This is a genomic window from Alicyclobacillus sacchari, from assembly GCF_004366795.1.
GTDB lineage: Bacteria > Bacillota > Bacilli > Alicyclobacillales > Alicyclobacillaceae > Alicyclobacillus > Alicyclobacillus sacchari.
Window position 1 is genome coordinate 141,886 of the sequence record NZ_SORF01000002.1, and the last position, 115,343, is coordinate 257,228.

The 115,343-nt window shown below is 55.7% G+C and carries 106 protein-coding genes, 1 pseudogene and 1 riboswitch (1 of these 108 running past the window's edge); of the genes and pseudogenes, 53 read left to right on the forward strand and 54 right to left on the reverse strand.

All coding sequences use genetic code 11. The features are described from left to right. Window positions 1-101 precede the first annotated feature (101 nt). The 8 genes from C7445_RS02860 to glnA (C7445_RS02895) all read left to right on the forward strand — a co-directional run bounded on the left by C7445_RS02860 (window position 102) and on the right by glnA (C7445_RS02895) (window position 6,274). Window positions 102-500, forward strand: a complete 399-nt coding sequence (locus C7445_RS02860) for a hypothetical protein (RefSeq protein WP_243834904.1) — start codon at window positions 102-104, stop codon at window positions 498-500. Beyond that, entirely contained in the window at window positions 497-1,117 is a 621-nt protein-coding gene (locus C7445_RS02865) for a GTPase domain-containing protein (RefSeq protein WP_134158532.1), read from the forward strand. Before C7445_RS02860 ends, C7445_RS02865 begins: the two co-directional genes overlap by 4 nt. Continuing rightward, entirely contained in the window at window positions 1,098-1,727 is a 630-nt protein-coding gene (locus C7445_RS02870) for a hypothetical protein (protein WP_134158533.1), read from the forward strand. Before C7445_RS02865 ends, C7445_RS02870 begins: the two co-directional genes overlap by 20 nt. Beyond that, window positions 1,712-1,921 carry a hypothetical protein gene (locus C7445_RS02875; RefSeq protein WP_134158534.1) on the forward strand — a complete coding sequence of 70 codons (210 nt, stop codon included), beginning with the start codon at window positions 1,712-1,714 and terminating at the stop codon, window positions 1,919-1,921. Before C7445_RS02870 ends, C7445_RS02875 begins: the two co-directional genes overlap by 16 nt. 3 nt (window positions 1,922-1,924) lie before the next feature. Next, window positions 1,925-3,205: a GTPase HflX gene (gene hflX, locus C7445_RS02880; RefSeq protein ID WP_208320816.1), complete on the forward strand. Its 1,281-nt coding sequence runs from the start codon at window positions 1,925-1,927 to the stop codon at window positions 3,203-3,205. Beyond that, entirely contained in the window at window positions 3,186-4,424 is a 1,239-nt protein-coding gene (locus tag C7445_RS02885) for a methionine gamma-lyase family protein (protein WP_243834905.1), read from the forward strand. The genes hflX and C7445_RS02885 overlap by 20 nt, the downstream gene beginning before the upstream one ends. Window positions 4,425-4,507: 83 nt before the next feature. Further along, window positions 4,508-4,894: a MerR family transcriptional regulator gene (locus tag C7445_RS02890; RefSeq protein WP_134158536.1), complete on the forward strand. Its 387-nt coding sequence runs from the start codon at window positions 4,508-4,510 to the stop codon at window positions 4,892-4,894. A gap of 42 nt (window positions 4,895-4,936) precedes the next feature. Continuing rightward, complete coding sequence (gene glnA / locus C7445_RS02895) at window positions 4,937-6,274, forward strand: type I glutamate--ammonia ligase (protein ID WP_134158537.1); 1,338 nt, start codon at window positions 4,937-4,939, stop codon at window positions 6,272-6,274. Between the two features lie 136 nt (window positions 6,275-6,410). On the opposite strand, the gene C7445_RS02900 is transcribed toward glnA (C7445_RS02895), so the two are convergent. Beyond that, on the reverse strand, window positions 6,411-7,412 hold the full coding sequence (locus C7445_RS02900; RefSeq protein WP_134158538.1) for a LacI family DNA-binding transcriptional regulator: 1,002 nt from the start codon (window positions 7,410-7,412) through the stop codon (window positions 6,411-6,413). 239 nt (window positions 7,413-7,651) lie between these two features. Between C7445_RS02900 and C7445_RS02905 the strand changes: the two genes are divergently transcribed. The 4 genes from C7445_RS02905 to C7445_RS02920 all read left to right on the forward strand — a co-directional run bounded on the left by C7445_RS02905 (window position 7,652) and on the right by C7445_RS02920 (window position 13,081). Next, window positions 7,652-9,154, forward strand: a complete 1,503-nt coding sequence (locus tag C7445_RS02905) for a UxaA family hydrolase (protein ID WP_134158700.1) — start codon at window positions 7,652-7,654, stop codon at window positions 9,152-9,154. A gap of 38 nt (window positions 9,155-9,192) precedes the next feature. Further along, window positions 9,193-10,005: a 5-deoxy-glucuronate isomerase gene (iolB, locus tag C7445_RS02910; protein WP_134158539.1), complete on the forward strand. Its 813-nt coding sequence runs from the start codon at window positions 9,193-9,195 to the stop codon at window positions 10,003-10,005. 34 nt (window positions 10,006-10,039) lie between these two features. After that, complete coding sequence (locus C7445_RS02915; RefSeq protein ID WP_134158540.1) at window positions 10,040-11,545, forward strand: tagaturonate reductase; 1,506 nt, start codon at window positions 10,040-10,042, stop codon at window positions 11,543-11,545. Window positions 11,546-11,668: 123 nt separating this feature from the next. Then, window positions 11,669-13,081, forward strand: coding sequence for a sugar porter family MFS transporter (locus C7445_RS02920; RefSeq protein ID WP_134158541.1), 1,413 nt, complete (start codon window positions 11,669-11,671; stop codon window positions 13,079-13,081). Window positions 13,082-13,140: 59 nt separating this feature from the next. Here C7445_RS02920 and lexA read toward each other — a convergent pair whose 3' ends face one another. Both lexA and C7445_RS02930 read right to left on the reverse strand, forming a co-directional pair. Continuing rightward, the gene (lexA, locus tag C7445_RS02925; RefSeq protein WP_134158542.1) at window positions 13,141-13,773 is read right to left on the reverse strand and encodes a transcriptional repressor LexA; all 633 of its coding nucleotides are present in this window, start codon (window positions 13,771-13,773) and stop codon (window positions 13,141-13,143) included. Between the two features lie 83 nt (window positions 13,774-13,856). Then, window positions 13,857-14,648, reverse strand: a complete 792-nt coding sequence (locus tag C7445_RS02930; RefSeq protein ID WP_134158543.1) for an HAD family hydrolase — start codon at window positions 14,646-14,648, stop codon at window positions 13,857-13,859. A gap of 169 nt (window positions 14,649-14,817) precedes the next feature. Between C7445_RS02930 and C7445_RS02935 the strand changes: the two genes are divergently transcribed. The 7 genes from C7445_RS02935 (at window position 14,818) to C7445_RS02965 (ending at window position 24,385) form a co-directional block, all read left to right on the forward strand. Then, entirely contained in the window at window positions 14,818-16,209 is a 1,392-nt protein-coding gene (locus C7445_RS02935) for a glycine--tRNA ligase (RefSeq protein ID WP_134158544.1), read from the forward strand. 65 nt (window positions 16,210-16,274) lie between these two features. Next, window positions 16,275-16,466 (forward strand): hypothetical protein, encoded by a 192-nt coding sequence (locus tag C7445_RS02940; RefSeq protein WP_134158545.1) that lies wholly within the window; start codon window positions 16,275-16,277, stop codon window positions 16,464-16,466. A 212-nt stretch (window positions 16,467-16,678) separates the two neighbouring features. Beyond that, window positions 16,679-16,783, forward strand: a complete 105-nt coding sequence (locus tag C7445_RS02945) for a putative holin-like toxin (protein ID WP_166668961.1) — start codon at window positions 16,679-16,681, stop codon at window positions 16,781-16,783. 273 nt (window positions 16,784-17,056) lie between these two features. Next, complete coding sequence (gene metH / locus C7445_RS02950) at window positions 17,057-20,500, forward strand: methionine synthase (RefSeq protein WP_134158701.1); 3,444 nt, start codon at window positions 17,057-17,059, stop codon at window positions 20,498-20,500. Between the two features lie 14 nt (window positions 20,501-20,514). After that, window positions 20,515-22,461 carry a bifunctional homocysteine S-methyltransferase/methylenetetrahydrofolate reductase gene (locus C7445_RS02955; protein ID WP_243834906.1) on the forward strand — a complete coding sequence of 649 codons (1,947 nt, stop codon included), beginning with the start codon at window positions 20,515-20,517 and terminating at the stop codon, window positions 22,459-22,461. Between the two features lie 135 nt (window positions 22,462-22,596). After that, window positions 22,597-23,199 (forward strand): TlpA family protein disulfide reductase, encoded by a 603-nt coding sequence (locus tag C7445_RS02960; protein WP_134158548.1) that lies wholly within the window; start codon window positions 22,597-22,599, stop codon window positions 23,197-23,199. Window positions 23,200-23,383: 184 nt separating this feature from the next. Beyond that, window positions 23,384-24,385 (forward strand): GGDEF domain-containing protein, encoded by a 1,002-nt coding sequence (locus C7445_RS02965; RefSeq protein ID WP_134158549.1) that lies wholly within the window; start codon window positions 23,384-23,386, stop codon window positions 24,383-24,385. A gap of 33 nt (window positions 24,386-24,418) precedes the next feature. On the opposite strand, the gene C7445_RS02970 is transcribed toward C7445_RS02965, so the two are convergent. The 3 genes from C7445_RS02970 to C7445_RS02980 all read right to left on the reverse strand — a co-directional run bounded on the left by C7445_RS02970 (window position 24,419) and on the right by C7445_RS02980 (window position 25,301). After that, entirely contained in the window at window positions 24,419-24,718 is a 300-nt protein-coding gene (locus C7445_RS02970) for a Dabb family protein (protein ID WP_134158550.1), read from the reverse strand. A 77-nt stretch (window positions 24,719-24,795) separates the two neighbouring features. Continuing rightward, the gene (locus C7445_RS02975) at window positions 24,796-25,044 is read right to left on the reverse strand and encodes a hypothetical protein (protein WP_134158551.1); all 249 of its coding nucleotides are present in this window, start codon (window positions 25,042-25,044) and stop codon (window positions 24,796-24,798) included. A 5-nt stretch (window positions 25,045-25,049) separates the two neighbouring features. Then, on the reverse strand, window positions 25,050-25,301 hold the full coding sequence (locus C7445_RS02980) for a hypothetical protein (RefSeq protein WP_134158552.1): 252 nt from the start codon (window positions 25,299-25,301) through the stop codon (window positions 25,050-25,052). A gap of 136 nt (window positions 25,302-25,437) precedes the next feature. Here C7445_RS02980 and C7445_RS02985 point away from each other — a divergent pair, with 136 nt between their 5' ends. The 5 genes from C7445_RS02985 to C7445_RS03005 are packed head-to-tail and all read left to right on the forward strand — an operon-like array spanning window position 25,438 to window position 27,402. Then, window positions 25,438-25,791, forward strand: coding sequence for a hypothetical protein (locus C7445_RS02985; RefSeq protein ID WP_134158553.1), 354 nt, complete (start codon window positions 25,438-25,440; stop codon window positions 25,789-25,791). A 30-nt stretch (window positions 25,792-25,821) separates the two neighbouring features. Then, window positions 25,822-26,091 carry a hypothetical protein gene (locus C7445_RS02990; RefSeq protein WP_134158554.1) on the forward strand — a complete coding sequence of 90 codons (270 nt, stop codon included), beginning with the start codon at window positions 25,822-25,824 and terminating at the stop codon, window positions 26,089-26,091. A gap of 42 nt (window positions 26,092-26,133) precedes the next feature. Beyond that, window positions 26,134-26,628: an Hsp20/alpha crystallin family protein gene (locus C7445_RS02995; RefSeq protein ID WP_134158555.1), complete on the forward strand. Its 495-nt coding sequence runs from the start codon at window positions 26,134-26,136 to the stop codon at window positions 26,626-26,628. A gap of 19 nt (window positions 26,629-26,647) precedes the next feature. Continuing rightward, complete coding sequence (locus tag C7445_RS03000; RefSeq protein ID WP_134158556.1) at window positions 26,648-26,896, forward strand: hypothetical protein; 249 nt, start codon at window positions 26,648-26,650, stop codon at window positions 26,894-26,896. Beyond that, a complete protein-coding gene (locus C7445_RS03005; RefSeq protein ID WP_134158702.1) occupies window positions 26,896-27,402 on the forward strand; it encodes a hypothetical protein in 507 nt (168 codons plus the stop codon). Before C7445_RS03000 ends, C7445_RS03005 begins: the two co-directional genes overlap by 1 nt. Window positions 27,403-27,658: 256 nt before the next feature. On the opposite strand, the gene C7445_RS03010 is transcribed toward C7445_RS03005, so the two are convergent. Genes C7445_RS03010 through C7445_RS03020 form a run of 3 tightly spaced genes read right to left on the reverse strand, consistent with a single transcriptional unit; the run spans window position 27,659 to window position 30,066 of the window. Continuing rightward, window positions 27,659-28,645: an electron transfer flavoprotein subunit alpha/FixB family protein gene (locus C7445_RS03010; RefSeq protein ID WP_134158557.1), complete on the reverse strand. Its 987-nt coding sequence runs from the start codon at window positions 28,643-28,645 to the stop codon at window positions 27,659-27,661. Between the two features lie 24 nt (window positions 28,646-28,669). Beyond that, on the reverse strand, window positions 28,670-29,443 hold the full coding sequence (locus C7445_RS03015) for an electron transfer flavoprotein subunit beta/FixA family protein (protein WP_134158558.1): 774 nt from the start codon (window positions 29,441-29,443) through the stop codon (window positions 28,670-28,672). Between the two features lie 26 nt (window positions 29,444-29,469). After that, window positions 29,470-30,066 (reverse strand): TetR/AcrR family transcriptional regulator, encoded by a 597-nt coding sequence (locus C7445_RS03020; protein ID WP_134158559.1) that lies wholly within the window; start codon window positions 30,064-30,066, stop codon window positions 29,470-29,472. A 194-nt stretch (window positions 30,067-30,260) separates the two neighbouring features. Here C7445_RS03020 and C7445_RS03025 point away from each other — a divergent pair, with 194 nt between their 5' ends. The 21 genes from C7445_RS03025 (at window position 30,261) to tpx (ending at window position 59,147) form a co-directional block, all read left to right on the forward strand. Beyond that, on the forward strand, window positions 30,261-32,429 hold the full coding sequence (locus tag C7445_RS03025) for a (Fe-S)-binding protein (protein ID WP_134158560.1): 2,169 nt from the start codon (window positions 30,261-30,263) through the stop codon (window positions 32,427-32,429). Then, window positions 32,426-34,819: a 3-hydroxyacyl-CoA dehydrogenase/enoyl-CoA hydratase family protein gene (locus C7445_RS03030; protein WP_134158561.1), complete on the forward strand. Its 2,394-nt coding sequence runs from the start codon at window positions 32,426-32,428 to the stop codon at window positions 34,817-34,819. Before C7445_RS03025 ends, C7445_RS03030 begins: the two co-directional genes overlap by 4 nt. Window positions 34,820-34,841: 22 nt before the next feature. Beyond that, window positions 34,842-36,026, forward strand: a complete 1,185-nt coding sequence (locus tag C7445_RS03035; RefSeq protein ID WP_134158562.1) for a thiolase family protein — start codon at window positions 34,842-34,844, stop codon at window positions 36,024-36,026. A gap of 49 nt (window positions 36,027-36,075) precedes the next feature. Beyond that, a complete protein-coding gene (locus C7445_RS03040; protein ID WP_134158563.1) occupies window positions 36,076-37,857 on the forward strand; it encodes an acyl-CoA dehydrogenase family protein in 1,782 nt (593 codons plus the stop codon). Between the two features lie 29 nt (window positions 37,858-37,886). Beyond that, window positions 37,887-39,548, forward strand: coding sequence for a long-chain-fatty-acid--CoA ligase (locus C7445_RS03045; RefSeq protein ID WP_134158564.1), 1,662 nt, complete (start codon window positions 37,887-37,889; stop codon window positions 39,546-39,548). Window positions 39,549-39,560: 12 nt separating this feature from the next. Then, window positions 39,561-39,989 (forward strand): PaaI family thioesterase, encoded by a 429-nt coding sequence (locus C7445_RS03050; protein ID WP_134158565.1) that lies wholly within the window; start codon window positions 39,561-39,563, stop codon window positions 39,987-39,989. A 154-nt stretch (window positions 39,990-40,143) separates the two neighbouring features. Then, a riboswitch (cobalamin riboswitch) is annotated at window positions 40,144-40,337 on the forward strand. Window positions 40,338-40,497: 160 nt separating this feature from the next. Then, window positions 40,498-42,804: a ribonucleoside-diphosphate reductase subunit alpha gene (locus C7445_RS03055; protein ID WP_243834907.1), complete on the forward strand. Its 2,307-nt coding sequence runs from the start codon at window positions 40,498-40,500 to the stop codon at window positions 42,802-42,804. A gap of 73 nt (window positions 42,805-42,877) precedes the next feature. After that, a complete protein-coding gene (locus C7445_RS03060) occupies window positions 42,878-43,915 on the forward strand; it encodes a ribonucleotide-diphosphate reductase subunit beta (RefSeq protein WP_134158566.1) in 1,038 nt (345 codons plus the stop codon). Between the two features lie 41 nt (window positions 43,916-43,956). Beyond that, window positions 43,957-45,486: a cobyric acid synthase gene (locus tag C7445_RS03065; protein ID WP_134158567.1), complete on the forward strand. Its 1,530-nt coding sequence runs from the start codon at window positions 43,957-43,959 to the stop codon at window positions 45,484-45,486. An 8-nt stretch (window positions 45,487-45,494) separates the two neighbouring features. Next, the gene (gene cbiB / locus C7445_RS03070) at window positions 45,495-46,484 is read left to right on the forward strand and encodes an adenosylcobinamide-phosphate synthase CbiB (protein ID WP_134158568.1); all 990 of its coding nucleotides are present in this window, start codon (window positions 45,495-45,497) and stop codon (window positions 46,482-46,484) included. 6 nt (window positions 46,485-46,490) lie between these two features. Then, window positions 46,491-47,573, forward strand: coding sequence for a threonine-phosphate decarboxylase CobD (cobD, locus tag C7445_RS03075; protein ID WP_134158569.1), 1,083 nt, complete (start codon window positions 46,491-46,493; stop codon window positions 47,571-47,573). Between the two features lie 230 nt (window positions 47,574-47,803). Then, window positions 47,804-49,717: an APC family permease gene (locus C7445_RS03080; protein WP_134158570.1), complete on the forward strand. Its 1,914-nt coding sequence runs from the start codon at window positions 47,804-47,806 to the stop codon at window positions 49,715-49,717. A 168-nt stretch (window positions 49,718-49,885) separates the two neighbouring features. After that, on the forward strand, window positions 49,886-50,803 hold the full coding sequence (locus C7445_RS03085; protein ID WP_134158571.1) for an ABC transporter permease subunit: 918 nt from the start codon (window positions 49,886-49,888) through the stop codon (window positions 50,801-50,803). Between the two features lie 23 nt (window positions 50,804-50,826). Beyond that, the gene (locus tag C7445_RS03090) at window positions 50,827-51,807 is read left to right on the forward strand and encodes an ABC transporter permease (RefSeq protein WP_134158572.1); all 981 of its coding nucleotides are present in this window, start codon (window positions 50,827-50,829) and stop codon (window positions 51,805-51,807) included. Beyond that, entirely contained in the window at window positions 51,800-52,828 is a 1,029-nt protein-coding gene (locus C7445_RS03095) for an ABC transporter ATP-binding protein (protein ID WP_134158573.1), read from the forward strand. The genes C7445_RS03090 and C7445_RS03095 overlap by 8 nt, the downstream gene beginning before the upstream one ends. Then, window positions 52,825-53,778 (forward strand): ABC transporter ATP-binding protein, encoded by a 954-nt coding sequence (locus tag C7445_RS03100; protein WP_134158574.1) that lies wholly within the window; start codon window positions 52,825-52,827, stop codon window positions 53,776-53,778. Before C7445_RS03095 ends, C7445_RS03100 begins: the two co-directional genes overlap by 4 nt. A 90-nt stretch (window positions 53,779-53,868) precedes the next feature. Continuing rightward, window positions 53,869-55,998: an FUSC family protein gene (locus tag C7445_RS03105; RefSeq protein WP_243834908.1), complete on the forward strand. Its 2,130-nt coding sequence runs from the start codon at window positions 53,869-53,871 to the stop codon at window positions 55,996-55,998. A 102-nt stretch (window positions 55,999-56,100) separates the two neighbouring features. Continuing rightward, a complete protein-coding gene (locus C7445_RS03110) occupies window positions 56,101-57,141 on the forward strand; it encodes a phosphodiester glycosidase family protein (protein ID WP_134158575.1) in 1,041 nt (346 codons plus the stop codon). Continuing rightward, the gene (locus tag C7445_RS03115; protein ID WP_134158576.1) at window positions 57,138-58,109 is read left to right on the forward strand and encodes a hypothetical protein; all 972 of its coding nucleotides are present in this window, start codon (window positions 57,138-57,140) and stop codon (window positions 58,107-58,109) included. The genes C7445_RS03110 and C7445_RS03115 overlap by 4 nt, the downstream gene beginning before the upstream one ends. Window positions 58,110-58,150: 41 nt before the next feature. Further along, window positions 58,151-58,525 carry a DUF488 domain-containing protein gene (locus C7445_RS03120; RefSeq protein ID WP_134158577.1) on the forward strand — a complete coding sequence of 125 codons (375 nt, stop codon included), beginning with the start codon at window positions 58,151-58,153 and terminating at the stop codon, window positions 58,523-58,525. 106 nt (window positions 58,526-58,631) lie between these two features. Beyond that, window positions 58,632-59,147, forward strand: coding sequence for a thiol peroxidase (gene tpx / locus C7445_RS03125; RefSeq protein ID WP_134158578.1), 516 nt, complete (start codon window positions 58,632-58,634; stop codon window positions 59,145-59,147). 316 nt (window positions 59,148-59,463) lie between these two features. Here the strand turns inward: tpx and C7445_RS03130 are convergent, their stop codons facing one another. From C7445_RS03130 to ppdK, 6 genes and pseudogenes are all read right to left on the reverse strand, one after another. Beyond that, window positions 59,464-60,657, reverse strand: coding sequence for a Gfo/Idh/MocA family protein (locus C7445_RS03130; RefSeq protein WP_134158579.1), 1,194 nt, complete (start codon window positions 60,655-60,657; stop codon window positions 59,464-59,466). A 5-nt stretch (window positions 60,658-60,662) separates the two neighbouring features. Beyond that, window positions 60,663-61,490 carry a sugar phosphate isomerase/epimerase family protein gene (locus C7445_RS03135; RefSeq protein WP_166668962.1) on the reverse strand — a complete coding sequence of 276 codons (828 nt, stop codon included), beginning with the start codon at window positions 61,488-61,490 and terminating at the stop codon, window positions 60,663-60,665. A 482-nt stretch (window positions 61,491-61,972) separates the two neighbouring features. Next, a pseudogene (locus C7445_RS14815) lies at window positions 61,973-62,341 on the reverse strand (VOC family protein). A 31-nt stretch (window positions 62,342-62,372) separates the two neighbouring features. Further along, the gene (locus tag C7445_RS03145) at window positions 62,373-63,212 is read right to left on the reverse strand and encodes a pyruvate, water dikinase regulatory protein (protein WP_243834916.1); all 840 of its coding nucleotides are present in this window, start codon (window positions 63,210-63,212) and stop codon (window positions 62,373-62,375) included. Beyond that, the gene (locus tag C7445_RS03150; protein ID WP_243834909.1) at window positions 63,209-63,928 is read right to left on the reverse strand and encodes a helix-turn-helix transcriptional regulator; all 720 of its coding nucleotides are present in this window, start codon (window positions 63,926-63,928) and stop codon (window positions 63,209-63,211) included. Before C7445_RS03150 ends, C7445_RS03145 begins: the two co-directional genes overlap by 4 nt. Before the next feature lie 36 nt (window positions 63,929-63,964). Next, window positions 63,965-66,655 carry a pyruvate, phosphate dikinase gene (ppdK, locus tag C7445_RS03155; protein WP_134158582.1) on the reverse strand — a complete coding sequence of 897 codons (2,691 nt, stop codon included), beginning with the start codon at window positions 66,653-66,655 and terminating at the stop codon, window positions 63,965-63,967. 235 nt (window positions 66,656-66,890) lie between these two features. Between ppdK and glpX the strand changes: the two genes are divergently transcribed. After that, window positions 66,891-67,859 carry a class II fructose-bisphosphatase gene (gene glpX / locus C7445_RS03160; protein WP_134158583.1) on the forward strand — a complete coding sequence of 323 codons (969 nt, stop codon included), beginning with the start codon at window positions 66,891-66,893 and terminating at the stop codon, window positions 67,857-67,859. Window positions 67,860-67,921: 62 nt separating this feature from the next. Here the strand turns inward: glpX and C7445_RS03165 are convergent, their stop codons facing one another. The 14 genes from C7445_RS03165 to C7445_RS03230 all read right to left on the reverse strand — a co-directional run bounded on the left by C7445_RS03165 (window position 67,922) and on the right by C7445_RS03230 (window position 80,215). Next, on the reverse strand, window positions 67,922-68,791 hold the full coding sequence (locus tag C7445_RS03165; RefSeq protein ID WP_134158584.1) for an NAD(P)-dependent oxidoreductase: 870 nt from the start codon (window positions 68,789-68,791) through the stop codon (window positions 67,922-67,924). A 3-nt stretch (window positions 68,792-68,794) separates the two neighbouring features. After that, window positions 68,795-69,490: a 4-carboxy-4-hydroxy-2-oxoadipate aldolase/oxaloacetate decarboxylase gene (locus C7445_RS03170; RefSeq protein WP_134158585.1), complete on the reverse strand. Its 696-nt coding sequence runs from the start codon at window positions 69,488-69,490 to the stop codon at window positions 68,795-68,797. Beyond that, entirely contained in the window at window positions 69,487-70,203 is a 717-nt protein-coding gene (locus C7445_RS03175) for a PIG-L deacetylase family protein (protein ID WP_134158586.1), read from the reverse strand. The genes C7445_RS03170 and C7445_RS03175 overlap by 4 nt, the downstream gene beginning before the upstream one ends. A gap of 60 nt (window positions 70,204-70,263) precedes the next feature. Next, complete coding sequence (locus tag C7445_RS03180) at window positions 70,264-71,169, reverse strand: DUF6282 family protein (RefSeq protein ID WP_134158587.1); 906 nt, start codon at window positions 71,167-71,169, stop codon at window positions 70,264-70,266. 91 nt (window positions 71,170-71,260) lie between these two features. Next, entirely contained in the window at window positions 71,261-71,908 is a 648-nt protein-coding gene (locus C7445_RS03185) for a GntR family transcriptional regulator (RefSeq protein ID WP_243834917.1), read from the reverse strand. A 49-nt stretch (window positions 71,909-71,957) separates the two neighbouring features. Then, window positions 71,958-72,905 carry a catechol 2,3-dioxygenase gene (locus tag C7445_RS03190; RefSeq protein WP_134158589.1) on the reverse strand — a complete coding sequence of 316 codons (948 nt, stop codon included), beginning with the start codon at window positions 72,903-72,905 and terminating at the stop codon, window positions 71,958-71,960. Window positions 72,906-73,111: 206 nt separating this feature from the next. Beyond that, a complete protein-coding gene (locus C7445_RS03195; RefSeq protein ID WP_134158590.1) occupies window positions 73,112-74,056 on the reverse strand; it encodes an amidohydrolase family protein in 945 nt (314 codons plus the stop codon). Window positions 74,057-74,082: 26 nt separating this feature from the next. Beyond that, entirely contained in the window at window positions 74,083-74,274 is a 192-nt protein-coding gene (locus C7445_RS03200; protein ID WP_166668963.1) for a 2-hydroxymuconate tautomerase, read from the reverse strand. A 68-nt stretch (window positions 74,275-74,342) separates the two neighbouring features. Next, window positions 74,343-75,116: a 2-keto-4-pentenoate hydratase gene (locus tag C7445_RS03205; protein ID WP_134158591.1), complete on the reverse strand. Its 774-nt coding sequence runs from the start codon at window positions 75,114-75,116 to the stop codon at window positions 74,343-74,345. A gap of 33 nt (window positions 75,117-75,149) precedes the next feature. Further along, window positions 75,150-76,169 carry a 4-hydroxy-2-oxovalerate aldolase gene (dmpG, locus tag C7445_RS03210; RefSeq protein WP_134158592.1) on the reverse strand — a complete coding sequence of 340 codons (1,020 nt, stop codon included), beginning with the start codon at window positions 76,167-76,169 and terminating at the stop codon, window positions 75,150-75,152. A 12-nt stretch (window positions 76,170-76,181) separates the two neighbouring features. After that, on the reverse strand, window positions 76,182-77,066 hold the full coding sequence (locus C7445_RS03215) for an acetaldehyde dehydrogenase (acetylating) (protein ID WP_134158593.1): 885 nt from the start codon (window positions 77,064-77,066) through the stop codon (window positions 76,182-76,184). 33 nt (window positions 77,067-77,099) lie between these two features. Continuing rightward, window positions 77,100-77,882, reverse strand: a complete 783-nt coding sequence (locus C7445_RS03220) for a 2-keto-4-pentenoate hydratase (RefSeq protein ID WP_134158594.1) — start codon at window positions 77,880-77,882, stop codon at window positions 77,100-77,102. Window positions 77,883-77,895: 13 nt separating this feature from the next. Next, a complete protein-coding gene (locus tag C7445_RS03225; RefSeq protein WP_134158595.1) occupies window positions 77,896-79,332 on the reverse strand; it encodes an aldehyde dehydrogenase in 1,437 nt (478 codons plus the stop codon). Between the two features lie 70 nt (window positions 79,333-79,402). After that, window positions 79,403-80,215 (reverse strand): DODA-type extradiol aromatic ring-opening family dioxygenase, encoded by an 813-nt coding sequence (locus C7445_RS03230; protein ID WP_134158596.1) that lies wholly within the window; start codon window positions 80,213-80,215, stop codon window positions 79,403-79,405. 211 nt (window positions 80,216-80,426) lie between these two features. On the opposite strand from C7445_RS03230, the gene C7445_RS03235 reads away from it, so the two are divergent. Beyond that, complete coding sequence (locus C7445_RS03235) at window positions 80,427-81,212, forward strand: IclR family transcriptional regulator (RefSeq protein WP_134158597.1); 786 nt, start codon at window positions 80,427-80,429, stop codon at window positions 81,210-81,212. A gap of 4 nt (window positions 81,213-81,216) precedes the next feature. Here C7445_RS03235 and C7445_RS03240 read toward each other — a convergent pair whose 3' ends face one another. The 5 genes from C7445_RS03240 to C7445_RS03260 form a co-directional block, all read right to left on the reverse strand. Continuing rightward, entirely contained in the window at window positions 81,217-82,407 is a 1,191-nt protein-coding gene (locus C7445_RS03240) for a 4-hydroxybenzoate 3-monooxygenase (RefSeq protein ID WP_134158598.1), read from the reverse strand. Between the two features lie 173 nt (window positions 82,408-82,580). After that, on the reverse strand, window positions 82,581-84,374 hold the full coding sequence (locus C7445_RS03245; protein WP_166668964.1) for a S9 family peptidase: 1,794 nt from the start codon (window positions 84,372-84,374) through the stop codon (window positions 82,581-82,583). 101 nt (window positions 84,375-84,475) lie between these two features. Continuing rightward, on the reverse strand, window positions 84,476-85,867 hold the full coding sequence (locus C7445_RS03250) for a cobyrinic acid a,c-diamide synthase CobB (RefSeq protein WP_208320817.1): 1,392 nt from the start codon (window positions 85,865-85,867) through the stop codon (window positions 84,476-84,478). 35 nt (window positions 85,868-85,902) lie between these two features. Beyond that, window positions 85,903-86,640 (reverse strand): CDP-alcohol phosphatidyltransferase family protein, encoded by a 738-nt coding sequence (locus tag C7445_RS03255; protein WP_134158601.1) that lies wholly within the window; start codon window positions 86,638-86,640, stop codon window positions 85,903-85,905. Continuing rightward, entirely contained in the window at window positions 86,633-87,385 is a 753-nt protein-coding gene (locus C7445_RS03260; protein WP_134158602.1) for a phosphocholine cytidylyltransferase family protein, read from the reverse strand. Before C7445_RS03260 ends, C7445_RS03255 begins: the two co-directional genes overlap by 8 nt. Window positions 87,386-87,785: 400 nt before the next feature. On the opposite strand from C7445_RS03260, the gene glnA (C7445_RS03265) reads away from it, so the two are divergent. Beyond that, complete coding sequence (gene glnA, locus C7445_RS03265; protein WP_134158603.1) at window positions 87,786-89,207, forward strand: type I glutamate--ammonia ligase; 1,422 nt, start codon at window positions 87,786-87,788, stop codon at window positions 89,205-89,207. A 104-nt stretch (window positions 89,208-89,311) separates the two neighbouring features. On the opposite strand, the gene yjjX is transcribed toward glnA (C7445_RS03265), so the two are convergent. Next, window positions 89,312-89,839: an inosine/xanthosine triphosphatase gene (gene yjjX, locus C7445_RS03270; protein WP_134158604.1), complete on the reverse strand. Its 528-nt coding sequence runs from the start codon at window positions 89,837-89,839 to the stop codon at window positions 89,312-89,314. Between the two features lie 147 nt (window positions 89,840-89,986). On the opposite strand from yjjX, the gene C7445_RS03275 reads away from it, so the two are divergent. Next, window positions 89,987-91,252 carry an FAD-dependent oxidoreductase gene (locus C7445_RS03275; RefSeq protein WP_166668965.1) on the forward strand — a complete coding sequence of 422 codons (1,266 nt, stop codon included), beginning with the start codon at window positions 89,987-89,989 and terminating at the stop codon, window positions 91,250-91,252. A 52-nt stretch (window positions 91,253-91,304) separates the two neighbouring features. Here C7445_RS03275 and C7445_RS03280 read toward each other — a convergent pair whose 3' ends face one another. Beyond that, window positions 91,305-92,576, reverse strand: coding sequence for an NRAMP family divalent metal transporter (locus tag C7445_RS03280; RefSeq protein ID WP_134158606.1), 1,272 nt, complete (start codon window positions 92,574-92,576; stop codon window positions 91,305-91,307). Window positions 92,577-92,717: 141 nt separating this feature from the next. Between C7445_RS03280 and csaA the strand changes: the two genes are divergently transcribed. Further along, entirely contained in the window at window positions 92,718-93,047 is a 330-nt protein-coding gene (gene csaA, locus C7445_RS03285; RefSeq protein ID WP_134158607.1) for a chaperone CsaA, read from the forward strand. Between the two features lie 27 nt (window positions 93,048-93,074). On the opposite strand, the gene C7445_RS03290 is transcribed toward csaA, so the two are convergent. Continuing rightward, a complete protein-coding gene (locus tag C7445_RS03290) occupies window positions 93,075-94,118 on the reverse strand; it encodes an Mbeg1-like protein (RefSeq protein ID WP_243834910.1) in 1,044 nt (347 codons plus the stop codon). 592 nt (window positions 94,119-94,710) lie between these two features. Then, window positions 94,711-96,084: a UDP-N-acetylmuramoyl-tripeptide--D-alanyl-D-alanine ligase gene (locus C7445_RS03300; RefSeq protein ID WP_134158609.1), complete on the reverse strand. Its 1,374-nt coding sequence runs from the start codon at window positions 96,082-96,084 to the stop codon at window positions 94,711-94,713. A 63-nt stretch (window positions 96,085-96,147) separates the two neighbouring features. On the opposite strand from C7445_RS03300, the gene C7445_RS03305 reads away from it, so the two are divergent. Then, window positions 96,148-97,272, forward strand: a complete 1,125-nt coding sequence (locus C7445_RS03305; protein ID WP_208320828.1) for a D-alanine--D-alanine ligase — start codon at window positions 96,148-96,150, stop codon at window positions 97,270-97,272. 71 nt (window positions 97,273-97,343) lie between these two features. Here the strand turns inward: C7445_RS03305 and C7445_RS03310 are convergent, their stop codons facing one another. From C7445_RS03310 to surE, 7 genes are all read right to left on the reverse strand, one after another. Further along, window positions 97,344-98,114: a DnaD domain-containing protein gene (locus tag C7445_RS03310; protein ID WP_134158611.1), complete on the reverse strand. Its 771-nt coding sequence runs from the start codon at window positions 98,112-98,114 to the stop codon at window positions 97,344-97,346. A 23-nt stretch (window positions 98,115-98,137) separates the two neighbouring features. Then, window positions 98,138-99,448, reverse strand: a complete 1,311-nt coding sequence (gene asnS / locus C7445_RS03315) for an asparagine--tRNA ligase (protein WP_208320818.1) — start codon at window positions 99,446-99,448, stop codon at window positions 98,138-98,140. 107 nt (window positions 99,449-99,555) lie between these two features. After that, the gene (locus tag C7445_RS03320) at window positions 99,556-101,091 is read right to left on the reverse strand and encodes an ATP-dependent metallopeptidase FtsH/Yme1/Tma family protein (RefSeq protein WP_424922984.1); all 1,536 of its coding nucleotides are present in this window, start codon (window positions 101,089-101,091) and stop codon (window positions 99,556-99,558) included. Next, window positions 101,091-101,630: a hypothetical protein gene (locus tag C7445_RS03325; RefSeq protein ID WP_134158614.1), complete on the reverse strand. Its 540-nt coding sequence runs from the start codon at window positions 101,628-101,630 to the stop codon at window positions 101,091-101,093. Before C7445_RS03325 ends, C7445_RS03320 begins: the two co-directional genes overlap by 1 nt. Window positions 101,631-101,726: 96 nt before the next feature. After that, complete coding sequence (locus C7445_RS03330) at window positions 101,727-102,236, reverse strand: hypothetical protein (RefSeq protein ID WP_134158615.1); 510 nt, start codon at window positions 102,234-102,236, stop codon at window positions 101,727-101,729. Then, window positions 102,233-102,421, reverse strand: a complete 189-nt coding sequence (locus C7445_RS03335) for a YpmA family protein (RefSeq protein WP_243834918.1) — start codon at window positions 102,419-102,421, stop codon at window positions 102,233-102,235. The genes C7445_RS03330 and C7445_RS03335 overlap by 4 nt, the downstream gene beginning before the upstream one ends. 12 nt (window positions 102,422-102,433) lie before the next feature. Continuing rightward, window positions 102,434-103,192: a 5'/3'-nucleotidase SurE gene (gene surE, locus C7445_RS03340; RefSeq protein WP_134158617.1), complete on the reverse strand. Its 759-nt coding sequence runs from the start codon at window positions 103,190-103,192 to the stop codon at window positions 102,434-102,436. A gap of 87 nt (window positions 103,193-103,279) precedes the next feature. On the opposite strand from surE, the gene C7445_RS03345 reads away from it, so the two are divergent. Beyond that, on the forward strand, window positions 103,280-103,459 hold the full coding sequence (locus C7445_RS03345; protein ID WP_134158618.1) for a hypothetical protein: 180 nt from the start codon (window positions 103,280-103,282) through the stop codon (window positions 103,457-103,459). A gap of 20 nt (window positions 103,460-103,479) precedes the next feature. On the opposite strand, the gene C7445_RS03350 is transcribed toward C7445_RS03345, so the two are convergent. From C7445_RS03350 to ligD, 4 genes are read right to left on the reverse strand one after another with little or no spacing between them, the layout of a single operon-like run. Then, window positions 103,480-104,790: an amidohydrolase gene (locus tag C7445_RS03350; RefSeq protein ID WP_134158619.1), complete on the reverse strand. Its 1,311-nt coding sequence runs from the start codon at window positions 104,788-104,790 to the stop codon at window positions 103,480-103,482. Between the two features lie 32 nt (window positions 104,791-104,822). Then, entirely contained in the window at window positions 104,823-105,854 is a 1,032-nt protein-coding gene (gene mtnA, locus C7445_RS03355) for an S-methyl-5-thioribose-1-phosphate isomerase (RefSeq protein WP_134158620.1), read from the reverse strand. After that, window positions 105,851-106,654 carry an S-methyl-5'-thioadenosine phosphorylase gene (gene mtnP, locus C7445_RS03360; protein ID WP_208320819.1) on the reverse strand — a complete coding sequence of 268 codons (804 nt, stop codon included), beginning with the start codon at window positions 106,652-106,654 and terminating at the stop codon, window positions 105,851-105,853. Before mtnP ends, mtnA begins: the two co-directional genes overlap by 4 nt. Window positions 106,655-106,713: 59 nt before the next feature. After that, complete coding sequence (gene ligD, locus C7445_RS03365) at window positions 106,714-107,628, reverse strand: non-homologous end-joining DNA ligase (RefSeq protein WP_134158621.1); 915 nt, start codon at window positions 107,626-107,628, stop codon at window positions 106,714-106,716. A 51-nt stretch (window positions 107,629-107,679) separates the two neighbouring features. Here ligD and C7445_RS03370 point away from each other — a divergent pair, with 51 nt between their 5' ends. Further along, window positions 107,680-108,627, forward strand: coding sequence for an ATP-dependent DNA ligase (locus C7445_RS03370; RefSeq protein ID WP_166668966.1), 948 nt, complete (start codon window positions 107,680-107,682; stop codon window positions 108,625-108,627). Window positions 108,628-108,685: 58 nt separating this feature from the next. On the opposite strand, the gene ku is transcribed toward C7445_RS03370, so the two are convergent. The 5 genes from ku to C7445_RS03395 form a co-directional block, all read right to left on the reverse strand. Further along, window positions 108,686-109,504 (reverse strand): non-homologous end joining protein Ku, encoded by an 819-nt coding sequence (gene ku, locus C7445_RS03375; RefSeq protein ID WP_134158623.1) that lies wholly within the window; start codon window positions 109,502-109,504, stop codon window positions 108,686-108,688. A gap of 35 nt (window positions 109,505-109,539) precedes the next feature. After that, on the reverse strand, window positions 109,540-112,407 hold the full coding sequence (gene dinG / locus C7445_RS03380) for an ATP-dependent DNA helicase DinG (RefSeq protein WP_134158624.1): 2,868 nt from the start codon (window positions 112,405-112,407) through the stop codon (window positions 109,540-109,542). 80 nt (window positions 112,408-112,487) lie between these two features. After that, on the reverse strand, window positions 112,488-113,792 hold the full coding sequence (locus tag C7445_RS03385; RefSeq protein ID WP_166668967.1) for a tetratricopeptide repeat protein: 1,305 nt from the start codon (window positions 113,790-113,792) through the stop codon (window positions 112,488-112,490). Window positions 113,793-113,866: 74 nt separating this feature from the next. After that, entirely contained in the window at window positions 113,867-114,871 is a 1,005-nt protein-coding gene (locus C7445_RS03390; protein WP_134158626.1) for a biotin--[acetyl-CoA-carboxylase] ligase, read from the reverse strand. Next, a protein-coding gene (locus C7445_RS03395) for a CCA tRNA nucleotidyltransferase (protein ID WP_134158627.1) crosses the window boundary here: on the reverse strand, window positions 114,861-115,343 show its 3' end. Its footprint extends 780 nt past the window's final position; the window shows 483 of its 1,263 coding nt (coding positions 781-1,263); its start codon lies off the right edge, out of view; the stop codon is at window positions 114,861-114,863. Before C7445_RS03395 ends, C7445_RS03390 begins: the two co-directional genes overlap by 11 nt.

Sequence of the window (115,343 nt, forward strand, 5' to 3'; positions counted from 1 at the left end):
TACCGGCTGATTGAACGGGTAATCTTACATGACGACACGATTGAGATCATCACAGCATGGGACTGCCCCGGGACTATTGTTTTTCAACCATCGTGAAGGGCATGGAGGACTATAAAAACCAGTTCATCACGATTCTCGCAGGCTATGAGCGGGAGATGAAGTGGTTTTTGTCGACGAATCCTGGACTGCCGAGTCGGTTTCCCATTCACATTCACTTTCCGGACTATGGTGCGAACGACTTGCTTGCGATCGCGAAGCAGACTTTGAGTAAGCGGCAATATCGGCTCACGGCCGACGCCGAGGCCAAATTGCATCAGCAAATTCGGCAAGCGTTGACAAGTGCCCGAAGCGAGCCTTTCAGCAATGCCAGGTGGGTGCGCAACCTCGTGGAACAGGCGGTACGCCGTCAAGCCGTGCGCTTGTTCACGGAAAAACACCCCCGCCGGGACGACTTGATGGCGCTGCAGGCAGTCGATTTTGCGGAGGTGGGTGCGCGATGAGCGGTGACATGCTGGTCGTCGGCCGCGTGAACGCGGGAAAAACGTCGATTTGCCTGCGCCTCGCCCGGTACCTCGGCCTGCGCGAACTCGCGTGGGTTGTCGAGCGCACGGACGGAGTGCGCGAGCGCCGGCGAATGCCGATGTCGGAGGCGAACGCACTGTTGTCTTCGGAGGAGGAACATCGCACGCGGGCCTTACAGACGCTGTTGTTGTCTGTCCCGAAAGGCAAGGGCGAGCACGTGGTGCGTATTGCGGACAGCGCAGGGTTGACAGAAGGCTTGCATGCCGACGAGACGGTACGAAGGGCCATGGGGCAAACGCTGCGCGCGCTGGTTGCCGCGAAGGGAGTCTTGCACGTAGTCGACGCCGCGGCCGTAGGACGGGCGTTGACATTGTCGCAGACGGGACCTTTTCACACGCTCGATGAACAGATGGTCGCGATTGGCAAGACGAAAGGCCAGTATCTCATCTTGGCTAACAAAATGGATTTGCCGCTTGCAAAAGACGGGTATCGTTGGCTTACTGAGCATTGCGGCCCCATCCGCGTGCTTCCGGTCTCGGCGCGAGAGGGATCGGGCTTTCACGAGGTGAAGCGATATGTTTGGCGATTGGCTTGACCTCCTACGCGCGGGAGCGGCGTTGTTGTTTGCCGGTGCCGCGGTCAAGTGGATGGACGATGCCTTGGATGTCGAATACGACATCTGCCAAGGCAAGCGGACGCTTGCGGCTCGCTTCGGCAGAGCGACTTTGCCGTATTGTATGGTGCTCTTTGGCGTCGGCATGGCCTGCGACCTGCAGGCAGCCATGGCCTGCTTTCTTGGCAGCTATGCCGCGGGCATGTTTGCGCGCCCCACGGAGCGTCTGCAGACGCGCGTTCCCGCATGGGTGGAGATTTGTTGCGCGATCGCGCTGGCGACGGCGCTGCTCGGTTGGCGGTCCGCACTCTGGGGTGTGGCCATGATGTGCGCCGTCGACTGGTTGGACGATGTGATGGATCGGTATAAGGACGCGGAAAGTGGTCAGTTCAATACGGTCGTGCGCTTCGGCTTGGTCGAAATGTTGCTCGCGCTGTTGGGGGCACTTTGTATCGCCCTCTATGCCAATGTGGCTTGGACCATCCTTGCCTTCATTGTCCTGGCGCTCTTAACCATCGTGTCAGACATGACGACAGCGCGGATTTTGACAACTGAACGGGAGGAGGCTTCCGACGTATGGTCGCATTTGTAATCTTGGGTGTTGCGCTGTTTGTGCTTGCAAGCGTTTTTCACGTGGGGCGGCGACTTGGTTTGGCACAGGGAAGGAGGCGTGCGGCTGCCGAAATACCACTGGAGCTGCGCGCTACATTTCAACTTGAACAGCGCTGCCCGATTTGCGATGATGAGCAAAGCTATCCAATTCTTTCATCGCGGAAGCGAGGGTGACGTTTGACAGAACAGCGAGATCGAGTCATTTTGGCGATGTGTCAAACGGGAAGAGAGTCACAGGAACGTGTTTCATACCGGAGGGACGAGTTGGAAGGCTTGTGCGAAGCCGCGGGCGCGCAGGTCATCGCCGTGGTGACACAAAAGCGGCCTGCCGTGGATCCAAGGACGTTTTTTGGCGAAGGCAAGGTCTTGGAATTGGTCGACTTGGTGGAACGCAGCGAGGCGACGCTGGTGGTCGCCGACCGCGAACTGTCTCCTGCTCAAGTGCGCAACCTGGAACGATACTTGCCTTGCCGCGTGATCGACCGAACACAATTGATTCTCGACATTTTTGCCCGACGTGCAATCACGCGAGAAGGGCGCGTCCAAGTGGAGATGGCACAGCTATCCTATCTGTTGCCACGGTTGACGGGGCGTGGTGCCGAGATGTCGCGGCTTGGCGGCGGGATCGGCACGCGCGGGCCCGGTGAGACGAAGCTGGAACTCGATCGGCGCCGTATTCGCACGCGACTGACAGGGCTGCGCCGCGAGCTGGAAGCCATCGCACGACAGCGGGCCACGGCGCGCGACAAGCGGCTGCGCGATGTACCGACGGTCGCACTGGTCGGCTACACGAACGCGGGCAAGACCACATTACAGGGGCGCTGGGTCGCCGACAAGGGCGGCGGCGGGGTCGTCGGTGGCGAAAATCGGCTGTTTGATACGCTCGATCCGGCCGCGCGTCAGGTATCTACCCGTTTGGGCCATCCGTACGTCGTCATCGACACGGTAGGTTTCGTGGAAAATCTGCCGCATCACCTGGTCGAGGCGTTTCGATCGACGCTCGAAGAGGTGCGCTATGCGGATGTGATCGTGATCGTCGTCGACGCGGGGCACGCCCCAGGGGCGCATCTCATGACCACGCGGCGGGTTCTTGCCGATCTCAGCGCGTTAGACAAGCCCATCATCACGTTTTTCAATAAAATCGACACAGTTGCCGAGCGGCCGGGGCCGGATGTCGGTGCACTGGCATCCTTATATGGAAGCGCTGCGCATGGCAATCTCGAGGAGCTCTACCAGACGGTCGAGCGGCAGCTCGAATTGGACGAGGTGCGTGTGACGATTCATGTGCGCGAAGACGACACGCGGTGGCAGTCGTTGCTCAGAGGCGGACGGATTGAGCATGCAGAGACCACGGCGTCGGGCGAATGGCAAATGACAGCGGTCACCAGCCGCAAGCAGGCACATCTTTGGCAACAAATGCAGCAGGATGGGAGCGAACATGACAATCGACATCCATGAATACATTGAAGTTTGCAAGCGCGACATGGAGCCAGGGCAGCGCGAGTTGGATCGTATTGCCCTCTTGAACCAAGAGCGCGTACTTGAAGCGTTCTGGCGCCATCGCGTCGCACAGTCCGATCTCGCTGGTTCGACCGGATACGGTTTGTCTGACGTGGGGCGCGACAAGTTTGAGGCGATGTTCGCAGAGGTTTTCGGTGCAGAGGCCGGCCTCGTGCGGCCGCAGATTGTATCTGGCACGCACGCCATCAGCCTCGCGATGTACGGCGTACTCCGACCTGGCGACGAGCTGATTTATGCCACAGGCATGCCGTACGACACACTGCATAGCGCGCTGGGACTGCGGTCGGCGCCTGGATCGTTGCAGGAGTGGGGCGTGCGCGTGACGGTCGTCGATCTGTCGCCTGACGGGGGCATTGATATCGATGGCGTGATCGAGCGTTGCAATGAGCGAACCAAGTTGGTGATGTTTCAACGCTCGCGCGGTTATTCGTTGCGGCGGTCGTTTGCAATTGCCGAATTGGCGGAAGCGTTCGCGCGGTTGCGGGCGGTTCGGCCGGAGGTGTACATCGGGGTCGACAACTGTTACGGCGAGTTTGTCGAGGCGCAGGAGCCGTGCCACGTCGGAGCCGATCTGGTGATGGGATCGCTGATTAAAAACCCTGGTGCCGGTATTGCGCCCACAGGCGGCTATGTCGTTGGCCGTGCGGATGCGATCGAGCAGGTGGCCGCTCGCCTTGTCGCCCCTGGCACGGCGGCTGAGTACGGGCCGACAGGCTCCTATTTACTGACGATGTATCAGGCGCTCTTTCTTGCCCCGCATATCGTTATGCAGGCAGTGAAGGGCTCAAGGCTGTTGGCAAGAGCCCTGTCTGGGCTCGGATATCGCGTCACACCCACGTATGATGCGCCACGGACGGACTTAATCCTTTCGATTGAGTTTGGCGATCCCGCTGCGCTGTTGGCGTTTTGCCGGGCTGTTCAAAGCGCCGCGCCGGTCGATGCACACGTGCGTCCGGAACCGGATGCGATGGCCGGGTACGCGGACGCGATCGTGATGGCGGCAGGTACGTTCATTCAAGGTGCTTCACTTGAACTATCGGCCGATGCGCCGATGCGCCCGCCGTATATCGCATATGTGCAAGGCGGGTTGACGTATGAGCACGTCGAGATCGCACTGCGCCGCGTGTTAGATCAAATTGTACCCAATCTACGTTAAAGAAAGTGACATGACGGATTGTCGGTTTCCTGTCGGCGTGCTACGATGATGAGCAACAGGTGTTGTGGATGGGGGGGCGCGCCGTGGAATTGGAAGATCGCCGACAGTTGCCGCTGTTTTCGATTGGCACCGTGCAGAAATTGACCGGGTTGAGTGCGCGTCAGATACGGTATTACGAGGAGCATGATCTGATCCATCCCGCCCGAACTGCCGGTAAGCAGCGCCAGTTTTCTTTTGCCGATGTCGAGCGCCTGATGCTCATTCGCCAGTGGCTGGACGAGGGACACAATATGGCTGGGGTCAAGCGAAACTTTGCGGAGCAGGAGCGCAAACAGAAGACATCCAAGTCCATGCCCAAGCAGGATGTCTCCGACGCGGAAGTCTACAAATGGCTGGAACGCGAACTGATCGACCGTCAGGGATATGGCGAATTTCAAGGTGATTTGTCGCGGTTCTACCGCAATCGCTAAGTCTGAGTCTTGTGCTGCGGTGGACGATGAGAGGGGGATTGTATGCGCAAAGAATACAGTAAAGAGGAAATTTTGCAATACGCGGAAGCGAACAATGTCAGGTACGTGCGGCTTCAGTTTACTGATCTTTTGGGTATTGTCAAAAATGTAGAAATCCCTGTAGATCAATTACCCAAAGCGCTCAACAACCGCATGATGTTCGACGGATCGTCCATTCAGGGATTCGTTCGCATCGAAGAGTCGGATATGTATCTGGCGCCGGACTTGTCGACATGGCTCATCTTTCCGTGGGAGACGCCGCAGGGGAAGGTGGCTCGCCTGATCTGTGATGTCTATCAGCCGGATGGTACGCCATTTCCGGGCGATCCGCGCTCGGTGCTCAAACGCGTGTATGCGCGGGCGCAGGACATGGGGTTCTCCGCGTTCAACGTCGGGCCGGAGCCGGAGTTTTTTTTGTTTAAATTGGACGAGAAGGGCAAGCCGACGCAGGACTTAAATGATGAAGGCGGCTATTTCGATTGGGCGCCGGTTGATCTGGGCGAAAACTGTCGGCGGGACATTGTGGTCACGCTCGAAAATATGGGCTTTGAAATCGAGGCGTCGCATCATGAGGTCGCACCCGGACAACACGAGATTGACTTTCGTTATGCGAATGCGGTCGAGGCGGCTGACAACATCGCGACGTTTCGACTCGTGGTCAAGACGGTCGCTCGCCAACATGGCCTGCACGCCACGTTTATGCCGAAGCCGCTGTACGGAATCAACGGCTCCGGCATGCATACACACCTATCGCTGTTCCGCGACCATCAAAACGCGTTTTACGATCCGGACGATGAACTCGGATTGAGCGAGACCGCGCGCTTCTTTTTGGCGGGGGTTCTCGAACACGCGCGTGGATTTACGGCGATATGTAACCCGACGGTCAATTCGTACAAGCGGCTGGTACCTGGATATGAAGCCCCAAGTTATATTGCCTGGAGCGGCAAGAATCGGTCGCCTCTCGTCCGCGTTCCGGCTGCGCGAGGACAGTCGACGCGGGTCGAAGTACGCAGTCCTGATCCGTCGTGCAATCCGTATCTGGCCATTGCATCTTTGCTTGCGGCGGGGCTGGACGGCATCGAGCGCCAATTGGAATTGCCGCCGCCGGTCAATCGCAATATCTACATGATGACCGAATCGGAGAAAGAGGAAGCGGGCATTCGCAGCTTGCCGGCCAATCTCAGCGATGCGCTCGACGCGCTCATGCGCGACGAGGTTTTGGTGGAGGCGCTCGGTCACCATGTGTTGTTGCATTTCATCGAGGCAAAGCGGATCGAGTGGAACATGTTCCGAACTCAGGTGACAGAGTGGGAACGCGAACAATACCTCACGTTATATTAAAGTTGGGTGGGCAGGGACATGAGCCATTATACGGCCGTCCTTGCCCACTTTTATGTCTGTTTCCGGTCAAGTCCAAGCGCCCGCTGCCACGGGAGAAAGGATGAAGTTGGCGATGATTCGGCAGCGGATGTTCGGGTTACGGTTTGGGCGGTGCGGTCGATGCGCGAAAGACGATTTCAGAGTTCAGGACAATGCGCGTGGCCATCCTGCGCACGCCGTCGATTCGCTCGAGCAACAGTTGTGCCCCGAGTGATCCGAAATTGTATGTGGGCTGCACGGCAGCTGTCAGAATGGAGTCGACGGAGGCGAGATCGTCCGTGTTGCCAAAGCTGACGATACTCAAGTCGTCTGGCACGCGCATGCCAAAGTGATGCAAGGCCCGTACGATATGGGCGTATTGAAACATGTTCGAGACGAACATCGCCGTTGGAGGCTTTGACGCCGTAAACAAAGCCTCGATAAACGATACATCCATGTCCCGTGTCATGGAGGCCTGAAAGATGATGTCCTCGCGGATTGGAATGCCGTGGCGGATCAGCGCATCTTTGTATCCGTCCAATCGTTCACGGCTCGCGGCGTTGTGTAGAGGCCCGACAACCGCAGCGATGCGTCGATGCCCAAGCTCGATCAGATGTTCGACCAGCTTCGTCGACGTTGGTCTCATGTCTCCCTTGACAAGATCGGTCTCGATTCCCTCCACATCGCGATCGATCAAAACAAATGGAATCTGATGTTGTTCGAGCAGGCGCAGGTTATCCACGGAAGGATCGCCAACGGGCACGATGAGAACACCTGCAATGCGATAATCCAGACACATCTGCATATATTCCCGCTCTTTCTCCAGGCTTTCATCGGTGTTTGCCAACAGCATCCGGAATCCATGCTTACGTGCGACGTCCTCCATGCCGCGCGCGATAAAGGTGAAGAACGGATTGGTGATATCCGGAACGACAAGCACAAGGGTCGATGTCTGTGCAGGCGAACCCGCCGCCGATTTGGGTTCGTAGCCGACCTCCCGCATGGCTTGCAGGACTCGCTGGCGTGTAGCGGCTTTGACGTAACCTGTGTTGTTGATGACGCGTGAGACGGTCATGATGGAAACGTCGGCCCTCCGCGCAACGTCTGCCATGGTAGGCATGTGACCTTCACCTCCTGCAGTGATCAGTCATCCTCGTATGTTTATGTTAATACTAACATGTTGACACTACATTTTCTAGCGCCGTATACTGCAAATGTACAAAGAATTTCGTCCTTTGCTGGATGGACATCCGGAGTCGGTTAGGTCACGCTGGGGTGTTAATCTAACAGTTATTTAACTTTTGTGCGTCCCGTTGCTGAAAGATTGCATGGGAAACTGAGAGGGGGCGATGGGCGGTGATGAAGAAAGCGCTTCATCTTGCTCCAAATGATGATGTGGCGATTGCTGTCGAACCGCTTGCCGTTGGTGACACGATAGCTTGGGACAGCCACGGGATCCAGGTGCAGGAACCCATCGGGCGCGGACATAAAATCGCCGTACGTGCAATCGCTCAGGGTGAACGCGTGTACAAGTACGGGTTTCCCATCGGCGTTGCCACGGCCGACATTCCGCAGGGCGCATGGGTGCACGTGCACAATGTGCGCACCGCATTGGCGGGGAAGCTGGAGTATGTGTATCAACCGGAGTTTGGCACAAGAAATCAGCATGAAATGCCCGAGATGCCAACGTCCTTTCGTGGCTATATGCGCGATGATGGGCAAGTTGGAACGCGAAATGAAATTTGGATCATCAACACCGTCGGCTGTGTGAACAAGGTGGCAGAGCGGCTTGCCGCGATGGCGGACGCGCGCTGGCGCGGGCAGGGGATCGATGGTGTCCACCATTTCCCGCACCCGTATGGGTGTTCACAACTTGGTGACGACTTAGCCTACACGCAGTCCCTACTTGCTGGCTTGGCTCGCCACCCGAATGCAGCGGGTGTGCTCATTGTGGGGCTTGGCTGTGAAAATAACAGGATTGCCAGTTTTCGATCCGCACTTTCCGATATACCTCAAGAAAAACTGCGGTTTTTGGAGTTGCAGTCGACTACGGACGAATTCGCGAGCGGAATGTCGCTCCTCGCAGAACTCGTCCAATACGCTTCACGTTACAAACGCGAGGAGACGCCGGTTGCAAAGCTCAAAATCGGACTTAAATGCGGAGGATCGGACGGGTTTTCAGGGATGACGGCCAATCCGCTGGTGGGGCGTGTCGCGGATTGGATCACTGCGCACGCAGGCACAGCGCTTTTGACCGAGGTGCCGGAGATGTTTGGCGCGGAGACGATTTTCATGCAACGCGCCGAGAGTCAAATGGTCTTCGAGCGGATCGTCGACTTGATCAATCGTTGGAAAGATTACTACCAACGCCACGGGCAACCCATCTACGAGAATCCATCGCCTGGAAACCGGGATGGCGGAATCACGACTTTGGAAGAAAAATCGCTTGGCTGTGTACAAAAAGGCGGACGTTCAGCCAGCGTGGTGGATGTCATCGCGTACGGTCAAAGCGCGCAAAAACCTGGACTGAACCTCGTCGAAGCACCGGGCAACGACATGGTGTCCGTGAGCGCGTTGGCCGCGGCGGGGGCGCAATTGGTGTTGTTCACGACAGGGCGGGGGACGCCGCTTGGCGGACCGGTACCAACCTTGAAAATTGCTACGAATAGCGATCTCGCCCGGCAGAAACCTGGTTGGATCGATTTCGATGCGGGTCTCCTGATGGACGGAGTGCCCTTTGACGAGTTGGCTTTGCAACTGTATGAGCAGGTCATTCGGGTCGCTTCGGGAGACGACCTGGCTCGCAATGAACAGAACGGGTATCGCGAGATCGCCATCTTCAAAGATGGTGTGACGTTGTAACACGTGTGCATCAGGCAAGGGAAAGGGGTCATAGAACCATGTACTTGGTGAAGGGCAATGACAATGTGGGATATGTCGATTTGGTACCTGCGGAAAACGACGCGGGGCTCAAGTGGATTTCGCTTGGCCTGTTGCGGTTGCAGGCAGGCGATGTGTACCGCGGCAAGCTCGAGGGGCGGGAGGCGGTTCTCGTGCTATTGCGTGGCATGTGTGAGGTGCAGGCAGCTGGGCAAGCCTTTGGTCCATACACTCGCCACAACGTCTTTTCAGAGCGCGCTACGGCAGTGTACGTGCCGGTTGGTGGCGACTATGCCGTGACCAACGTGGGCGAAGGCGTGCTGGAAGTCGCCATTTGCCAAGCGGTCGCCGACGAGACCCACGAGCCGTTCGCCGTTCTGCCGGAGGATGTGGAGACCAAATCGGTTGGTGAGGCAAATTTTCGGCGGGATGTCCACGATATTGTCGTCAAACGGGCGGAAGGGAAAGTACACCGGATCATCGTCGGCGAAACGTTCAATCCGCCCGGCAACTGGTCCAGCTACCCGCCGCACAAGCACGACGAGTACATTCCAGGTGTCGAGGCTTGCATGGAGGAGATTTACTACTATCAATGCGATCCGCAAAACGGGTTCGGCATGCAGTCGATTTACACCGGAGATGGGGCTATGGACGAGACCTTTCGCGTTCAGCATGGGGATGCGTTTTTAATTCCTCGTGGCTATCACCCAGTGTGTGCCGCCGGAGGCTATCAACTCTACTACTTGTGGCTGATGGCAGGTCCGATTGATCGAACGATGATCCCACACGACGATCCCAACCATACGTGGGTACGCGAGAGATCTTGGTCATGACGATATCAGGTATGCAGAGAAAGAAGATGGAGACATGCGGCTTTTGACCCGGGATCTGTTGTCGAGTCAGTCGGACCTGCACACATCGTGCCACATCTCACAATCTGTTCCCGAGCGCATCCTGCAAATCGGTGAAGGCGTGTTTCTACGCGGATTTGCGGATTGGCTGATCGACCGCGTAAACGCGGCAGGTCACGTTGGCGGCCGGATCGTCATTGCGGCTCCTCGACCCAGTGGTGCCCGGAATATCGAGTGCTTTCGCAAGCAGGACGGTTTGTATACCGTCCTCCTCCGGGGAATCGAGGACGGGGTGACGGTGGATCGCCAGGAGATTGTATCGTCGGTTTCGCGAGCCATCGATCCGCACAATGAATGGCCGGATTTCCTGGCCTGCGCTCGCCAACGCGAGATCGATGTCGTGATTTCCAATACGACGGAGCTGGGTATCCAATATGTTCCGCAGGCGTATGTGGCGGGGCAGGTTCAGCAGACGTATCCGGCTAAACTTGCTGCCTACCTGTACGAGCGCTACCAGGCGTTTGCAGGCGATCCGCAGGCGGGCATGACCGTCTTGCCCTGCGAGTTGATTGACGACAACGGTGCACGGTTGCGCGATATCGTGATCCGACACAGCGAGGATTGGGCCTTGCCAGAAGCGTTCGTCGAATGGCTGAAATCGTACAATGTGTTCTGCAACACATTGGTAGATCGCATTGTCACGCCATTTGCACCGGATGCGGACGGAGCCCCGCAGCTTCCTTACGCAGATCAGCTTGCGGTTGTCGCCGAACCGTTTCACATGTGGGCCATTGAAGGGGGCGATCATCTCCAAACGCGTTGGCCGTTTGCCGAACTTGGATTGTCTGTGTATTTCGTTCCTAGGATTGAGGACTATCGATTGCAAAAGGTACGGGTCCTCAATGGTGCGCACACGGCAATGGCCTGCCTGGGGTTGCTTGCACAGAAACAGACTGTCCTTGATGTCATGTCGCATCCGGTGTTCCAAGCATTCGTCGAAGAGCTCATCTGGTCGGAGATTGTACCGATAGTCGGATCTCAGGTTGGCGATAGTGAAGTGCTTGAGCGGTTTGCGAGAGACGTGATCGACCGTTTTCGCAATCCCTTTCTGCACCATGCGTTGACGTCTATTGCGGCCAATTCACTTGCGAAAGCGCGCATTCGTCTTGTCCCCACCATCGTCGAGTATGCGGCGTGTCGTGGCGCAAGCCCACCGCTTGCGGCGGCGGCGATCGCGATGTTGTGCTACGCGTGCTATCCTTCACACGAGCAGATGGGCATCGAGGATCCGCTCCGCGTCAGACTAGCGGAAATCTGGCGCAACGATTTAGACGCAGACGCCTCGGGAACGGTGACAGCATTGTTGCAAGCTTCCGACGTGTGGGGATGCGATCTCGCCGCGTTGCCGGGGTTGCCTGGCATGGTCCAGGAAGTGATCCGTCTCGCTCGCGAACGCGGCGTGGTGGAAGCAATTGCAGAGTGGTTGCATGTCAATCCAGCATCGGAAACGGCGAGGAGGTGATGCGGTCGCACGTAGGGTAGCTTTCCGCTGTGCGTTTACGGCCGCAGTCGACTCCATCAAGATGAGCAGCCGACGGTCTCAGATTGGGCGTTCTAAGAATCGGGAAAGGGGACTTGCGCACGTATGCAAACGAAAGCGTCATCATCGGATGTACGCACGGCAAAACTCGGATTTGTCGTCGCCGTCGTCGTGATCGCGTCGCTTGGCGGGCTGTTATTTGGTTATGATACAGGTGTCATCGCAGGCGCAAATGAGTTTTTGAAGACAGAATTTCACATGGGTGCAGGAATGACCGGATTGGTGTCGAGCAGCATCGATCTCGGTGCGATGCTCGGCGTTCTCATCGCAGGTTATCTGGGGGACAGGATCGGCAGGAAGAAAGCGCTTTCTGTCGCGGGTCTTATTTTCATCGTTTGTAGCATTCTCACGGCGCTCGCGACAAACGTCGCAGAGTTGGTCATCGGTCGTTTTATCGGCGGCGTCGGCATCGGGCTCGCCTCACTGTTGTCGCCTTTGTACATCGCAGAGATTGCGCCGCCCAAAATTCGGGGGCGCTTGGTCGGATCGAACCAATTGGCCATTGTGTCCGGTATCTTTATTGTGTACTTCATCAATGCGGCCATCGTCAGTTCGCACACCGACGCGTGGAATCAAACCACGGGGTGGCGCTGGATGTTTGGCATGGGGGCAATACCGGCGATTTTGTTCTTCGTGCTCTTATTCTTTGTTCCGGAAAGTCCCCGTTTTCTCATGGCACGCGGCCGAGAGCAACAAGCCATGGCGATTCTCGAGCGTGTCAACGGCTCAGAACAGGCTCGTGTGGATGCGCAGGCGATTCGCGACTCTATCGAGATGGTGCCTGACTCGCTGTGGCGCGAATTGTCCCGTCCCGGGATCCGCAAGGCTTTGTTTATCGGCGTGCTGCTTGCTATCTTCCAGCAGTTTACAGGAACAAACGCCGTTGGCTATTATGCGCCGATGATCTTCAAAGCAGCGGGTGCCGGAACGAACGCGTCGTTTTACGACACTGTGTGGATTGGCGCGATTAAAGTGATTTTCGTCATCGTATTGATGCTCATTGTCGATCGCGTTGGCCGCAAGCGCTTACTCGTGTGGAACGGCGGGTTCATGGCACTGTTCCTCGTCATCCTTGGCATCGCGTTCTCGTTGCCGCACATGCTGACCTGGTTGGTACTGGGGTTGACATTTCTGCATACCATTGCCTATGAACTGTCGTGGGGCGGCGGCGTCTGGATTGTTCTGTCCGAGATTTATCCGACTGCCATTCGCGGAAGAGCCATGTCGATTGCTTCCTTTGCCCTGTGGTTTGCCACCTACTTGGTCGCACAATTCTTTCCGATCCTGTTGCAGGTCATCGGTGGCACGTGGACGTTCTGGATCTTTGCGGTGTTTTGCATCGCCATGGCAGTGTTCATGAAAAAGGCGGTGCCCGAGACGAGCAACAAGTCCATGGAACGGATCCAGACGGACTGGATTCAAGCGGGTGGATCGAATTCGACGTCCGATTCGATGTAAATCCTCAAATCATACGAAAACCTGTGGACGGAAGAGTATGCCATCCACAGGTTTTTTGTTCAGCGGATATATCGAAACACACCCACAACTTTTCCGAGAATCGTGACGTAATCGTAGTACAATGGCGCCATGTGCTTATTTTCCGGCTGCAATCGAACCCGTCCATCTTCTCTGTAAAACCGCTTCACGGTCGCCTCGTCGTCCTCTGTCATCGCTACGACGATGTCGCCGTTTACCGCGCTTGCTTGGCGTCTGACAATGACCAGATCTCCGTCATAGATGCCGGCCTCAATCATCGACTCACCGACGATTTGCAGGACGAAAACCTCATCGTCTTTCGCCAAATCGCGCGGTAGTGGAAGGTATCCTTGCACATCTTCGATGGCTGTGATGGGCAAACCAGCCGTGACATGTCCGACGATAGGTGCGAGCACGGGAGCTTCGTCCATCGTTTGAGTTGAATTTTGCGTTGGCTCGTCGTGTGAAATCAATTCGAGTGCTCGGGGTTTCGTCGGATCCCGACGCAAATATCCTTTTTGTTGCAGCCGCTCCAAGTGACCGTGCACGGTGGAACTGGAAGCAAGCCCGACAGCTTCACCAATCTCGCGAACCGACGGAGGATATCCTTTTTCCCTTACATTTTTTCGGATGAATTCGAGAATTGCTCGCTGTCGCGAGGTCAGCTGGCTCACCGTCCACACTCCCCATGCCTAGATTTGCCTTCATCGTATCACAGGATGGGGAATGTGGCAAACGTTTGTTCGCACCACGGGGATTATACGAGGCCGAGATCGGCTAAGGCGTCGGCGACCCCGCCTGCCATAGCGCTCGAGGTCACGCACTTGGCTACCTCTTTCACTTCGTCAGCCGCGTTGCCCATCGCATAGGAGTAGCCCAGTGTTCGGAACATGCCGACGTCGTTGCCGCCGTCGCCGATATGCACCGCTTCTTCGGGGGCGATGCCCAGGTATTCAAGCAGGCGCAGGGCGCCAATCGACTTGTCGGATTTCCGGCGCTGAAAGTCGACGGCCTGCTCGTGCCAACGGTAGATATAACAAGCGGGGAATTCCTGTTCAAAGACGGCGTCCCATTCACGTGTCATAAATGCGTTGATTTGAAAAACCCCAATGTCTTGAACGCGATCGGCCAGGCTTGGTTCGTATGAAATAGGAGGAAAGTCGTATGAAGCCAATACCGGCAAAAATTCATCAGGCAGCGGTTCGAGGGAGAGAGCGTGATCGTGCGTGTGAACGATGGTGAATATGTTGCGCTCGCGCGCCCTGTTGAGGATACCTGTGACAACGTCGACATCAAACGGCATCGCGAACAATTCCCGGTTGCCCGCTTTGACAAGTCCTCCATTAAAGTAAATTCCGTACGGAATGTGTAAGGCTTCTTGGATGTGCTGTGCGTGAATGACGCTGCGCCCCGTGCAGACGGCGACAGGGATATTGTTTTTGAGCAACTCGGCGACGGCAGCGGCGCTCCGTGGCACGATTTCGCCGTTGACGTACAAAGTGCCGTCGATGTCGAGAAATACCATTTTTACGTGTTGTCCGGTCTTCACCCTTGGATGCCTCCCATCTGTCAGCCGCGTCACCAAAATTGATCAGTCGGACTCTCATTATACACAATCTTGGCATCCGATAGGCACGTACACCAAAAAAGGAACCCAATTGATTCCGATCCTCCCCTCCGCTATGATAGCCATATTGAAGACATGCAGGAGGAAACGTATGCGAGCGACAATGGACGCCCTTGTATCACTGGCAAAACGGCGTGGTTTTATCTTTCCAGGTTCCGAGATCTATGGCGGCCTGGCGAACACTTGGGACTACGGTCCACTTGGTGCACAGATGAAACACAATATCAAGCGCGCGTGGTGGCGCCATTTTATTGAGCACAACCCGTACAATGTCGGGCTCGACTCGGCCATCCTCATGAACCGGCAGGTTTGGGTTGCATCTGGCCATGTCGAGAATTTTCACGATCCCATGATCGACTGTCGGCAGTGTAAGTCGCGTTTTCGCGCGGACAAGCTGATTGAAGAGGCTGCCGCTGCGCGCGGGGAGGACGTTGTCGTCGATGGCCTGCCGTTTGCGCAGATGGAGAAGCTGGTGGAACAATATCAAATTGCGTGTCCCGAGTGCGGTGCGCACGATTTCACAGGCATCCGTCAATTTAATATGATGTTTAAGACATATCAGGGTGTGACGGAAGACGCGTCCAATGAAGTCTATTTGCGCCCCGAAACGGCGCAGGGCATTTTCGTCAATTTTAAGAACGTGCAGCGAACCATGCGGCGAAAACTGCCCTTCGGAATTGGACAATTTGGCAAAAGCTTTCGAAACGAGATCACCCCCGGCAACTTTACGTTCCGCACGCGCGAGTTCGAGCAGATGGAACTGGAGTTCTTCTGCGCCCCGGGCGAAGATATGAAGTGGTTCGAATATTGGCGTCAATATTGTTACGACTGGCTTGTGTCGCTTGGTTTGCGCGCGGAGAATTTGCGCTTTCGCGATCACGAACAGGAGCAGTTGTCGCACTACAGTAAGGCGACGACGGACATCGAGTACCAGTTTCCGTTCGGTTGGGGCGAGCTGCTCGGTGTGGCGGATCGCACGGATTACGACCTGCGGGCGCATGCAACGAGTTCTGGCGAGAATATGACAGTCCAGGAAGAAGGGCAGGAGCCGTTCATTCCGTACTGCATTGAACCTGCAATCGGTGCGGATCGACTGTTCCTTGCGATTTTCGCAGACGCGTATGATGAGGAAGAGGTCGGCGAAAACGATTCGCGCGTCGTTTTACACCTGCATCCGAAGTTGGCTCCTTATCAGGCGGCCGTTTTCCCGCTGTCCAAAAAACTTGGCGAACGGGCGGAAGCTCTGTATCTCGATCTCGCCAAACTCTACAGCGTCGACTATGACGAATCCGGCTCCATTGGCAAAAGATATCGCCGGCACGATGAAATCGGCACGCCATTCTGTATTACGTACGATTTCGAATCAGAAACGGATGGTGCTGTGACGATTCGCCACCGCGATTCGATGGAACAAGAGCGTGTGCCGATTGCCAATGTGCAATCCTGGTTGGCGGATCACATCAGCAAATCTGCGACTTGGTGATTTTCGTCTCCCGTGTGCATGGGCGTTACTGGATTGGGGGATTCTGCAAACGGGGGTGGCGACTGATGTCAGGTCAGCATACGGAAAACCACAACGATCATTTTGCTTTCGTCGGTGCACTGGAGCAAAATCACCATTTTGAGTCGTTGGTCGAGCGGCGTAATCACATGATGAGTACGCGTATCGACGCCGTGGTTCCGTGGAAGCAGTACCACCGGGCGAATATTCCTCATGGCAAGAGGCAGTCGAACGGTTGATGACAGGTCCACACACCCAAGAGGGCGGTCCGAATCGGATCGCCCTCTTCGATTGTCGCTACAGATCTGGGACTATGAGGTTCACGAATGACTCGGATTCACGTCTCTCTACTGCAAACGTCCTCCAAAATGTGAGGACAAGCTGGTAGTATGGAGGAAGGCACTGTCGTGGGGTTCGCTCCCTGCCCGTTTTCACGGGAGGGGGTGAGGTTGTGAGCGTCGCCAATGCGCTGTCTTTGATGATCCAGTTTGGGTCTTTCATTGTGGCGTTGCTGTCGCTCGTCGTAGCTGTGGTTCTTGCCCTCAAACGCAAGTAACCGCCCCCACGGTTTGGCCTCTGGGGCGACGGTTACTGACCCATCATATACGGATTGGGCAGGGACGACACCCAAAGGCGTCGGTGCCCGAGCCGGAGGTGCCCGCCTCCGGCTCTCTTTCATGTTTAGTCTAACACACTGCGGATATACGTCAATCTGTGCGCTTTGCATCCTCGTCGCGCATTGGATACTACCTGGAAAACTCGTGTCTGAAGTTCTGAAGTTATGCTACAATATCGAAAATCGTTGCACGAGAATGTGAGTGGAGAAGACATGACATTCGAGATCGAACGGGTGTTAGCGGAGAGAATCGTCATTTTGGATGGCGCCATGGGAACCATGATTCAACAGGCAAACTTGCATCCTGACGACTTCGGAGGCGCGGCCTACGATGGATGTAATGAATATTTAAATATCACACGCCCTGATCTCATTCGCGGCATTCATCTGGCGTATCTGGAAGCTGGGGCAGACGTCATTGAGACCAATTCGTTCGGAAGTACACCACTGGTGTTGTCCGAATACGGGCTTGCGGAGCAAGCGTATGCCATCAGCAAGAGGTCCGCTCAGCTGGCACGCGAGGCAGCGGACGCATGGGCGACCGCCGATTGGCCGCGCTTTGTCGCCGGATCGATGGGACCGACGACGAAGAGTCTTTCGGTGACTGGCGGTGCGACGTTCGACGAACTGGTCGAGAGTTACCGCGTACAGGCCTTGGGATTGATGGCGGGCGGCTGTGACTTTTTGATGATCGAAACGTCGCAGGACATGCTCAATGTCAAGGCTGCTGGTCGTGCCATCGAACTGGCCGCTCGCGAGTTGAAGCGAGCCATTCCGGTCATGGTCAGCGGTACCATCGAAGCGATGGGGACGACGCTGGCTGGCCAGAACATTGAGGCATTTTATTTGTCGGTTGAGCACTTGCGTCCGTTTGCCATCGGGATGAATTGCGCAACGGGACCTGAGTTGATGCGCGATCACATGCGGGCGCTCGCGGGACTCGCGGCGTGCGCCGTCAGTTGCCATCCGAACGCTGGTCTGCCGGACGAAGAGGGCCGCTACTTGGAGACGCCGTTTGCGTTTGCAAAGAAGATGGCCGATTTCGCCCACGAAGGCTGGTTGAACATGGCAGGTGGTTGTTGCGGTACGACACCGGATCACATTCGGGAATTGCGCAGGCAATTGTCAGGACTTAGCCCGCGCCAAGCCGTACCTATGCACGTTCACGCAGTCGCCGGGATGGAGGCGTTGCTGCTTCAAGACGACGCCCGACCCGTCATCGTCGGGGAGCGAACCAACGTCATTGGGTCGCGCAAGTTTCGCAGGCTCATCGCGGATGGCGATTACGACGCCGCGGCCGAGATCGCGCGCGCGCAGGTGCGATCCGGCGCGCAGGTGGTCGATATCTGTTTGGCGGATCCGGATCGCGACGAGATGGCGGATATGTTGCGGCTTATCCCCCTCGCCGTGCGCAAAGTGAAGGTGCCTATCATGATCGATTCGACCGATCCGGCTGTCGTCGAAAGCGCCTTGAAACATATTCAGGGCAAGGCCATCATCAATTCGACCAATTTGGAAGACGGCGAACCAAGATTGGCGCGCTATGCGGAGTTGGCGCGCGCCTACGGCGCGGCGCTCGTCGTCGGCACGATCGACGAAAGCGGCATGGCTGTCACGCGCGAACGCAAAGTCGAGATTGCCAAGCGGGCGGTTTCGATCCTCACGGAACGCTATGGACTGCGCAAGCAGGATATTTTGATCGATCCGCTGACGTTTCCGGTCGGGACGGGAGACGAAAAGTATATTGGTTCGGCGCAGGAGACAGTGGAAGCGATTCGCATGTTGCGGGAGCAATTGCCCGAGTGTCCGACCATCTTGGGGATTAGCAACGTGTCGTTCGGTTTGCCCCCGGCCGGACGCGAGGTGCTCAATGCCGCGTTCTTATATCACTGTACGCGCGCCGGCTTGGGATACGCCATTGTCAACAGCGAACGCTTGGAACGGTACGCTTCGATTCCAGAAGATGAGCGCGAGTTATGCGATAGACTGCTGTTTGCAACGAGTGACGAGATCGTTGCCGAGTTCACCGCGAAATATCGGGAGAAGCGCGTGATCGCGAAGGCGGCGAAGGAGTCGCTGTCGCTCGAAGAGCGGATTGCTTCTTACGTTGTCGAGGGTTCCAAAGACGGCTTGTTTGCCGATCTCGACTTGGCACTTGCGCGGTATGCCCCACTCGATATCATCAATGGTCCGTTGATGGATGGTATGAACGAGGTTGGGCGCCTCTTTAACAATAATGAGCTGATTGTGGCAGAAGTGCTGCAAAGTGCCGAGGTGATGAAGGCCGCCGTCTCGTACCTCGAGCCACACATGGAGAAATCGGATGTCCAGGCCAAAGGGAGACTGGTGCTGGCAACGGTGAAGGGCGACGTGCACGATATCGGCAAAAACTTAGTCGAGATCATCCTCGCCAACAATGGTTTTGAGGTTATTAATTTGGGCATCAAGGTCCCGCCGGAACAGCTGATTCAGGCCGTGCGCGAACACAAGCCGGACATGGTCGGGCTCTCTGGGTTGCTTGTCAAATCCGCACAACAGATGGTCGTTACTGCGGAGGATTTTCGTCACGCCGGCATCGACATTCCGCTGCTCGTCGGTGGCGCCGCGCTGACGAAAAAGTTTACCCTGACGAAAATCGCGGAGAAGTACGCAGGTCCTGTGATATACGCGAAGGACGCGATGGAAGGGCTTGATATCGCCAATCAGTTGGTAGGTGCGGAACGCGATCAGCTCATTACTCGCGTTGCCCAAGAGCGCAAGGCGTTTATTGACTCGACGGCAATAAGTGCAAGCAGTTCATTTTCGGCACCTGCGAGCAGGCGCTCCGCTATTCGCCGTGATGCGCCGATTTTTGTGCCACCCGATCTAGATCGGCACGTCTTACGCGATTATCCGCTCAAGTTATTGCGTCCATACCTGAATCTACAGATGCTCTTAGGCAAACATCTAGGGCTAACAGGCAATGTCGAAAAGCGGATCGCGAACAAGGACAGGCAAGCTGTCGAACTGCTACAAATGGTGGAAGATATTTTGCGCGATGCTCAGGAGCAACAGCTTGTGCGTGCACATGCCGTTTATCAGTTCATGCCGGTGATGGCGGATGGCGATGCAATCGTCGTCTTCGATCGGGATGGCAAGTCGGAGCGGGCGCGCCTTGCATTTCCGCGGCAGGCTAAAGATCCGTATCTGTGCGTGGCCGACTTCGTCCGTCCGCAGGGGAGCGGCATGGACTATCTCGCGATGTTCGCGTTGACGACAGGGGGAGCCATTCGCATCGAATCAGAGCGCTTAAAGGCGGAGGGCAGCTACTTGCGCGCACATGCCCTGCAGGCCATCGCCTTGGAGCTTGCGGAGGCTTTCGCCGAACGCCTGCACCAGCAACTGCGCGATATGTGGGGTTTCCCCGATCCGTTGTCCATGACGATGCGTGAACGGTTTATCGCGCGCTATCAGGGCATTCGCGTGTCGTTTGGGTATCCGGCATGTCCGGATCTGGAACAGCAGCAGATTTTGTTCTCGCTGCTCAAGCCGGAAGATATCGGCATGACCTTGACCGACGGCTTCATGATGGACCCAGAAGCGTCTGTCTCAGCGCTCGTGTTTAGCCATCCGGAGGCGCGCTACTTTAATGTGGAAGCCGATTCGTCGGCAGGATGAAAGGAGACAACGGGATGCCATCAGGCGGATGGGAGACATGGTCAATCCCCCCTCGCGAGTTGGCGGCGGCTGCAAGCCGTTACGTGATCTTCGACGGGGCGATGGCGACCTATTTGCACCAGTGCGGCGTGCCAATCCGCGTTTGCGCAGAGGAATTGAACTTGTCGAAGCCGATGCTCGTGGAGCAAGTTCACCGCGCTTATGTCGAGGCTGGCGCAACCGTCGTGCAGACGAACACTTTTGCCGCAAATCGGCTCGATCTCGCGCGTTACGGGCTCGATGCCGAGACTGCGGCCATCAACCACCAAGCTGTGATCACGGCACGTGTGGCTGCGGCGCAACGCGCAAGCGTCTACGGCACGATGGGGCCGGCTGCCGGCGGCACCCGCTACGGTGCCCTGTTGACGGCCGATGAGCGCTCGCGCCTCGGCCAAGTGTACGAAGAACAGGCGCAGGCCTTAATCGCGGCCGGGATCGATGGAATCGTGCTTGAGACATTCCCGGATCTTGAAGAACTTTTACTTGCTCTGCGGGTTGTGCGCTCGATCGCGCCTGATTTGCCGATTGTGGCCAATCTCTCGCCTGAAGAAGTCGGTGTCACGCGCGACGGTGTCTTGCTGACACAGGCATTTGCGACATTGCGCGATGCTGGCGCGTCTGTCGTCGGATTAAACTGTCGACTCGGGCCGTATGGTATTCTCCGTTCGTTTGAACAAATTGCGTTTGACGGTGGACCTTATGCAGCCGTTCCCAACGGCGGCATTTTGCATCGGAGTGAATCGGAGGGCTTGGCCTATACGGGCGACGTCGACGACTTTGCGCGCGTCATGTCAGATATCGCTCGCCTCGGGGTGCGTTGGCTCGGTGGCTGCTGTGGGACGACGCCCGAACATATCCGCAAGCTGGTCCTTACTTTGCAAGCACAGGACGCGATAGGCACACCAGCAGAACCTGACCAAAACCCGCTGCCCGTTCAAGTGGTGGTGGCCGATGAACGCGCGGAGGTGGACCATGTTGCTGTGGAAGTTCCACTCGGGCCGTCCATCGTCGACATGCTGGCGAATAGGAATAGGACAACGGTCATTGTCGAACTCGATCCGCCAAAGCATCTATCGGCCACACGTTTTCTGGCTGGGGCAAAGGCCCTATGCGAAGCCGGCGCGGACATGATCACGATGGCTGACAATTCGCTCGGATCCGTGCGCATTTCGAATATGGCTTTGGCAAGTGTGCTGAAACAGCGAGGTATCGAACCACTGGTGCACGTCACCTGCCGTGATCGCAATCTCATCGGACAGCAGTCGCATTTGATGGGCCTGCATGTACTCGGCGTGCGCAACATCCTGCTGATCACCGGCGATCCGTCGCGCTACGGCGATTTGCCCGGCGCAACCAGCGTCTACGACGTTTCATCGATGGATTTGACGAAAATGGTGCGCAAGCTCAATGATGGCGTGGGGTTCTCAGGCAAACCGCTGCAACGTCCGGCGCAGTTCGTCATCGGCACCGCGTTTAACCCACACGTCCACAACTTCGCGAAGGCCGTCGATCGTTTGCGGCGCAAGGTGGAGGCGGGCGCCGACTTCGTCATGACGCAACCCGTGTACGATCCGGCGTTGATGGAGCGGATTGCGGATGTTACACAAGATCTGGGCGTCCCGATTTTGATTGGTATCATGCCATTGACCAGCGCTCGTAATGCGGAATTTATTCATCACCAGGTGCCCGGGATTTCCATTCCTGCGGATATTCTGTCGCGTATGCGGGAGGCAGCTCCCGAAGAGGCGCAGGAGGTTGGGGTGGAGATTGCCAAATCGTTGGTGGATCGTGCACTCAGTTGTTATCGAGGGATTTATTTGGTGACGCCGTTTCTCAAATACGACATCACGGCGCGACTGACGGCATACATTCGCGAGCTCACCGTCCCTGCTGTGGCGTCGGCGGCGCGCGGCGGACTGTGAAGGTAGACCTGGACAGACCGTCGTTCCTACTTTCCTATCGTACCGTTTTGTGTACCGCGCGTCGTTGCACCTGTCTCGGTATTCGGCTAGGGTAAGGGGGAAGTTACAGACATTTGTTTGAAATGAGGTCGGATCATGCGGAGGATCGGTTTCACAACAGTCCTGTGCAGCGCTTTGGCGCTCGGTGCGGTCGTTGGCTGTGGGAATGTAGGTGAGCCAAGCCAGTCAGGCGGCGCGAAGGTGGTGCGAGCTCAGGCTCATCCGCTTGTGTTTCAGAATCGGACGCAGGAGTACGTCACCTCTCCTGATGCCCGGTTCGATCCGCAGACAGTTGGAAGCTCTTTGTACGAAAACGTACCTGTTCTGCAAGCTGACGGAAAGCCTGCACATCTTGACGTTGCGCGTGGGCCGATTCTATTTGTCGCCTACTGGTGCCCTCACTGCCAGCGAACGCTTCAGCTTTTCACCAAGTTGATATCGCAATTCAAACAAACCCCGACCTTGGTTGCCGTAGGGTATCCGAAAGGCGCGACATTAGCCGATGCCGTTCGAATCAATCACACGGAACGACAACAGTTACGTCTAGCGAACTTTCCGACATACTACATGCTGGCTTCGGATGCCGGTGACAAGTACGCTCCACTGGGCTATCCGACGCTCGTCTACCGCAGGGATGGACAGACATTCAGCCTCTTCGGCGAGCATACGTCCGCCATTTGGAAGCAGGTCTTGTCATGAATACAGGCACCTGTTTCGGAACGGTCCAAGGACAAGCAGGAACAGGCTTTCGTCATGTCGAATTCCACTATCTAAATCGCAGAGCGATATGATCAACTGAGTGTAGGCATAGCATAGGCATAAGGACGTCCAGTCGGTGGTGTGAACCATTGACCGGGCGTTTGTCATCGCGGGAGATGGAGACATGGAAGCCAACCTGTTGCGCAGGCTTTATGCTCATACGAGGGAGTGGGGCAGAGCCCAGCGAGGGATCGACCTGTTGCGGCTTGCCGCCGAGGCCTTGCAAGCATTGGGGCAAATCGACACAGGCTGTTTTATTTACAGAAAGCGCGGTATTGAAACCGACTTCGTCCCGCAACCTGCGGAGGCTTTTGCTCCATGGGGGGCGTTTCAGGATGACGCCCGCTTTGTCAGTGGACTTCGATCACTCTTCGAAACGAGCCTTACACTTGACGTTCCTACGGAGCGTTGGCTTCTGGCGGAGGACATACCCAATCTATCACTGGTCGAGCTTGTACGTGGTCACGGGTTGCTGGAGCTTGGTGTATGGCCCATCTATTCGCGCGAAGAAGTTCGTGGCGCCATAATCGTTGCACGCACACGGCCTGCGAATCGGATTACAGCAGAAATGAGCAATGCGCTCGTCGACGCCTGTGCTGCGCAGGTGTCGTTGGCACTTGACATGATCATGGCTTTACGTATCGCCGAACATGCCAGTCAACGCGATTTGCTAACGGGCGCTTGGAATCGGCGCGGCATCGAAAGCCGGATCGGACACTTTATCAATAGCCGCTCGCGTCTGCAAGACAGGCAACATGTCATCCTCGGGTTGGTCGACGTTGACAACTTTAAAGAGATCAACGATACGTATGGCCATCCAACCGGTGATCGCGTGTTGCGCAACATCGTGCACGCCATGAGGGCGTGCGTGGAGACACATGGCCTCATTGGCCGCCTGGGGGGCGACGAGTTTATCGTCCTGTGTCAATCGAATTGGCACTGGCACGAGTTCATGTTGCAGATTCAAAGCGCGGTCGCCAATCGTGCCAACGGACTCTATGCTATCTCGGTGGGCGGAGCCGAGTGGGGGATAGATGGCACGACGTTTGAGGCGTGCTATGCAAAAGCAGACGAACGGCTGTATGCAAACAAACGTGCACGAAAGCAGGCGGCGATGCATCGGTAGATGGCATCCTCCGCCTGCGGCATGCTGCTGCCTTCAGCTTTCAATGGGAAAGTCGACGACGATGATGTCTGTTCTCCCCATTTCCAGGCTATACTGGACTAACTCCTGGTGCTTCGGGTGAGGTCCGTAAGCATCAAGCGCCGCGCGGTCGACGAAACGCACAGTTAATCCCACTTGGAACCCTTGGTTACGCCCTGTTGTGTCGCGGCCGATGGCGATGTCCACAATACCCGGGATGTGTTCGGGAAAACGATGAGCCATACCGTATAGCGTGTTCAATTGTTCTTGCGTCGGTTCAGATGCGAATCGAAACAACACCATATGTTCGTACATGCAGGGATACCTCCACTTCCATGGTCCCCTCCAGTGTACCACCGATCGGCCGTAAGCCCGAAATCACGTTTGGGAGATTAGGGTCCGAAGCGAAACGCTCCTTTTTCATCACCATCGTCGATGACTCCGTTATATACACTTTTTTGATCGACATTGATGGTCCGCTGTGCCGGGAGCCAGTTGGCAAACCCATAGATGGGGGCCTGTCCCTGATTTGTCTTGGTGCTCGCGTCAAAACCGCCAAACGTATGTGCTCCGACCCATACGCCAGCGTTTTGCTGCGGGACGTTGGTTGCGATGTGCCTGCCGATGATCCATGTTGGCATGTCAGTCACCCCTTATGCACAGATATGGTTGGTTTTACGTCGCCATCGTCAATCGCTCCGTCCATCCACGCCCATCCACTTAGATTCGCAGCGTACCCATTGGGGTAGAGGTTGCAAAATCCGTATACGCTGGCGCGTCCGCGGTCGATTTTCATATTGGCGTCGAATCCTCCGTGCGCCGTGATGCCGACAAATAGCCCGGCATTTTGCTGCGCTGAATGGTAATCGATCCTGTCTATGAGAATCCATGTGGGCACGATCCCACCTCCATCTTCTGGCCGATTCTATGCGCGCACGCGAACGTGCAGAACTGCACATCGCCGCGTGCAGGCGTAAAAGCGCAGCTCGTACATATATATGAACCGAGGTCAAGCGCCCGTAGGAGGAAGTGCAATGCTGGGTTTTCGCAGGCATAGACGCGAACGCGAGATCGCGGCAAGGCTCGAAGAACTTGTGCAAGCCGTGCGTGATGCCTTGGACGAACATTCGAAACATACAGTACAGGTGACGGTACAGCATCTGCACGTCGACCAGGTTGCGCTTCAAGAATTGCTGTTTCGCGTGGACAGTTTCGACATTGACGAACTGAGTGGGACGCTCAATTTCGGAAACAACTTTGGCGTGGGGAGTCCGAGTTCGCATGGAAAGAAGAAGCAACCTTCCTCTCCAAGCGGGATCGCGCAGACGGGGACGGGATTCCGCGTATCGCTGACAGATGTGACCCCAGATACGGCGAGCGATACGTGAGTTCGAATTTTTCGGCAGGGAGGGGAACACGTGAGCAACGCGCTGTCACCGACATTCATTATTGGCAGCATCCAGATTCATCAGATTTCGGGTGCGTCCTGTCTCAATATGGGCAACACCTGGGCCTCAGGCTTCCAGAGCCACTCGAAGCATAATCAGGGCTTTGGCAATGTGTACGGGGAGCGCTCCTCCATTCAAGGGAATCGAACGCTCCAGAACGATCCGGATGGGCTGGACCTTGCGGTGTTGCCAGAACATGCGCGGCCATCATGGTTGTCCAGTTGGCTACGGGGGCGCTAGGGTGGTATCTGTGGCCATGGCTGCGATTCGGAGGCGTCGAGCTTGAACAAGTCTAACAATCCGTTTGATTTTATCAACCAGCTTGGTGATTTAGGAGACATGCGGAAGTTTTTAGGGCAGGATTTTTTTAAGAACTTGCCGCTGCCAAACATGCAGAGCATGCCCTTTTTTCAAGAGGAACGATCGGCGTCCGAGTTTCCGGCAATTGATTTGTACAACCGCAGCACGGAACTTATCGCTGCGATTGCGCTGCCAGGCTTAAAATCGGCATCTGACGTGGCACTAACCGTTCGATCGCGCTTTTTGCGCGTACGGGGCACGGTGCCCAACTACTTCTCTGGCACGCACGAACAAAAATTGATGTCCGAAGTTTTTCATGGCGCGTTCGACCGCGAGATCGAGTTGCCTGAACGCGTGTTGCCCGATTCGACCAAGGCGCTGTACCGCAGCGGTCTCTTGGTCGTCTATCTGCAAAAGGATCAGGTGCGCGAGCAGCCGACCGACGCAATTGAAATCGATTTTTCGGGCGACGAATAAGGGGAAGGGGTCGAGGCGCGTGCCGACACTGATTTCATTCGGCGCCATTTACACGAATACGCCGCAGCAGAATGCGGGCGTCTTCATCGGCGAAACCAACATCACCGGCTGGGACGCACATGCGAAGTCGAACAGCGGCCATGGTGCCGTGTTTGGTGCCGGAAATGCGCTCATCGCCGGATTGAATTTCAATTTCGACGGTCTGGAGTTGATCGACGGCGTGATCATGGACCAAGATGTCAAACCGAGTTGGAGTGTGCAGTTGTGATGACGACGCCGAGAACGACCTGGCTGCCTGTGCAATTGCAGATTGACTCTGTGCAAAGTTCGTCGGCCGTTAACGTCGGTGGCCAGAATATCGTCTATGGTCTGAGTGCACATAGTAAATCGAACACGGGTTTTGGCGATCTGGGATCGCACAGCGTGATCGCATACAATAAGACCTTGCTCAATGACGCGGACGCCATCGATACGCCGATTGACGATCGCGATGTGCATGTGTTGGCAGAGCACCATGCGGCTCCAATGGAAACGCACGTCGCTTTTCAAGGAATGAACATCAGCAGCATGCAGCAGAATGCCGGTGTTTTTGTCGGCGACAGCCGGATTACGGGATGGGATCAACATCAGAAGACGAACAAGGCCACAGGAGACGTGTATGGCGATCACAACGAGGAAGTCTGCAATGTCAACATCAACTTTGACACCGATGTCATCGACGCCTTCATCCGCGATGACGATGTCAAGACGGGACTGTTCTCGCGCGCGGATTAGCGCCACCTGTCCAGCTACGACAGGAAAGGAAGGTTCAAGCATGTTATGTTGAATCGCAGAAGCAAGGGCTATCCCGTTGTCATGTGGGTGACTTTGGGATAGCCCTTTTTGGTATGCATGCGAACGCACGCGGGTGAGATGGGGAACAGAGCGTCGGTGCCAGAGTTGTGAGAAACACCATCGGCCACACGACGGTGGAGGATAGGCCACTGTGCCGTCATCCAACGGCACAGTGGCGGCTGTGAAAAGAAGTTATTTAGGAGCGAACCGCAGCGATCTTTTCCCGCAGCTTCGCCGTGAGTTTGGGGATGATTTCGAACAAGTCGCCGACTACGCCATAGTCAGCGATGTCGAAAATCGGCGCTTCGCCGTCCTTGTTGATGGCGATGATCAACTTCGATTGGCTCATGCCGGCCAGGTGCTGTATGGCACCGCTGATACCGCACGCGATATACACGTCCGGCGTGACCACCTTGCCGGTCTGGCCGATTTGCAGGCTATAGTCACAGTAGCCTGCATCGCAGGCAGCGCGCGAAGCACCCAAGGCCCCGTCAAGCAATTCAGCCAGTTCAGCGAGCGGCGCAAAGCCTTCCGCACTGCGCACGCCGCGGCCACCAGAGACGACCACTTTCGCCTCCGTGAGGTCTCGCGTGTCACCGCTCTTGCTCTGCACGTTGACCACCTGTGTGCGGATGGGGGCAGGATCGGCGTATGGGCGTTTGACAATGGGTGCCGCTGCACCAGTTTTGGCATCGGCCTGGAGGTTGTTCGGACGGATGGTCACGACCCAAGGCCCGGCGAGAAAACGCTTCGTTTCAAACGCCTTGCCAGCGTAGATCGGACGCTTGAAGGTAACTTCTGCGCCAGTTCCCTCGATTGCGACGACGTCGGAAACCTGACCAGCATCGAGATGGCAGGCGATTTTGGGCGCGAGGTCGCGGCCGCTGGCCGTATGGCCAAGTATCACGACATCCGGCTTGACCTCGTCGACGACAGGTTGGACCGCGGCGAAGTAGCGCTCTGCGTCGTACGAGGCAAGTGTATCTGCGGCGACACACACGACTTGCGATTGGTCATGGTCCGCGAGTTGCTCCGCTGCGGCATCGACATGGCCGCCAACCAGCACGGAGACGATGTTGCCGCCGTCGCCGGCAAGTTGCCTGGCTGCCGCCAGAGCTTCAAGTGATACCTGGCGTAGCTTTTGATCCTTTTGCTCTGCGATGACAAGCACTGTTTTTCCCATGGCTGTTCTCCTCCTGTCGATGATTCAGCGAGCGCCGGCCTGGCCGGTGGCTTGCAAAATGATGTCTGCGAGTTGTTCGGCTTGCGCTTCGACATCTCCACTCAGGCGTTGTCCTGCCTGGCGCTTCGGGGGCAAGGAGAGATCGGTACGCGCAACACGCGGTGCAACGTCGTCCGGGGAAAGGCCGAGATCGGCCAAAGTGACGTTTGTGAGCGGTTTCTTTTTGGCTTTCATGATACCCGGCAGCGATGGGTAGCGCGGTTCGTTCAGCCCTTGTTGTGCCGTGAAGAGGGCCGGCAATTGCGCTTCTACGGTCTGTACGTCGCCATCCACCTCGCGCACACATGTTGCTTTGCCTCCGTCGATCGTCAACTGCGTGATGGCAGCGACATGCGGCAGTCCGAGCTGGTGCGCGACGCGGATGGCGACCTGGCCGGCGCCGTTGTCGATGGAAAAGTTACCTGCCAACAGGACGTCGAATTGGGTCTTGGCGAGATACGCACTGATAGCTTTCGCGATCGCGCGTTCATCTTGAAGCTCGGTACCATCGATCAGCACGGCTTCGTCAGCGCCCATCGCAAGTGCCGTGCGCAATGCCTGCGCGACATCGTCGTTGCCCACGCTGACGACGGTGACGGACGCGTCCTGTTGTTCCTTAAGGCGGACTGCTTCCTCCACCGCATATTCGTCGTAAGGATTGATAATCCACTTCACACCGTCTTCAGCGATCTTGCCATCGACCAGACGGATTCGCTCTTCCGTGTCAAATGTCTGTTTCATCAATACGATGACGTGCATGTTGAAATCCCCTTTCGCAATAGGTGCTAGGCGCGCAGGCCCCGCAAGAAGAAATCGACCGTCTTTTCGACTTGGTCTGACAACGAGTAGCGTCGGCCAGAAATCAGCCACGATGAGACGACCTCGTCCATCGCGCCGAACAACAACAGGCGTGTCAGCTTGACGTCCAAATCAGGCCGAAAGACGCCTTGTTCGATCCCGCGCACCAAGACATCTTCAATCAATTGAATATATGGCTTGAGTGCGTTGCTAATTTCTCGGTGCAAATCCAAGGAACTCTGACGCAGTTCAAGCTGCGTCACCTTCGCGAGATCGACATTCTTTTCAAGTTCTGTGAAGTGCAGCTCGCAGATTTTACGGATGGCGTCGTCGGCGCGATCGTCTTCGTGGATGTGTTCGTGAAACATTCGCACCAGGTTGCCCAGCTTTTCACGAAACAGCGACACCAGAATGTCTTCTTTGCTCTTGAAGTACAAATAGATAGTGCCGTCAGCCACGCCTGCCTCGCGTGCGATTTTGGAAACCTGAGAGCCAAAATAACCGTATTCGGCAAAGATTTTCAAGGCCGCACTGAGGATGGCATCGTACTTTTCGCGTTTTTTCTCTGCCAATCCACTTGTCATGCATTCACCTCGGTGCTAATATCTTTGTCAAAGAATGAATGAATGCTCATTCATTTTTGTACCCTCATAGTAAATGCCGCGGACGTGAATGTCAATTCCCGCAAACAGTGCTTTGTCTTAGCGCTGAAAGCGATTGCGGACAAGTCCTTTGTGGCATGGATGTACAGGCTTTTTCGAGGAAGGATGTGATGGACATGATGATAGCTGTCAATGATATCGCTTTCGCGTTGGTTGTGGCCTACGCATTGTACTTGTTTGGCATCGTTGTCTACCGACGCTATCAATACTTGTCGCTGGGCAAACCGGTGGCCATCGACGCGCGCTCGGGTATGGGCGGCTTTGTCGCGCAGGTATTTGGTCAAAAGAAGTTGTTTAAAGACGCGAAAAGCGGAACGATGCACTTTGTTATGTTTTATGGCTTCATCATTCTTCAGTTTGGTGCGCTGGATCTCATCGCGAAGGGACTCACCAGGGGAGAACACATTCCGTATCCCGCTTACGAATCGTTCTCGTTCTGCCAGGAATGTGTCGCGATTCTCATCCTGATCGCAACCGGCTATGCGGCTTATCGCCGTTACGGAGAACGCTTGAAGCGACTGAAGCGCGGTTTTAAGCCAAGCATCGTGTTGCTTCTCATCGCAGGTTTGATGGTCTGCGTTCTACTCGACCTATCATTTGAGCGCGTCTGGCATCATGAAGCTGCTTCTTGGTATGGCCCCATCTCGTCGCTGTTGGCGAGTGCTTTTTCTGGAATCGGTACGACGGCGGCGGAAACTTGCTTCTACGTGTTCTGGTGGTTGCATCTCTGTATTCTTTTGACATTCCTGATTTATGTTCCGCAGTCTAAGCATTTTCACCTGATGGTTGCGCCCATCAACGTCCTGTTGCGACGCAAACATCCGCCTGGGCGTCTGCGTTCGCTCGATCTCGAAGACGAAAATGCGGAGTCGTTTGGCGTTGGTCAAATTGAAGATTTCAATCGCAAGCAGATGCTCGACTTCTTCGCCTGTGTCGAGTGCGGGCGTTGCACCAATGTCTGTCCGGCATCCAACACAGGGAAACCGCTGTCGCCTATGCACCTGATCGTCAAGATGCGCGATCACTTGCTTGAAAAGGGCGCCGCTGCAACCCATACGAAGGCGTATGAGCCAGCCTATCTGCTGCCGCAGCACGATGGTTCGGCACACAAAATGGCTGCAGGTGGCGAGGATATCGATTTCCCAAGCGATGCCTTGGTCGACATCGAGCCCACGCTTCACTGGCAAAAGGAAGCCTGGGCGTTGCAGGAAGCAGATGTTTCCGCGTTGAGCCTCATTGGCGACGTCATTACCGAAGATGAGATTTGGGCTTGCACGACATGCCGAAATTGCGAGGATCAATGTCCAGTCGACAACGAACACGTCGACAAGATTATCGACCTGCGCCGATATCTAGTTTTGATGGAAGGAAGCATGCCAAACGAGGCAAAGCGCGCGATGCAAAACATCGAGCGTCAGGGGAATCCCTGGGGGCTGAGTCGCAATGAGCGCAGCCATTGGACGAATGGGCTCGATGTTCCCGTGCCGACGGTCCATGAGAATCCAGATTTTGAATACCTTCTGTTCGTCGGCTCGATGGGCTCATACGATCGCCGCGTGCGCAAGGTTACGCATGCCTTTGTGCGCCTGTTACACGAAGCTGGTGTCAACTTCGCCATCTTGGGTGACGAAGAAAACGGTTCGGGTGATACGCCGCGACGCCTTGGCAACGAAATGCTGTTTCAGCAGCTTGCCATGGAAAACATCGCGACGTTTCAACAATATGGCGTGCGCAAGATTGTCACCGCATGCCCACACACATTTAACACTTTGAAAAACGAGTATCCCGAATTCGGGATGGAGGGAGTTGAAGTTTACCACCATACGCAATTGCTTGCCGAATTAGTCAAACAAGGGAAGTTGCGTCCGACGCATCGCTTGCAAGAGCGGGTGGTCTATCATGACGCCTGCTACCTCGGCCGCTATAATGGTGTGTTCGATGCGCCGCGGGAGATTTTAGAAGCCATTCCCGGTGTCGAGTTGGTCGAGATGGAACGCAACCGTGAGAATGCAATGTGCTGCGGCGCCGGTGGCGGCCGCATGTGGATGGAGGAGACCAAGGGCAAGCGAATCAATTTAGCTCGCACGCAACAGGCCCTGTCGGTCCATCCAACTGTCATCGGAAGTGCTTGCCCGTACTGCTTGACCATGATGGAAGACGGGACGAAGCTCACCGAGACAGATGACACCGTGAAGGCGCGCGACGTCGCAGAACTTCTGGCCGCATCCGTATTTGCTGAGGATGTCCGGCAGAACAAGGAAGACGAGGAGGTAGGAGCTCGATGAGACACATTCGCAAAGCTGCCGTGATCGGCTCTGGCGTAATGGGTGCCGCAATCGCGGCACACTTGGCCAACGTCGGAATTCCGTGTTTGTTGCTGGACTTGGTTCCGACTTCGCTCACGGAGGAAGAGAAGCGTCGCGGCTTGACGCTCGACCATCCAGCCGTGCGCAATCGCTTGGCGACACAGGCCATCGCAAGATTGCATAAAGCGAGCCCGGCTCCGCTCTATCGCGCGGAGTTCGCACAACGTATTCAACCAGGCAACCTGGAGGATGATCTCCACAAAATTGCGGAGGTCGATTGGGTCATCGAGGTAATTGTCGAAAGCCTTGAGCCAAAGCGGCAGTTGCTTGAGCGTATCGAGCAATATTGGCGACCTGGCACGATTGTCAGTTCCAACACGTCGGGCATCTCGATCAACGAGATGGTCGCTGGTCGCAGTGAAGCGTTCCGGCGAAGCTTCCTTGGAACGCACTTCTTTAACCCACCGCGGTATATGAAGCTGCTCGAGGTGATTCCGGGCGCCGACACGGAACCAGAACTCGTGGACTTTATGGCTGATTTTGCGACCCGGCGGCTCGGCAAGGGCGTCGTGATCGCGAAAGACACGCCGAACTTTATCGCCAACCGGATTGGCACATACGGATTGCTGGTAACATTCGAAGAAATGCAAAAGGGTGGCTTCTCTATCGAGGAAGTGGATGCCGTGACGGGGCCAGCACTTGGCCGTCCGCGCAGCGCGACCTTCCGGACGCTCGATTTGGTCGGTATCGACACGTTTGTCCATGTGGCGTACAACGTCCACGCTCACGTCTCGGATCCGGTAGAGCAACAGGCGTTTGTCGTACCAGACGCGATCCGCACGATGGTAGAGCGCGGTTGGCTGGGCGAGAAGTCGGGGCAAGGCTTCTACAAGAAGGTGAAAGAAGGCGGATCGAGTCGCATCTTATCGCTGGACCTGGCGACCATGGAATATCGCGATCAGGTGAAGGTCAAGTCGGTGTCGCTCGATGCGGCAAAGGCAGCCAAAGGCGGTAAGGCAAAGGCCCAGGCAATACTTGCAGGCAAAGACAAGTACGCACAACTGGCGTGGGATATCGTCAAGCGGGTGTTGGTCTACTCCGCCGAGAAAATGGGTGAAATTGCCGATTCGCCGCAGGACGTGGATGCCGCGATGCGTTGGGGCTTCAATTGGGATCTCGGGCCGTTTGAGTTGTGGGATGCAATCGGCCTTATCCCTGCGGCTGAACGGATGCGGGCAGACGGATTGACACTGCCTGCTTGGGTCGATGCATGGATCGCCGCGGGGCACACGGCGTTCTACGAAGAGCGCGAAGGCACCGTCTATATGCCTGTTGCCGGTGCGGCGAAACCTGTACAAGTGCCTGCCGGTGTCATCGATCTCGCGGCGTGCAAACAGGCTGGGCGCGTGATTCAGCAGAACACTGGCGCGAGCCTCGTCGACCTTGGTGACGGTGTGGCATGTCTCGAGTTTCACTCGCAGAACAACGCGATTGGCCCGGATATTTTGGCGATGATCGAGCAAAGTGTCGGCATTGTCGAACGGGATTTTCGAGGCATGGTGATTGCCAATGAGGGACGCAACTTCTGCGTTGGCGCCAATTTGATGTTGATGCTGATGGCCGCGCAAGAAGGCGACTGGGACGAAATCGACCTGTCTGTGCGCATGTTCCACAAGGCGATGCTGACGCTTCGCTATTCGGCGGTTCCTGTCGTCGCGGCGCCGCATCGGATGACCCTTGGCGGCGGCGTCGAAGTTTGTCTCGCTTCGTCTCGCGTGCTTCCGTCCGCTGAGACATATTTCGGGCTCGTCGAAGTGGGTGTTGGCCTTATCCCAGCAGGGGGTGGGTGCAAAGAAACGGCCCTTCGCCTGTCCGAGTCGGTCGCCGCAGATGAGGATTTGGCGCCGCATCTCGCGCGGATGTTCCAGACCATTGGCACGGCCAAAGTCTCAACCAGCGGTGACGACGCCTTGGCTATGGGTTGGCTGCGTGCGACGGATCGGGTGATTGTCAACGATGACCTGCGAATTTCCGCGGCCAAAGCAGAGGTTCTCCGCATGGCGGAATTGGGTTATACGCCTCCTGCGCGCGACGCACGCATTCGCGTGGCTGGTGTCGACGGCAAAGCGGTGTTGCAAATGGCGGCTCGTGGCATGTGGCAAAGCGGTTACATGTCCGATCACGATTTGCTCATCGTAAACAAGTTGGCGCATGTGTTGGCAGGCGGGGACGTGCCGGCAGGCTCACTCGTCAGCGAATCGTATTTGCTCGATCTCGAGCGCGAAGCGTTTGTCAGCCTGTGTGGTGAGCCAAAAACCCAGGAGCGCATGCAGTACATGCTCGCGAAGGGGAAGCCGCTGCGCAACTGATGACAAAAGGAGAGTGACAGATATGCGGGAAGCAGTGATTGTTTCCGTTGCGAGAACGCCGGTTGGCAAGGCGAAGCGCGGTCTGTTCGCGCACACGCGCGTTGAAGACTTAGGCAAAGTGGCCATTCAGGCTGCGTTGTCGCGGGCGCCCGGGCTCGATCCGGCAGAGGTCGAGGATGTCGTGATCGGCTGCGCGATGCCAGAGGGCGAGCAAGGCCTCAATGTCGCGCGCATCATTTCCCTGTACAGCGGTTTGCCACAGTCTGTGCCTGCGGTAACCGTCAATCGCTTCTGCTCTTCCGGGTTGCAGGCCATTGCCCAGGCGGCAGAAAGAGTCATGCTTGGCCATGCAGAAGTCGCCATTGGCGGCGGTGTAGAGAGCATGAGTCATGTCCCGATGACCGGATTCAAGCCGGCACCGCACCCTGGCATTCTTGCTGAGATGCCTGACGTATACATTGCGATGGGTCATACGGCGGAAAACGTCGCTCGCCGCTTCGGGGTCAGCCGCGACGATCAAGACGAGTTTGCCTATCAGAGTCACCAAAAGGCGTATGCTGCACAGCAGGCTGGCAAGTTCGAGGATGAAATCGCACCGGTCGACACAAAAGTGTATGGCATCGACGATGCAGGTCGCCCATGGTCGCGCGACGTCCATGTCACACAAGATGAGGGCGTACGCAAGGACACGTCGCCAGAGGCCCTGGCATCGTTGCGGCCGGCCTTTGCACGCGGCGGCAGTGTGACCGCGGGCAACTCGTCGCAGATGAGCGATGGCGCGGCCGCGGCTGTCATCATGAGCGCCGAGCGCGCACAGGCACTCGGGTTGAAGCCGCTCGCGACATTCCGCAGCTTTGCGGTGACCGGTTGCGACCCAGCGGTCATGGGAATTGGCCCTGTGGGCGCCATACCGAAGGCATTGAAAATTGCCGGGATCTCGCTCGCCGATGTCGATCTCTTCGAAATTAACGAGGCATTCGCTGCGCAATGTGTGCAAGTCATGCGTGCGCTTGAAATCGATCCTGCAAAAGTGAATGTCAACGGCGGCGCGATCGCGCTGGGACATCCACTTGGCTGCACGGGCGCGAAACTGACAGCGACGCTCGTTCACGAACTGCGCCGGCGCGGTGGCGGCTATGGCGTCGTGTCGATGTGTATTGGCGGCGGCATGGGCGCGGCCGGCGTATTCGAGGTACACCCCGAGTAAGGCAGGGTGGAAACTTCCATTATGCACCGTATAAAGGAGAGGGTTTACGATGGCCAACAAGACACTTGCGATTGGCGGCGGCTTTATCATTGAGGAAACCGATCCGAATTCGATCGTGACACCGGAGTCTTTGACAGAGGAGCAACGCATGATCGCGGAAACGACGAGCAGTTTCGTCGAGACGGAGGTTTCTCCGCATCATGAAGAAATTGAAGGACTGGACTACGATTTGACCGTGAAGTTGTTGCGCAAAGCCGGAGAAATCGGCTTGTTGTCGACCGAAATCCCGGAAGCGTATGGCGGTCTTGGCCTCGATAAAATGAGCGCGACGCTCATCAACGAGCGCGTGTCGAAAGCGGGATCGTTCGGCTTGTCGCTTGGTGCCCACACAGGTATTGGCACGTTGCCGATTGTCTACTTTGGCAACGAACAACAAAAGCAGAAGTACCTGCCGAAGCTTGCGACCGGTGAATGGATCGCGGCGTATTGCCTGACAGAGCCATCGTCTGGTTCCGATGCGCTGGGCGCGAAGACGACGGCGCGTTTGTCGGACGACGGGAAGCATTACATTCTCAATGGCACCAAGCAATTTATCACGAATGCAGGCTTTGCGGACGTGTTCGTCGTGTACGCAAAAGTCGATGGAAAGTTGTTTAGCACCTTTATCGTCGAACGGACGATGCCTGGCGTCAGCGTTGGCCCGGAAGAACAAAAAATGGGTATTAAGGGCTCGTCGACCCGCCAGTTGATCCTGGAAGATGTGCATGTACCTGTTGAAAATCTATTGTACGAGGTTGGCAAAGGCCATCAAATCGCGTTCAACATCCTGAATATTGGACGCTTCAAGTTGGCCGCGGGTGCCGTCGGCGGATCGAAGGACGCCATTGAATTGGCGGCTCATTATGCGAATGAACGCCAGCAATTCGGACGTAAAATCTCGTCGTTCCCGCTCATTCAACAAAAGCTTGCGCGAATGAACACGCGTGCGTTCGTGCTGGAAAGCGTCGTTTATCGTACGGCTGGTTTGCTTGATGCGGCGTTGGCGGACGTCGATGTGACAGGTCCAAACTCGGGTATGTTGTCGGCAAAGGCAATCGCAGAATACGCGATTGAGTGCTCCATTAACAAGGTCTTCGCTTCTGAGACGCTCGACTATGTCGTCGATGAAGCGTTGCAGATACATGGCGGATACGGCTTCATCAAGGAGTACAAGGTCGAACAAATGTATCGCGATTCGCGCATCAACCGCATCTTTGAGGGAACCAACGAAATCAACCGCCTCTTGATTCCTGGTACGATGCTGCGCCGCGCCATGAAAGGTGAACTGCCACTTTTGCAAAAGGCCCAGGCCCTGCAGGCAGAGCTCATGCAGATGACGCCAGCGCTCTCTGCACCGGAAGGAACGCTTGCAGAGGAAGCGCAGTATATCGCCAACGCGAAGCGGATTTTCCTCATGGTGGGTGGGTTAGCCGCACAAGCGTTCCAACAACGGGTTGACGAAGAGCAAGAGGTGCTTTCCAACCTTGCAGACATCGCGATCTTGACGTTTGCCATGGAAAGCGCTTGGCTGCGCACCATGCAGCATGTGGAGCGCGTTGGTGAAGCTGCGTGCGCAAGCGCGATCGCGATGACGAAGGCGTTTGCATACGAATCGTTGGGTGAAATTGAGCGCCTGGCGAAGGAATGTTTGGCGCACGTCGAGCAAGGGGATGCGTTGCGCATGCAATTGTCGGTTCTGAAGCGGCTCGCCCGCCGTGCGGATCTCGACATCATCGGACTGGAACGCGAAATTGGCCGTGCGGTGATCGACGCGGAACAATACGTGTGCTGATGCGAACCGTTTGAAAGGATGGTGGGCTTATGGCGAAAACTTGGTTAGCACATTATCCGGAGGAAGTCCCAAGCTCGTTTGCCTACCCTCAGGAAAATTTGGCGTCGTTTCTCGTTCATTCTGCACAAAGTTTTCCGAACAACCCGGCCATCTGGTTTTTCGGGCGTACGATGAGCTATCGCGAACTGCTGGACGCGAGCTGTCGTTTTGCCAACGCTGTGCGAGCGTTCCCCCTAGCCAAGGGGGAACGGCTCGCCATCATGTTGCCCAATTGCCCACAGGCTGTGATCGCGTATTACGGCGCCTTGCTGGCTGGGCTGGTGGTCGTCCAACATAATCCGATGTATACGGAGCGAGAGCTAAAACACCAATTGCAGGATTGCGGTGCAAAGGCGTTGGTCACACTGGACGAGTTGTGGCCGAAAGTGCAGCATATTCAGCGGGAGACAGATGTGGAACACGTCATTGTGGCATCGGTGCGCGACTATCTGCCGCCAACGGCAGCTCTTGCAGAATCCACATCGCAGGCGTGGGACATAGGTGGGAGCGCACAGGCGCAGCAGGGCGTGATTGCGTGGAACGAACTGCTCATGCAGGGGACTTCGGACGTACCAGAGATTGAGATCGACGCCACAGAAGATATTGCGCTGATTCAATACACAGGAGGGACGACAGGAGTCCCCAAAGGGGCGATGTTGACCCATCTCAACCTAGTTGCCAATACGATTCAGAGCGCGTTGTGGTCTTATCAATTGCGGGATGGGCAAGAGCGTTACTTGGGAGCCCTGCCTTTTTTCCACGTCTTTGGGATGACCGTTTTGATGAATCAAGCCATGTACAAGGCGGGCATGTTGATTCTCGTGCCTAGGTTCCAGGCGAAAGACGTCTTGCGTTTGATTCACGAATTTAAGCCAACCGTGTTTCCAGGGACGCCAACCATGTACATTGCGCTCATGAATCATCCGGATGTCGCGCAGTATGATCTTTCGTCAATCGAAGTTTGTGTAAGCGGTGCAGCGCCTCTTCCGTTGGAGGTACAGGCTCAATTTGAGCGTCTCACAGGCGGAAAGCTCGTTGAAGGCTACGGATTAACCGAAGCTTCCCCCATCACTCATGCGAACAACTTCTGGGGCGAGCGAAAGAATGGTTCGATCGGTATTCCGTTCCCTGACACGGAGGCCCGGATTGTCGACGAAAATGGAAATGATGTACCGGTGGGGGAAATTGGTGAATTGGTTGTGCGTGGTCCGCAGGTGATGAAGGGTTACTGGCAAAAGCTTGCTGAAACCGCTTCCGTCCTTCGCGATGGCTGGCTGTTCACTGGAGATATCGGTAAGATGGACGAGGACGGCTTCTTCTATATTGTCGATCGCAAAAAGGATGTCATCATCGCGGGTGGCTACAACATTTACCCACGCGAGATCGAAGAGGTTTTATATGAGCATCCAGCGGTCGCCGAAGCGGCTGTCGTCGGCGTCACAGATTCGTACCGCGGGCAGACGGTCAAGGCGTTTATCCAGCTAAAACAAGGTCAGCAGGTGACAGCTGCAGAGATGGATGCATGGTGTCGCGCGAATTTGGCCGCGTACAAAGTGCCGCGCGCCTACGAATTTCGTGAGTTCTTACCCAAGTCCGCGGTAGGTAAGATTTTGCGCCGCGAACTGGTCGAGGACAGTAAACAAAATGCATAAGGGGAGGATGAGATGCGGTCGTCGATGAATCCGCATGGCGTCGATCCTCTGGTTCTGGAGCGGAGCGCGGTGGGGACCTTTTCCGACTACACGGGAATTCGCGTTATCGCCATTGGGGAGACCGAGTTGGAAGCAGAACTGGAGATTCGTCCCCATCATCTCAACGTGGCAGGTATTTTGCACGGGGGCGTTCATGCGACGTTGCTCGATTCGTTGATGGGGCTGTTGGTCATTTTACAGTATCCAGAGGATCCGGTTGTAACAACGAACTTGAACGTACACTTTACCGAGCCAGTTTCGGCAGGGAAACTGCGTGCCAAAGCTGCTTTCGTTCATCGCGGCGGGCGCACGATGACGGTCGAAGGACATGTCTATAGTGACGATGGCAGGTTGTGTGCATTTGCAACAGGCACATTCCGCGTCTTGAACAAGTCGAAGTAAGGCGATATGTCGCGTTTTACATAGGCGCGAACGGGAGTCCACCCCGTTCGCGCTTGTCGACGTTGTTCGTACGTTTGCATATATATACCGCAGATTTGGTTGTCGAGACTTGTCAAACACCATATCTAGTGTTAATCTCATTTTGCGAACCACAATTACATAGACGAATCCTGGTGCTCGCAATGCGAGTGAAAAGGGAATCCAGTGGAAAGCTGGAACGGTCCTCGCCACGGTGATGTTCGATGTGCAAGCTGCGGCACTCTGCCAGCCACTCCGTTTTTGACGGGGGAAGGTGCTTCTGCACAGATGAGACTTAGTCCGGAGACCTGCCAGGGTTGGTTATGCATCACTCCCACGAGGGATTGGGAAGGGGCGATGAACGAACAAGAAACTCGGTTTTGGGCGGTCTGTGTAGACCGAATGGAAAACCGCAGTTTGTTGGAATCTCGAACCCTGTTCCGTTATGGGAACAGGGTTTTTTCATGAATATGTGAGGAGCGGATACATCATGATGGAAAGCGCACCAGGTGTGGCAGCGACATTGGAGACGGCACTGTGGCCCGAACGGCTCGCATCGTATCGCGTGTACAAGCACAACGGCAGGGAGACGGCCTTTGATACGAAGAAATTCCATGCGTTTTTGGAGCGCGGCTGTGCACAAATCGATGGTTGTCAAATGGAGAGTTTGGCTCAGGCCATCTATCCACAGTTACGCGATGGCATGACGACGTCTGAAATCGCTAAGGTTGCCATTCAGGCCGCCGTGGAGAAGACAAGTGTGAAAGAACCGAAATGGCAATTTGTCGCCGCGCGGCTCCTTTTGTTGAACTGCTACAAACAAGCAGGGCGCAATCGAAACTATGAGCATGTTGGCTACGGCGATTTTAAAGAATTGATCGAAAGCCTAGAACAAATCGGACGCTACGGAACCTACGTGCGCGAACATTTCAGCTCGGAAGAAATTGCAGAACTGGCGGCGTATATCAAGCCAGAGCGCGATCATCTGTTCAACTATGTTGGTCTCAAACAACTTATGGATCGCTATGCCATTCGCAACCTTGCAGGCGGCATCATGGAACTTCCACAAGAGGTATTCATGGGTGTGGCCATGCACTTGGCGATGAAGGAACAGGACAAGCTCAAGTGGACGAAATACTTTTATGACATGTTGTCGACGTTGGAGGCGACGGTTGCGACACCGACGCTCAGCAACGCGCGCAAACCATTCCACCAGTTGAGTTCCTGTTTCATCGACATGCCGGAAGACGATCTCGTTAGCATTTACGCGACGGATGAGGCTTTTGCGAGAGTCTCGAAATTTGGCGGTGGCATGGGCATCTACGTGGGCAAAATTCGTGCACGAGGTTCGGCCATTCGCAATCACCCCGGAGCCAGTGGTGGCGTTGTCCCATGGATCCGGAATTTTAACAACACGGCGGTCAGCTGTAACCAATTGGGTATGCGCAGCGGAGCGGCGGCTGTCTACTTGGACGTTTGGCACAAGGACATCCTGGATTTCTTACAATTGCGCACGAACAATGGCGATGAACGCATGAAGGCGCACGACATTTTTCCAGGTGTCTCGATTCCGGACCTGTTTATGCGCCGGGTTGAAGAGCGTGGGATGTGGCACCTATTTTGTCCGTACGAGGTTCGCAAGGTGATGGGATTTTCGTTAGAGGATGCTTGGGGTGACGAATTTGAACGCAGGTACGAAACTTGCGTCAACGAGCCGAATTTGCCAAGAGTCGAAATTCCGGCCATAGAAATCATGAAACGGATCATGCAGTCCGCCTTTGAAACCGGCACGCCATTCATCTTTTTCCGAGATACGGCGAATCGACTCAATCCAAACAAACACGCTGGCATGATCTATTGCAGCAACCTTTGCACTGAAATTATGCAGAACATGAGCCCATCGCAGCGGTACGAAGAGATGGTGGAGGGCGATGTCATCACCGTGCGTCAACAGGCTGGTGACTTTGTCGTGTGCAACTTGTCATCGCTCAACCTTGGGCGCTGTCGAGATCGCGAATCGATTCGGGAGACGGTGCGGCGGCAGATTCGCGCGATGGACAATGTGATCGATCTCAACCATTATCCTGTCGCACAGGCCGCGATCACGAACCGAAAGTACAGGGCGGTTGGCCTTGGTATCAGCGGCTATCACCAATACCTTGCCGAGCAAGGGCTCATCTGGGAGTCGGAACAACACTTGCGGCATGTCGACGAGCTATTTGAATGGATTAATTACTACGCGATTGAAGCCTCGTTGGAACTCGCGAAAGAAAAAGGGCCGTACCCCCTCTTTCACGGATCTGATTGGGAGACAGGTAAATATTTCGAACTGCGGGGCTACAGGAGCAGACCGGGGGGACCGGATTGGGATGGCCTGCGCGAACAGGTCGCTCGCCATGGCGTGCGCAACGCGTACTTGGTCGCCATTGCACCAACGAGCAGCACAAGCCTTATCGCGGGCAGTACCGCCGGCATCGATCCGGTGTTCGCGCGCTTCTTCCTGGAGGAGAAGAAAAATGGTGTTGTGCCGCAGACAGCTCCGAATTTGAACGAACGTACATTCTGGTATTACAAAGAAGCGCACACCATTGACCAGAGTTGGAGCATCGAGGCGTGCGCGGTACGCCAGCGGCATGTCGATCAGAGTCAGTCATTCAACCTGTATATCACACCCGATATCAGCGCGAAGGCGTTTTTAGACCTGTACATGCTGGCGTGGAAACGCGGCCTTAAGACCGTTTACTACGTGCGAAGCAAAGCGGTCGAAGTGGAGGACTGCGTGGCATGTTCGTCGTGATCGCCATCAGCAGGCCCAGTGTCAAATGGCCGCGGCTTGTGCATCATGACTCGAGATAGGAGAGAGATAACGCATGAAATTAGAACGGACCAGATTGTTTAACGCAGCGGGCGATCGCGACTGGGGCAAGCGGCGCATCATCGGCGGCAACACAACCAATATGATCGAGTTGAACAACATCAAGTACGACTGGGCGTACAAGCTCTACCGTGCCATGATGAACAACTTTTGGATCCCCGAAGAAATCGCATTGGCCGACGACGCACGTCAGTACGACGCGCTGACGGAGGACGAGCGTCGAAGCTACAATAAAGTGCTGTCGTTCCTCATTTTTATGGACAGCCTGTTGACCCACAACCTGCCGAATATCAACGAGTACATCACGGCACCCGAGGTCAACTTGTGCCTTACCGTGCACGCGTTTCAGGAAGCGGTGCACTCACAGTCGTATGGCTACATTCTAGATTCCGTCGTCAACGCGGCGACGCGCGACGCCATCTACAACGAGTGGCGAGAAGATGATCATCTGTTGCGCCGCAATCAGTTCATCACCGATTTGTTCGAACAGTTCATCGCCGATCCGAGCGATCGCAACCTGTTGAAGACCGTTGTGGCCAACTACATTCTCGAAGGCGTATACTTTTACGCCGGGTTTAGCTTTTTCTTCGTGCTCGGCCGCCAGGGTAAAATGTTAGGAACGGTGTCTGAAATCAAGTTTATTCAACGGGATGAACTCACACACCTGGCTATTTTCCGCAATTTGTATCATGAGATTATCCGGGAAAATAAAGGATTGCTCACGCCTGACTTGGAACAGGAGTTTCTTGAGATGATGCGAACCGCGGTCGATCACGAAGTGGCCTGGGGTCAGTATGTAACCGGGGGCAAGATTGCAGGCTTGACGGATGTCTTGATCGATCAATACATCAAGTATTTGGCCAACGTGCGTTTGCAGTCGCTCAATCTCCCAATTCTATATCCAGAAGTGACAGAGCATCCAATGCCTTGGCTCGACAGTTATGCGTCCATGAATTCCATGAAAACGGACTTCTTCGAGCAGCGCGTGACGAGCTACACCAAAGCGGGCAACTTGAATTGGGACGAATTGTAATACCAGGGCAGGTCCTATACGGATGACAGGAGGCGTGACTTGTGGCGCATGCCATCATGGTGGTCGGGACATCATCAAACGTCGGGAAGAGTGCCATCTGCACAGCGTTTTGCAAGATTCTTACCGACGCCGGTTATCGTGTCGCGCCGTTTAAGGCGCAGAACATGTCGTTGAACGCAGCGGTGACCCCAAGCGGCGCCGAGATCGGCCGAGCGCAGGCTGTACAAGCGGAGGCATGTGGAATTGAGCCGAACGAGCACATGAACCCGGTCCTCTTGAAGCCAACCGCATTTAATGCGTCGCAAGTTGTCCTCCAAGGTCAGGTGTATGGCACAAAAACTACAGAGTCGTACTTTCGCGAACAGCGCCAGGCCATCTGGGCACGGGTCGAAGAGAGTTATCACCTATTGGAACGAAACTTTGACGTGATCGTCATCGAAGGGGCTGGCAGTCCGGTCGAAATCAATTTGAAGGAACATGATATTGCGAATATGCGAGTTGCCGAAATGGCCGACGCAGATGTGATTTTGGTGGCTGATATTGATCGCGGCGGCGTCTTTGCTTCGGTCATCGGCACGCTCGCGTTGCTGACGCCAACTGAGCGCGCTCGTGTCAAGGGCATCATTGTCAACAAGTTTCGCGGTGATGCCAGTCTGTTTATCCAAGGCGTACGCATGCTGGAAGAAGCCGCGGGCGTTCCTGTTCTTGGTGTGGTGCCATATGTCCCGGACATCGGAATTGATGAGGAAGACTCGCTCGGTCTGGAAGGTGAACGCTACAGACCAGGGGATCGTGTGCATGATGACGTGCTCCATCTCGGCGTGATACAGGTCCCGCACATCTCAAACTTTAACGATTTCGATCCGCTTTATCGTGCCCCCGGGGTATCGATTCGGTTTTGTCAACGCCCACAAGATGCCGCTGACTGCCAAGCCGTGATCTTGCCCGGAACGAAAAACACCATCGATGACCTTCGCTGGCTGCGGGAGCGCGGCTTTTTCGAGGCAATCTGGCACGCGTTCGCGAATGGTGCCGCGGTTGTCGGCATCTGTGGCGGATATCAGATGCTTGGTGTCGAAGTGGAGGATCCCCTTGGCGTCGAGTCGCAGCAAAGCTGGTCGCCTGGTTTGCATCTGTTGCCTGTGCGTACGGTGATGGCCTCGAACAAGGCAACATATCAAGCCGCAGGCAGGACGACCCTCTATTCGTCCCTACCTGTCAGCGGGTATGAAATCCATATGGGCGAGACCACGCCTCTGGTTGGCGTTCAGCCGTTTGCACGAATTGCGCGCCGCAATGAAGACATACTTCGAGATGACGGCGCTGTCTGGCATGAGGGACGCGTCATCGGCACGTATTTGCACGGCGTGTTTGACAACGATGGGTTTCGCGAAGCCTGGCTAAAATCCATACGTCTTCGCTTCGGGCTCGATCAGCGTGTTACTGGCGAAACGAACTATCGAGAAAGGCGTTGGCACGCCATTTGCCATTTTGCGGATGTCGTTCGTGCGCACATCGATACCTCGACAATTTGCGCTTGGATTCGGCATGGGACGGCGTCGAATGGATGACCTCCCTTATGCATGTCATTCTTATACATATCTTTGTCGCCGCCGCCGCGCTGGCCGTCGATCGCTTGGTTGGCGATCCGCAGTGGATTCCGCATCCTGTCGTTGCGATCGGCCGTTTCATCCAATGGTTCGAGAAACATTTCTACCGTGTGGGTGCCGCACCTTGGCAACAGAGGCTCGTTGGTTTCGCATTGACGCTGTCCACGACCGTACTGGCTTGTGGCACAACGTGGTGTGTGGTGACGGTTTGCAGCAAGATTTCGTCGTGGTTGGGACTGGCTATAAACATCTGGATTTGCTCAACGACCATCGCCTGGAAGGGTCTGCGTGACGCAGGGCGGGCGGTATCCTGCGAACTGGTGGAGCATGGACTCGATAGCGCACGTACTGCTGTATCGCGGATTGTCGGGCGCGACACGGACCATTTATCGGAAGCCGAGGTCGTTCGCGCCACCGTCGAAACGGTCGCCGAGAATTTGGTGGACGCGGTTGTATCGCCGGTATTGTTCACGCTGATCGGTGGCGCCACACTCGCCATTCTGTATCGTGCCGCCAACACGCTCGATTCGATGGTCGGGTACCGGAGCGAGAGGTACCGGTGGTTCGGTTTTGCGTCCGCCAGGTTCGACGATGTGCTCAACTACGTGCCGGCTCGGGTGGCGACAAGCTTGTTGAGCGGCGCGATCGCGTGTACACAAGGCGATCTTCGCGGTGCTTGGCGAGCCCTCGTCCGCGACGCACGCAAACATCCGAGCCCCAACAGCGGCATTCCGGAAGCCATGGTGGCAGGTGCATTGGGCGTTCAACTCGGCGGCTTAAACTACTACGGCGGCATTCCGTCACACCGCGCAACGATGGGAGAGGCGCGCCGACCGTGCGTGCGACGTGATATCGAGCGCAGCGTGCGCATCCTGGATGCAGCTTGCTGGATGTTGACGGGTGCCCTCGTTACGGCCATGCTTGTGATGATTTTAATTGCACGAACGGGAAGGGGGTAGTACGCGATGACGCATGGGCATGGTGGACGCATATACGAATATGCGGAAAAGGTGGGCGTTACCGCGCATGAACTTCTCGACTTCAGTGCAAATATGAACCCGCTTGGACCACCCGCGGCGGCTCTAGTTGCTGTTTGGGATCATTTACCAGAAATTCGCCACTATCCTGACGCTCGCCATCGGGCGGTTCGCGAGGCTATTGGCGAACGGTTTGACCTGCCAATCGACAGCATCTTATGTACCAATGGCGCCGCGGAGGCCATTGACATTGCCATTCGATACCTGTTGCCGGGAACGGTCTGGATTTTTGAACCCGCCTTTGCGGAGTACGCTCATGCAGCGGCGCGATCGCGCTGTCGCATCGAGCGCTTGTATCTGTCACCAGATGCTAACTGGAACTGGTTCGACGTCTTGTACACGGCCGCCGTGCGACCTGGAGACATGATTGTGCTGAACAATCCACACAATCCGACGGGCGCGATGTGGACCCGAGCACAAGTGGAGATGGCCATCCGCTTTGCGTCGGAGCGGCGCGCCTGGCTGCTCGTGGACGAATCATTTCTCGATTTTCGGGATGATGAAGCCAATCACAGCGTATTGTCACAGGCCGTCGTGACAAAGGACGTGCTCGTTGTGCGATCAGCGACGAAAATATACGCCATACCAGGTTTGCGCTTCGGTTTTCTCGCCGGGCATCCGTCGCTCATCCGTGAAATTGCCGAACATCGCGATCCATGGAGCGTCAACCAATTAGCTCAGCGTGCGGCTGCAGCGGCCTATCGGGATGGAAGCTTTCTCAAGGCGACCCACGCATGGCTCGCGCGCGAACGAGCATGGGTTCATTCGACATGGGGGCGGCACAAAGGCGTCCAATTGTATCCCCCGAGTGCCAATTATGCGTTTTGCCGACTTGCCGATGAAATACCTGTCGCCAAGATGCTGAACGCATTCGCGGCCCGCGGTATGTTCGTCAGGTCATGCGCCAATTACCATGGCTTGAATGACCATCATATCCGTTTCGCGATCCGCCTGCGCACGGACAACGAGCGCCTGTATGATGCATTTTGTTCTTTTCTTGCGGCCTTGTAAGCCTGCTGCAGCGATCCAACTGAGCGTTGTAAGCGGAAAAGGTGGGGCTTTGTCCCGCTTTTTTCACGTTTTTTGCGAACTGGCAATTGAATTTTTGCGTTGCAGGATTACAATAAATCACGTCATATGGCATCCATACATACGAGTGGCATAGGAGTGGCCCAAAGGGGTTGTTTTGCTTTTCTTGGGCAAACTAGGTTTGGCACAAGTGCATGACGAGGAGAAATCATATGCTTCATCCACATGGGTTATTTTGGTTACACCCTATTCTCGTTTGCGTGATCATCGCCGCGCTCGCGCTTGCCTTGCTGAACTTCGGCAACGTGAAACGGATTGTGGTAGGCAAGCCTATCCGATCACGGGAACTGCATGGCTCTAAGCTGAAGTTGACATGGTGGATTGCATTACCGGTACTTGCGGCCGACCTGTATTCGTCCGTCGCGTACGGTCCGGAAGCTGGCATCACCGAACTGGCACCGCTTGGCAATGATGTGAAATGGATGATTATTCCTATCACTGCATCGACGGTTTTGTTGCTCATGATTCTTATCACCTCGTATATCATGGGCGTCATCGCCTACCCGAACGGCGGCGGTGCATACGCAATAAGCAAAGATAACTTTCAGCGGCCGTGGGTATCGCTGGTCGCCGCCAGCGCATTAATGGTCGATTACGTGTTGACAGTCGCGGTGTCTGTGTCCTCAGGGGTGCAGACAATGGCTTCGTCGTATCCGGTTCTTGCCGGACACGAAACCGAATTGTCCATTTTGTGCGTGATTGTCATCTTGTTCGTCAATTTGCGCGGCGTGTCGGAGTCGTCGAAGGTATTTGCTTATCCGACGTTCGTTTTTATGGGTTGCATGTTGTTTTTAATTGGTGCCGGGTTTGATGACGAAGTGCACCACGGGTTTGTGCAGCCTGTCACACCGCCGTTTGGCACTATACCCGAAGGGCTTACCCTGATGCTGTTGTTAAAAGCTTTTAGTTCCGCGTGTTCGGCGCTCACCGGCGTCGAAACGATCTCGAATGCCGTGCCAATCTTCCGAGACGGCAAAAACGGGGCAATCAAGGCCTATATCGCACTCGGCGTCATCACGGGTATCACGCTCCTGGGTTTTGCATATCACCTTTACGTGCGTGGCATTTCAGTGAACCCGAATAACACCATGCTGTCGCAACTGGCCGGCGATTATTTTGGCCATGGCATCGTGTACCAGGTCATCATCATTTCCACGTTTGTGGTATTGATCTTGGCTGCCAACTCGACGTTTACCGGCTTTCCGCAGTTGGCCGCATTGGTCGCGAGTGACCGCTTTTTACCCAGAGCGCTAACCCTGCGCGGGGACCGCCTCGGCTACTCGAATGGCATGATTGTACTCGCGGCATTGGCCTCTCTCTTAATTGAAGTATTCCATGCGCAAACCAACGCGCTTATCCCGTTGTATGCCATTGGCGTGTTTGTGGCGTTTACCGTAGCGCAGCTTGGGCTTTTTAAGCGCTGGATCCGGGTAAAAGGGAGCATGTGGCGAACAAAGGCCGTCATCAACGGATTTGGGGCGTTCATCACAGGACTGGTCGCGGTGGTCTTTGCCGTTACCAAATTTACAAGTGGCGCTTGGATTGTGCTTGTCATTCTGCCAGTGGTCATTTTCATTGCCATGAAGATTCGCCAACACTATATTGAAGTGGCTGACGAATTGCGGATCGACCTAAAGACGGTCCACCCAGAAAAGCACAGGATCGTCTCAGTGGTGTTGATTTCTGGCATTCACCGTTTGGTTGTGGATACCATCTCGTTTGCGATGAGCAGCACGCCCGACGTCATTGCATTGTATATTGGGTTTGACGACGAGTCGATTGAACGCATGGAGCAGAAGTGGGAAGCGTGGGGGGCACCCTGCCGTCTGGTAACGATTAAAAGTGAGTATCGGTCGCTTTTATATCCGCTTTCCAAGTTTATTCGGCGACTGGAAACGTACGAAGGCGGTAAGCCGGATCACATTCAGTTGCTTATCGCGCAGTTTGTTCCGAAAAAGTGGTGGCATAATCTCTTGCACAACCAGACTTCGCTTTTGATTCGGGCGTGGATGTTACGCCACAAGGATGTCGTGGTTTCGACCGTGCCATATCATTTGCGAAAGTAGGAAAAGATCTACATGGAAAGCCGCGTCGACTCCCTAGGTTGGTCGATGCGGCTTTCTCTTGTCGTGAAGCGTAAAGATTCGAGTATCCACCGACCAAATCGTTTCGCTGGGGGATTACAGGTGATATGCTAGTGTCATCCAAATGCGAGGTTGGTTGGAGGGATTCCGTTGCGTGGAAAGCGGTTGCGTATCATTCGCACGATCGGATTGCGCATCGCAGTCATCCCCATTTTGCTATGCATGCTTGTCATTATAGGTAATGCGCTTGGCCATTTGACCCCTGCGACAGTCAACCCGTCTTCGGCAGTTCCAGGGCTGCCCGCGGCGAAACCGACTCCGTTTTGGCATTCGGTGTATGCAAGCTTCGTGGCAATTGGTACCTTGCATTGGGGCACAAGTCCCGAGATCACGCGAGATCTGGTGCTGCGTTCGCTCGAGATCAGCACCATTCTCACCTTTGGCTCCCTGTTTGTCGCCGCTCTTATCGGTATCCCGTGCGGTATTCTGGCGGCCTTAAAACCACGAAATCCGATTTGGCAAGCGGTTTCGGCTTTCTCCGTGCTGCTCGGTCAAGTACCTCCATCTGACATGGCCGTCATTCTCATTTTTACGTTCTGCTTGGGGTGGCACCTCATTCCCCTCACCGATGGATGGGGGACTTTTGGTGATGCGATTTTGCCCATCATGACGGTGGCCTGCTTCAATATTGGTTATATGGTCAAGTACACGGAGGCGGGCATGCGAGAAGTGATGCAGAGGTCCTTTATCACGGCTGCGCGCGCGCGTGGCGCAGGCACCGCGGGAGTCGTCGTGCGCCATGCATTGCGCCCAGCGCTGACTGGCCTGTTGACGTTCTTCGGGCCGCAGACGCCGATGACGCTGTTTTGCACCGTGATCGCGGAACAGGCATTCGCCATCCCCGGAATCGGCACCATGCTTGGCATCAAAGTGACGACCTACGGCGCCCCTGCGTTTGGCAGCGGGACGACGCTGTCAGTCACTTTGTTCATTTTTGGCATGTTCATCATGGTACTTAACTTGCTGATCGACATCGCATATTTGTGGCTCAACCCACTCGCGGACTGAGCCAAGGTCAAGGAGGAACTCGTATGTCGTTTGCGGTCATCTCCGATTGGCACGAACGCGCCGTCAAAAGTCGTCAACGCAGGCGACGTCTGGCTTGGCGCCGCTTTTGCCAAAACGGACTGCCTGTTGTCGGACTGGGTTATGCCATCGTGCTATTGATCGTCGCCATCGTGGGTCCACTGGTTACACACCAACCAACCATCGACATTTTCCAGGCGAACCTGAGTCCGAGCTGGACACATCCTTTCGGAACCGGGCAATATGGTCAGGACCTGTTGACGCAGATCGTGCGCGGACTTGGCGGAACGTTGCTCATTGGCGTGGCGGGTGCGGCCATTTCAGTCGCCATCGGCCTCACCATAGGCATCGCCGCAGGCATCTTCGGTGGCTGGGTCGACGCCGTGCTCATGCGACTCACCGATTTTGCGTTTTCGATCCCGACGCTCATCATCGCCCTCTTTGTCGTGGTGGTCACAGGCTTTAGCGCTTGGAACATCGGTCTGTCGATAGGGCTTGTCGCTTGGGCAGGATGCGCTCGCCTCGCGCGCGGGCTTGCGCTTTCCGTGCGCAACGGAACACTGATGGAATCCGCGACGCTCGCTGGCGGATCGCGTTGGTATATTGCGACGCGCTACGTGTTACCGCAAATCGCATCCAATATGATGGTGTTCTTCGTTTTTCAGGTCGCATCGGTGCTCTTTCAGTCCACCACGCTCATCGCCCTCGATCCACAATACGTGCCGCTTACCGGCGGTCAATTGCCTCCAGGCACCAATTTGCTCCTCAATTTGCTCAATGGGGGTGGGGGATCGTACATCGGCTATCGCTGGCTGTTTTGGTTTCCGCTCGGCGTGTATTGTTCGATGGTCATCGCGCTGTTGTGGATCGGCGATGGATTGCAGGCGCTTTTGAATCCTCAACAGCCTTTGCGCGCGCGGCGATTCGCAATATGGCACAGGCGTCGCCCGATAAGATCTGGCAAGGGAGTGAATCTCTATGGCTGACTTCGTTGCCGAGACGATAACGGGTGCCAACAGCGGCTTATCCGGACAACCTGTACTCGACGTGCGGGGCTTGGTCGTCGAGTTTGAGCGCGCCGACGGGACAATCCACGCGGTGAACGGAGTGGATTTTGCCGTATGCCCTGGCGAATGGATCGGCATCATCGGCGAGAGTGGATCAGGTAAATCGGTTACGTTAATGTCCCTGCTCGGTTTGCTCGGAGATGGCGGAAGGGTGACTCGGGGACACGCATGGTTTGAGGGGACGGATTTACTCCAGTTGCCCAATCGGCGGTTACGCTCTGTACGTGGAAACGAGATCGGCGTTGTGTTCCAAAACTTAGCTGAGGGTTTCAATCCCTACTTGCCGATCGGAGTGCAAATTGCGGAAACCTTGGTCAGTCATCGTTTGTGCACGCGACGTACGGCTCATCGTCGCGCAATCGAGCTGATGCGGGAGCTCGGGATCGGCGATGCCAAGGCGCGCTTTCATCAATACCCACATGAGCTTTCCGGGGGGATGCGACAGCGGGCGATGATCGCAAGTGCCGTTGCCAGCGAGCCAAAGGTGATTTTTGCCGACGAGCCGACGACGGCGCTCGACTCGACGGTACAGATGCAAGTGCTGGCACTGTTGACGGATATCTGTCGCAAGCGCGGAACGTCGGTCGTGATGGTCACACACGACCTAGGGGTTGCGGCCCATACCTGCGACCGCATCGTTGTTATGTATGCGGGCATGGTGATGGAAGAGGCGGCGATCGACGAATTTCTGCAACATCCGATGCATCCCTATACACTGGGTCTGCGCGCCGCATCATTCGATCCGGATCAGCCAGATCGACCCTTGCGCCCGATCCCGGGGTACGCGCCGGCGCTTCTGGAGGCACCCCACAGCTGCCCGTTTGCGCCACGTTGTCACCTGGCGACGGCACGATGCCGGGAACATGTACCAGCGTTGCGGCGAATAGGACCGGCCCATCGTGTCGCTTGTCATCATGTTCAAGGGGAGAACGAAACATGAGCGTGAGCCCACTGCTTGATCTGCGTCATATCGAGAAATCGTTTCGCGTGCGTGGGAAGCAACTCTTTGCGGTGCGCGATGTTTCACTATCAATTCGCAAAGGTGAGTCGCTTGGCCTTGTTGGTGAAAGTGGCAGCGGCAAGTCGACAGTGGGGCGATGTGCGATTGGACTGACAGCGCCGGATTCTGGCAGTGTGCGCCTATTTGGCGAGGAACTGGTCGGCCGTTCGCGTCGGGAGCTTCGCCAAATGTGGCAACACATGCAGATGGTCTTTCAAGATGCCGGGGCCGCGTTGCATCCGCGCATGACCGTCGGCCGCAACGTGATCGATCCGCTTGTTGCAAGACGGCTCGTCGATGGGCGCGAAGGGCGAGAGATAGCGCGTCAGTTGCTCGAACAAGTGGGACTGAATCCCGACCAAGCCGAGGCCTATCCGTTTGAATTGTCCGGAGGCCAACAGCAGCGCGTGATGATTGCAAGGGCTTTGGCCGTTGAACCACAGCTACTCATTTGCGATGAACCGGTGTCCGCCTTGGACGTTTCCGTACAGGCACAGATGATGGAATTGTTCGTCAAATTGAAACAAAAGCGGAATCTCTCTTACCTATTTATCTCGCACAACCTACCGTCGGTCGGTCAAATTGCGGATCATATCGCAGTCATGTACCTTGGGGAAATTGTCGAAGTCGGCTCCGCGCACCAGATGTTTCGAGCGCCGTACCATCCTTATTCCCAGGCTCTGTTTGCATCCGTGTTGCCGATTCCAGCCAACGTCGACGCTCGAAGGGAATTGCGCGCGTTGCCAGGCGAAATTCCTTCACCATTCGATCTGCCAAGCGGATGTCCGTTTCACACGCGGTGTCCTGTGGCTGTTGGCCGCTGCCGCGACGTTCGTCCGCCGCTGCGCCCTGTTGGAGATGGCCATCAAGTGGCCTGTCACCTGGCGTAGCCTGTACTTCGGCATAGATCCACGCACAATCGGTATTGTATAGTCTAGACAAAGCCGGTTGCGGAAAACGGCCGAAAGGCGGGGTGCAGCTTGTTGTTGCGGCGCAGAATGTGGAGAAGTATCAATGCCGTGACGGCGCACGATCCCGGCAATTTGCGTATTGTGCCAGGCATCCGCAACGCGTTTGGCGTGGTCTTACCACTGATCTTCGGACTTGTTTCCCATCACGTCCTCTCAGGCGTCGGCATTTCCGCCGGCGCTTTGGTGTCTGGTTTCGCGGGTACGACCGGTACGGCACGCCGACGCACCCGCACGATGCTGCTTGCTACCTTGTGGATGACCGTGACGACCTTGGTTGGTGCCATAGCTGGCGCACACATATGGCTCATCGTGCTTTTGACTATGGTGAGCGGATGGATTGCGGGAATGATGATTGGCGTAAGCGCCGCCGCAGGGCAAGTGGGATTGTTGTCTACCAACGCCCTGATTTTGATTTCGACAAGCCCGCAATCGCCAAGTGGTGCCCTTTATCGAGCTGCGCTTGTGCTGGCAGGCGGCCTCCTGCAGACATCCATCATGATGGCTGTAGACCTGTGCACGACTCGCAGCGCTGAGGCCGACGCAGTTGCGCAGGTGTATCACAGGCTTGCGACCTATGCACGTGATCGCACCCGCGATACCGACCTTGCTGTCGCAACGGCGCTCGTCGACGCGGACGCCACATTGCGCGATTCGTATATGCGGATGCCGGCGCGGGCCAAGCTGTATCGATTGCTAAACACAGCTGAACAAATCCGGTTTTATGTGGTCGCGCTCGCAGAGATGGCAAAAGGAAGAACCTACGCGGGTCACCGCGAGGAGTCAGCTGACGCGCGTCGAGCGTTGCGACAAGTGGCGTCCATCCTCGAGAAAGTCGGGGACGATGTGTGGATGTTTGCGGCAGGGCGTGATCCGCGTGATCCGCAATCGCCGACAATCAATCTGTTGGTTCATGCGGCGAGCGAGTTGGAGGATCTCGCAGAAAGTATGCGGGGCGACATCTGCGCGCACGTGCATGCGACGGCGGTGGCCCTGCGGCAGTTGCACCGCGATCTCAGCGAGCGCACCATTTGGCATTTGCCTGCTGAAGCTCGCGAATCGATAGGCCGCCGTCTCAAAAAGGCGGCGATGTCGTTCGCCAACCATCTGACGTTTCACTCCGCCACTTTCCGACACGCGCTTCGGGCGAGTGGTGCGATTGGCCTTGGCATGCTTGCCGCGCGCACATTGCCTTGGCAGCACGCATACTGGTTGCCGTTGACCGCGAATATCATTTTGCGCCCCGACTTCACAGCGACGTTCGGACGTGGGATCGCCCGCGTGATCGGCACTGTCGCCGGGATTTTGCTCGCGACCATTCCCATGGTCGGCGTTCACGACAGGACGGGTATCTTTGGCAGTGCCCTCATTGTCGTCTTTGGCGCAGCGATGTATATGCTTGTCAACTTTAACTACGCATTGTTCAGTTGTGCGTTAACAGCTGAAATGGTGGTTCTACTATCGTTCTTCGAGCGTGCCCCTGCCTATGTGACCATGGAGGATCGCCTGTTGGATACGGTGTTGGGCAGTTGCCTCGCCTTTCTGGTATACCTTGTCTGGCCGACCTGGCAACACCGGGAAATTCACAGTGTCATCGCCGACGCCGTAGCAGCGCAAAGGGAATACTTCCATGCCGTTTTCAGCGCGCTTTGCGATCCGCTGCAAGTCATTCAGCCTACGCCGCGCAAGTTCCAAAGTCAAAGGAGCGCAGTTCGGGTGTCGCGAACAAACGCGGCGGTCGCAATTCGCCAAATGTTGAACGAACCGGTTGGCCCGGCATGGAATCCGCACACTTTGCTCGGCGTGTTGCTTGCCATCCATCGCCTGTCGGACACCCTGCTCTCGATCGAGGCATATGTGCTCGAACGCCGCATCGAGGAACCAATCCGTGAAGAGTTGGTCCAGATCGGGCAGGACATCGAGCTTGGATTGGACCTGATTGAGGCTGCTATCCGCCGGGGTGGGGCGAGAGACATGGAAGGCAGGCGAATGAGGGAACGGGCGATCGCGGTGGCATTCGCGATCGACGCAGACTTGGAGCAGCAGGACATCCTTGCTCGGGCGTTTGTGCGAATGGATACTACGACACGGACGATTGTCCGCATGCTACAAACGGACACCGCCGCGTCAAATACCTTATAATCGATGGTATATGCGCGAATTTGGTTATCGATGTCTTACGCGAACTTTCCTAGGTCTAGGACCGTCTATATCATGGGATCACGAATGGCGGGGAGGAGTACGGTGGATCGCACGAGACGAGAAGAAGTGACCGGTCAGCAGCGACGAAAAGGAAACCAGCCACGCCGCTCGAAAAAACGTTGGGTGACCTTTACTGTCGCATGTTTCTTGTATATCTTCGTGTCTTCGTCGTTGCTCATTTTTCACGGTCCGTTTTCGGCTGTTCGAAATTACGTGATCGACACGTTCGACGAAACGCGGCATGGCTACTTGTTGCGGCCCTTGTCGCTATTCACGGTGTCGAACGCCGCGATTGAGGCTCACGCCTTAGCGAAGAACGGGATGGTGTCCGAGACGACCCCGATTTCCGAGATCGCGACGAGAAACTATACGAATGGCGATGGCGCCATTCACCTATATACGTATCATGGAGAAACATTCACCGCGTACATTATGGTGGTGGACAACCCGAAGCGTATTCGCGTTGCTGTTACGAAATACATTGGTCAAAATGGCGAAACGGTGCAACAGATGGTCAATGATGTAGGCGCGGTTGCCGGCATTAACGGCGGCGCTTTCTCAGACACGAATCAGCAGGGCACAGGTGCGAACCCCCTCGGCATCACCATGCATGACGGAAAGGTGATCACTGGTGCTGGATCGACGGCTAAGTATCCGGAGATCGCGTTTACAAGCGGTGGCCAAATGATCGCGGGAGACTATTCTCTCTCTGAACTTCAGCAAAAGAATGTTCAGGAAGCACTCAGTTTTGGCCCGGTTTTGGTGTTAAATGGCCAGCCGGTACCGGTTCCAGATCAAGGGTATAACCCACGGACGGCGATCGGACAAACAGCCAGTGGTAAGGTGATTTTGATCGTCACCGATGGGCGCGGACAGTACGGCCAACTTGGGGCATCCATGGCGGATATCACGGAACTCATGCTGCAATATCATGCGGTGATTGCGGCCGATCTCGATGGTGGTTCGTCGACGACAATGGTCTACAACGGTCGGCTGGTCAACACCCCGGTTGATTTGACCGGGGCGCGCAGCGTCGCCACGTCGATCGTCGTGATGCCAGAAGTGGGGGGCAGTTCGCAATGACGTCTAGACGCCGACTCGGTCGCTTGTTTCTGGGTGTTGCTGGCTTGGCGACGGTCATAGAAGTCGTGTTTTTTCATCACTTGAACCATCTGTTGAATTCTCAACAAGTCGCCACGGAGCGCGCGATTCAACAACTCGTACGAGTTCGCGGGACACAAATCTTGTCCAACTTGAAAAAGCAGTATCAAGGTGTAACCCAATCGCCAAATGGTCAATATGCGACATATGTCGAGACGGCCGGCAATGGCACGGACGTCGTTCATGTTGTGTCATTGGAAACCGGTAAACAAATCAGCGAGGCGACAGATCTTTATCCGGTTCAATATGTCGAATGGCTCGGTAACGCGGAGGTGTTTGTGGGAGAACAAAGGTCACCTGGCAATTTGGAACTGAACACGTTCTATGTCTCAAACGGCCAACAGGCGGATATCACTGCGGCAAGTGTGCCAGTATTCAGTGGCCTTTCTCCAGATGCGCAAATCACGAAAGTCACCTACAGCACACAGACGAACGACATATTTGTGCTGATTACGTCGAATGGGTCAAGCCAGATTTATCACGTCGGAACGATGGAGGATGTGCAGGCTGTCCCTGTACCTGCGGGTTATGTCAAAAACATTGCGATGACGGAGACAGGCAAGATTCTATATGTTGAAATGAATCAGAATGGCGTATGGAATGTGCTCAAACTGTCCGAAACCAGCGCAACAAGCAGCTACACGCCTGATTTTGAGATGAATGCGCAGCTTGTCAAAGCAAACGCCGCGCTGATCAGCGTGGTCGGAGACACATTATACTATGGAGCCGTAAACAGCAATGGCTTGGTGACAGCGGTATACAGACAATCACAAGGGACAAGCGAGCTCGTCAAACAGCTCACGCATCCGATTCTAGCCAGTCGAATTTCCGTCACCGGCACAGGTGAACTGGTACTCAACCCGTCGGCAGTGACGAACGCCTCCGTATAACCTGCGAGAGGTGGCGTCTCGGGAGGCAAGGAGGAGTCGCAGTGTCCGGTCAGCTCGATTGTAAGCGTATATACGATCCGCCATTAGAGACGGACGGCCTTCGCGTCTTGGTTGACCGGCTATGGCCGCGTGGCGTGCGCAAAGCGGATGCACACATCAGGCACTGGCTCAAAGACGTCGCTCCGTCACCGCAGTTGCGTACGTGGTTCGGACACGATCCCAACCGCTTTGCGGAGTTCGTGAAGTTGTATCGGGAAGAACTAGCCAGCGATGCTTTACACCGACAAGCGGTCGATCAAATCGTCGACTGGCTACAGACCGATTCTGTTACGCTCGTCTATGCCGCTCGCGACACGAGACACAACCATGCTGTTGTGCTTAGAGAATACGTGATAGAGGGCGGTTACCGTGAATGATTCAGGAAAACGCATGTTGGGGAACGGCGCACCATCCGCTACAATGAAATTGCAAGCGTGCCATGATCACGCTTGCCAATTCACATGCTGAGGAGTGGTATGGAACATGGTTGAACGCCCAGGCGCATTTACGTTTATCGATCAGGCGTGCACCTTGATTGGTCCAGAATTGAAGGTTGGAGATGCGGCACCCGACTTTCATGTGATTGCAAATGACCTATCTACCGTAACACTTGCCGACTCGCGCGGTAAGGTTCGCATCATCAGCGTCGTGCCATCTTTGGACACCGGTGTGTGCGATGCACAAACCCGCCGCTTTAATGAAGCTGCCAGTGACCTGGGTGAACACGTGGTCGTTTTGACCATCAGCGCAGATCTGCCGTTTGCCCAAAAGCGCTGGTGCGGTGCGGCTGGCGTCGAAAGGGTTCAGACGCTTTCCGATCATCGTGACATGTCCTTTGGAAGTGCGTACGGTACATACATCAAGGAAGTTCGCCTCGAAAGCCGTGCCGTGTTTGTGGTCGATTCGAGTGACAAGATTGTATACGTCGAATACGTACCGGCTGCCGGACAGCATCCAAATTACGAAGCTGCGCTTCAAGCCGCAAAGGCGGCCAAATAATTCTCAACGCAACGGATGGCATTCCATGGGCTGCGACTGTACGGGCGAGATGTGACGGCATCTTGTCTGTGCAGTTCTTTCTAATTTTATTAGTTAACATAATATATATTATCGGACGTTATAAACATGTAGGAGGGAACCGTTAGGTTCCCATTGTCCGTACGCCGGTAGCCGTCGTGAGACCGCGAATCGCGTTTCTCTCATGTTTATAACGTCCGAGAGCGATCTTTTGCCGTTCCGTATTGCAGAATACCACCGCCGCCTGAACCCAGGCGGCGGCAATCGTCCATTCCAGTGCTTCTGATTCAACGAGTCGTCAAACGTTGAAGGAATCATTCATGTTCAACACAGCATGGTCCGTACATTGCTTCACGAATTGCGAACGCTTGATAAGTTCCTGAAGTATGGATTCATACTCATCTGCATCAAATGGCACGTCGATCATCCGCTTTTGAAACGAAGACAGCATAATTCCGTTCGCCAGAATCAGCCCATTTAGACCTTCCGGGCCATAGGCGATGAGCGGCTCAGACGATCCGCGGACGGCCTTGATGAAGCGGTCCGCAACGACGTGGTGACCAGTCGGCACTTTAACATTGACTGGAATCTCCGTGTACCAATTCTCGACATGAGCAAAACCCTGTTTCGACTCCTCTGAAAACTTGAACATAGATTCGCGGTTTCGATAAAACACAAGCTTGGAATCCTCGTAAACGACCTTACCGTATTCTCCCACGATCTCGAGGCGATTGGTTCCAGGCGATTCGCCGGTCGTGACGATGAAGTGGCCTACCATACCGTGATCGTGCTCGAAGTATGCCGTCACTTCGTCCTCGACCTCGATCTTATGGTATTTGCCGATGTGGGCGAAACCACTGATGCGGCTGGGAAGACCAAACAGCCACTGGTACATGTCGAGATTGTGCGGGCACTGGTTGGTGAGAATGCCGCCGCCTTCCCCAGCCCACGTCGCACGCCAACTTCCGCTGTCGTAGTATGCTTGCGTGCGGAACCAGGTCGTGTTGATCCACGTGACTCGAGTGAGGCGGCCGAGATCGCCGTGATCGAGCAGGTCTTTCAATTTTTGATAGAACGGATACGTACGTTCCTGAAACATGATACCAAATTGCAGGTCGGGCTTTTCGCGTTTTGCCTCCGCATAAGCATCGATCATCTTTTTCGCGTCGTTCACATGAACCGCCAGCGGTTTTTCGCAAAGCACATGAATGCCGCGGGAGAAGGCCTCGATCGCGACAGGGACATGCGCGTAATGAGGCACGGCGATGATGACTGCGTCAAGTCCGCTGTGATCGAACAGATCCACATGGCTGTAGTACGGTGTCGTTCCATAACGGCTGGCAAACGCGTCTGCTTGTTCGCGGACAACGTCGCATACTCCAACAACTTCGACATCATCCATCTTGGATAAGTAGGACATATGTGTCATTCCGATATTTCCGAGGCCCACCAGTCCGACTTTCACGGTATGGGTTCCATTGGCTGCCGTCATGCCCCTCAGCTCTCCTTTTGTTCCATGTTGGCCAAGTAGTTTTGTAGAATTGCAAGATGTTTCGGTAAGGCTGTCTCGGCAGCTTCAATTTCCGGGTGCCATTTTCGCTCCCACTCAATGCAAAGGGTTCCATCGTAGCCATGAGTGACCAGCGTGCAAACGATCTCGCGAACAGGCACGTCACCTTGGTTGAACTCGACCAACTGCCAAGCGTCACCCACCCTGCGGGCATCTTTTAGATGTACGTGGCGTAACGTCCCCTTCAGGTTTTCGAAGGTTTGCGCAACGGTTTCACCCATGCGATATGGATGATGTGTGTCCCACAGCGCGCCGATCATCGGACTTCCGACCTGCAGCACGACATCGCGGACCAAACTCGAGGGGGAAAAGTCGTCATGCGTTTCAAGCAGGACGGCCACACCTAATGCCTCTGCTCGTGGAGCCACCTGTGCCAACGAATCCGCGACATAGGCGATTGCTTGTTCCGCGGAGAGATGACCCGCACGAAAGGTTCCGCCAAATGTGCGTACCATGGGAACCTCGAGGCAAGCTGCCAGATCTATGTACCGCAGCAGTTCCTCGACGTTCCGCCGCCGATCCGCTTCATCGTCCGTTGCAAACTTCGTGGACGCGCCGATCCCGACAATTTCCACCCCACTCTCTTTCGAGAGACGCGTAAGTCGCCCCTGCATGTGGGTATTGAGGGTGGACGGAATGACATCCCCATCCAAGAGGCGAATCTCAACACCGTCGAACCCAAATTGAACGGCCTTCGCAAATACATCTTCCATAGACCACTCGGGACACGCGAGATTGGAATATGCAATTCGCATGGGTATGTTCCTCCTTATTGGCTCAAGGACGACTCGTTTCCCTTCAAACAGAGCGTCCTTCATATGAACATATGCCACATATGGTTGCAAAATTGGGAGCGCTTCCTGAAAGGGTTGAACACCGCACTGAACGAAATTGGCCGGATCGAATACGGCTTGGAAAGAAGGAGATGAGTAAGTGGTGAAAAGATCGAGGCAACGCGCAGGAGAGTCTCCGTATATACCTTTCTCGTTCTCGTGCAACAGTACGATGTTGGTTTGGCGAAATTTCGTCTGCGAATGCAGATAGCGTGATCATGCTGCTCACCCTCACTTCACGGCTGGATTGGACCGACAATCATTTGAGTCATCATCCTTTGACCGCCCCGTGTGCCAATCCTCCGATCATAAGCCGCTGAAAAAATAAGAAGATGACGACGACAGGGATCCCACTGGTGAGATTGGCCGCCATCCATTGTCCCCAAAACACCGTGCCGCCTGATTTAGATCCATTCCAAGAATTCGAGACGGTTGCCAAATGGGTCGTGAAGGTAAAAACGTTTTGCGCCTTCTAACGGTTCATCATCAATGACTTGAACACCTTTTTGGACTAGATATCGTCTGAGTTCATCCAGATGTTCCACACGGAGTGCTGGATGAGCTTTTTTAGCTGGAAGGAAGTTCGTTTGAACACCGATATGAACCTGGTGCCCACCACATTGAAACCATACACCGCCACGCTTTTGTCGGTTTTCTGGCTTGGGGATCGCCGATCATCCTAATAGGTCACCAAAGAGCCTCCGTACCTCAGGCTCGCATCCTTCTGGAGCAGCCAACTGAACATGATCAATGCCAGAGAACGTAAATGCCATATTCATCCCCTTCTTAAAAAACCGCTAGCCTTCATATCCTTTGTTCCAGCCGTGCCACGGTCACCAGTTCCAATACCCGTTGTGCCGTTTCCTCAATGGCGCGATCCGTAACGTCGATCAGCGGGCATCCGAGGTCACGTACGACGGTTTCCGCGTACAACAACTCTTCTTCGATCCGCCGCCTATCCGCATACTGGGCGTGCATGGGCAAGCCCATGTGACGCAGACGTTCACTCCGGATGCGGATCATGTTGTCCACGCGCATGGTAAAACCCACAATGCGGTCTCGAGAAATTTGCCGTAACTCGTCTGGAAGTCGCACTTCCGGTACCAAGGGTAAATTCGCGACACGCAAACCTTTGTGTGCAAGAAAGACACTCACAGGTGTCTTCGATGTGCGAGACACGCCAAGTAAAACGATGTCCGCGTTTAACAATGCTCGCGGATCGCGCCCGTCATCCGCTTTCACCGCAAATTCGATAGCATCCACGCGCCTGAAATATTCGTCGTTGAGCGTATGCAGGAGCCCTGGCTGGCGCTTTGGGTGATCGTGAAACGTATCGATAAATGCCTGCATCATCGGTCCCATGATATCGACGACGCGAACGCCACGGCGAATGCTCTCCACTTTCATCATTTCGCGGAGCTCGGGCTGAACGAGCGTATATGCGATGAAGCCGCCGGACCGTTCAGCGGTTTCGACGACATCCCGAATTTCGTCCTCCGTCCGCAATTGTGCACATCGCACAATTTGCACGCGCCGCATATCAAATTGGTGGATGGCCGCCTGAACGACCGCTTCCGCCGTATCGCCAAGAGAATCGGAACACACATAAATGGTCTGCGCATCGGTACGCCGGGCCTCGCTCATCGCCATGTTGTCCCCCATTCTGCGACCAACCGTGCCAAGGTGGTCTTCGTAATACGCCCCACGACGAGCGGGCGCACATCCTCCCTATCTTGTTTATGTACCACAGGCAGACTATCCACCTTGTATTCGATCATCCGCCTTGCGGCATCGACCACCCGATCTTCTGGCGTCACGGTCTCTATGTTCGGGTAACGCGTCATCACCATGCCAACCGGGAGTGTGGTGGCATTCGCATTGCCCAGTGTGAACTTAAGCATGTCTTTACGCGATACAACACCCTGAAGCCCACCGTCGTCATCGGCCACAATGAGCCCTCCGACGTCTTCCAAAAACATCGTAATCACCGCGTCGTGCACCGTTGTCGTCTCCCTGACAATGACGGGCAACGACTGGACGTCTGCGACGCGCAGGGTGTCCCACGGCGGTTTTTCGGCATCTGGACTCTCTTCGCCGAGAAAGTAGCCGACGCGCGGCTTCGCGTCGAGCTTCCCGAGCATGACGAGCAAGGACAAGTCGGATCGCAAGGTTGGGCGGCTGACACCGAGCATCTCTGCGAGTTGGTCGCCCGTTATCGGCTGGTGCGTTCGCACGAGCCGCAAGATTTGCTGTTGACGAGGTGTGAGTTCGATGTATCTCAGCTCCTCCAACAACGTACGGCCTGGCACACGATCTGCCAGGCCGTCCAAGATGGCCTCTTCGCCACCATTGTACACCATGTCTATCTGTCTTGATGCAAGCAAATTCCTCAAACGTTAGCCGATCCGCTTGCGCTCCAAGGCCGCTTGTGCTGCCGCAATCCGTGCCACCGGGATGCGAAACGGCGAACAACTCACATAGTCGAGTCCAAGTTCCTCACAGAATGCAATCGACGCCGGGTCTCCTCCGTGTTCACCGCAGACGCCCGTCTTCAAATCGGGGCGGCGCGACTTACCCGACTCGACCGCCCATTGTATCAACCGTCCGACCCCGCGCGTGTCCAGCGTTTCAAACGGATTTGAAGAGAGGATATCGCGATCGAAATAAACGTTGAGGAACTTGCCTTCAGCGTCGTCACGACTAAATGCGAATGTCATCTGTGTCAAATCGTTCGTTCCAAACGAGAAAAACGACGCATCTTCCGCAATTTCGTCCGCTGTTAACGCTGCCCGCGGCACCTCGATCATTGTTCCGATCCGAAAATCGACTGCCACGCCAAGCTGCTCCATCACGGCCTGCCCCACCTGCTCCATGCGTTCGCGCAAGAGGCGCAGCTCCTTAGTGGAGCCGATGAGCGGAAGCATGATCTCCAATTCGACATGGATGCCGCTTTTCATGGCTTGTGCCGCAGCGGTTACGATGGCTTCCATCTGCATGTCGTAAATCTCGGGATAGACGATGCCAAGGCGGGAACCGCGCAGCCCCATCATGGGATTCGCTTCGCGCAGATAGCGCGCTTGGCGCAACAGTTGTTCGACTTTGTCGATTTCATTTGTGCTCGCTCCCTGTGTACGCAACTGCTCGAGCCTTGTAGCCAATTCTTCTTCCCGCGGCAAAAACTCATGTAAGGGCGGATCGAGCAGGCGGATCGTGACAGGCAATCCGTCCATGGTGCGGAAAATCTCGGTGAAATCAGCGACTTGCAGCGGCAGCAGTTCGTCCAGCGCAGCCTTCCGCTCACTACTTTGGGTTGCCAGAATCATGCGCTGGACGAGCGGCACCCGAGCAGGTGATAAAAACATATGTTCCGTCCGGCAGAGGCCGATGCCTTCCGCGCCAAATTCGCGCGCACGCCGCGCATCTTCAGGCGTATCGGCATTCGCCCGAACGCGCAGGCGCCGAACTTGGTCGGCGATGGCGAGCAATTCGTTGAGTTCTTGGGCCATTTGCGCTTCGGCGAGCGTCCCCTGGCCGATGAACACCGTGCCGGTGCCGCCGTCGATCGAAACCCAATCGCCTTCCTGAAGCGTCGCCTCGCCGACACACACACTTCGTTGTGCCAACTCGATCCGCAAATCGTCGCAGCCGCAGACAGCGGGCTTGCCGATACCGCGCGCGACGACCGCCGCATGACTGGTCATCCCACCGTGCATCGTCACGACGCCTTCGGCTGCCAGCACACCATGAATGTCCTCGGGCGTCGTCTCCGGCCTCACCAAAATCACCCGCTCCCCGCGCGCTGCCCAATGAACGGCCGTATCGGCATCGAAGACGATCCGCCCAATGGCTGCTCCGGGTGATGCTGGCAGGCCCTTTGTCAGAACCGTCAGCGAAGTGGTCGATTCCAACCGCCTGTACAGCAGTTGCCGCAAATGTTGTGCGTCGACGCGCAGTAAAGCTTCTTGCGGTTGAATGAGTCCTTCGTGCACCATGTCGATCGCGATTTTGACTGCCGCCTGTGCCGTACGCTTGCCATTCCGCGTCTGAAGCACATATAACCTGCCACGCTCGACCGTGAACTCGACATCCTGCATGTCGCGAAACCGAGTTTCCAACTGATGTGCGACCTTGCTCAGAGCGCGGTAAACGCCGGGCATCTTCACTGCCAACTCCGCTATGGGTTGGGGTGTGCGAGTGCCCGCGACAACCTCTTCACCTTGCGCGTTGACAAGAAATTCACCAAATAGCGCGCGTTCGCCAGTGGCAGGGTGGCGCGTGAAGATCACGCCTGTTCCGCTGTCCTCGCCCATATTGCCGAAGACCATCGCTTGCACGTTGACAGCGGTACCAAGATCCTCTGCAATCCCATGCAGCTTGTGGTATACGATCGCACGCTGGCTTCGCCACGAGCGAAACACCGCCTCAATGGCAAGTCGCAATTGCGTGTGCACATCCTGCGGGAACGGTTCACCGACGCGATCGGCATAAACGCGCAAGCATGTGGCGACAACTTCCTTCCAAGCGTCTGCCGACAAATCGAGATCGCGTTTGCAATCATGGCGCGCTTTCGCACTCTGCAACACGTGTTCGAACGGATCGAGTGGTACCTGAAATACTACATTGGCAAACATTTGTACGAGCCGACGATAGGAGTCGTAGGCAAACGCAGGGTTTTGTGATTGATGCGCCAAAGCCCGAACGGTCGAATCGTTCAAGCCAAGATTGAGAATGGTGTCCATCATGCCTGGCATCGACACGGGCGCCCCTGAGCGCACAGAGACCAAGAGGGGTTGAAACGCATCGCCAAACCGCTTGCCCGCCGCTCGTTCGAGGCGAAGCATCGCCATGGAGACGTCGCCGAGTAGAAAGTCCGGCAAGCGTTCGCCTTGTTCCCAAAATGCCTGGCAGGCTTCGGTCGTGATTGTAAAGCCAGGGGGAACGGGCAGTCCCCACTGCACCATCTGCGCGAGATTGGCACCTTTGCCTCCCAGCCTTGCGCGCTCTCCGGGATCAGCCTGATCGAACGCATATACCCAAATGGGATGCGCTTTCTGTTCTTGTGCGGCGACTTCGTCAATTCTCCCCATGACCTGCCCTCCATCTCGTTCAGCATGGAATTCTAAAGTGCATGAATGGTTTGATACTATAGAGATAACACACTTTTAATTATGACGCAATATTTACGATGTATCGTTGATTTTGACAACATTATGATGTCATAATAGAGAACAAAAGTATATCTCGTTTCTTAGGAACATTGTTCTTGTGCTGATGAGTAGTCAAAGCCCGCTGGGGTATAGCGTTCGGGAGGGAAATCGGAGCATGGAGAGAGAATTGGCACTCGAGTTGGTTCGCGTAACGGAGGCCGCGGCGCTCGCATCCTGCGCATGGATTGGGCGTGGCCACAGCGACGGCGCTGACGGAGCTGCTACCACAGCCATCCGGGAGATGTTGAAAACGGTGAATATTCGCGGCGTCGTGGTCATCGGCGAGGGCGAAATGGACGAAGCACCGATGCTTGCCCAAGGCGAAGAGGTGGGAAATGGACAAGGCCCGGCCGTCGACGTCGCCGTCGATCCGATAGAGGGAACCACGATGTTGGCGAAAGCCCTACCCAACGCCATGTCGGTCGCTGCCATCGCACCGCGAGGTCAACTGTTGGCTGCACCCGATATGTATATGGAAAAACTGGCTTGCGGGCCACGCCTTCGCGGCCTTCTTTCGCTCGACGCCCCTTTGTCCGTGACTCTGCAACAAGCCGCACAAGCGCTCGGAAAACCACTTCAAGAACTAACCGTTGCGATACTCGAGCGGGATCGGCATCGCGCACATATCGAACTGGCTCGCCGCCTTGGCGTGCGCGTCAAACTGCTTGCTGGCGGCGATGTGATTGGCGCCATTGCGACGGCGTTGCCGCGAGGCGGCACGGACCTGTATATCGGTTCCGGCGGTGCCCCAGAGGGCGTGCTTGCGGCGGTTGCGCTTCGTTGCCTCGGCGGCGACTTTCAAGGCCGCCTAGTTGTGCAGACACCAAACCAGCGCGAGCGATGCTTGCAGCTGGGCATCGAAGATCCCGCACGAACTTTGTCATTGCACGATCTCGCAGGACGTGATGACGCCATTTTCGCCGCGACTGGCATTACCGATGGCGATTGGCTCAACGGCGTTACGCGCGAAGGCGACTACCTGCACACGCATTCGGTCGTGCTGCGCGCAGGCACTGGCACCATTCGCCATGTGAATGCAACCCATCATCGCCCTCTCCACGTTCGCCTAGCACAATTGGGATGAAATGATCAAACAGCCTGCTTGCGGCCAACCAAGCCCGCCGCAAGCAGACTGCCCTTACTCAATCAACACGACATGTCCTTTGCCAGCAGGTGGATGGCATCCCGCGGTGAGTCATGACATGCCTTAGGCCACGCCTTTTGCCGCTCCGCCGACCAGTGCAAGCGTTTTGCAGCGCCCTCTGCCACAAGCGGTTCGACACCTGCGCTTGCCAACGTCCTTGCTGCTTCATCCATCTCGTGCGCCCGCCGTTGACCGTGCTGCATGTTGCGCTCGACGAGATACCATGCCAGCGAAGAAAGTTCGTGTTGTGGAAAGGATGCGTCAAGGGAAGCCAACATGTCACCGGTGACCCCGTACATCTCCGCGGCGACAAGAGCCTCGATAAACAGGGCCTCAAGACCTTTGAGCACGGTACTGCGGCACATCTTCAAAGCCGCGCTCGAGCCAATCTCCCCGGCCAATACCCGAATGTTGCACCCATATGGGGTAAGCGCTGCCGCAAACGCCTCTGCCCCCGGCCCGTCTGTGACCATTGGTACAAGATGGCGATGTGGTCCAACGGCCGACATCACAGCGACTGAGGCATATAGCGCCTTCGGCTGTGCTTCGTTGACTAATTTGCCGATTTCGCGTTTTACCGCTGGTGAACAGGAATTGAGATCGGCATAAACTTGTCGGGGACTCAGGTAGGGCGCGACCGTGCGTGCCACATCGGCCGCAACGCTTGCGGTTACCATGGACAACACCACATCCGCCTGTGTACAGACGTCTCTAGGACTGTCGACAAGCTGGACACGAGCCGCCCGTGCACGCTCCTCCATCGCGATGCTTCGCATCGCATCATAGGCGATCATATTGGCAAGACCTGTTTCGCTTAGTCCAAGCGCGATGGTCGATGCCGCTTCACCAAAACCGATGAAACCAAGCCGCATGGCTCAGCCCTCCCATTCGGATTGAGAGACCCAGATCACGCCCATCGCTTTTAGCTTTTCGCGCAGTCCGTAAATATCCAGTCCTAATTCGCGACTCTGCAGACGGGTGCGCGTCCTTTCCTCCTTTTCAATCCGTGCCTGTGCCAAGAGAGCAATCTCTGTCGCGCGTTCCTGCGGTACGCACACGACCCCGTCGGCATCCGCTACGATGATATCACCAGGGCGCACCGTGACTCCTGCACAGACGATAGGCACGTTTACGCAACCAGGGGTCGCCTTCACCGTTCCCTGTGCACTGATCGCACGCGACCACACCGGGAACTGTAACGCAGCCAATTCCTCCACGTCCCGCACACCTGCTTCCGTGATGAGCCCGGTGACGCCATGCGCTTTCATCGAAGTGGCGAGCAGTTCGCCAAACATGCCATCTGTCGACGGTGACGTGGTAGTGACGACGACAATGTCCCCCGGTTCGCAGACGTCGAGCGACGCATGAATCATTAAGTTGTCGCCAGGATGGCTTAAAACGGTGACCGCTGCGCCAAACGCTTTTGCGCCAGGATAAATTGGACGCATGTACGGGAACATGAGGCCACTCCGGCCCATGGCCTCGTGTAATGTCGCAACTGAATAGCTTCCAATCTGTTCAACAAGATCTTTGTTCGGTCGTCGGACGTCCGTTACAATGACAGGCTTCATACAAACGCACCTCCGACCGATGGGAAAACGCGTTGATAGGCCTCCGCGTACACGATGTCCTGCCCGGAATTGCGCCCCGCTTGCATGCCACGACGTTTCGCCACGTCGGTGTAGTACATCCACAGATGTTCTTGCGCTTGCATGCATTCCATAGCCTGCCGCTTTTTTTCGAAGACCGAGGTGATATCGAGGAGTAGATCGACGCGAAACTGACACTGTTCCGGTTGATGCGGTTCAAAGGAGTACAATTGCGGTGCACCGATGGGTGGATGCTCCGATGGATATCCGTGCGCCTGTGCCAGAATGCGTGCTTCGCGAACCAGTTCCGCCGTGCGTGGGTGATCGGCGTTGTAGGGATCGACGAATGTGTGTGTCAGAATAATGTTCGGGCGATTTTCGCGAATTTCCTGAACCAAGTCGTTGCGAAGTTCCGGTGTAACATCGATGGGGTAATCGCCCACATCAAAGAACCGGATTTCTGCGCCCAAGATTGCCGCAGCCTGTTCCGCTTCGAAACGGCGCACAGATTTGATGTCCTCCAGACTCTTCCCTTCTTTCCACAGGCGGGCCGACTCGCCGCGCTCGCCAAAGGTCAAACACAGCACCCTCACTTTCCAGCCCTGTGCACTGTGCAGCGCAATGGCACCACCTGACCGCCACACGAAATCTGCTGCATGGGCACTGACGACCAATAACGTTCCGGGTTGTGACATATCCATTGTCCTCCTTCCACGCACTCAAAGCGGGAAAATAAGTGGGAAAGTTTTCTGGCCCTACAATGAAATCAAGCGGGCCGGATTGTCGACGAGCATTTTGCGAACATCCGCTTCAGGAACAGATGCAGCGAGTAGTCTTGCGGCGTAATCCATGAGACCGTCCACGATGCCAGGATTCGTTTTTTGCCCAAGGTCTGTCGATAGCAACGTACGTTCCGGACCCACCGCATGGATTGCATCAAACAGCTGTTTCCAGTCACACTTGCTGGTGTAGAACGTCGTGTAGCAATGCTCGATGACTGCTCCCATCTCAGCAAGACGCACCTGATCTGCGATGGAAAGCGCCTGCGAAGGGAATAAGGCATGCGTGACAATCACGCGATCGACGCCAATTTCGCGAGCTGTTTCGACGACGGCGAAGATCTCATCACGAGCCAAGTGACCAGTGGCGAGTACCATTTTGTATTGGCGGATGAGTTCAAGGCACGCCTTCACATCGTCGCGCACTTGTCCACGTTCATCGAGAACGGAAAGCGACGTGGGCTGGATGCCTTGCGCCCGTACCTCTTCCTGAATGCGCGCCCAGAACGGCAGATGTGCGGCACCGCGTGCCTTTTGCTTCTCTGGGCTTTCATTGCTTGCATCGACGGTCGGCAACCAGACAATGCGTGCACCAGCACGCCCGGCGATATCGACAGCGACCGGGTTGAAACCGCCAACCGTGTGATTCAGCGCGATCGTGCCGATGACGTCGACTCCCGGTACGACGGCGGACACGACTTTGGCTCGCTCAACCGTTGGAAAATAGTGCGACTTTAGTGCAAAACCGCGCCAACCGACGGTGCTAAATTGGTGCGCCAGCGTCACGTCGTCGACGCTGCGCTCCACCAAGTCTGGCCAGACATGAACGTGTAAGTCGTAGGCCCCCGACAACAAGCGGATGATGTGTTCGGACTGGGACATCGGATGAAACCGCCCTTCCTGAGAAATCGAAATGCACTTTTGGCGACAATATTGTAGACAATCCAAGCTGTGACGAAGAACACTTTCGAGGTCAGGGCCCTGACCTCATCTTGCGCAAGGTATCACAAACATGAGACAGGTGCTTGCGCATCGCGTGCTCGGCGGCGTCCGCATCCCGCCCGGCAATGGCCTGCACAATGGCGGCGTGCTCCAAGAACGAGGGATGCGATCGGCCAGGGGCGAGAATGGTTCGATACTGGTAACGGACGTTTTGTGAGTTGAGCGTATCGAGCAGTCTGCGAGCGGTGGTATGGCGGGACATCTCGGCAATTGATCGATGCAACCTGGCATTGCCTTCGGAATAGGAAACGAGATCTCCCTCTTCGAATTTTTCGCGCATCCAGCCCAAGAGCTCCTCCATTTTGGCAATCTCCTCATCGGTTGCACGCTCTGCCGCATAGCGGGCGATGATGCATTCCAACGCCATGCGTACCTCCAATATCTCGACTGCTTCTTCGTGGGACACGTGGCGCACGCGGGCGCCGCGATAGCGCTCGCGCTCAACCAGTCCCTCTTGTTCTAATCGCGCCAGCACCGTTCGCACCGTTGCCCGGCTTGCTCCAAGCCAACGTGCCAGATCCATTTCCACCAGTCGCTGCGCGGGCATGAGCGTGCCGTCGATAATGGCAGTCCGCAACTTTCGATAGCATTCATCTTCTGTGTACCCCTGGCTCTGCATCTCCAAGAGCCGGCACCGCCTTTCCGACAACTTCTGCTTTTATGCACAGTTATACCACAGGCGTGCCATAGTGATGAAAGCTTTCCACGGTCTTGTTCCCCCAAGCCTGGCCACGTGCACGCTCTTCCTCTGTCCATGTGATGGGCTCCCAGTCAGGCGCAAGTACGAGATAACCGCCGGAGCAGATTTCGATCCGGTTCCCCCCGGGCTCATACACATATACAAAGTACGTCTGATTGATTGCGTGCTTGCTCGGAGCGAACTCGATAAAGACACCAGCGTCGACAAAGAGATCCGCCGCGCGCCAGATGGCCTCGTTGGTATCGACACGAAAGGCAATGTGGTGCAAGCGGCCGCGTGCCCCTGTGGCGTCTTGGGTGTAGACGAGATCGTATGATTTATTGGTACAACGGTACCACACGCCAGGACGACGCCCGTTGTTCAGTTGAATTTGCTCCGTTAAGCGCAGCCCTAGACACTTCTCGACAAAATCGCCGTCTGCTTCGGCATGCGAGGATAAATAGTTTACATGGTCCATCGTCTTGACACCGACGCCGCGAGCTGTAAATTTCTGCGGCTGATTCTTAAGCGTTGGACGCAGATTTTCCGGTGGTCGGTAGTATTCTGTTTCATAATAGATCTCCATCAGGTGGCCGTCCGGCCCCTGGAATTGATATCCACGTCCATGGCCGACATCGCCATCGTGCCATCGGCCGTCCACTCCTGCCTCCGTAATTGCCTGGACACGTCGTTCTAAAGCGGCCTCGCTTACGGTTCGAAGTGCCGTATGGCCGACACCCGCCCGTTCAGACTCCGTCAGTTTGACCGAATAGCGTTCATAGTCTCCAAAGCAACGCAAATAGACAGATTGCCCTTGCCGTGCGACTTCCTCCATACCTAAGATCTCACGGAAGAACCAGAGGCTTTCATCTGGCTTCGGAGTCAGTAGTTCAACGTGACCCACATGCGCAACATCGAAGCACAAGCCGTTTGTCACACCGTTTCACCATCCTGTCGCAGACCTCCGCCGTCTGCAAGGATTCAACATCCCTACAGTTGCTACTCAATATTGTATGACAAAGATGTATACAACATGATTCTGCACTTGCAAACGCCGTTTGTCAACGCTTTCACCTGTATCTCGCAAGCAACGTCATAAAATAGGCGACTGTCAGTTACATGGACAGTCGCCTATCTTACAAGTCATGCATTTGTCAGACCAAGCCAATCTCTGACTGACGCCTCTTCGGATGTGACGGGCGGCCAAGCCTTCAAATCAAATGGATAGTCCGATCCGGGCAAAACCCGTTCTTTTCCCGCAGTGCTGCAAAGCAGTTGCAACGCCTCAGGCGACCACAACACACTGTCATACCAAAATCGCCGTATGTAGGCAGCCGGCTCGTCGTCCAGGCGCGCCTTCACCTGTGGCCAAACCTCATATCCTTTGTTCAGGCGCCCAAGTTGATACGGCAGAAAACCGCCGCCATGCGCAAGCAAGATGCGTGCATGCGGATATCGATCAAGATTGCCGCTTAGAATCAAATCGAGGGCACAAATCGTCGTTTCCCACGGAACGCCAATCAGATTGGGCATCATCAGCTTTTGAATCCGCTTATCGGTATTTAACAGCGGGTGAATGAAGACGATAGCACCTAAACGGTCGGCAGTGGCCCACAATGTCGCGAAGCGCTCATCACTCAAAGCAACGTCGCCGACTCCCGGGCCAATTATGGCGCCTTTCAGTCCTTGTGCCATGGCCCGTTCCAGTTGGTCGCAAGCTGCGTCCGGATCGTTTAACGAGAGCGTCGCCAAAGCCGATAGACGATCGCGATGGGCATCCACAAGGCGTACCAAAGCTTCGTTGTAGATCGCGGCAAGCTCGTTCGTCATGTCCGGCTCCGCTTCATAGAGGAACAACTGCGGAACCGGTGAGACAAGTGTATGTTCAATACCGCTTGCAGCCTGATCTGCAAGATACACATCGAGATCGTAAAATGCTCGTTTGAGCTCGAATGACCACTTGCCGCCAACCGTCAGAAACGGTTCTTTGTCAGGTGCTTTTTGTTCCCACACCGCCTCGATGGCTCCATTGGTCTTTAACCAGTCCAGGACCTCCGGCGGTATCCAATGCGAATGCACATCATACATGCTGTATCCTCCTCCAGAAGCCGTGTTCAGGACGAGGAATCGGCCTTTGAAACGCCGCCAACCGCCCAGTTTGCTTTTGGCATTTCGTAGAGCAACACACGCACCGCATCCGGCTGAACGCCGAGCGTACGCACGACGGCGTCCGTCACTTCCTGGATAAGTGCTCGCTTGGTGTCGGCGGATCGACCCTCCAGAATGCTCATCTGCACTAACGGCATGTCACAAGCCCCTTTCGTAAAGCACATACCCGTAAGGGGGCAAAATGAGCCCCCGAGAGTTGGAGAATTCATTGACCGACAGACAGTTCGATCTCGCCCATTCCTTCAAAGGAGACAGAGATCTGATCTCTGTCGTGAATGTAAATCGCTTCTGTAATGCCTCCTGTCAAGACGACCATACCAGGTTCCACGGCTTTTCCTATCCGACTTAACATCCGTACCTGTTCCACAACGGATCGCACCGGGTGACCGAGAACTGCGGCACCCGCACCGGTTTGCACGACTTCACCGTTACGCCGCATGACGACACCAACTTGGTCAAGTGCAATTTGGTAGGGCGCATAGGCCTGTTCGGCAAGATAAAACTTCGCGCTCGAGGCATTGTCGGCCACGACGTCGACGAGCGTGAAGGAAAAGTTTTTGTAACGGCTGTCGATGATTTCGACAGCAGGAACCACACATTCGGTCGCAAGCCAGACGTCTCGCGGCAAAATCCTGTCTCCTTCGAGACGATGCTTGAAAATGAACGCAAGTTCCGGCTCTACGCGCGGATGAATCAGCCCTGTTAGAGACACGTGAGGTTCATAGAGCTCCATCCCATCAAGCAGATGCCCAAAAATGGGCTCTTCGACACCAACCGATCGCTGCTTTGCCTTGCTCGTCAATCCCATCTTCCAACCGACGAGTTTTTGGCCAGCGTTCATGTATTGGCTCATGCAAATCTGTTGAATTTCATATGCATCGTCGACAGACAGCCCATCGTAACGAACTGTCAACTTTTCTAATTCGGTAGCGGATATTTGGTGTCGGTATAACTCGTCCGCAATCGCCTGTAGATTCATGGTTCCATCCTCCTAGGACTTGCCGCACAAAGCTCATGCCTGTCGATGTGCAATTTCATACGCGACGTCGACAATCATGTCTTCCTGGCCACCCACTACGCGTCGGTTACCGAGTTCTACCAGGACGTCGCGAACATCGACGGAAAATAGTTTGGCCGCGTGCTGTGCATGCAACAGGAAGCTCGAATAGACCCCTGCGTAACCAAGCGTGAGCGCTGTGCGGTCCGTGATGATGGGCCGATGCATGCGCGGGCGTACAACGTCTTCCGCGGCGTCCATGGCCGGATAAAGCGAAACACCCGTATCGATACCGCACTTCTCGCATGCCGCGACAAACACCTCGAGCGGCGTGTTGCCAGCACCTGCACCCAATCCGCCGAGGCTTGCATCGATGCGATACGCCCCTTCCTCGACCGCCGCGATAGAGTTGGCAACGGAGACGCCGAGATTGTTATGGGCGTGGAATCCCACTTGCACTTCGTCCGGCAGTGCGCTGCGCAGTGCAGACACCTTGCGGCGCACTTCGTCCATCAGCATGGCGCCGGCGGAGTCGACGATGTAGACAGCGTGCGCCCCATACGTCGCCATTTTTCTCGCTTCCTCCACCAGCCTATCCACGTCGGTCATGTGAGACATCATGAGAAATCCAACCACGTCCAGGCCCAACTTGCGTCCCTCTTCGATATGTTGCGCCGAGATGTCCGCCTCGGTCGAATGCGTCGCCACCCGCACGCCGCGAATGCCGTACTCGACCGCGTGCTTCAAGTCCTCCACGGTGCCGATGCCAGGCAACAGGAGCGCAACGACTTTCGCGTTCTGCACTGACGAGCAAACAGCCTGGAGGTAATCTGCTTCCTCTTCCTTCGCAAAGCCGTACTGCACAGAACTTCCGCCCAAACCGTCGCCATGGGCCGCTTCAATCAGGGCAACGCCCGTGCCGTCGAGCGCCGACGCAATTGCGCGGGCATCCTCGACGCTGAACTGGTGGCGCACGGCATGCATCCCGTCGCGGAGGGTGACGTCTGTCACTTCAATCCGATATTTGTACGCCATGTCTGTTCCTCCTCACTGGCTGACCGCAGCGCGATGTTTGGCATACTCTTCGGCAAATTTGACCGCGGCTGCTGTCATGATGTCGAGATTGCCCGCATAAACCGGCAGGTAATCGCCGAGTCCTTCCACTTCAATCGAAATGCTCACCAGATTGTCGCGGAAAATAGGCTCCCGGTTGAGGCGATAGCCTGGCACGTAGGTTTGCACGTGCTGCACCATCTCGTGGATGGAGGCAAGCACTTTGTCTTTCACGTCGTCCGCCGTTTCGTCCATCAAACAGTAGATGGTGTCGCGCATTAAAATCGGTGGCTCGGCCGGGTTGAGAATAATGATGGCCTTGCCTCGGCGAGCCCCGCCAATCGTCTCAATGGCACGCGAGGTCGTCTCCGTGAATTCGTCGATGTTGGCGCGCGTCCCTGGACCGGCGCTTTTGCTTGAAATCGTCGCCACGATTTCAGCATACGAAACGCCGACGACGCGGCTGACCGCATGCACAATCGGAACGGTCGCCTGGCCTCCGCAGGTCACCATGTTCACGTTCGGCGAATCCAGGTGCTCTTGCAGATTGACCGCCGCGATCACGTATGGTCCGCGTGCGGCTGGCGTCAGGTCGATGGCCTGAATACCCGCTTCTCGCAATAACTTGGCATGGCGCACATGCGCCTTCGCACTTGTCGCGTCAAACACGACGTCCGGACGTATGCCCGCGTTCAGGATGGCAGCCAGGCCTTCCGCTGACACTTCCAGACCGGCGTGTTTGGCGCGGCGCAACCCGTCGGATTCCGGATCAATCCCGATCATCCAACGCGGTTCAATCCATTCGCTGCGCTGTAATTTGATCATCAAGTCGGTACCAATATTGCCCGATCCGACAATGGCAGCCGCAAGTTTTGGCATACCTGGTCACCCCCATAGAAAATAAGAAGCCGATCACTTCGCCATCGTCAGTTCAACCCGGCCGAGGCGACCGAACGAAAGGAGAATGTGATCGCCTGCGCACACCGGCACCGCGGCACTAACAGCACCTGACAGCACGATGTCGCCTGCGCGCAGGGTTGTACCAAGGGAAGACAGCCTATTCGCGAGCCACGCCACAGCCGCCGCCGGATGGCCCATGACCGCAGCGCCTGCGCCTGTCTCCGCGACCTCGCCGTTGATTTTGAGCACGGCACCACACGTCGTCAGATTCGCTTGACCTATCGGCGTCGGCTCGTCTCCGAGGACGAAGCAGCCAGCGGACGCATTGTCCGCAATCGTGTCAGCAAGCCGGATTTGCCAATCGGCAATGCGGCTATCAATCACTTCAATCGCCGGTACGACCGCACGCGTCGCGCGTAGGACGGCGTAGACGTCCACGTTCGGACCGGGCAGATCTTCCGCGAGTAAAAACGCCAGTTCGGGTTCCACCTTTGGTTGTATCAGCGGGAAGTCGACGACATCTCCGGATTGATACTGCATCGATGCGAATAAGTGGCCAAAATCCGGCTCGCTAACGCCAAGCATCTGCTGCATCGGCTTACTCGTAAGGCCAATTTTGTGGCCGACGATCCGGTCACCCGCTTGTCGCTTAGTCTCGACGTTCATCAACTGCACTTGGTACGCCGTCTCCATCGACATGTCCGGAAACCGCTCCGTCAGCGGCGGAATCGCGCGCAATGCGCGCTCCGCCGCAGAAAGTTCTGCCGCCAAATCCTGCACTCGATATTCCGCCATCTCCATCACCTCATCACAGCTTGATGCAGACGTTTTTCAGCTCGGAGAAGAACTCGAAGCTGTGCACGCCGCCCTCACGGCCGATGCCGCTCTGTTTCATGCCGCCAAACGGAGTGCGCAAATCGCGCAGGAACCACGTGTTCACCCAGATGATTCCGGCCTCGATCTCGCCGGCAACACGGTGAGCGCGCTTTAGGTTCGATGTCCAGATGGTCGCCGCCAATCCATAGCTCGTATCGTTCGCTGCAGCAATCACCTCTTCTTCAGTGTCAAACGGCTGGATGGTGACGACCGGGCCAAACACCTCCTGACGGGTGATCTCGCAGGAAGCATCGACGTCAACAATAATGGTCGGCTCAAAGAACGCGCCCTTCGTCAGATGTTCTGGACGTTTGCCACCAATGAGCACGCGCCCCCCCTGCTCGATTGCGCGCTGCACAAAACCTTCGACGCGTTCCAGGTGTTCTTGGGAGATGAGAGCACCGACGTTCGTGTTCGGATCAAGCGGATCGCCCACGACCAATTGCGACGTCTTCTCGACAAGACCCGCGACAAACTTGTCATAAAGCGGGCGCTCCACGTAAATCCGCGATCCGCAGAGACAGACTTCGCCTTGATTGACAAAGCTCGAGCGGATGGTCGTCGTCAGGGCGTCTTCGAGATCGCAATCGGCAAACACGATGTTCGGATTCTTGCCGCCTAGTTCCAACGATAGCCGCTTGAGCGACGAGGAGGCAGCCTTCATCACAGCCTTACCCGTCGTCGTCTCGCCCGTCAGAGAGATGAGATCGACATCTGGGTGCTCGGTCAACGCCGAGCCGGCCGCGTCCGGGCCAAAGCCGTGTACGACGTTGACAACGCCGTCGGGCACGCCCGCTTTTTGGCAAATTTCAGCCAGCTTGGTCGCCGTCATCGGCGTCAGTTCAGCTGGCTTGATGACACATGTGTCTCCAGCCGCCAAGCACGGCGCCACTTTCCACGTCAGCAGAAACAGCGGCAGGTTCCACGGCGAGATCAAGCCTGCAACGCCGACCGGCCGGCGCAGGGCATAGTTCAGTGCCACGCCCTCCATTTCGAATGTCTCGGTGCTCATACCCTTGACGAAGTCGGCAAAGAACCGGAAGTTGTAGGCTGAACGTGGAATGTCGAGGCTTTTAGCCAAAGATAACGGCTTCCCGGTATCCATGGTCTCGAGCAGTGCAAGCTCTTCCAAATTTTCTTCAATCAAATTTGCAATACGGTGCATGATGGCAGCTCGCTCAGCGGCAGGCGTCTTCCCCCATGTCTTGAATGCCCGCCGCGCGGCGGCGACAGCGCGATCAATTTCGGCTCTTCCGCCCTCAGCGACCACACCAATCTTGTCGCCAGTTGCTGGATTGATATTGTCAAACGTGCGGCCGTTCTCAGACGCACAGAACTTGCCATCGATAAAATGCAATACGTTTTCCATCGCTTCTCCCTCACCTGTACCCTCGTTGTGGTAGTCTAGATAGCGTTCGGCCATCGCGAGCTGCGATACATCAACCGGCGTCCTGGTAACGAATCGTCAACACCGGATTGCCCGATCCCGATGACGGCCCGTAGCCGTGCAGCTCGCCCGTAAATTGTTTGCGCAGGACACCGAGCAAGACGGCGACATGACGGCCACCCGACTCGACCCCTGCCGCACGCACGTACGATGGCAGCATCGAAACGGCGGACGTTTTATCGCCCTTCACCAGGTACTGACAAAACTCGCGATCCAGCGCCTGTTCCGTGATATTTGGCCACAATTCCGGTCCGCGGCCGAGATTATGCGCCAAGGCGCCACTTGCCAAAAAGACGATCCGCAGTGGACTTTGCAGAAATACTTCGCCTATGACTTCGCCCCAGCGTATGGACTCGTCGATGGATGCCGCCCAGCAGACGGATAAATCGACAACTGGAATATCACGGCGGTTTAATAGGTACCGCAGAGGTACGACCGTGCCGTAATCCCAGACGTAGGTCGGATCGTCGATACCGACGACCTGCAGACCCGCCGCCTTGCCTGCATCCACCAGCTGGCGGCCGAGTTCCGAATGACCTGGGTGATCATATGGAACGTCGGTGATTAAATCCGGACATTCGACCGCGGTCAAAATACCTTGATGCCTCGGTGTAATGTCGACATAATGGATGAAGCTAGACATCCAGTGGCACGAGATGATGACAACGACATCGGGATTCACTGCGTCGATCAAGTCGGCGCACTTGAGCATGGCGTCGACCATCGGCTTTTGAAATTCGGGAATGCGATCCCGGTGGCAGATGCGCGGTGTATGCGGCGTGATCATCGCCAGTTCAAGACTCATGGCGATTTCCTCCCTCGTTTACAAATCGGTGTGCTGACAACCATCGTCAACATGGTCCGCACGGTCAGCCGCGACGCTTTGGGTGGAAAGCTTCGGGTTCATCGTAGCACAGGCGCAAACGGTTACAACACGTCGCTGTTTCTCTATGCGGAACATGCGAAGACCATGTCAAACCAAATCCATCAACCGCCCAGGATTGGAGGCGACACGTATGGAGCGTCAGGCAGCAGACTATCGAACGCTGTCATCGCTGAAGAACGCTTTGCATGCTCTGAAATGTTTCACAACCGACGAGCCGGAACTGGGCATCACACAGATTGCCGAAAAGCTCGGATTGTCAAAAAGTACTGTCCACCGCGTGATGACCACGCTGGCGGAGGAAGGTTTCGCGCGGCGTGACGAATCGACGCACCGATACCGGTTGGGCCTTTCGGTGCTCAGTCTTGGCGGCATTATTATGTCGAATCTTGAAATATGCCGCGAAGGGCAACACCTCCTTGAGGAGTTCGTCAATCGATTTGACGAAACCGTCCATCTGGCGGTTCTTGAAGACTACGCCACCGTGTACGTCAGCAAGTTGGAGTGCAAACACCCCGTGCAAATCGCAACCCATCTGGGGCGGAAAAATCCGCTGCACTGCACGAGCTCCGGCAAGGTCATTCTCGCCTATCAGGACAGCGCAATGATCGAAGAAGTGATTCAACGTGGGCTGAGCCCCATGACGCCCAACACCATCACCAACCCAGATCAGCTTCGGCAGGTTTTGGCGCAGATTCGAAACGACGGATACGCTTTCAGCCGAAGTGAATTGCGCGAGGGCGTGCATTCCGTCGCCGCACCTGTGCGCGATTACACGCGGCAGGTCATTGGCGCCGTCACCGCGGTCGGTCCTGCCGCTCGATTCACCGACGAAAAGATGAAGTCGCTCGCAAAGACGCTCATCTCCATCAGCAAGGAAATCTCCAGTCGGCTCGGCTATTACGAGCGAACACGCTGATGGTTCAGGCGTTCCACTCGATAGGCAAGCCAACGTAATTTTCTGCGATGGTTGCGAGTCCGTGTGGAGACGATGTCACATAATCGAGTTCAGCCAGTTGAATCTCGCGCTCAAAAGGAGTGTGTTCCGGAAAGCGATGTAGCATCTGTGTCATCGCGTTGGAAAACCGCTCCGCCTTCCACACCCGCCGCAAACAGATTTGCGAGTAGCGATACAACAAATCTGTTTTGTTCTGGCGATAGAATTCGACGATGGCGGCGGCCAGCACGCGTGCGTCCGATACTGCCAAATTCAACCCTTTTGCGCCGGTCGGTGGCACGATGTGCGCGGCATCTCCGGCTAGGAACAATCGGCCGAACCGCATCGGCGAGCAGACAAAACTGCGCATACCGACGATGGATTTTTGAATGATTGGACCCTCAATGGGTGCCCACCCATCATCGGTTGCCAGTCGTGTCCGCAATTCGGTCCAGATTCGGTCGTCCGACCAGTTGGCGATGTCGTCCGCTGCGTCAACCTGTATGTACATCCGTTGAACTTCGGGCGAACGGGTGCTGACCAGCGCAAAACCACGATCGTGGTTACAATAAATTAGTTCTGCGCTCGAAGGCGGCGCTTCTACCAAGATGCCGAGCCATCCCATAGGAAATGTCTTGTGGTACTCCCTGCGAAGGGACGTTGGGATGCTCTGCCTGCTCGGTCCATGAAAACCGTCGCAACCGGCGATAAAGTCACACGCAATTTCCTCTTCTGGTCCATCCGGCGACCTCCGAAACGTCACTCGCGGCCGTGCGCTATCGACGTCGTGCAGTTGCACACCGCTCACGCCAAACGCGATTTCCCCGCCCTGTGCAAGCCGTGCGGCGACAAGATCCTTGATCACTTCGTGCTGCGCGTAAATCGTAACCTCTTTGCCGTTCGTCAAATCCCGTAACGGGATGCGGTGACCACGGCTACGAAACCGAAATTCAATGCCTGCGTGCCGCTCGCCAATCTGCTCCATCCGATCCGCCAGTCCCAATTCGCGCATGACGTCGACGGTCCCCTGTTCCAGCACGCCGGCGCGGATGGTTTCTTCAATCGCCTGACGCGTGCGGCTCTCCAAGACAATGGAGGCAATTCCCGCCTGCGCCAGCAGATGCGATAGCATTAAACCAGCCGGTCCTGCTCCGACAATTGCCACCTGTGTTCGCATATGCCTACCTCCCGTTCTTACATCGGTACGCACCCGCGACCGAAAGCACTTCCACAGGAACAGTGTACGCCTCACTCTCCGCCATCCCAACGAAGATGTTTCTGTATCCGGAACAACTGCAGAAAAAGCGCGATCGACAGCGTATTTCACGAGTCGATCGCGCGCGTTGTTCGTCACTTGCGGCGATGTTCGTCAAGGAAGTCCACAATGCGCTTGTACGCCGCAATCTCGTTATCCTTTTTCATGAAACCGTGCCCTTCGTCAGAGAAGACCATATATTCGACTTCTCTGCCTTGGTTGCGCAGGGCCGCAACGATTTGGTCTGACTCAGCTTGCACGACACGCGGATCATTCGCGCCTTGGATGACAAGCATCGGCTTCGTCATGCCGTCCAGATAGGTGATCGGTGAATCTTGAATCAATCGTTCGCGATCCGCCGGATCGTCCGGATCGCCAAGCCACTGTTTCATCATCGGTTTCCAGTGATCCGGGACCGATTTCGCAAACGTGAGCAGATTGCACGGCCCGAAGATGTCCACACAGGCCTGGAAATAGTCCGCGTGGCGACCGTGCAGGAGCAAAGTCATGTAGCCGCCGTAACTGCCGCCCACCAAGAACAGCCTATCCTTATCGGCCAAGCCTTGCCCAATCAGCCACTCGATGCTCGCTACCATATCAAGGCGCGGTCCCTCACCCCAATCGCGCTCGACCATCTTCATGAACTTCGCGCCATAATCGCTGCTTCCGCGAAAGTTCGGCGCGAACACGTTGTACCCGCGAAGCAGCAGGAATTGAAAAAACGGACGAAATGTTTTGCGCTCTGACGCCTGCGGCCCGCCATGCGGCCAAACGACCGTATATCCGTTTGCCGTCGCCGGGTTCGCCTGAAACCACAGAGCCTCGAGTTCTAAACCATCGTGGGATGGGAAGCGGACAACCTCGGCAGACACCAACTCGGACTCGGACACACCCATGACGCGATTTCCGGTCAGCAACGTCCAAGAGCCGTCCATGTCGCGCACGTATAGATTGGAGGGTGCGATATCACGCATCGCCCGTATGTACAAGGCACCGCTCTCCCCTACGTGCATTTCGGCGATCACGTCAGCAGGACAAGAAATCGCCGTGGCCTCCAGCGTACTGAGGTCGATCCGGAACAACGCGTCACGCACGCCATAACTGACCGTTACGTACGCCACATTCGACTGTTCGTCAACGACCAGTTGTTGTGCACCGCCATGTTCCGGCTGCCACACCTTTGCAAACTCACTGGTTTCCAAATCGTAGCGAGCGACGTACGCGTCGTCCTCGCCGTAGTTTGTCGTAAAGACAATTTGCCTTCCAACGTATTGCAAAGATGAGACGACATGCACGACGTGCTCATCGGGCGTCAAACAACGCCGTTGATCGCCTTCGTGAACATGGGCCGTAACATAGGTGTTGGCGTAGGTCGATACCGTGACGAAGCTCGACTCGTCTTTTGCAACGTCGGCTAAAAACGTCGGAACCTGCGCACCTTCGTATAAAACCGTTTCTGAATCCGTTTCCAAGTTGTACACATATCCGTTCAGATACATGTGATTGTCCTTGTCGGAACAGTAGTAGATTCGGTTGCCGTCGTTGGAAATGGATGCGAGGTAATGCCGCCGCCCCGGGGCCGTTCGGATGGGTTGCAAAGCTCCGCCATGGGGCGAGACGAGGTACATTTGCACGTTTTCATCGCCGTCGTTGTCAAATCCGACAAGTAAATAGCGGCCCACCGGATCAAAGCGTATATACGCGGGTGTCTGGTCCTGTGTCGTCAACGGATACGGATAGTGTTGACCGACGTCCATTCCCCACACGTTGTACTTGCCGCTCAGGTTTGTCGAGAACGCAATCCGCGATTCATCCTTGCTGACCGTGAAGGAAGTAATGGAATACGTGCGAAAGAGTTGTTCCGCGTCTGGCTTTGGTATCTGAATCATCAGAACGACCTCCTGCGGCGGCCCCAGTCAATCGGGCACCCCGACTGCGAATTTGAACTGTCGCTCTGATTCTAGCACAACATGCCGCATCTGGCAGCGAACTATGAACGTCCCGCCGCCAGACGCCAATCCGCACATCGTTGCACAAACTGGGCGGCCATCTCTGGATGCGACGGAAAGTAGATGTGCGTATAGCCAGCGATTACGCTGCCCTGGCTAAACCCTTCCAGACGCCGCTTTTCACCCTGATGGATCACATAAGCCGGCGGCAGGCTAGCTTCCGCGGACATGATTCGCGAGTAGTGAAATTCGTGTCCACGTACCCGTCCACCCACATCTTCAAGAAAGCTGCCCGGAGCCATTTCGAATTCACGGTAACCAAAACCAGCCAAGCGCTCGGTCATCTCCACAGTCACCGGGAGCACACCAGCCATGTCGAAGCGATTTCCCGACGTGTCAACGATGGCGTCGGCGAGCAACATCATGCCACCGCACTCTGCCCATACTGGAATGCCCGCCTCCACTGCGGATCGCAGGCTTGCGAAGGCCTGATCCGCCTTTGCCAAGCGCTCCAGAAACACCTCCGGGAACCCACCACCAAGATACAACCCGTCAGCCGCCCAGGGCACCGGTTCGTTGTCCAGCGGGCGAAATGGCAACAATTTAGCGCCATAAAAGCGCAGCAAATCGAGATTCTCCTGATAGTAAAAGTTGAACGCCTCATCGTGTGCGATCGCAATGGTTGCCTTCTCTGCGGAAGCGGCCTGCAGAAACACTTGCGGTGCCTGCGGGATCCAAAGGTTCGCTGCCTGAGCAAGCCGCGATACGGCCGCGATGTCCACCGTCTGTATCAGATTTGCGGCGAGCCCATCTAACCATTCGTCGAGACTTCCCTGCTCCGCCGCAGGAACCAATCCAAGATGCCGCTCAGGAAGCGTTGCATCCGCGTATGGAGGTAGATAGCCAACCACTGGCACGCCGCACGACGACTCAATCGCCGTCCGCACCAGATCAAAATGCCCTGCGCCCGCAACCCGATTTGCGATCACGCCAGCAATCTTGACCTTTGGATCAAACGTTTGAAAGCCGTGCACGACGGCGGCGGCACTTCGAGCGCTGGCTGCCGCGTCGATGACGAGCAGCACCGGAGCTTCGAGCAACGTACAAACGGCCGCGGTACTCCCGGTATTGGACAGCGCATCCTTGCCATCAAACAGCCCCATCACGCCTTCAATGATGGAGATATCGCAACTGCGACTCGCGCGATCGAATATTTCGCGCACGATGTCGGGAGCAGCCATCCAACTGTCGAGGTTGTAACTCGCTCGCCCGGTTGCGACCGCGTGATACGAAGGATCGATATAATCCGGCCCAACTTTAAAGCCCTGAACGCGCAGTCCGGTTTGGGACAATGCGCGCATCAGGGCAATGGAAATCGTCGTCTTGCCGACACCGCTGTGGGTTCCGGCAACCACCAAACGAGGGCGATTCATGATAAAACCTCCGTGCTTGCCGCAAAGTGATCAGATCACCGATAACCGCGGCTCCACTTGTAGTATTGCACAGCCGGGCGGTACACGCACATGAGCAACCCGACGATGGCAACAAAACGAAACAGTGGCACGATCGCGTTGCAAGCCACGAAGACGAGCATCGCGAAGTATTGTTCGCCAATGATAAAGCCGCGAAATGGGACAAAGCTCCGCAGGCGCTGCGCTCGTCCAAAGCCACTCACTGGCTCGGCTTCGGTTGAAGTCGTCGACGTCAACGAGGCACCGTCGGCAGTTGCCGCAAGTGCTCGTGGCTTGAAGTGTATCTGCCCGTAATATTCGAGCAAGTACAGGCTGAACAAAGCGATCACAGCCCATTTCCAAACGGTCAAATCGCGATCGTGAAAGCGGGTGTAGCCATAAGCCAGACTGAAGTAAATGGCGAACTCCTTAATGCGATCCGAAACTTGGTCGAGCCAACCACCAATGGGCGAAAACTCTTGTTTATAGCGAGCCAGTTGGCCATCCGCGCAATCGAACACGTAGGAGACCTGAACGAGCACGAGCCCTGCAACGACGTATGAACGGACACCAACTGCAAAACCCACGCATCCGACTAGACATAAAAACATGGAAAAAAGCGTGATTTCATTCGGTTTGATACGCGTGTTGCGAATCAGGTACACCAGGCGAATGGAAAGCGGATAGTAAATGTAATTGGTCCAGATATCGATGGGCCGCTTTGCGCACGCATTGATCTTAGCCAATTCAGACATGCGTGCTCTCCTCCTCGTTGTCGACCAAATGCCGTACAACTTGCTCTGTCGCAAACGCATAGTCTTCAGGGAAGTCGATCTCGACGCAAGGCAATCCCGTGATATCGACAGGGATCATATCGGACTTATCGGCCATGGCATCAAGGGCATACTCGAAAAACTTCATTTCGTTCCCAGCGACGGCGAGATCCAGCACCTGCTGCCGAAACCGTCGCACGAAGTCACCCGTAAATTTTGCAACGCCGATAAACTCGCCTTCACAAATGTCCGGATTCAGGTGCTTTCCAATTTCGGAAATCCGACCGTCTCGGACGATGACCTTGACTTCTTCGTCCCGGCACTGCTTTTTATCAATTGCCAGAAAACCGCCAACAAGACCTGGCGCGAGGCGTTGCAGGATGCGCTTGTCATACACGACATCCGCATTCATATAGTAAAAGTCGCCATCCCAAACCAACATCGCCTCTTTGAGCGAAAACAACGTGTTGGTACGGTCGAATGCCAAGTTCTCGACATAGCGCACCGAAAATGACGGATGGTGATTTGCAATATGTTCTTGAATCATCTCTTTCCGGTAACCCACGACGACAATCAAGTCTTGCACACCAACGGATTGCAGCGCTTCGAGCTGCCAATCCAAAATGGCCTTCGGTCCGACAGGAAGCAGGCACTTTGGCCGATCTTCCGTCAACGGTCGCAAACGACTTGACATGCCGGCGGCCAAGATTATTGCAGTCGGTTGCATATGAAAGATTCCCCCATGAATCGACAGGTTTCTGTTTATCTAGCGATCTCAGCAACAAGACCGATAAATTACTATAATTCACACTGCCTCAAAAAAGGCTCAATTTTTAAGGCTAAAGGGATACAGACTGCTCGTACCTCCAATTGGTTCGACCGCGATCCTCTTCATATGGTGGCCAGCACTCGATGAAAAACACGAACCGTGTCGAATATGGCGCAAATCCGCTCGCCGGTCAACATGATAATGACGTCATGACAACCTTTGATTTGACAAAGTACAACGGTTTTTTTGACAATTTGATGTCAGCTTTTCTAACACAAAACATTGACGCATCTCTCTTATATTTCTATAATGTTTGAAGTCAGAAGCAGATACGTTCGTACTTAGGAGGAGTGGACCTTTGACACCACGCGACGTTTTGGAATTGATGAAGCAGCATCATGTCGAAATGGTCGATTTTCGCATTGTTGACGTACCGGGCCGTCAACATCACGTAACCATACCGGCAGTTGAAGTGGATGAAGAAATGCTGACTCATGGCATCGCTTTCGATGGATCCAGCATTCAAGGGTTCCGTGGCATCGAAGACAGCGACATGGTCATGCGACCTGTCTTGGAGACCGCGTTTGTCGATCCGTTCATGGCAGTGCCGACTTTGGCCGTATCTTGTAGTGTGTTCGAGCCTAACGGCACACGTTTCGAACGCGATCCCCGCTATATCGCCGAGAAAGCGGAAGCGTATCTCGCGTCGAGCGGCATTGCGACCACGGCATATTTTGGACCTGAACTCGAATTCTTTATTTTTGACGACGTTCGCTTCGAGTCGACCAATCGTGGCGCATTTTACGCGGTCGATTCTGAGGAAGCGATGTGGAACACGGGAAATGGTGAGAAGAATCTCGGCTATCAAGTGAAAAACAAAGGCGGTTACTTCCCTGTTCCTCCCATCGATACGCAACAGGACATTCGTACAGAGATGGTCAAGGAATTGATGAACGCAGGCATCCGCGTGGAGCGGCACCATCATGAGGTCGCAACCGCAGGTCAAGCGGAAATCAACTTCCGTTTCAATACGCTTACACGTACGGCTGACACGGTGATGACGTATAAGTACATCATTCGCAACGTCGCGCGGAAATACGGAAAAACGGTCACATTTATGCCGAAACCGGTATTTGGCGATAATGGATCGGGTATGCACGTTCACCAAAGTTTATTTGACGGTGACACGCCGCTCTTCTTTGAACAAGATCGGTATGGAAACATGAGTGATATCGCGCTTCACTATATCGCCGGCATTTTGCATCACGCGCCTGCAATTTTGGCCTTTTCAAACCCAAGCACGAATTCTTACAAGCGCTTGGTCCCGGGTTATGAAGCGCCTGTCAATTTGGTCTTCTCAAAAGGCAACCGCAGCGCTGCCGTTCGTGTACCGGTTGCGGTGGTCTCGCCGAAGACCGCACGCATCGAGTTCCGCACACCGGACTGCACGGCCAACCCGTATCTCGCGTTTGCAGCCATGCTGATGGCTGGCATTGACGGTATCCGCCGCAAACTGGATCCAACTGCACTTGGGTATGGGCCCATCAACAAGAACATCTACGAACTGAGCCCAGAAGAAAAGGCGAACATTCGCAGTGTTCCTGGTTCCCTAGAAGAGTCCTTACAAGCTCTGGAGGCGGATTACGAGTTCCTGCTCGAAGGCGGCGTCTTCACAAAAGACTTCATTCAGGCTTGGATCGACTTCAAGCGCACGAACGAAGTTGCCCCCATGCACCTGCGTCCGCATCCGTACGAGTTCCAACTGTATTACGATCTGTGATCCCACATACATGTCGTTCGCAAACCACCCGCCATTCAAATGGCGGGTGGTTTTTCTGTCCGCGCACCCAGCGCGCATCCGTCTTCGTCCGATGGAAGGTTGGATTAGCGGTGCATAAGCGGAGCCAAGGCGCAAAGCAACGCATCGCGGAACATGTCCGCACGGCGAACAGCGCCCTGTGTCAAGATGCCAATGGTCCCTTCCTGCTTGCGAACCCCATGCCTTCCGGCCCACGCGTCGATCACATCGCCCAGTTCCCTGCCCTTGTCCAATTCGATCGCGATATCATAAGGAAGTGGCAGCCTTAATCCCCCACCTAAACCCTCTTGTCCTGACGTGGTGATTGCACATGCCCAATTACACAAAAACATGCCCCACTCTGTTCTTTGAATGCCCCCTTCTAGCCCAATACCGACATCCGCCTGCCCTTGCTGCAGGGCAGCCTGTGCCCGATTGCGAGCCCCCTGTAGCGTCTCTGTGTCTGTCTGTGGTTGCGGCGATACCCCCGACGGCACATCGACGGGAACGATTTCAACAGCTATAGAAAGTGCTGCAAACGCCAGCTCCACCGCCTGTATTTTCGCTGGATTGGTCGATCCAATCGCAATCTTCCGGTTGTTCCACATCTCCATATTCGATCCTCCCTGTCGACTCGGCCATCGTCCATTGTAGCATGGACGTACCCTACTCTTTCTCTTACAGCCTCCCAGCCGATATTCGCGAAACCAAGATTGCGGTATGATAGACATGCGTTTTTCCTACTCAGGAGGTTGCGATTGTTGAATACCGAAACGCTTCGATATGATGTGGTCATCGTCGGCGGCGGCAGCGCCGGCGTGGCAGCGGCGGTGGGTGCCGCCAGCTTAGGAGCGAAGACGCTGCTCCTTGAGAAAAATCCATACTTTGGCGGTGCGGCCACACATTCGTCCGTGCTCACCATCTGTGGTTTTTTTGCACAGCAAGATCCCTTGCTGCAAGTGGTGGGAGGCGTTGGTCAAAAATTCCTCGACAAACTGCGCGAGTTAGGGCAATACGACGGACCGATCCGCAATCCGGGGTCCGGCAACGTGATCGTTCCACTCGACGGCGAAACCACCAAATATGCATTCGATCAGCTGGTGTTAGAGGCTGGTGTGACACCGCGTTTACACACAACCGTGATTGGAGCCGAGGTCGACCATCAGGGATGTGTCCGCTCCATCACCTGTTTTCAGCACGGCGGCACATTTCGAATCGAGGCCAAGGCTTTCGTGGACGCAAGTGGAGAAGCGGACTTGGCTGCATTTTGCGGCAACGAGGTGCGTTTTGGCGATAATGAAGGTCACGTTCAGGCGGGGACGCTCGTCATGCAGTTTGGCGGTGTTTCCCCTGACATTGCACTCCACCGCCATCAGTTCACCGCAGCCATTTGGCAAGCAAAGCGCGCTGGCGTTGAAGATTTGACCAAGGATAGAGGAATGGTTGTCCGCTTAGCAGGGTCCCATCATGTGCTCGCGTTGTTTGCAGACGAACGGGTTGATGGACTGGACAGCGCAAGTTTGACGGCGGCGGAAATGTCCGCGCGTCGTCAAGCCTGGGCCTACCTCGATGCCTTTCGCAAATACGTTCCTGGCTTTAAAGACGCGTTTCTCGTACAGACCGGCCCAGCCATCGGTGTGCGCGAAACGCGGCACATTCATGGCGAATACCGGTTGGCTGGCGAAGAAGCGCTGGCAGGCGCCCGCTTTCCAGATGCCGTGGCACGTGGCGGCTGGCCCGTCGAGATTCACGAGCCTGGTGAAGCGGCCCGTTACAGACACATTCAAGATAAGTCGTATTATGAGATACCCCTGCGTTCGCTCAAGGCCAAACATCTTGAGAATCTTTGGTGTGCGGGAAGAGTTATTGATTGCGATCCGATTGCGTTCGCATCGGCGCGCGTGATGGGTACCGCGTTCGCGACAGGGCACGCTGCCGGCATTGCTGCGGCTTTGTACGCGGAAATCGGCGAGGCGAACCCTGCCGACGTGCGCAACGAGCTGATTCGACAAGACGCCATTGTGTAACATGAAGGGCGCAGCGGTTATAAGCCACTGCGCCCTTTTTCTCTACAAATTGCTATACGATCAACTGGATGCCCATATATAGGCCGAATACCATGATGATAACCGAGATCGTACGCACAACATGCTTGTAGATGCCTTGCATTCGCCACTCTTTGGGCAACGCCTTCGCCTCGAGCAGCAATAAGAACCCTAGGACAATGGGTAACAGCAACGAATTCATCACTTCGGTGTCAACTGCCAGGTTGATCAGATTGATGCCGCTGAAAACCAGGATGGCACCGCCGATGTGTACACAGGTGTAAATCGTATAAAATCCTTTGGCCTCATGCCACTTCGCGTTCACGCTGTGGCGAATGCCTGTGACCTCGCCAATCCCCCAGGCGCCCGCCAGGGAGACCACGAGCGCCGCGACAAAGCTTGCACCGAGCATGCCCATACCGAAAATCAACTTGGCTCCAACAGGCCCGAGAAACGGCATGAGACCGTGGGAAATTTGTGTCACCGTCGACAGCGGTTGCGAAGGATTTACACGTCCCACCGTCGCCGCAATCATGATGACGACGGCAAGCATGACCACCTGCGTGACAATCGATCCGACGAGCGTATCCACCCGTGCAAGTTTGAGATGCTCTTTGGTCATCCGCCTATCGACGACTGCCGATTGTTGATAGAAGATCATCCACGGCATGATCACTGCGCCCACGTTTGCCGCGAGCAGAAAAATATAGCTCGAATGGCCAAGTGGAATGGTCGCAAGTCCCCGTAGCAAGGCATGCCCAGAGGGATGAGCCATGATGGCCGCAGGAACGAGCAACAGTTCAAACAACCCCATGGCGATGCCGATCCGCTCGACGCGTTTATAACTCCCAGTAAGTCCTAGAACAATCAACAAAATCGTCGCCACTGAAACCGAGTAGTCCGGAGAAATGCCAAACAATTCACCAACCCCGGCGATCCCGGCGAACTCGGTCACGAGTGCGCCGATAGCCGAGAGGAACAGCGTCGACACAGAAATCCACGCCCACCCTCGACCGAAGTGCTTCCGAATGAGTTCTCCATGCCCTTGCCCCGTGATGGTGCCCAAACGGACGGTGATTTCTTGCACCAAATAGACAATGGGAATCAATACGAGTTGCGGCAGAACCATCGAATATCCCCATTCAGCCCCAGACTGCGCGGCCGTGATGATGCAACCTGCATCCGTATTCGCCAGCATAACGATGACGCCAGGCCCAAACATAGCAAGCATGCGGAGCAAACGCCGCATGCGCGAATGTTTCGGAGAGACCTGCGATATCATGAGCGATTCTGTATGATGATTCATCATGATGACCCCTTGCTATCGCGGCACGATGTTGGTTTATGATATTGAATGTCGAATGTTTGTATGTCCTTGACACTGTAGTTAGTCTAACCTAACTAGAAACCTGATTACAATAGTCAACTATGTGAGGTGGCTGAAAAGATGGCGACGATCGACGATTTTCAAAAATTGGACATACGCGTTGGCACCATCATTCAAGCGAAGAATTTCCCAGAGGCGCGTAAACCAGCCATTCAGTTGCGCATTGATTTTGGCGATCTCGGTAGCAAATGGTCGAGCGCTCAGATTACGCGCAGATATGACACAGATACGTTGGTGGGACGGCAAGTTGTCGCGGTCGTGAATCTTCCTCCCCGCCGCATCGCGGACTTTGTCTCGGAGGTTTTGGTACTCGGGGGCATTCCAGAGGAAGGTGACGTCGTCTTGCTTCAACCAGACTGCGTGATCCCAAACGGCACACCTATCGCCTGATGGTGATAGGTGTGCCGTTGCGAGTTGTCACATGGACGTTCTGCTATGTTCGATATTCGCCGCAACGGTTGTCGATGGCGTCGAACCGGGGTAAAAGTAACCATAGAAATCGTACATTTGGTGGCGGTCATATACCGACTCGTCAGGATTCGGATTGGGAATGTCGATTTCAATGCCAAGCGATGAACCATAATGACTGAATACATCGCCATCAAAATGATAGTCCTTGACGACAGACGCTTCTTGTAATTTTGGTTGGAAGCCTGTACCTATCGAATTAAATACAGTGACGCCATCAATTTTCCAATTGGTGTACGCGTTGCGTTCGTCCAGGTAAACTTTCTGGGCGAGCCATCCGCCCATCGAATGACCGGTCAAAATGACACGCCCAGACGGGACGTTGGCTTCTGAGCAGACCCGCTTGAAAAATTGCTCCGCCGGCTGTAATTGTTCAATCATATTCGGCACGCTCAAGTAAATCCCGGCGTCGGCCACCAAGTCCATGACGTTGTCGGTACCCCGATATGCAATGACAACTGTATTTCCACGCTGAAAAGCGACGGCGTAGAAACCTAAACTTGCTTCCAAATCATCAACAGCAAGGATTTTCCATCCAGCGAGATCGGAAAAAAAGAAGCTGTTTGCTTGATCATAAGAAAGATGCCAGTCGATTTGATTCACCTTATCGACCTGCTGATAGATGCCAGGGGGACCCTGTTTGACAGCTGCCAAGTCTTCCAATGTGAGTAGCGAATCACCCACGTATGCGTCGAGATTGGAATACGACAGATCCGTCATCTTCATCAACACGCCGTCATAGACGTCGCCTGTCTGCTGGAGTTGCGCATCCGTGTTCATGTGGACGTCCGGTTCTGGCACCGATTTGACGACTGCATTTACGGTTAAGAAGCGAAATGGAATAACGAGCAGCACAGACGCCACACTAAAGGCCAGCAGGCGTTTCCAATACGATACGGACTTCATGCGCTCGCTCCACTCCTCACTTTCGTGCGCCAATATGCCACGTGTCACAGTATACCACATGTTGTCCACCGGAACGACGCCATACACGATACACCATCCGATATACATTTTCCCATGTTTCGACACGTATAAACACAAAGATGGCCGATCTGTCATGGAACGACGAATCGACCGCGATGAGTATTCAGCAAAGCGTCTATACACGCCGCGTCGCTGCTATATATGAAATTTGCGCGTCTTAGATAGAAGTCGGTCAGAAAGTAGTTGAGAATCGAGGAAATCCCGAGGACTGATGGTTGGCGTGACGACAGTACTATCTGCGGCAAAGGTTAAAAACAAGCGCTTGGGTTTGCCATATTCCGCAATGACGCTCGACTTGGTCATGCCGTGACGCGTCATGCAATGTACCGATGTGAGCTCCTGGAGCAACTCATTGCAAATCGGACAGGTGACCATCTAGCATTCCCCCTAACTCGCCAAGACCATCGAAAACCGGGCGAAGATCTGAACGCAGCAGACACCAAGTTGTATATCTATAGTTTATCGAAAAAACAGACGAACATATACAGAATTTTTGTTAATCTTTTATGACTTATAATCCATATTTATCCGACCATGGTGAACTGCGGCATTTTCTGTGTTGATCGGTAAACGGCCCGCAAAGGGGCCGTTTCTGACATCACATCTTGGTCTCTTGAGTCAGGGCCGCAACAATGCGCTCCAATTGCATTCCCCGGGACGCCTTGACCAAAACGGTCCCCGCCTCAGGCAACCAAGACGCCAGTGCATTAAGTGCACCTTCTACCGTCGGTATGTGCAAAACGTGCGGCACGCCGGCTGAGGTCGCAGCATCGGCAATCCAGTTTGCCATCTGCCCTACTGCCAACAGCCTATCGACACCAAACTTTCCTGCCACTTCGCCGACCTCCTTGTGCCCAGATGCGGCGTGATCGCCAAGTTCATACATATCGCCAAGCACGGCAATACGCTGACCTGGCGGTGCGACGTGATGTAACACCTCAAGACTCGCCCGCATCGACGATGGACTCGCATTATAGCAGTCGTCGATCACGGTCAAGCGGGGACCCTTCAGGATTCGCAAGCGTCCTGTCGACGCCTCGACACAAGCGAGCGGTGCGACCATGTCGTCGAGCTTGAGGCCGACGGTAAGTCCGACCGCGATCGCGGCGAGCGCGTTGGCGACATTATGCACACCAAAGGTCGGGATATGAAACGACTGCTCCTCGTTACGCCAGTGCACGCGAAAATGCATCCCGTCTTGTGACCACCTGACATCATCGGCGCGCACGTCTGCGTCGTCCGCAAATCCATACCAAGTGATGGGAGCTGGCGATTTCGATGCGATTCGACGCAGCCATGGATCGTCTCGATTGAGAATCCCTGTGCCGTGAACAGGCAGCGCCTCGAGCAACTCCCCTTTCGCCCTTGCGATGCCCTCTTGGCTGCCGAGCAACTCGATATGACTGTATCCAATATTGGTGATCACCCCGATGTTGGGCTTGGCAATTTCGCACAGACGCATAATTTGACCAAATCCACGCATCCCCATCTCCAGAACGATGGAACGGTGTCGAGCTTGCCGCTGTAGAATGGTTAGGGGTAAGCCCAATTCGTTGTTTCGGTTGGCGGGTGTAAAGAGACAATCCCCCATGGCTCCCAGCACCGCGGCAACCATCTCCTTCGTCGTCGTCTTGCCGTTGCTGCCCGTAATGCCGACGACCGGGCCCGAGAACTGTTTGCGCTCATGCTCAGCCATCGTCTGTACGGCCGAAAGTGCATCTCGCACGCGCAGGACGGAACCGCCAGTGCCCTTGACGTCTTCTGTGACAATCGCTACACTGGCTCCGCGAGAAAACGCGTCTTCGACAAACTGGTGGCCATTCACGCGCTGCCCGACGAATGCGACAAACGCATCTTGATACTGCACTTCGCGGTGATCGACGGTGACGCCGGTGACCACGGCATTCGAGGCGCCTGCTACGTCGTCGCAAGCGAGCAGACGGCACAGTTCTTCAACAGAAATGGGTGTCATACGTCCATTCCTTTCGCAAGTTCATTTAAATCAAAGGAGTTGCGGCTCGTGTCAGGTAAACGCATGAAAGTTGGCGTGATTTTTGGTGGAAAGTCGGGAGAGCATGAGGTTTCCCTGCAGTCCGCGAAGTCTGTAATGGATGCCCTAGATCCTCTTCAGTATACCATTGTTCCCATCGGTATCACGAGGGATGGGCGTTGGCAGGTCGGGAAAGGCGCTATCAAAGCCTTGGAAACGGCCAAGGTGGCCGAAAGCAAGGGAACAACGCAATCTCCCAAAAACTATATCAACTCGACCGTCGGCGGACTGACCCCTGCCTCAACGACTCGATCTGTGGATATGTTACCGCCTGCGCTTGTGAACGAAATTGATGTTGCCATACCGGTTTTGCATGGCACATACGGCGAGGATGGCTCGATACAAGGACTGCTAGAGTTGGTTGGCGTTCCATACGTCGGTGCAGGCATTCTCGCTTCCGCTGTTGGCCTGGACAAAATCGTAATGAAACAGATGTTTGCGGCAGTAGGAATTCCTCAGGTACGATATGTCGCCTTTACCCGTAGTCAGTGGCGAACCAATCCAGAAGAACTGCTTGACCTGGTAGAACGACAACTCGCCTACCCTTGTTTTGTGAAACCGGCCAATCTCGGTTCCAGTGTCGGCATTTCGAAAGTGAAGTCGCGCGAACAACTGGCGGAAGCGATTGCTTTGGCGGCTCAGTACGATCGCAAGATGATCGTCGAGCAAGGGCTCGATGTTCGCGAAATCGAGGTTGCGGTGCTCGGCAACGATAGGCCGATGGTTTCGGTCGCAGGCGAGATCATCCCTTCCAACGAATTCTATGACTATGAAGCCAAGTATGTAGGCGGCCATTCAAAGCTGATCATTCCCGCCGAACTGTCGGATGAACAACGCGAGAAGGTTGAACACTATGCCGTGGCAGCGTTCCAAGCCATCGATTGCTCCGGCTTGGCTCGCGTGGACTTTTTCATCGAGCGTGCGACCGGCCGTGTGTTGGTGAATGAAATTAACACCATGCCGGGCTTTACTCGCTACAGTATGTATCCTAAGCTATGGGAAGCAAGCGGCATGTCGTATGGGAAGCTCCTTGATCATCTGATTCAGCTTGCGCTGGAGCGTCACGCCGAGCGCGAACAGACGGTTCACACGTACGAAAAGCACGACTAAACGGCATGACACCACTCACAAACAAACACAAAAGGCTGGTACCTGAATCGGTACCAGCCTTTTGTGTGCCATCAGCCATCCGGAAATAACTGATAAAAGTTAGCATATCGCTCGTCTCGCACAGAGTCCTTATCCGTTGTCTTCGATTTCGCAGGCGCTGTCGTTTTGTTTCGAGGTCCAGCATTCGACTTGCGCCCGGAATCGACTTCACCTCGCCCGGACTTGTCCCTGTACTGTTGTCGATAAGTATCTAAATCTTGCCGAGACTGGATATTGTGGCGCTGCCAGTCATACAAGATGCGATCGATATACCGAAAACTATATTTATTGGCCAGCACCGACTCCTTGAGCGCCTCGATGACTAGCCATTCTGGATAGCCATTTTCGCCAAGCCAAGTACGTAACTGATCACACTCCATCGCTGAAAGAGGCCTGCCAAACTCCTCTTCGAACAGCGTCAGAGGGTCTTTGCGGAACTGGCGAGCTTCCTTCTTCGAGGATTTGCCGCGGATTCTATCCCATAACGGCTGCAAGTCAAAATATGTGACATGCGCTCCGTGTTCGTCGAATTTCTCGCCAATCGCAAGATATCCTTCAAGCACCAGGCGCTCGACACAGCCCATCACTTCTTTGCTCGACATACCACACAAATCTCCGAGGTCCTGCGGCGAGAGCTCGGTTGTGCCGCGCACTTGGCCATTGGCCAAGATTTGCAACAGCACCACCAATTCATGCGCATGCAAGCCGATGTGAGCGTGTGTCGTAAGGAGATCGTATGGGACTGCCACGAAGGGGGTGCTTAAAAAGTCGCCGTTCGCAATATGTCGACCCGATGGCTGCATCTTCGCAATCCCCCTTGTCGTTGTTACGGATACAACCGATAAAGCGTCCGCGGGAACGCGATTGCCTCGCGGATGTGTTCCAAGCCGCAAATCCAGGCGACCGTTCGCTCCAATCCCAATCCGAAACCGGAGTGTGGAACCGATCCATATCGGCGCAAATCCAGGTACCAGGCATACGTGTCTGCAGGCAAACGATGCTCTTCAAATCGCGTCTTGAGCAGGTCATAGTCGGCGATGCGCTGGCTGCCACCAACAATTTCTCCGTAGCCCTCCGGAGCGAGCATGTCCGCACACAGAACAACCTCAGGGCGCAGCGGATCTGGCTGCATGTAAAATGCCTTGATCTTCGTCGGATAGCGCTCGATGAACAGCGGTTGATCGTACTGCCCTGCGAGTGCCGTCTCGTGGGGCGCGCCAAAATCGTCGCCCCACTGGATGTCAAAACCGTTGTTGTGCAACCACGCGATGGCGTCATCGTAGCTTATCCTCGGAAATTGACCGGGGACTTTGGCCAACTTTGCGACGTCGCGGCCGAGTGTGTGTAATTCCGCTTCGCAGTGATCCAACACATGCTGAACGATATGCGAAACCAATTGTTCCTGGATGCGCAGGTTTTCGTCGTGATCGACATACGCCATCTCTGGCTCGACCATCCAGAACTCGATCAAATGGCGACGCGTCTTTGACTTCTCAGCTCGGAAACAGGGGCCGAATGAATATACGCGCCCGAGCGACATCGCTGCCGCCTCCATGTACATCTGACCACTTTGTGTTAAATACGCCTCTTCGTCGAAGTATTTGGTCTGAAACAATTCCGTCGTGTCTTCACAGGATGAGGGCGTCAAAATGGGCGGATCGACACGTGTGAAACCGCGGTTGTCGAGAAAATCGAAAATGGCGCGCTGCACCTCGGCGCGAATGCGCATGATGGCGCGTTGGCGCGGGACCCTGATCCAAAGGTGGCGATGATCCATCAGAAAATCCACGCCATGCTCCTTGTGCGTAATCGGATACTCCTGCGCCATCTGGACGATCTCGATGTCTTGTACGTCCACTTCATACCCGCCCGGTGCGCGTTCGTCTGCACGCACAGAACCGGTCACACGACAAGACGATTCCTGCGTCAACATACCGCTATGCTCAAATACCTCAGGCGTAACCGCCGACTTGACGACGACGCACTGAACCAGGCCTGTCCCATCGCGAACCTGTAGAAAGTGAATCTTACCACTGGACCGCTTGTTGTACAGCCACCCTTCAATCGTGACTGACGATCCGACATGTTGATGTAATTGGCCGATGTTCACAACTTGGGCCACACACGTTCCCTCCATGGGCCTGTTACGCCCGATACTCGTACCGATTATAACAAAAAAATAGACCCGACAGTCCACCGAAGGAACAATCGGGTGTGTCGATCCACTGCGGCTCGATATCGAACTTACATCGTTGGTGCTGCCTCAATTCCCTGCGTGACATTCGCAACAGCCGCCGACGTCAACACCTGCGGCTGCATACTCTGCATCCATCGGCGGAACTCGGAGCCATCGACACTCTCCTCGCGCACAACATGCTCTGCAAACCGCTCGATGTCGCTGCGATACGGTTGCAGGATATCTCGTGTAATCCGCTCTTGTTCAGCGAGGATATGGCGGACCTCTTTCTCTAAGATCTGCTCCGGCAGGTGCTCCTCATCGACGATGCCCAACCGTGACAAACCGCAGCGCACCATCGTACGAGCGAGTGAAGATGCCTGCACAAAGTCGTTCTGCGCACCGGTACTGCGATTGCCATAATGCAGTTCTTCGGCCAAGCATCCCGCCAGCGCGACATTGATCTGCTGGGCCAACTGTTCTTTCGTGTAGAGATACTGGTCGTCTTCCGGGATTTGCCGGACAAAGCCAAGGGCATTTCCGCGCGGGGCGATCGTGATGTGAGAGACCGTTCCTGGCCGCATCAACTCACTGACAATGGCGTGACCGAGTTCATGCACAGCAACACGACGCAACTCTTCGTCGGTCGGACGACGCCCTGTTTTCTCGCCCATCAACACTTTATCAACGGCGTCGCGAAACATCTCCTGAGTCACCTGCTGCTCATTGCGGCGCAGTGCAATGATGGCCGCTTCATTGACCAAGGCCTCAAGTTGCGCACCGGAGAATCCGTATGTCTCGCGAGCAATATGTTCTAGGTCAACGTCCTTGGCAAGTGGTTTGTTCCGTGTCAAAATGCGCAAGATGTGGAGACGACCTTCTTTATCCGGCAGATCCACTTTGATTTGGCGATCAAACCGACCAGGGCGCAACAATGCAGAATCGAGTATATCGGGTCGGTTCGTCGCAGCCATCACCAATACGAACGGACTTTGGGTCGTGCTCATGCCGTCCATCTCTGTAAGCAGTTGGTTCAGAGTCTGATCGTATTCCTGATGGCTGTGCTGGCCTCGCTTACCGCCGACGACATCGATCTCGTCGACAAAAATGATGGCACTGTCCTTGTTTTCGCGCTTTGCCAATGCCCGTGCGCGACGGAACAAATCGCGTACACGTTGCGCACCCACACCGACGTACATTTCGACAAACTCGGAGCCTGAAGCAGATAAAAAGACAGAATCGGTATACGTCGCTGCCGCTTTGGCCATCAAGGTCTTGCCCGTTCCCGGGGGGCCAGTCAACAAGATGCCCTTAATCGGGCGAATGCCGAGCGATTGGATACGATCCCGGTACCGCAAAAAGTCGAGTGCCTCTTTGAGCTCGTGCTTCGCCGATTCCTGCCCGCCAATTTCTTCGAACGAAATGCTGGGCCGAGCGGCTGCTTCGCGAGCGGCGGGTGCTGCAGCGTTGCGACGGTCCATCACCACCCACAAGAGAACGCCCAAGCCGATGAGGAAGAGAATAGGTAAAATTTGCACGACGTGTAACATGCCCAGAAACGCGAGAACGGCGATCCCGACGCCAATCAACCACTCCTTAATCATCACGATGAAGCACCCCCTTGATGTATGGTATATGGGATGACGCGATATAGATAATGGTCGCCTTTGGCCAATTGAACGTAGATGTATTGGTTATCCATCGTAATACGCGCCTCAATACCGTCTTTTGAGGCGAGTTGATTGACCTCGGATACCATTTGCGTGTAATTTTCTTTCGCAATGCCCTCTTGAATGTAAAATTCGAACGAGCTCTCGAATATTTGTGTCAGTGAGCCCTCACGTGCATCTGTCAGGCGAACCGTCACATCGCTCCCGAGTCGATTTTCGATCTCGTTGGAAATATCGTGATAGGTCTCCTGTAAATCTCCGTTCTTGAGCTTTTGAAATGGGCCGAGTTGAACTTGCACGATGTCGGGGCTTCCCGTTGAGATGTCTACCGTCTGTACGCCAGCGACAGACTGCAGGCTGCGCTTGAGAGGATTCAACAGATTATAGTGTTGGTACGCCTGCCAGCCGCCGAACAAGATCGCAAGAACTACGACGGCGACGACAAAAATCGGCAACAATCGAACACGGGACAAGTGACTCGCCCCTTTCTACATGATTTGTGGCCGAAACCATTATATCATGCACCCGAACGTGTGTTCAGGCGTACATTCTTCCCACGCTTCCATATCTCATTGTGATTGCAGTTGATATTTCCATAATACGCGTCCGGTCACCGCATCGAGATACAGAAACGTCAACTTTGAGCCAATCGTTCCTTTAAGCTCATAAACGAGGTGTTGGCTCGCAGGTAACGTATCCGCCGCCTCAGCCGTCACATAGCCAAGCGATGACGCTTGCAGTTGTAGACCATACGACTTAGCTTTGGCTGCCACTTTGCCTGGTGAAAGGATATTCGCAGCCGGAACCGCATACGACTCGTTGGTTTCGGGCAGGTAAAAGGCATACCATTCGCGATGAAACGCGTCCGTTCCCTGGAATACATCCTCAAGTCCCGACGCGGTGAACACGTGATACGCTTGCAGGCGATCAATCGGCGTGTGATCCAACACAAATTGGGCCGCCGTCTGTTCTGCTGCCCAGTTTGTCGATAAGTTGCGCCATAGCCAGGCGACTACCGCAGCCCCCAGCATGATGAAGATGGCAGGTACAGTAAACGCCCATACTTTCCAATTCTTCATTCGAGGTCAGTCCGATACAGCGTGATCTGCATTTTATCCGGCGATCCTTCCGATTTCGCCAGCCCGAAAATGACGTCTTTGTCCTTTAGATTTCGATTCAAAAAATCAATCAACAGGTAGAGATCCTCTGATTTGTCGCATACGTGGGTCGCATAAACATGCAGTTTCGATTCCAACAGTTCCACCATCCGTGTTGATCAAATTTCATTCGTCCATTGTGACAGAAACGATTCGTCCGTAAATCGATATCGCAGCGGGGTCATGCTGATCCGACCGGATCGGACAACCCCAAGATCGACTGAACCGTCTCCAATTTCATCGATCATATCTCCACCATAACGATAAACTTGCTGGCCGTCGGCGTCCAGTTCCGGCGTAAAGACATCGTGGTACCGCCGCACGCCCAGCTTCGTCCAAACGGCATCCTCCTGCCTCCACATCCGACCCTCGCCCACATATGGGATATTGACACTGACAAAGGTATCCGCAGGAAAATCGATGGGCATAAGCATGCGCACGATTTCGGCACTCGCCTGTGCAGCAGACGAAAAATCGAACGGCGGGCCGACGTGTGAAAGCGCGATGGCCTTTACACCTTGCAGCGCCGCTTCGCCAGCAATCGCGACCGTGCCGGAATACAAGACGTCCGTCGCCAAATTGGCCCCTGCATTGATGCCGGAAAGGACTAAATCAAACGGCATTTCCGGATGGATGGTCGCCAACGCCCACTTGCAGCAATCGACAGGCGTGCCGGACACGGCATAGGCGGCACGCGCACCTGTAACTTGCACTTGTTCGACGCGCAACCTGCGGTGAAGGCTAATTCCGTGGCTGGAAGCGCTACGCTGCCGATCCGGCGCCACCACGATGACTTCCCCAATGTGTGACGCCATTTTTGTCAGGGCCGCGAGCCCTTGTGCTTGCACGCCGTCGTCATTACTGATCAGTATGCGCATGCAATGTCTCCTCTCCTGCCATGAATCATGCAACATACGGCCTGTTGCCCTGCCCATACTACAAGTACTTCAGCGGGAGGTGGTGTTATGACAACGGGTAACCACCCGCGCGAGGTTGAGCCAGCGCGGACAAGGCAGACAATTGCCGAATGGGAACAGACCTACTGGATGTACGCTTTGGTCGAACACGCCGTCTCCCACTGTTGTGATGACCTTCGCCTGCGCACAGGTGAACCGACTGCGCCATGGCCGCGAGCCGACGCCTGAGCATCCTGTCGGCTCGGCCCTTACGCTTGCAACAGCGACCGCAATCGATTGACTTCATACGCCACTCGCTCTGTGTCAATGGCGAGCGGCTCGCCGTTTTGTACGACCAATTCACCAGCGACGATCACGTCGCGCACGTCGTCGGCCCCCACGGCATAGACGACGTCGGACAGCAAGTTGTGCTGTGGCAGCATGCGTGGCGATTTCCCATCGAGCAGCACCATATCGCATGGGGAACCGACTCGCAAGACACCCGCCCCGTGCGGCTGAAAACAGGCGGTCGCCCCCATTTCCGTCGCCATACGAAACGCCGTCGCTGCGTTCACGCATTGTGCATCTTCATGGATGCCCTTGTGCAGCGTGGCAGCAAGGCGCATTTCCTCAAACATATCTAGGTTGTTGTTACTCGCTGCCCCGTCCGTGCCAAGTCCGACAGTCAAACCGCGCTCCAGCATTCGCGGCAACGGCGCCACCCCAGACCCCAGCTTCAAATTGCTTTGCGGGTTGTGGGCCACATGCACGCCATGCACACGCATGATCTCGATATCGTCGTCCGTGACGTGAACGCAGTGCGCAGCGAGCGTGGGTATTTGAAATAATCCCGCGCGCTCTGCCAGCGCAATGGGTGTTAATCCGGAATTCGCCAAACAATCATCAACCTCGACTCGCGTTTCGGAGAGGTGGATTTGCAATCCGACACCCAATTCCGACGCAAGCTCCGCAATGTCATGCAAATAATCTTCCGGACATGTATACGGTGCATGAGGCCCCAGTGTAACCTGAATGCGCCCCTCGCAAGCCTGATGCCAATTCGCAACAAAATCGCGACTGCGCCGAATGCCGTTTTCCCGCCCCGTGTCATCGAGACCGACGACGCCAACTGACAATACGCCCCGCATGCCAGACTCGGCTACCGCCTGCGCCGCGCGATCCATCATCATGTACATATCGGTATAGGTCGTGGTACCCGAGGTCAGCATTTCCCAAGTTGCAAGTAACGTTCCCCAATAAATGCATTCCTCAGTCAAACGCGCTTCGATAGGGAAAATCCGATCGTGCAACCACGACATGAGCGGCATGTCGTCGCCAGCACCACGCAACAGCGTCATGGCGGCGTGACCGTGCGTATTGACAAGCCCAGGTATCGCCACGCGATCCCCTTTGCGCAACCAACGTTCGACGCGCTGCCCTGGTTTGGGGACGTATGAACCGACCCCGATTTCGCGTATGATGCCGCCTTCGACGACAAAATGCACCGGTTCCGTATACACCGTATCGGCGTCGATCACAGCCTGACCAACTTCGATCACGGTGACCTTCGACTCTGTCATGTGTAATTGCTCCCTTTTGACACTCGCTCCATTTATGCACCATGGCGTCCGGCCATTTCGGCGAGCGACTCTATGTAAGGTGGTTTGGCCACACCGCATTCGGTGATGATACCCGTAATCAGTGCCCCTGGCGTTACGTCAAAAGCCAAGTGCCGCGCCGATGCGCCAATGGGCGCGATGGGCCGCCCGAACATATGCGTGACTTCGTTTGCATGCCTTTCTTCAATCGGAATGTCTCGCCCCGTTGCGGTTGCGAGATCGAGCGTCGTGGTCGGAGCCGCGACGTAAAACGGGATACCGTGATACTGGGCGAGCACGGCGAGCGTGTAGGTGCCAATCTTGTTCGCCGTATCTCCGTTGCGCGCAATTCTATCCGCGCCAACCACCACCGCGTCCACCCAGCCTTGCGCCATCGCGTATCCCGCCGTGGAGTCGGTGATAATGTCGAACGGGATGCCCTCTTCCGCAAGTTCATACGCCGTCAAACGCGCCCCTTGCAAGTACGGGCGCGTCTCGTCGACATAGACGTGACGCAGTGTTCCCCGCTCGTGCAACGCCCGGATCACGCCCAGTGCTGTACCATACTCAACGGTGGCCAACGATCCCGTATTGCAATGTGTCAGGATGTGACCGCCATGTTGCCCGATCACGTCGGCACCGAAGGCACCGATGCGGCGATTGGTCGCCACGTCTGCGTCAGCGATGGCCACAGCCTTGGCGTATAACGCATCCGCCAACGCATCATCGCCGGTCTGCGTGAGAACCGAGAGCATCTCATCGAGCGCCTGTGCCAAGTTGACCGCCGTCGGACGCGCAGAACGCAACCGTTTCGCGGCCTCCAGAAGCTTCTCGCGCAATTGGGAATCCCCTTGTAAACGGCGTGCTTCTGCGGCCAATCCAAATGCGGCAGCGGCACCGATGGCAGGAGCTCCGCGCACCTTCATATCGCGAATCGCAGCAGCAACTTCGTCCGCTGACGTAAACTTTTCCCACACCGTTTCGTGCGGCAGTTTGGTTTGGTCGAGCAGCTCGACTTCGCCCGGCGCGAAACGAATTGCCCTCATTGGCCATCCTCCCCAACGAGCGGTTGCTGCCCCCCAACAGCCTGTTTGCAAGCGCACGTACGCTCACCTGTATCGTTCGCGATCCAGGTAAAAAACAACTGGCGAATCTTATCGACGTTTGCGCGCATCGACGCTACCACTTCTTCATGCGTCAACGGCTGTCCTGCAAATCCGGCGGCCCAATTCGTCACCATGCACACCGTCGCATAGCACAATTCAGCTTCTTTCGCGAGTACCGCCTCCGGCATGCTGGTCATTCCCACCAGATCCCCGCCAAAGCGCGCATACATACCGATTTCCGCCTTTGTCTCAAAGCGCGGCCCTTCGGAGCAAACGTAGACTCCACCATGATGCACTGCGACGCCAAGACCTACCGCTGTATCCCGGAGACCATGGCGTATTCGTGCACAATAAGGATCTGAAAGATCGACGTGAACTACCGGTCCCTCATCAAAAAACGTTGAAACCCTGCCCTTTGTCATGTCGATCACGTCGTCGACAATGACCAAATCGCCAGGGCGAAAGCGGCGATTTAAAGAACCAACGGCTGCTGTCGCAAGCACTTGTTCGACACCGAGCTGCTTTAATGCCATGATGTTTGCACGGTAATTTACGCGATGCGGTGGCGTATTGTGTTTTGTGCCATGGCGAGCTAAAAATGCAATTTGTTTGCCTTGATATTCTCCGATGGTCGCAAGTGCGTCGCCGTACGGCGTATGTATCGTCTGTTCTTCAGCGTTTGCCAAATCGCCGGCCTGATAGACGCCGGTTCCCCCGATGATGGCGTACGTAATGGACATACAGGGTCACTCCTCACATTTCCTGTCCACGATTATACTTGACCAAACGCCTCTTGTCGTCATAACTGACAGTTTAACATCGCAGCGACCGTTTCGGCGCTTGCTGCGGTGACGCCTTCCGTCATCAAATCGCCAAACCGATGCAGGCGGCCAGGTACGTTGCGAATCGTGAAATCCCGGGGCGAACACCCATCCTCCAGCTCCGCCCACAGGATCGGCGTCGAGACAGTCGCCCACGGCGTCGCCCGCACGCTGTAGGCAGCAATGAGGGTGCGCGTGGGACCATGCTGGGGAGCGTCGACGTAGACCTTGTCCCCTCGATCTTTGACCAGACGCGCCGTCGTTGCGATATCTGGCCAGCGCCCCTCGACATACCGCGCGACAAACTGGACGATGCGCCGCGAATCTTCATACGCTATCGGTTCGGCCAGCGGCACAAACACCTGTAAACCGGATGCGCCGGATGTCTTGACGACACTTGGCAAGGCCAGTCCTGCCAAGGTTTCGCGCAACGATAACGCCGCTTTTCGCACCTTCTCGAAATCCGACGTGTCACTCGGATCGAGATCGAAGGACAAAACGCACGGCCGTGGATCGGACAAGCGGTGCAACTCGGCGTGAAACTCGATGGCGCCGAGATTGGCATAAAACAGCAAAGTGGCGACGTCCTCGATCACGATTTCCCGCCTGCCGTCCCCCACTTCCCGATACGGGATGTACGACGGTGCGCCTTGTGGCACATGCCGCTGGTAAAAGCGGTGTCCGGCGATGCCGTCGGGACAGCGCACGAGTGTAATGCGGCGATCCCGAAGGTGACCGAGGAGATACGGTGCCATTTGGACAAGATATTTGAGGTACGTAAGCTTTGTGGCTGGTGGATCTGTGAACAAGAGCTTATCAGGATGCGTGATGCGCACTGGCGCTTCGGCTTCAAGAATGAGCGGTTGCAAATCGCCTTCCTCCTCGCACGCCATAGCGTACCCCCCATCTTTCTGTACAAAACAGTCCTGAAAGGGGCCGCGTTGATGAAGCTATTCCGGCCGTTTGAGCCTGTGCAGACTGACGAACTTCCAACCGGAACAAATTGGATTGGTCAAGTCAAGTGGGATGGCGTGCGCATCGTTGCCCATGCGCGCGACGGAGCAGTAAACTTGGTCAATCGCCATGGTCGAAGCCGCAACCAGGCGTATCCGGAACTCGCGGCCGCCCTCGCTCCGCTTGTTCGCCAGGACTGTGTCCTTGACGGCGAAGTCGTCGCATTTGCCGGTGGCAAACCATCATTTTATCACGTTCTTCGGCGCGATCGCGCCCGACGCCCCGCCGATGTGGACGCCCTGCGAAGACAACTGCCCATTGTCTACATGGTGTTTGACATCGTTTGGGCGAGGGGCCGCCCCTTGCACCACTTACCCTTGGCAGACCGACAAGAGCGTCTACGTACCCTTCTTGAGGAGAACGACTTGGTACGTCTCGTCGCCAGCGAGCGCGCCCTCGAAAGTTTATGGATTGCCGTTTGTGAAATGGGTATGGAAGGAATTGTCGTCAAAGATGTGACGAGCACATATGAGTTTGGCGGGAAGGACAAGCGCTGGCAGAAACGGAAGCATCGCCGCAATGCGGCGGCCGTCATCTGCGGAGTGACGATGAAAGACGGGCGATCCAGCGCCCTGTTGCTCGGTCTCCACGACGAACGTGGCCGACTTCACTATATTGGCCGCGCAGGCCCTGGCGCTTTGGGCACTCGCCAATGGGGCGAACTGGTTCACAAGGCACTTGCCCACCCCTCCGCACATTGCCCGTGCACGGTCTTGCCATCGCGCATTCCACGCGACATCATCTGGACGTTACCCATCATCCCTGTCAAGGTATCGTTTCTTGAATGGACGCCCGACGGTACCTTGCGCCAACCTTTGCTTGAAGGCGTGCTCGAGATCGATCCTGGAATGTGTACGATAGATGCCGCAGACCAATAGCGTCAAGCAAACCGAAAAACCGGCATGTTCGAAACATGCCGGCATCGTCAGATTGGCTTCATGAGGACTTGCGCTTCTTGCGCTTTGGCTCCGCGCCGGACTTTTGCGCCATTTTGATGCTCTTTTGTAAGGCTTCCATCAGGCTGATGACATCCGCTGAAGCGGGCGCTGTTGCTGGTGTTTGGATGACTGCATCTGCGTGGGCTCGTTTTTGCTCGACGAGTTGCTCGATCGCTGCCCTGCGCTCGTCGACAAACTGCGTTGGATCAAACGGCTTGGCGAGTTGATCGATGAGTTGCACGGCGACTTTCAGCTCGTCCTCGGCAACGGGCACAGGATCTCCCGCATAGGGCAGTTCTGCCCGCGAGCGGATATCCTGTGGCCAAACGAGCGAGTGCGCGACGAGGGTTTCGTCAACAACGCGAATGCATGCCATCGTCTCGGTCGCACGCAACACCATCCTGGCGATGGCCACTTTGCTCGTGTCTCGCAATGCGGCGACGAGCAGCGCGTACGCTTTGCGGCCGCTCGCTTCGGGTGCCAAATAATAGGACGCATCGAAGTAAATCGGATCGATCTCTGCCGCGTTTGTGAACTGCACAATATCGATGGTTTGTGACCGCGTCTTATCCAGTGCGGCCAGTTCTTCTTCGTCCACCACGACATACTGACCTTTGGCGTATTCAAAGCCCTTAACGATGTCAGCGGGTTCGACGTCCACCTGACAAATTGGACAACGTTTTTGATACGCAATCGGCGATTTACACGTTTTGTGTAACTGCCGAAAGTGAACGCTCTGCGACTCGGTCGCCTTGTACATGCGCACAGGCACATTGACGAGGCCAAAGCTGACGGAGCCGCGCCACATCGTATGCATGCCATCACCTCCAGACAAACCGCCGCAATCTGTCCCTAGCTTGATTGACGGGCGGATCGAATATGCTTATCCGATTCTAAAGATGATCCCAAAAACGCCTCAATTTGTGCTAAGATATCCCGTTCCGGAGCAACGATGGGCCGAACTCCTGGCAACGACTGTACGAACGCAGTTCCGTAACGCTGGGTGACCAAGCGCTTGTCGTAGACCACGACGACACCCTTGTCCTGCCGCGTGCGGATGAGGCGGCCAAAACCCTGGCGAAAGCGCACGACGGCTTCCGGCAAGCTTGAGGACCAAAATGGACTGGCTCCCGCCTGCTCGATTTTTTCGTGGCGCGCTTGGGTAACCGGATGGGTCGGTGGCGCAAACGGCAAGCGAACGATGACCAAGGTCGTCAGCTGATCGCCAGGCAGGTCGATGCCCTCCCAAAACGATTGCGCACCAAACATGACGCTCTCCGGTTGATTGCGAAATGCTTCCAGGATGGCCGCGCGACTGCCGTCCACGTCCTGTGCAAACAACGGCATACCAGCCTGACGTAGCGGTTGCCGAAGGATGTGTGCGGTCTCCTTCAACATCTGGTGGCTCGTGAACAAAGCCAAAAGCCTCCCGCGGCTCGCGCGGGCCAATTGTAAGAGTGAGTCGCCCAGCCACAGCGCTGCTTCTTCGGCAGCCATCTTCGCAAGCTCGGGCACGTCGCTTGGCACGCACAAACGAGCTTGGGTTCCATAGTGGAACGGTGATGCTACCGATGCACTGAGCAGTTTTCCCGCACCGGCTGCCGCGGATAATCCGAGTTGCCGCGTCACATAGTCGAAACTGCCGCGTACCGACAAGGTGGCCGAAGTCAAAATGACGCGGTCCAGCGGATCGAACAAGGCTTTTTGCAAAGTCTCGGACACATCGATGGGCGCTTTGTGTACGCTCCAGCGCGAGCGTGTCCCACCTCGGCGCTCGACCCATGTCACCATGCCTGGCAGATCCTCCACGGTACTCGCGAGTAACCGTACGCCGTCCAGCCACGTGCCAAGAAATCCGGCGGCGTCGACGATGCGGCCTGCTTCGTCGTCCGTTGCCGCACCCTTGACGAGTTCCTGCAAGGTCTGGCGCAGACGGTCCAACCCGGCCAGCGGCACCTCCGCCTCCGCCAAAGCCGTGACAAATCCTTTGTAGGCGTCCGTCTCCTGCCACTCAGGCGTCAAACGAAACTCCGTTTTGCCTTCAGGCACCAGCGATCCGACATGCGTAAACGCCGCATCGAGCGCCTGTTGCACAGCCTCGACCCATTCGCTCGCGAGCTGTAATTTTTCGACGATACCACTAGGCGTCGTGTGCGAGTCAGTCAGGCGGTTGGCCAGTTCCGGCAGCACGCCATGCTTGCCGCGATCCCGGGTCAGCCGATGCGCAAGCGACGCAAGTTGTGCGCTGTGCACCTCACTGCCAAGATGCGATGTCGCCTGTTCCTCGAGGTGATGAGCCTCGTCGATCACCAACGCGCCGTACTTGGGCAATACCCTGTGATCCGCCTTTAAATCCGACATCAACAGCGAGTGGTTGGTGACGACAAGATGCGCGTTCTGTGCGGTGGCCTTGGCGCGAAAATAGTAGCAAGGATGGAAAAAAGGGCAACGCTTGTTTACGCATGACTCGGTCTCGCTTTGCACCCGGGTCCAAATATGGCTTGGCACAGAACTTGCCGAAAGGTTCTCGCGCGTACCATCCTTGGTCTCGGTCAGCCAAACGAGCATCGACATCATGCTCTCGATATCGTGTTGCGGGCTCACAAATGTCAGTAAGGATGATTCCGTGCGTACCTTGCGTAGACACACGTAGTTGCGCCTGCCTTTTTGCACGGCGAGGCGGAGCATGCCGCCAAACAACCGCTGCAGAGTCGGAAAATCGCGCCGCTCGATCTGATCCTGCAATGCGATGGTATGGGTGCTGACCACGACAGGTTCACCACTGGTCAAGGCATACATCGCCGCAGGCACAAGGTAGGCCATCGATTTACCGGTGCCCGTTCCGGCCTCGACCAAAGCATGCTTGCCCTCGGCAAAGGCTTGGCCGACCTTCTCCAACATTTCGAGCTGCCCCTTGCGCGGCTCGTAGCCGTCGAGAATCTGGCTCAGCGCCCCGCCCGGTTCGAGCAAAGCCCGCGCGCGATTCGCGATGTCTTCCACGCGAAATGGTTCTAAGGAAGCGCCCTGTGACAGGATATCGTCGGCCCCTTCCCCACTGGGTTTCGTGAAAGCGAGACCATCGCGCTCGACAATCTTGTCTTGGCCAGCGACGGCATCGGTTGGCACGCCATCGATCACGGCGCGGAACCAATCAGCGGTGGCAGGCGAGTACAACGCGGCCATTTGACTCAACCTATCGAGCACAGAGATTGGCAGTTTTTGCGCCTTCTCGGCCAAGCGCACAAGCAGTTTGGCCGTCGCCTGCGCATCTGCCAAGGCCCTGTGTTCAGCCGTTCGCTCAATGGATAAGCGTCGGGCCAAATACTCGAGGCGATGACTGTGCAGGCGCGGTGCCAGCACGCGCCCCAGATTCAAGGTGCAAACCCCGTCTCCTGAAGCCAAATGATATCCGGCCTGTTCAGACTTGCGCTGTAAAAAAGCTCGGTCGAAGGGCAAGTTGTGTGCCACGATGGGTACCTCTCCGATAAACGCCAACAGCGCCGGGATGACATCAGTCAACGCCGGCGCATGCTCGACCATAGCCAACGAAATTCCAGTCAATGCTTCAATGTCAGGCGGTATAGGCCGAGATGGACGAACGAACGTCTGATACATGTCGACGATCTCGCCATTCACCAGCCGCACAGCGCCAATTTCCAAGATATCGTCGGCGACCGGATCCAATCCCGTCGTTTCGATGTCCACCACTACATAATGCACGTTGGGCGTTCACCCCGAATCCCCGAGTTCAACGTTCTACGCCCTATTGTAGCAAACCGGTCTGGGCTTGGACACAACGCTCAACGGATTGGCACCGATTGCTGTTTTGCAGAACCTTCACCAACCAAGGGCTCTTTTTCACGAGCCAACATCTGCTGATAACGGCGAGCGAGCATACGTGACGTGGCGTGAGGCGAGGCCACCACTTGTTCGAAAAACATCTCGGCCTCCTCAATTCGCCCGCGACGCATCGCAAGCCGCCCTGCAAGTAAAGAAACAACAGGAGGAAATTGGTTTCGGCGCATGAGCTGTCCTTGCATGATGGCTTCTGCCCGCGCTTCTCCTCCTTGCAAGTACGCGCAGACGGCGAGCATCATCGCGGCATCGTCGCGGTTTCTCTCCAGTGTTAAACATTGTTTACAGAAAGAGGATGCACGCCCGATCTCGCCATCGGCAAAAGCACACAGTCCCAACAGATAATACCCCGTTGCAGCGACGCTTGGATCGTGCAAGCACCGCCGTGCCAACGTTATGGCGTCTTGCCTTCGCCCTGCGGCAATCAGCAAAGAGGACAACAATTGCACAAGGCGTGCGGACTCCACGGATGCCGTCGCGACTTGCGAACAAAGGTCGCCCGCGCCTTCGCGATCGCCAGCCAATAAGGTCGCAAGTGCCAAGCCGAGCAGCGACTCGAGTTCTTCGCGGCGTTGATATGCACGGGCAAAACAGCGTTGGGCGAACGCCCACTGGCGAAGCCGCAAGTGGCAAACGCCGAGGTTGTACCACGTGTCCGCCTTGTCTGCGTCGGTGTCAAGGAGATCGAACAGCTGATCGATGGCTGACTGCCAATCGCCCTTGGTCGCGGCCAATTGCACGCCAACCTCGAGTACGGCCTGTCGTTCGATGACATCTGCTACTCGTGTTGCGGCTTCCAGCAACATGGTCTCTGCCTCTGCCAAGCGACCGTTGGCAAGATGACTCAGCGCAAGATAGATGCGCAGGCCCGCAGACTCGTCGCCCTCTTGTGCGACCGCCTTGCCGAGGGATCGAGCCGCTTGCTCGAACATGTGGAGGTCGTAGTAAGCGAGGCCCTTGCGCAGTTCGCAGGCTTCAGAAAATTGCCAAGCTGCGAGATCGTCCGCCATCGCCATGCCGCTGAACCAACTGACGCCGTTTGCGGTCTGCTCCGACAGGCTCAAATCTGCGTACGTCTGTTCAATCAATTCATCCAATTCCATCCACGCGTCAAGGGCCTGATTGGCCAACTGGCGCAACGATCCTAAGGCATCGATCAATTGCTCTCGCTGTTGCCCCGTCGCCGACGGCAACAGCGTCCGCAGTTCGGCGATCGCCTGTACAATGGCGTCAAACTCCACATAATGCACAGATCTTCCCCCTTGTTCCACTGTGCCTAGCGTCTGTAAAGGGGCGTCAATTATGCACAAACTCGCATCTAGGGTCATCGCAGATGCTCGCTTTCGGAAAACAGCACCTCGCCGCTGTGGAGGCGGCGCACATCGCCATGTGCAAGCTTGACCAACAGGCTTCCCTGATCATCGACATCAATGGCCGTCCCACGCACGATCTCGTTGCCCACCGCAACTTCGACACTGCGTCCCATCGTCTCGCAATGTGCTAGCCATTCGCCGCGGACGCTTGCAAACCCCTCACCTGATGCAAGCAGCCGATACAACTTGTCTAGTTCCGTCAGGATGGTAGCAAGCACGCGCGGCCGCTCTATGGCAAAACCACACGCACTGAAAATGGTGGTCGCGCGGTGTCGAATGTCCGCCGGGAGCCTTTCTTCCGGAAAGTTGGCGTTGATGCCGATACCAATCACGGCGTGATCGACCCATTCCCCGTCCGCTCGCATTTGCGCGAGAATGCCGCAAACCTTTTTTCCAGCGACCAAGATGTCGTTTGGCCATTTGATGTCTGCAGGGACACCGATTTCGGCAAGTGCTCGTCGCACGGCAAGACTGGCGAGCAATGTGAGATCGGGTGCCTGATTGAGCGCACACGGTTGGCGTATGAGCACGCTGAACCACATACCGCCCTGCGGCGACACCCAGGATCGCTCGCGCCTGCCCTTGCCGCCGGTCTGCACGGCCGCCGTTACGACAGCGCCATGCGGCAGGCCTTTGGCAGCCCAGTCGAGCGCAGTGGCGTTCGTCGATGCGCGTTCAGCCGCCCAGAACAACGGCCGCCCGAACGCAACCGCGAGCGGTAGATGAGGATCTACGAGCGGTGCCATCAGTTCGTCAGGAATGGTGACGGCACGATACCCAACGCGGGGAGACGCCGCGAATACAAAACCGACCTGCTCAAGCGATTTGATCTGTTTCCAGATGGCCGTGCGCGAAAGCCCGAGAGTGTGGCTCATTTCCTCTCCCGACACGGGACCCGATGCCTTTGCGAACATCTCAACCAGGCGATCCCGCACGGGATTTTCCTCAAAGTTCATGGCTGATTCCCCTTTCCGCACGCAGCCGCGCGAGTTCACGATCCGCCCGCGCCAACAACACTTCGCGCTCATTTGCGACTTCACGAGCAAGCACCGCCTGGCTGAGATCCTGCAACAACCTCCCAATCTCCCGGCCCTCGGCACCAAGCGCCTGCAATTCCCGCCCGCTCACGGCGAGATCGGCCAAGCTCCACAACGGCTGCTCCTCGATGGCGCGCCAGGCGCCGCGAACGACGTCCGGCGTATCGGCAAACAGCCAGGCACATGCGCGTGCGGCTGCTCTGGCAACTTCGGGATCGGCGGCAAACAGTTCCTCGACCGACCATGCCTGGTTTGGATCGCGCAAGAGCCGTTGCATCAGTGTCGCGGCAGCGCGCAACCACAGGGCATGCCGCCGCCCTAACGCAAACTTCAGTGCCGCTTGGTAAACGTGCTCGGGGCCATCGTCGACCATGGCATACCACAAGGCGAG

Excerpts from the sequence above, each read along its gene's own strand:
- C7445_RS02860 (WP_243834904.1), top strand. The coding sequence starts at position 102 with ATGGAGGACTATAAAAACCAGTTCATCACGATTCTCGCAGGCTATGAG.
- C7445_RS02865 (WP_134158532.1), top strand. The coding sequence starts at position 497 with ATGAGCGGTGACATGCTGGTCGTCGGCCGCGTGAACGCGGGAAAAACG.
- C7445_RS02870 (WP_134158533.1), top strand. The coding sequence starts at position 1,098 with ATGTTTGGCGATTGGCTTGACCTCCTACGCGCGGGAGCGGCGTTGTTG.
- C7445_RS02875 (WP_134158534.1), top strand. The coding sequence starts at position 1,712 with ATGGTCGCATTTGTAATCTTGGGTGTTGCGCTGTTTGTGCTTGCAAGC.
- C7445_RS02885 (WP_243834905.1), top strand. The coding sequence starts at position 3,186 with ATGACAATCGACATCCATGAATACATTGAAGTTTGCAAGCGCGACATG.
- glnA (WP_134158537.1), top strand. The coding sequence starts at position 4,937 with ATGCGCAAAGAATACAGTAAAGAGGAAATTTTGCAATACGCGGAAGCG.
- C7445_RS02900 (WP_134158538.1), bottom strand. The coding sequence starts at position 7,412 with ATGCCTACCATGGCAGACGTTGCGCGGAGGGCCGACGTTTCCATCATG.
- C7445_RS02905 (WP_134158700.1), top strand. The coding sequence starts at position 7,652 with ATGAAGAAAGCGCTTCATCTTGCTCCAAATGATGATGTGGCGATTGCT.
- iolB (WP_134158539.1), top strand. The coding sequence starts at position 9,193 with ATGTACTTGGTGAAGGGCAATGACAATGTGGGATATGTCGATTTGGTA.
- C7445_RS02915 (WP_134158540.1), top strand. The coding sequence starts at position 10,040 with ATGCGGCTTTTGACCCGGGATCTGTTGTCGAGTCAGTCGGACCTGCAC.
- C7445_RS02920 (WP_134158541.1), top strand. The coding sequence starts at position 11,669 with ATGCAAACGAAAGCGTCATCATCGGATGTACGCACGGCAAAACTCGGA.
- C7445_RS02935 (WP_134158544.1), top strand. The coding sequence starts at position 14,818 with ATGCGAGCGACAATGGACGCCCTTGTATCACTGGCAAAACGGCGTGGT.
- C7445_RS02940 (WP_134158545.1), top strand. The coding sequence starts at position 16,275 with ATGTCAGGTCAGCATACGGAAAACCACAACGATCATTTTGCTTTCGTC.
- metH (WP_134158701.1), top strand. The coding sequence starts at position 17,057 with ATGACATTCGAGATCGAACGGGTGTTAGCGGAGAGAATCGTCATTTTG.
- C7445_RS02955 (WP_243834906.1), top strand. The coding sequence starts at position 20,515 with ATGCCATCAGGCGGATGGGAGACATGGTCAATCCCCCCTCGCGAGTTG.
- C7445_RS02960 (WP_134158548.1), top strand. The coding sequence starts at position 22,597 with ATGCGGAGGATCGGTTTCACAACAGTCCTGTGCAGCGCTTTGGCGCTC.
- C7445_RS02965 (WP_134158549.1), top strand. The coding sequence starts at position 23,384 with ATGGAAGCCAACCTGTTGCGCAGGCTTTATGCTCATACGAGGGAGTGG.
- C7445_RS02970 (WP_134158550.1), bottom strand. The coding sequence starts at position 24,718 with ATGTACGAACATATGGTGTTGTTTCGATTCGCATCTGAACCGACGCAA.
- C7445_RS02975 (WP_134158551.1), bottom strand. The coding sequence starts at position 25,044 with ATGCCAACATGGATCATCGGCAGGCACATCGCAACCAACGTCCCGCAG.
- C7445_RS02985 (WP_134158553.1), top strand. The coding sequence starts at position 25,438 with ATGCTGGGTTTTCGCAGGCATAGACGCGAACGCGAGATCGCGGCAAGG.
- C7445_RS03005 (WP_134158702.1), top strand. The coding sequence starts at position 26,896 with ATGACGACGCCGAGAACGACCTGGCTGCCTGTGCAATTGCAGATTGAC.
- C7445_RS03010 (WP_134158557.1), bottom strand. The coding sequence starts at position 28,645 with ATGGGAAAAACAGTGCTTGTCATCGCAGAGCAAAAGGATCAAAAGCTA.
- C7445_RS03015 (WP_134158558.1), bottom strand. The coding sequence starts at position 29,443 with ATGCACGTCATCGTATTGATGAAACAGACATTTGACACGGAAGAGCGA.
- C7445_RS03020 (WP_134158559.1), bottom strand. The coding sequence starts at position 30,066 with ATGACAAGTGGATTGGCAGAGAAAAAACGCGAAAAGTACGATGCCATC.
- C7445_RS03025 (WP_134158560.1), top strand. The coding sequence starts at position 30,261 with ATGATGATAGCTGTCAATGATATCGCTTTCGCGTTGGTTGTGGCCTAC.
- C7445_RS03030 (WP_134158561.1), top strand. The coding sequence starts at position 32,426 with ATGAGACACATTCGCAAAGCTGCCGTGATCGGCTCTGGCGTAATGGGT.
- C7445_RS03035 (WP_134158562.1), top strand. The coding sequence starts at position 34,842 with ATGCGGGAAGCAGTGATTGTTTCCGTTGCGAGAACGCCGGTTGGCAAG.
- C7445_RS03040 (WP_134158563.1), top strand. The coding sequence starts at position 36,076 with ATGGCCAACAAGACACTTGCGATTGGCGGCGGCTTTATCATTGAGGAA.
- C7445_RS03045 (WP_134158564.1), top strand. The coding sequence starts at position 37,887 with ATGGCGAAAACTTGGTTAGCACATTATCCGGAGGAAGTCCCAAGCTCG.
- C7445_RS03050 (WP_134158565.1), top strand. The coding sequence starts at position 39,561 with ATGCGGTCGTCGATGAATCCGCATGGCGTCGATCCTCTGGTTCTGGAG.
- C7445_RS03055 (WP_243834907.1), top strand. The coding sequence starts at position 40,498 with ATGATGGAAAGCGCACCAGGTGTGGCAGCGACATTGGAGACGGCACTG.
- C7445_RS03060 (WP_134158566.1), top strand. The coding sequence starts at position 42,878 with ATGAAATTAGAACGGACCAGATTGTTTAACGCAGCGGGCGATCGCGAC.
- cbiB (WP_134158568.1), top strand. The coding sequence starts at position 45,495 with ATGCATGTCATTCTTATACATATCTTTGTCGCCGCCGCCGCGCTGGCC.
- cobD (WP_134158569.1), top strand. The coding sequence starts at position 46,491 with ATGACGCATGGGCATGGTGGACGCATATACGAATATGCGGAAAAGGTG.
- C7445_RS03080 (WP_134158570.1), top strand. The coding sequence starts at position 47,804 with ATGCTTCATCCACATGGGTTATTTTGGTTACACCCTATTCTCGTTTGC.
- C7445_RS03090 (WP_134158572.1), top strand. The coding sequence starts at position 50,827 with ATGTCGTTTGCGGTCATCTCCGATTGGCACGAACGCGCCGTCAAAAGT.
- C7445_RS03095 (WP_134158573.1), top strand. The coding sequence starts at position 51,800 with ATGGCTGACTTCGTTGCCGAGACGATAACGGGTGCCAACAGCGGCTTA.
- C7445_RS03100 (WP_134158574.1), top strand. The coding sequence starts at position 52,825 with ATGAGCGTGAGCCCACTGCTTGATCTGCGTCATATCGAGAAATCGTTT.
- C7445_RS03115 (WP_134158576.1), top strand. The coding sequence starts at position 57,138 with ATGACGTCTAGACGCCGACTCGGTCGCTTGTTTCTGGGTGTTGCTGGC.
- tpx (WP_134158578.1), top strand. The coding sequence starts at position 58,632 with ATGGTTGAACGCCCAGGCGCATTTACGTTTATCGATCAGGCGTGCACC.
- C7445_RS03130 (WP_134158579.1), bottom strand. The coding sequence starts at position 60,657 with ATGACGGCAGCCAATGGAACCCATACCGTGAAAGTCGGACTGGTGGGC.
- C7445_RS03135 (WP_166668962.1), bottom strand. The coding sequence starts at position 61,490 with ATGCGAATTGCATATTCCAATCTCGCGTGTCCCGAGTGGTCTATGGAA.
- C7445_RS03145 (WP_243834916.1), bottom strand. The coding sequence starts at position 63,212 with ATGAGCGAGGCCCGGCGTACCGATGCGCAGACCATTTATGTGTGTTCC.
- C7445_RS03150 (WP_243834909.1), bottom strand. The coding sequence starts at position 63,928 with ATGGTGTACAATGGTGGCGAAGAGGCCATCTTGGACGGCCTGGCAGAT.
- ppdK (WP_134158582.1), bottom strand. The coding sequence starts at position 66,655 with ATGGGGAGAATTGACGAAGTCGCCGCACAAGAACAGAAAGCGCATCCC.
- glpX (WP_134158583.1), top strand. The coding sequence starts at position 66,891 with ATGGAGAGAGAATTGGCACTCGAGTTGGTTCGCGTAACGGAGGCCGCG.
- C7445_RS03165 (WP_134158584.1), bottom strand. The coding sequence starts at position 68,791 with ATGCGGCTTGGTTTCATCGGTTTTGGTGAAGCGGCATCGACCATCGCG.
- C7445_RS03170 (WP_134158585.1), bottom strand. The coding sequence starts at position 69,490 with ATGAAGCCTGTCATTGTAACGGACGTCCGACGACCGAACAAAGATCTT.
- C7445_RS03175 (WP_134158586.1), bottom strand. The coding sequence starts at position 70,203 with ATGTCACAACCCGGAACGTTATTGGTCGTCAGTGCCCATGCAGCAGAT.
- C7445_RS03180 (WP_134158587.1), bottom strand. The coding sequence starts at position 71,169 with ATGTCCCAGTCCGAACACATCATCCGCTTGTTGTCGGGGGCCTACGAC.
- C7445_RS03185 (WP_243834917.1), bottom strand. The coding sequence starts at position 71,908 with ATGCAGAGCCAGGGGTACACAGAAGATGAATGCTATCGAAAGTTGCGG.
- C7445_RS03195 (WP_134158590.1), bottom strand. The coding sequence starts at position 74,056 with ATGTATGATGTGCATTCGCATTGGATACCGCCGGAGGTCCTGGACTGG.
- C7445_RS03200 (WP_166668963.1), bottom strand. The coding sequence starts at position 74,274 with ATGCCGTTAGTGCAGATGAGCATTCTGGAGGGTCGATCCGCCGACACC.
- C7445_RS03205 (WP_134158591.1), bottom strand. The coding sequence starts at position 75,116 with ATGAATCTACAGGCGATTGCGGACGAGTTATACCGACACCAAATATCC.
- dmpG (WP_134158592.1), bottom strand. The coding sequence starts at position 76,169 with ATGGCGTACAAATATCGGATTGAAGTGACAGACGTCACCCTCCGCGAC.
- C7445_RS03215 (WP_134158593.1), bottom strand. The coding sequence starts at position 77,066 with ATGCCAAAACTTGCGGCTGCCATTGTCGGATCGGGCAATATTGGTACC.
- C7445_RS03220 (WP_134158594.1), bottom strand. The coding sequence starts at position 77,882 with ATGGCGGAATATCGAGTGCAGGATTTGGCGGCAGAACTTTCTGCGGCG.
- C7445_RS03225 (WP_134158595.1), bottom strand. The coding sequence starts at position 79,332 with ATGGAAAACGTATTGCATTTTATCGATGGCAAGTTCTGTGCGTCTGAG.
- C7445_RS03230 (WP_134158596.1), bottom strand. The coding sequence starts at position 80,215 with ATGAGTCTTGAACTGGCGATGATCACGCCGCATACACCGCGCATCTGC.
- C7445_RS03235 (WP_134158597.1), top strand. The coding sequence starts at position 80,427 with ATGGAGCGTCAGGCAGCAGACTATCGAACGCTGTCATCGCTGAAGAAC.
- C7445_RS03240 (WP_134158598.1), bottom strand. The coding sequence starts at position 82,407 with ATGCGAACACAGGTGGCAATTGTCGGAGCAGGACCGGCTGGTTTAATG.
- C7445_RS03245 (WP_166668964.1), bottom strand. The coding sequence starts at position 84,374 with ATGATTCAGATACCAAAGCCAGACGCGGAACAACTCTTTCGCACGTAT.
- C7445_RS03250 (WP_208320817.1), bottom strand. The coding sequence starts at position 85,867 with ATGAATCGCCCTCGTTTGGTGGTTGCCGGAACCCACAGCGGTGTCGGC.
- C7445_RS03255 (WP_134158601.1), bottom strand. The coding sequence starts at position 86,640 with ATGTCTGAATTGGCTAAGATCAATGCGTGCGCAAAGCGGCCCATCGAT.
- C7445_RS03260 (WP_134158602.1), bottom strand. The coding sequence starts at position 87,385 with ATGCAACCGACTGCAATAATCTTGGCCGCCGGCATGTCAAGTCGTTTG.
- yjjX (WP_134158604.1), bottom strand. The coding sequence starts at position 89,839 with ATGGAGATGTGGAACAACCGGAAGATTGCGATTGGATCGACCAATCCA.
- C7445_RS03280 (WP_134158606.1), bottom strand. The coding sequence starts at position 92,576 with ATGAATCATCATACAGAATCGCTCATGATATCGCAGGTCTCTCCGAAA.
- csaA (WP_134158607.1), top strand. The coding sequence starts at position 92,718 with ATGGCGACGATCGACGATTTTCAAAAATTGGACATACGCGTTGGCACC.
- C7445_RS03300 (WP_134158609.1), bottom strand. The coding sequence starts at position 96,084 with ATGACACCCATTTCTGTTGAAGAACTGTGCCGTCTGCTCGCTTGCGAC.
- C7445_RS03305 (WP_208320828.1), top strand. The coding sequence starts at position 96,148 with ATGAAAGTTGGCGTGATTTTTGGTGGAAAGTCGGGAGAGCATGAGGTT.
- C7445_RS03310 (WP_134158611.1), bottom strand. The coding sequence starts at position 98,114 with ATGCAGCCATCGGGTCGACATATTGCGAACGGCGACTTTTTAAGCACC.
- asnS (WP_208320818.1), bottom strand. The coding sequence starts at position 99,448 with ATGGAGGGAACGTGTGTGGCCCAAGTTGTGAACATCGGCCAATTACAT.
- C7445_RS03320 (WP_424922984.1), bottom strand. The coding sequence starts at position 101,091 with ATGATTAAGGAGTGGTTGATTGGCGTCGGGATCGCCGTTCTCGCGTTT.
- C7445_RS03330 (WP_134158615.1), bottom strand. The coding sequence starts at position 102,236 with ATGAAGAATTGGAAAGTATGGGCGTTTACTGTACCTGCCATCTTCATC.
- surE (WP_134158617.1), bottom strand. The coding sequence starts at position 103,192 with ATGCGCATACTGATCAGTAATGACGACGGCGTGCAAGCACAAGGGCTC.
- C7445_RS03345 (WP_134158618.1), top strand. The coding sequence starts at position 103,280 with ATGACAACGGGTAACCACCCGCGCGAGGTTGAGCCAGCGCGGACAAGG.
- C7445_RS03350 (WP_134158619.1), bottom strand. The coding sequence starts at position 104,790 with ATGACAGAGTCGAAGGTCACCGTGATCGAAGTTGGTCAGGCTGTGATC.
- mtnA (WP_134158620.1), bottom strand. The coding sequence starts at position 105,854 with ATGAGGGCAATTCGTTTCGCGCCGGGCGAAGTCGAGCTGCTCGACCAA.
- mtnP (WP_208320819.1), bottom strand. The coding sequence starts at position 106,654 with ATGTCCATTACGTACGCCATCATCGGGGGAACCGGCGTCTATCAGGCC.
- ligD (WP_134158621.1), bottom strand. The coding sequence starts at position 107,628 with ATGGCGTGCGAGGAGGAAGGCGATTTGCAACCGCTCATTCTTGAAGCC.
- C7445_RS03370 (WP_166668966.1), top strand. The coding sequence starts at position 107,680 with ATGAAGCTATTCCGGCCGTTTGAGCCTGTGCAGACTGACGAACTTCCA.
- ku (WP_134158623.1), bottom strand. The coding sequence starts at position 109,504 with ATGCATACGATGTGGCGCGGCTCCGTCAGCTTTGGCCTCGTCAATGTG.
- C7445_RS03390 (WP_134158626.1), bottom strand. The coding sequence starts at position 114,871 with ATGAACTTTGAGGAAAATCCCGTGCGGGATCGCCTGGTTGAGATGTTC.